The organism is Neisseria maigaei, from assembly GCF_958267405.1.
Lineage (GTDB): Bacteria > Pseudomonadota > Gammaproteobacteria > Burkholderiales > Neisseriaceae > Neisseria > Neisseria bergeri.
This window is the reverse complement of sequence record NZ_CATQFT010000035.1, coordinates 57,672-164,693: the sequence shown is the minus strand read 5'-3', so window position 1 is coordinate 164,693 and position 107,022 is coordinate 57,672. Positions and strand designations below refer to the sequence as shown.

At 53.1% G+C, this 107,022-nt stretch carries 115 protein-coding genes, 3 tRNA genes, 9 pseudogenes and 1 riboswitch (1 of these 128 cut by a window edge); of the genes and pseudogenes, 55 read left to right on the top strand and 72 right to left on the bottom strand.

The window, feature by feature from the left end:
- From Q3O06_RS06390 to Q3O06_RS06380, 3 genes are all read left to right on the top strand, one after another.
- Nucleotides 1-785 (top strand): glycosyltransferase family 8 protein (locus Q3O06_RS06390; RefSeq protein ID WP_301818136.1); only part of this gene is annotated, 785 nt, incomplete at its 5' end.
- A gap of 59 nt (nucleotides 786-844) precedes the next feature.
- Entirely contained in the window at nucleotides 845-1,855 is a 1,011-nt protein-coding gene (locus tag Q3O06_RS06385; RefSeq protein ID WP_301818135.1) for a glycosyltransferase family 2 protein, read from the top strand.
- 18 nt (nucleotides 1,856-1,873) lie between these two features.
- Nucleotides 1,874-2,680, top strand: a complete 807-nt coding sequence (locus tag Q3O06_RS06380) for a glycosyltransferase family 25 protein (RefSeq protein WP_301818134.1) — start codon at nucleotides 1,874-1,876, stop codon at nucleotides 2,678-2,680.
- Nucleotides 2,681-3,303: 623 nt separating this feature from the next.
- Here Q3O06_RS06380 and Q3O06_RS06375 read toward each other — a convergent pair.
- Nucleotides 3,304-4,029: a 16S rRNA (uracil(1498)-N(3))-methyltransferase gene (locus tag Q3O06_RS06375; RefSeq protein WP_301818133.1), complete on the bottom strand. Its 726-nt coding sequence runs from the start codon at nucleotides 4,027-4,029 to the stop codon at nucleotides 3,304-3,306.
- A 103-nt stretch (nucleotides 4,030-4,132) separates the two neighbouring features.
- On the opposite strand from Q3O06_RS06375, the gene Q3O06_RS06370 reads away from it, so the two are divergent.
- On the top strand, nucleotides 4,133-4,927 hold the full coding sequence (locus Q3O06_RS06370) for an inositol monophosphatase family protein (RefSeq protein ID WP_002236180.1): 795 nt from the start codon (nucleotides 4,133-4,135) through the stop codon (nucleotides 4,925-4,927).
- Nucleotides 4,928-5,273: 346 nt separating this feature from the next.
- Here Q3O06_RS06370 and Q3O06_RS06365 read toward each other — a convergent pair whose 3' ends face one another.
- The 18 genes and pseudogenes from Q3O06_RS06365 to Q3O06_RS06285 form a co-directional block, all read right to left on the bottom strand.
- Complete coding sequence (locus Q3O06_RS06365; RefSeq protein WP_301818132.1) at nucleotides 5,274-5,759, bottom strand: YchJ family protein; 486 nt, start codon at nucleotides 5,757-5,759, stop codon at nucleotides 5,274-5,276.
- 64 nt (nucleotides 5,760-5,823) lie between these two features.
- On the bottom strand, nucleotides 5,824-6,570 hold the full coding sequence (gene fabG, locus Q3O06_RS06360; RefSeq protein WP_301818131.1) for a 3-oxoacyl-ACP reductase FabG: 747 nt from the start codon (nucleotides 6,568-6,570) through the stop codon (nucleotides 5,824-5,826).
- A 61-nt stretch (nucleotides 6,571-6,631) separates the two neighbouring features.
- Nucleotides 6,632-8,197, bottom strand: coding sequence for a glutamine-hydrolyzing GMP synthase (gene guaA / locus Q3O06_RS06355; RefSeq protein WP_301818151.1), 1,566 nt, complete (start codon nucleotides 8,195-8,197; stop codon nucleotides 6,632-6,634).
- A gap of 98 nt (nucleotides 8,198-8,295) precedes the next feature.
- Complete coding sequence (gene msbA / locus Q3O06_RS06350; protein WP_301818130.1) at nucleotides 8,296-10,161, bottom strand: lipid A export permease/ATP-binding protein MsbA; 1,866 nt, start codon at nucleotides 10,159-10,161, stop codon at nucleotides 8,296-8,298.
- 122 nt (nucleotides 10,162-10,283) lie between these two features.
- Entirely contained in the window at nucleotides 10,284-11,210 is a 927-nt protein-coding gene (gene fabD / locus Q3O06_RS06345; RefSeq protein ID WP_301818129.1) for an ACP S-malonyltransferase, read from the bottom strand.
- A gap of 25 nt (nucleotides 11,211-11,235) precedes the next feature.
- Entirely contained in the window at nucleotides 11,236-11,607 is a 372-nt protein-coding gene (locus Q3O06_RS06340) for a DUF1294 domain-containing protein (RefSeq protein ID WP_301818128.1), read from the bottom strand.
- Between the two features lie 46 nt (nucleotides 11,608-11,653).
- Nucleotides 11,654-12,616, bottom strand: a complete 963-nt coding sequence (locus Q3O06_RS06335; protein ID WP_301818127.1) for a beta-ketoacyl-ACP synthase III — start codon at nucleotides 12,614-12,616, stop codon at nucleotides 11,654-11,656.
- 26 nt (nucleotides 12,617-12,642) lie between these two features.
- Nucleotides 12,643-12,841: pseudogene (locus Q3O06_RS06330) on the bottom strand (hypothetical protein).
- Between the two features lie 19 nt (nucleotides 12,842-12,860).
- Nucleotides 12,861-13,277 (bottom strand): DUF6911 family protein, encoded by a 417-nt coding sequence (locus Q3O06_RS06325; protein ID WP_301818126.1) that lies wholly within the window; start codon nucleotides 13,275-13,277, stop codon nucleotides 12,861-12,863.
- Between the two features lie 26 nt (nucleotides 13,278-13,303).
- A pseudogene (locus Q3O06_RS06320) lies at nucleotides 13,304-13,438 on the bottom strand (MafI family immunity protein); the annotation flags it as partial.
- A gap of 1 nt (nucleotide 13,439) precedes the next feature.
- Nucleotides 13,440-13,859 (bottom strand): annotated as a pseudogene (locus Q3O06_RS06315) (hemagglutinin repeat-containing protein); the annotation flags it as partial.
- Nucleotides 13,856-14,236 (bottom strand): hypothetical protein, encoded by a 381-nt coding sequence (locus tag Q3O06_RS06310; RefSeq protein ID WP_234403388.1) that lies wholly within the window; start codon nucleotides 14,234-14,236, stop codon nucleotides 13,856-13,858. The gene Q3O06_RS06310 and the pseudogene Q3O06_RS06315, both read right to left, overlap by 4 nt.
- A gap of 23 nt (nucleotides 14,237-14,259) precedes the next feature.
- Entirely contained in the window at nucleotides 14,260-14,460 is a 201-nt protein-coding gene (locus Q3O06_RS06305) for a hypothetical protein (RefSeq protein WP_118792435.1), read from the bottom strand.
- A 44-nt stretch (nucleotides 14,461-14,504) separates the two neighbouring features.
- Nucleotides 14,505-14,621: pseudogene (locus Q3O06_RS11215) on the bottom strand (MafI family immunity protein); the annotation flags it as partial.
- Between the two features lie 137 nt (nucleotides 14,622-14,758).
- On the bottom strand, nucleotides 14,759-15,814 hold the full coding sequence (gene plsX, locus Q3O06_RS06300; protein WP_301818150.1) for a phosphate acyltransferase PlsX: 1,056 nt from the start codon (nucleotides 15,812-15,814) through the stop codon (nucleotides 14,759-14,761).
- 89 nt (nucleotides 15,815-15,903) lie between these two features.
- Nucleotides 15,904-16,431 carry a phosphoribosyltransferase gene (locus Q3O06_RS06295; RefSeq protein WP_118792437.1) on the bottom strand — a complete coding sequence of 176 codons (528 nt, stop codon included), beginning with the start codon at nucleotides 16,429-16,431 and terminating at the stop codon, nucleotides 15,904-15,906.
- Nucleotides 16,432-16,605: 174 nt separating this feature from the next.
- A complete protein-coding gene (gene rpmF / locus Q3O06_RS06290; RefSeq protein ID WP_002214744.1) occupies nucleotides 16,606-16,785 on the bottom strand; it encodes a 50S ribosomal protein L32 in 180 nt (59 codons plus the stop codon).
- Nucleotides 16,786-16,818: 33 nt separating this feature from the next.
- Nucleotides 16,819-17,319: a YceD family protein gene (locus Q3O06_RS06285; RefSeq protein WP_301818124.1), complete on the bottom strand. Its 501-nt coding sequence runs from the start codon at nucleotides 17,317-17,319 to the stop codon at nucleotides 16,819-16,821.
- 147 nt (nucleotides 17,320-17,466) lie between these two features.
- On the opposite strand from Q3O06_RS06285, the gene Q3O06_RS06280 reads away from it, so the two are divergent.
- Nucleotides 17,467-18,057 (top strand): Maf family protein, encoded by a 591-nt coding sequence (locus Q3O06_RS06280; protein WP_301818123.1) that lies wholly within the window; start codon nucleotides 17,467-17,469, stop codon nucleotides 18,055-18,057.
- A 61-nt stretch (nucleotides 18,058-18,118) separates the two neighbouring features.
- Nucleotides 18,119-18,829, top strand: a complete 711-nt coding sequence (locus Q3O06_RS06275; protein ID WP_301818149.1) for an SAM-dependent methyltransferase — start codon at nucleotides 18,119-18,121, stop codon at nucleotides 18,827-18,829.
- An 80-nt stretch (nucleotides 18,830-18,909) separates the two neighbouring features.
- Here the strand turns inward: Q3O06_RS06275 and yidC are convergent, their stop codons facing one another.
- The 4 genes from yidC to rpmH form a co-directional block, all read right to left on the bottom strand.
- A complete protein-coding gene (gene yidC / locus Q3O06_RS06270; RefSeq protein ID WP_301818122.1) occupies nucleotides 18,910-20,550 on the bottom strand; it encodes a membrane protein insertase YidC in 1,641 nt (546 codons plus the stop codon).
- Between the two features lie 172 nt (nucleotides 20,551-20,722).
- The gene (gene yidD / locus Q3O06_RS06265; RefSeq protein WP_002214730.1) at nucleotides 20,723-20,944 is read right to left on the bottom strand and encodes a membrane protein insertion efficiency factor YidD; all 222 of its coding nucleotides are present in this window, start codon (nucleotides 20,942-20,944) and stop codon (nucleotides 20,723-20,725) included.
- Nucleotides 20,945-21,008: 64 nt separating this feature from the next.
- Entirely contained in the window at nucleotides 21,009-21,374 is a 366-nt protein-coding gene (gene rnpA, locus Q3O06_RS06260) for a ribonuclease P protein component (protein ID WP_301818121.1), read from the bottom strand.
- A gap of 2 nt (nucleotides 21,375-21,376) precedes the next feature.
- Nucleotides 21,377-21,511, bottom strand: coding sequence for a 50S ribosomal protein L34 (gene rpmH / locus Q3O06_RS06255; RefSeq protein WP_002214728.1), 135 nt, complete (start codon nucleotides 21,509-21,511; stop codon nucleotides 21,377-21,379).
- A 426-nt stretch (nucleotides 21,512-21,937) separates the two neighbouring features.
- Between rpmH and dnaA the strand changes: the two genes are divergently transcribed.
- Both dnaA and dnaN read left to right on the top strand, forming a co-directional pair.
- Nucleotides 21,938-23,494, top strand: coding sequence for a chromosomal replication initiator protein DnaA (gene dnaA / locus Q3O06_RS06250; protein ID WP_301818120.1), 1,557 nt, complete (start codon nucleotides 21,938-21,940; stop codon nucleotides 23,492-23,494).
- 79 nt (nucleotides 23,495-23,573) lie between these two features.
- Complete coding sequence (gene dnaN, locus Q3O06_RS06245; protein ID WP_301818119.1) at nucleotides 23,574-24,677, top strand: DNA polymerase III subunit beta; 1,104 nt, start codon at nucleotides 23,574-23,576, stop codon at nucleotides 24,675-24,677.
- A gap of 415 nt (nucleotides 24,678-25,092) precedes the next feature.
- On the opposite strand, the gene ppk1 is transcribed toward dnaN, so the two are convergent.
- The 3 genes from ppk1 to Q3O06_RS06230 all read right to left on the bottom strand — a co-directional run bounded on the left by ppk1 (nucleotide 25,093) and on the right by Q3O06_RS06230 (nucleotide 28,284).
- Nucleotides 25,093-27,150 (bottom strand): polyphosphate kinase 1, encoded by a 2,058-nt coding sequence (gene ppk1, locus Q3O06_RS06240; protein WP_301818148.1) that lies wholly within the window; start codon nucleotides 27,148-27,150, stop codon nucleotides 25,093-25,095.
- Nucleotides 27,151-27,318: 168 nt separating this feature from the next.
- Complete coding sequence (locus Q3O06_RS06235; RefSeq protein WP_301818118.1) at nucleotides 27,319-27,762, bottom strand: murein L,D-transpeptidase; 444 nt, start codon at nucleotides 27,760-27,762, stop codon at nucleotides 27,319-27,321.
- A 6-nt stretch (nucleotides 27,763-27,768) separates the two neighbouring features.
- Nucleotides 27,769-28,284 carry an outer membrane protein assembly factor BamE gene (locus tag Q3O06_RS06230; RefSeq protein ID WP_301818117.1) on the bottom strand — a complete coding sequence of 172 codons (516 nt, stop codon included), beginning with the start codon at nucleotides 28,282-28,284 and terminating at the stop codon, nucleotides 27,769-27,771.
- A 264-nt stretch (nucleotides 28,285-28,548) separates the two neighbouring features.
- Between Q3O06_RS06230 and leuS the strand changes: the two genes are divergently transcribed.
- The 6 genes and pseudogenes from leuS (at nucleotide 28,549) to Q3O06_RS06210 (ending at nucleotide 33,844) form a co-directional block, all read left to right on the top strand.
- On the top strand, nucleotides 28,549-31,179 hold the full coding sequence (leuS, locus tag Q3O06_RS06225; protein WP_301818116.1) for a leucine--tRNA ligase: 2,631 nt from the start codon (nucleotides 28,549-28,551) through the stop codon (nucleotides 31,177-31,179).
- Between the two features lie 204 nt (nucleotides 31,180-31,383).
- Nucleotides 31,384-32,174: pseudogene (locus Q3O06_RS06220) on the top strand (DpnI domain-containing protein).
- Between the two features lie 153 nt (nucleotides 32,175-32,327).
- Nucleotides 32,328-32,417 (top strand): annotated as a pseudogene (locus Q3O06_RS11195) (leucyl-tRNA synthetase); the annotation flags it as partial.
- Between the two features lie 237 nt (nucleotides 32,418-32,654).
- Nucleotides 32,655-33,137, top strand: coding sequence for a M48 family metallopeptidase (locus tag Q3O06_RS11190; RefSeq protein ID WP_373323502.1), 483 nt, complete (start codon nucleotides 32,655-32,657; stop codon nucleotides 33,135-33,137).
- A complete protein-coding gene (locus Q3O06_RS11185) occupies nucleotides 33,134-33,361 on the top strand; it encodes a M48 family metalloprotease (RefSeq protein ID WP_373323501.1) in 228 nt (75 codons plus the stop codon). Before Q3O06_RS11190 ends, Q3O06_RS11185 begins: the two co-directional genes overlap by 4 nt.
- Before the next feature lie 159 nt (nucleotides 33,362-33,520).
- Nucleotides 33,521-33,844, top strand: coding sequence for a hypothetical protein (locus tag Q3O06_RS06210; protein WP_301818153.1), 324 nt, complete (start codon nucleotides 33,521-33,523; stop codon nucleotides 33,842-33,844).
- On the opposite strand, the pseudogene Q3O06_RS06205 reads toward Q3O06_RS06210, so the two are convergent.
- The 5 genes and pseudogenes from Q3O06_RS06205 to tpiA form a co-directional block, all read right to left on the bottom strand.
- Nucleotides 33,745-34,062, bottom strand: a pseudogene (locus Q3O06_RS06205) (helix-turn-helix domain-containing protein). The gene Q3O06_RS06210 and the pseudogene Q3O06_RS06205 overlap by 100 nt on opposite strands.
- 2 nt (nucleotides 34,063-34,064) lie before the next feature.
- Nucleotides 34,065-34,427, bottom strand: a complete 363-nt coding sequence (locus Q3O06_RS06200; RefSeq protein WP_301818114.1) for a type II toxin-antitoxin system RelE/ParE family toxin — start codon at nucleotides 34,425-34,427, stop codon at nucleotides 34,065-34,067.
- An 843-nt stretch (nucleotides 34,428-35,270) separates the two neighbouring features.
- A tRNA-Leu gene (locus Q3O06_RS06195) sits at nucleotides 35,271-35,356 on the bottom strand.
- A gap of 13 nt (nucleotides 35,357-35,369) precedes the next feature.
- The gene (secG, locus tag Q3O06_RS06190; protein ID WP_003752857.1) at nucleotides 35,370-35,720 is read right to left on the bottom strand and encodes a preprotein translocase subunit SecG; all 351 of its coding nucleotides are present in this window, start codon (nucleotides 35,718-35,720) and stop codon (nucleotides 35,370-35,372) included.
- 6 nt (nucleotides 35,721-35,726) lie between these two features.
- The gene (gene tpiA, locus Q3O06_RS06185; protein WP_301818113.1) at nucleotides 35,727-36,500 is read right to left on the bottom strand and encodes a triose-phosphate isomerase; all 774 of its coding nucleotides are present in this window, start codon (nucleotides 36,498-36,500) and stop codon (nucleotides 35,727-35,729) included.
- A 184-nt stretch (nucleotides 36,501-36,684) separates the two neighbouring features.
- Between tpiA and msrC the strand changes: the two genes are divergently transcribed.
- The 3 genes from msrC to Q3O06_RS06170 all read left to right on the top strand — a co-directional run bounded on the left by msrC (nucleotide 36,685) and on the right by Q3O06_RS06170 (nucleotide 38,350).
- The gene (gene msrC, locus Q3O06_RS06180; protein WP_502572640.1) at nucleotides 36,685-37,188 is read left to right on the top strand and encodes a free L-methionine (R)-S-oxide reductase MsrC; all 504 of its coding nucleotides are present in this window, start codon (nucleotides 36,685-36,687) and stop codon (nucleotides 37,186-37,188) included.
- 102 nt (nucleotides 37,189-37,290) lie between these two features.
- Nucleotides 37,291-37,947 carry a protein-L-isoaspartate O-methyltransferase family protein gene (locus Q3O06_RS06175; RefSeq protein WP_196428581.1) on the top strand — a complete coding sequence of 219 codons (657 nt, stop codon included), beginning with the start codon at nucleotides 37,291-37,293 and terminating at the stop codon, nucleotides 37,945-37,947.
- Nucleotides 37,948-38,023: 76 nt separating this feature from the next.
- Entirely contained in the window at nucleotides 38,024-38,350 is a 327-nt protein-coding gene (locus Q3O06_RS06170) for a rhodanese-like domain-containing protein (RefSeq protein WP_301818147.1), read from the top strand.
- 56 nt (nucleotides 38,351-38,406) lie between these two features.
- Here the strand turns inward: Q3O06_RS06170 and Q3O06_RS06165 are convergent, their stop codons facing one another.
- The 9 genes from Q3O06_RS06165 to fba all read right to left on the bottom strand — a co-directional run bounded on the left by Q3O06_RS06165 (nucleotide 38,407) and on the right by fba (nucleotide 47,102).
- Complete coding sequence (locus tag Q3O06_RS06165; RefSeq protein ID WP_301818111.1) at nucleotides 38,407-40,425, bottom strand: prolyl oligopeptidase family serine peptidase; 2,019 nt, start codon at nucleotides 40,423-40,425, stop codon at nucleotides 38,407-38,409.
- A 96-nt stretch (nucleotides 40,426-40,521) separates the two neighbouring features.
- A complete protein-coding gene (gene argA / locus Q3O06_RS06160; RefSeq protein ID WP_301818110.1) occupies nucleotides 40,522-41,832 on the bottom strand; it encodes an amino-acid N-acetyltransferase in 1,311 nt (436 codons plus the stop codon).
- Nucleotides 41,829-42,275 (bottom strand): MJ0042-type zinc finger domain-containing protein, encoded by a 447-nt coding sequence (locus Q3O06_RS06155; RefSeq protein ID WP_301818109.1) that lies wholly within the window; start codon nucleotides 42,273-42,275, stop codon nucleotides 41,829-41,831. Before Q3O06_RS06155 ends, argA begins: the two co-directional genes overlap by 4 nt.
- 73 nt (nucleotides 42,276-42,348) lie before the next feature.
- Entirely contained in the window at nucleotides 42,349-42,990 is a 642-nt protein-coding gene (gene pyrE, locus Q3O06_RS06150; protein ID WP_301818108.1) for an orotate phosphoribosyltransferase, read from the bottom strand.
- Nucleotides 42,991-43,051: 61 nt separating this feature from the next.
- Complete coding sequence (locus Q3O06_RS06145) at nucleotides 43,052-43,795, bottom strand: uracil-DNA glycosylase family protein (protein WP_301818107.1); 744 nt, start codon at nucleotides 43,793-43,795, stop codon at nucleotides 43,052-43,054.
- The gene (gene rimI, locus Q3O06_RS06140; RefSeq protein WP_301818106.1) at nucleotides 43,789-44,229 is read right to left on the bottom strand and encodes a ribosomal protein S18-alanine N-acetyltransferase; all 441 of its coding nucleotides are present in this window, start codon (nucleotides 44,227-44,229) and stop codon (nucleotides 43,789-43,791) included. Before rimI ends, Q3O06_RS06145 begins: the two co-directional genes overlap by 7 nt.
- Nucleotides 44,226-44,903, bottom strand: a complete 678-nt coding sequence (gene tsaB / locus Q3O06_RS06135; RefSeq protein ID WP_301818105.1) for a tRNA (adenosine(37)-N6)-threonylcarbamoyltransferase complex dimerization subunit type 1 TsaB — start codon at nucleotides 44,901-44,903, stop codon at nucleotides 44,226-44,228. Before tsaB ends, rimI begins: the two co-directional genes overlap by 4 nt.
- Nucleotides 44,904-45,041: 138 nt before the next feature.
- Nucleotides 45,042-45,881, bottom strand: a complete 840-nt coding sequence (locus Q3O06_RS06130; RefSeq protein ID WP_301818104.1) for a factor H-binding protein — start codon at nucleotides 45,879-45,881, stop codon at nucleotides 45,042-45,044.
- 156 nt (nucleotides 45,882-46,037) lie between these two features.
- Complete coding sequence (fba, locus tag Q3O06_RS06125) at nucleotides 46,038-47,102, bottom strand: class II fructose-bisphosphate aldolase (protein ID WP_002219833.1); 1,065 nt, start codon at nucleotides 47,100-47,102, stop codon at nucleotides 46,038-46,040.
- Nucleotides 47,103-47,298: 196 nt separating this feature from the next.
- Here fba and xerC point away from each other — a divergent pair, with 196 nt between their 5' ends.
- The gene (gene xerC / locus Q3O06_RS06120; protein ID WP_301818103.1) at nucleotides 47,299-48,216 is read left to right on the top strand and encodes a tyrosine recombinase XerC; all 918 of its coding nucleotides are present in this window, start codon (nucleotides 47,299-47,301) and stop codon (nucleotides 48,214-48,216) included.
- Nucleotides 48,217-48,301: 85 nt separating this feature from the next.
- A complete protein-coding gene (dxs, locus tag Q3O06_RS06115) occupies nucleotides 48,302-50,206 on the top strand; it encodes a 1-deoxy-D-xylulose-5-phosphate synthase (protein WP_301818102.1) in 1,905 nt (634 codons plus the stop codon).
- A 72-nt stretch (nucleotides 50,207-50,278) separates the two neighbouring features.
- On the opposite strand, the gene Q3O06_RS06110 is transcribed toward dxs, so the two are convergent.
- Nucleotides 50,279-51,247: a hypothetical protein gene (locus Q3O06_RS06110; RefSeq protein WP_301818101.1), complete on the bottom strand. Its 969-nt coding sequence runs from the start codon at nucleotides 51,245-51,247 to the stop codon at nucleotides 50,279-50,281.
- 77 nt (nucleotides 51,248-51,324) lie between these two features.
- Here Q3O06_RS06110 and Q3O06_RS06105 point away from each other — a divergent pair, with 77 nt between their 5' ends.
- Entirely contained in the window at nucleotides 51,325-52,617 is a 1,293-nt protein-coding gene (locus tag Q3O06_RS06105; protein WP_301818100.1) for a DD-carboxypeptidase/endopeptidase Mpg, read from the top strand.
- 336 nt (nucleotides 52,618-52,953) lie between these two features.
- Nucleotides 52,954-53,079: a hypothetical protein gene (locus Q3O06_RS06100; RefSeq protein ID WP_300906326.1), complete on the top strand. Its 126-nt coding sequence runs from the start codon at nucleotides 52,954-52,956 to the stop codon at nucleotides 53,077-53,079.
- Between the two features lie 300 nt (nucleotides 53,080-53,379).
- Here the strand turns inward: Q3O06_RS06100 and Q3O06_RS06095 are convergent, their stop codons facing one another.
- Together Q3O06_RS06095 and queF are read right to left on the bottom strand one after the other, a co-directional pair.
- Entirely contained in the window at nucleotides 53,380-54,066 is a 687-nt protein-coding gene (locus Q3O06_RS06095) for a 7-cyano-7-deazaguanine/7-aminomethyl-7-deazaguanine transporter (protein WP_301818146.1), read from the bottom strand.
- Nucleotides 54,067-54,136: 70 nt separating this feature from the next.
- Entirely contained in the window at nucleotides 54,137-54,610 is a 474-nt protein-coding gene (queF, locus tag Q3O06_RS06090) for a preQ(1) synthase (RefSeq protein WP_301818099.1), read from the bottom strand.
- Nucleotides 54,611-54,613: 3 nt separating this feature from the next.
- A riboswitch (PreQ1 riboswitch) is annotated at nucleotides 54,614-54,658 on the bottom strand.
- 392 nt (nucleotides 54,659-55,050) lie between these two features.
- On the opposite strand from queF, the gene Q3O06_RS06085 reads away from it, so the two are divergent.
- The 4 genes from Q3O06_RS06085 to rpmG all read left to right on the top strand — a co-directional run bounded on the left by Q3O06_RS06085 (nucleotide 55,051) and on the right by rpmG (nucleotide 58,427).
- A complete protein-coding gene (locus Q3O06_RS06085; RefSeq protein WP_301818098.1) occupies nucleotides 55,051-56,205 on the top strand; it encodes an HlyD family secretion protein in 1,155 nt (384 codons plus the stop codon).
- Between the two features lie 23 nt (nucleotides 56,206-56,228).
- Nucleotides 56,229-57,755, top strand: a complete 1,527-nt coding sequence (gene farB, locus Q3O06_RS06080; protein ID WP_301818145.1) for a fatty acid resistance MFS efflux transporter permease subunit FarB — start codon at nucleotides 56,229-56,231, stop codon at nucleotides 57,753-57,755.
- Nucleotides 57,756-58,009: 254 nt separating this feature from the next.
- Entirely contained in the window at nucleotides 58,010-58,243 is a 234-nt protein-coding gene (rpmB, locus tag Q3O06_RS06075; protein ID WP_002216391.1) for a 50S ribosomal protein L28, read from the top strand.
- Nucleotides 58,244-58,271: 28 nt separating this feature from the next.
- Nucleotides 58,272-58,427 (top strand): 50S ribosomal protein L33, encoded by a 156-nt coding sequence (gene rpmG / locus Q3O06_RS06070; protein ID WP_002212306.1) that lies wholly within the window; start codon nucleotides 58,272-58,274, stop codon nucleotides 58,425-58,427.
- A 212-nt stretch (nucleotides 58,428-58,639) separates the two neighbouring features.
- Here rpmG and ubiM read toward each other — a convergent pair whose 3' ends face one another.
- The 3 genes from ubiM to rplU form a co-directional block, all read right to left on the bottom strand.
- Entirely contained in the window at nucleotides 58,640-59,824 is a 1,185-nt protein-coding gene (ubiM, locus tag Q3O06_RS06065) for a 5-demethoxyubiquinol-8 5-hydroxylase UbiM (RefSeq protein ID WP_301818097.1), read from the bottom strand.
- 234 nt (nucleotides 59,825-60,058) lie between these two features.
- Nucleotides 60,059-60,331 (bottom strand): 50S ribosomal protein L27, encoded by a 273-nt coding sequence (rpmA, locus tag Q3O06_RS06060; protein ID WP_002212328.1) that lies wholly within the window; start codon nucleotides 60,329-60,331, stop codon nucleotides 60,059-60,061.
- Between the two features lie 24 nt (nucleotides 60,332-60,355).
- Nucleotides 60,356-60,664, bottom strand: coding sequence for a 50S ribosomal protein L21 (rplU, locus tag Q3O06_RS06055; protein ID WP_002216394.1), 309 nt, complete (start codon nucleotides 60,662-60,664; stop codon nucleotides 60,356-60,358).
- 223 nt (nucleotides 60,665-60,887) lie between these two features.
- Here rplU and Q3O06_RS06050 point away from each other — a divergent pair, with 223 nt between their 5' ends.
- From Q3O06_RS06050 to pilB, 4 genes are all read left to right on the top strand, one after another.
- A complete protein-coding gene (locus tag Q3O06_RS06050) occupies nucleotides 60,888-61,862 on the top strand; it encodes a polyprenyl synthetase family protein (RefSeq protein ID WP_301818096.1) in 975 nt (324 codons plus the stop codon).
- 3 nt (nucleotides 61,863-61,865) lie between these two features.
- Nucleotides 61,866-62,312: a DUF441 domain-containing protein gene (locus tag Q3O06_RS06045; protein WP_301666924.1), complete on the top strand. Its 447-nt coding sequence runs from the start codon at nucleotides 61,866-61,868 to the stop codon at nucleotides 62,310-62,312.
- Between the two features lie 20 nt (nucleotides 62,313-62,332).
- Nucleotides 62,333-62,404: transfer RNA gene (locus tag Q3O06_RS06040), tRNA-Arg, on the top strand.
- A 442-nt stretch (nucleotides 62,405-62,846) separates the two neighbouring features.
- The gene (pilB, locus tag Q3O06_RS06035) at nucleotides 62,847-64,523 is read left to right on the top strand and encodes a type IV-A pilus assembly ATPase PilB (protein WP_301818095.1); all 1,677 of its coding nucleotides are present in this window, start codon (nucleotides 62,847-62,849) and stop codon (nucleotides 64,521-64,523) included.
- Nucleotides 64,524-64,607: 84 nt separating this feature from the next.
- On the opposite strand, the gene Q3O06_RS06030 is transcribed toward pilB, so the two are convergent.
- The 5 genes from Q3O06_RS06030 to Q3O06_RS06010 form a co-directional block, all read right to left on the bottom strand.
- The gene (locus Q3O06_RS06030; protein ID WP_301818094.1) at nucleotides 64,608-64,817 is read right to left on the bottom strand and encodes a DNA gyrase inhibitor YacG; all 210 of its coding nucleotides are present in this window, start codon (nucleotides 64,815-64,817) and stop codon (nucleotides 64,608-64,610) included.
- A complete protein-coding gene (gene coaE, locus Q3O06_RS06025; protein ID WP_301818093.1) occupies nucleotides 64,810-65,442 on the bottom strand; it encodes a dephospho-CoA kinase in 633 nt (210 codons plus the stop codon). Before coaE ends, Q3O06_RS06030 begins: the two co-directional genes overlap by 8 nt.
- Nucleotide 65,443: 1 nt before the next feature.
- The gene (locus Q3O06_RS06020) at nucleotides 65,444-66,304 is read right to left on the bottom strand and encodes a prepilin peptidase (RefSeq protein WP_301818092.1); all 861 of its coding nucleotides are present in this window, start codon (nucleotides 66,302-66,304) and stop codon (nucleotides 65,444-65,446) included.
- Nucleotides 66,305-66,377: 73 nt separating this feature from the next.
- On the bottom strand, nucleotides 66,378-67,610 hold the full coding sequence (pilG, locus tag Q3O06_RS06015; RefSeq protein ID WP_301818091.1) for a type 4 pilus assembly protein PilG: 1,233 nt from the start codon (nucleotides 67,608-67,610) through the stop codon (nucleotides 66,378-66,380).
- 421 nt (nucleotides 67,611-68,031) lie between these two features.
- On the bottom strand, nucleotides 68,032-69,351 hold the full coding sequence (locus Q3O06_RS06010) for an MFS transporter (protein ID WP_301818090.1): 1,320 nt from the start codon (nucleotides 69,349-69,351) through the stop codon (nucleotides 68,032-68,034).
- Nucleotides 69,352-69,668: 317 nt separating this feature from the next.
- On the opposite strand from Q3O06_RS06010, the gene pgi reads away from it, so the two are divergent.
- The 4 genes from pgi (at nucleotide 69,669) to fabI (ending at nucleotide 73,283) form a co-directional block, all read left to right on the top strand.
- Nucleotides 69,669-71,312 carry a glucose-6-phosphate isomerase gene (pgi, locus tag Q3O06_RS06005; protein WP_301818089.1) on the top strand — a complete coding sequence of 548 codons (1,644 nt, stop codon included), beginning with the start codon at nucleotides 69,669-69,671 and terminating at the stop codon, nucleotides 71,310-71,312.
- Complete coding sequence (locus Q3O06_RS06000; RefSeq protein ID WP_301818088.1) at nucleotides 71,282-71,512, top strand: hypothetical protein; 231 nt, start codon at nucleotides 71,282-71,284, stop codon at nucleotides 71,510-71,512. The genes pgi and Q3O06_RS06000 overlap by 31 nt, the downstream gene beginning before the upstream one ends.
- 9 nt (nucleotides 71,513-71,521) lie before the next feature.
- Nucleotides 71,522-72,343, top strand: a complete 822-nt coding sequence (gene dapD / locus Q3O06_RS05995; protein WP_301818087.1) for a 2,3,4,5-tetrahydropyridine-2,6-dicarboxylate N-succinyltransferase — start codon at nucleotides 71,522-71,524, stop codon at nucleotides 72,341-72,343.
- Between the two features lie 154 nt (nucleotides 72,344-72,497).
- A complete protein-coding gene (fabI, locus tag Q3O06_RS05990) occupies nucleotides 72,498-73,283 on the top strand; it encodes an enoyl-ACP reductase FabI (RefSeq protein WP_118792474.1) in 786 nt (261 codons plus the stop codon).
- Nucleotides 73,284-73,527: 244 nt separating this feature from the next.
- Here the strand turns inward: fabI and ilvE are convergent, their stop codons facing one another.
- The 5 genes from ilvE to Q3O06_RS05965 form a co-directional block, all read right to left on the bottom strand.
- Nucleotides 73,528-74,526 carry a branched-chain-amino-acid transaminase gene (gene ilvE, locus Q3O06_RS05985; protein ID WP_301818086.1) on the bottom strand — a complete coding sequence of 333 codons (999 nt, stop codon included), beginning with the start codon at nucleotides 74,524-74,526 and terminating at the stop codon, nucleotides 73,528-73,530.
- A gap of 81 nt (nucleotides 74,527-74,607) precedes the next feature.
- Complete coding sequence (locus Q3O06_RS05980; RefSeq protein ID WP_301818085.1) at nucleotides 74,608-75,411, bottom strand: LicD family protein; 804 nt, start codon at nucleotides 75,409-75,411, stop codon at nucleotides 74,608-74,610.
- Nucleotides 75,412-75,523: 112 nt separating this feature from the next.
- Nucleotides 75,524-76,252, bottom strand: a complete 729-nt coding sequence (locus tag Q3O06_RS05975) for an NTP transferase domain-containing protein (protein WP_301818084.1) — start codon at nucleotides 76,250-76,252, stop codon at nucleotides 75,524-75,526.
- A complete protein-coding gene (locus Q3O06_RS05970) occupies nucleotides 76,249-77,127 on the bottom strand; it encodes a DMT family transporter (protein ID WP_301670350.1) in 879 nt (292 codons plus the stop codon). Before Q3O06_RS05970 ends, Q3O06_RS05975 begins: the two co-directional genes overlap by 4 nt.
- Nucleotides 77,127-78,128, bottom strand: coding sequence for a phosphotransferase (locus tag Q3O06_RS05965; RefSeq protein ID WP_373323499.1), 1,002 nt, complete (start codon nucleotides 78,126-78,128; stop codon nucleotides 77,127-77,129). Before Q3O06_RS05965 ends, Q3O06_RS05970 begins: the two co-directional genes overlap by 1 nt.
- 163 nt (nucleotides 78,129-78,291) lie before the next feature.
- On the opposite strand from Q3O06_RS05965, the gene Q3O06_RS05950 reads away from it, so the two are divergent.
- From Q3O06_RS05950 to gloA, 3 genes are read left to right on the top strand one after another with little or no spacing between them, the layout of a single operon-like run.
- Nucleotides 78,292-78,606 carry a LapA family protein gene (locus Q3O06_RS05950; RefSeq protein ID WP_301818083.1) on the top strand — a complete coding sequence of 105 codons (315 nt, stop codon included), beginning with the start codon at nucleotides 78,292-78,294 and terminating at the stop codon, nucleotides 78,604-78,606.
- Nucleotides 78,607-78,616: 10 nt separating this feature from the next.
- Nucleotides 78,617-79,786, top strand: a complete 1,170-nt coding sequence (gene lapB / locus Q3O06_RS05945) for a lipopolysaccharide assembly protein LapB (protein ID WP_301818143.1) — start codon at nucleotides 78,617-78,619, stop codon at nucleotides 79,784-79,786.
- Between the two features lie 24 nt (nucleotides 79,787-79,810).
- The gene (gloA, locus tag Q3O06_RS05940) at nucleotides 79,811-80,227 is read left to right on the top strand and encodes a lactoylglutathione lyase (RefSeq protein WP_301818082.1); all 417 of its coding nucleotides are present in this window, start codon (nucleotides 79,811-79,813) and stop codon (nucleotides 80,225-80,227) included.
- Between the two features lie 278 nt (nucleotides 80,228-80,505).
- Here the strand turns inward: gloA and tspA are convergent, their stop codons facing one another.
- Nucleotides 80,506-83,154, bottom strand: coding sequence for a FimV/HubP family polar landmark-like protein TspA (gene tspA / locus Q3O06_RS05935; protein ID WP_301818081.1), 2,649 nt, complete (start codon nucleotides 83,152-83,154; stop codon nucleotides 80,506-80,508).
- Between the two features lie 288 nt (nucleotides 83,155-83,442).
- Here tspA and Q3O06_RS05930 point away from each other — a divergent pair, with 288 nt between their 5' ends.
- The 7 genes from Q3O06_RS05930 (at nucleotide 83,443) to dusA (ending at nucleotide 87,893) form a co-directional block, all read left to right on the top strand.
- Complete coding sequence (locus Q3O06_RS05930) at nucleotides 83,443-83,973, top strand: septation protein A (RefSeq protein ID WP_301818080.1); 531 nt, start codon at nucleotides 83,443-83,445, stop codon at nucleotides 83,971-83,973.
- A 2-nt stretch (nucleotides 83,974-83,975) separates the two neighbouring features.
- Complete coding sequence (locus Q3O06_RS05925) at nucleotides 83,976-84,266, top strand: YciI family protein (protein WP_192879973.1); 291 nt, start codon at nucleotides 83,976-83,978, stop codon at nucleotides 84,264-84,266.
- A complete protein-coding gene (locus Q3O06_RS05920) occupies nucleotides 84,266-84,544 on the top strand; it encodes a BolA family protein (RefSeq protein WP_118792483.1) in 279 nt (92 codons plus the stop codon). The genes Q3O06_RS05925 and Q3O06_RS05920 overlap by 1 nt, the downstream gene beginning before the upstream one ends.
- 48 nt (nucleotides 84,545-84,592) lie before the next feature.
- A complete protein-coding gene (locus Q3O06_RS05915; protein WP_301818079.1) occupies nucleotides 84,593-85,459 on the top strand; it encodes a peptidyl-prolyl cis-trans isomerase in 867 nt (288 codons plus the stop codon).
- 69 nt (nucleotides 85,460-85,528) lie between these two features.
- Nucleotides 85,529-86,287 (top strand): peptidylprolyl isomerase, encoded by a 759-nt coding sequence (locus Q3O06_RS05910; protein ID WP_301818078.1) that lies wholly within the window; start codon nucleotides 85,529-85,531, stop codon nucleotides 86,285-86,287.
- A 73-nt stretch (nucleotides 86,288-86,360) separates the two neighbouring features.
- The gene (gene dtd / locus Q3O06_RS05905; protein ID WP_301818077.1) at nucleotides 86,361-86,852 is read left to right on the top strand and encodes a D-aminoacyl-tRNA deacylase; all 492 of its coding nucleotides are present in this window, start codon (nucleotides 86,361-86,363) and stop codon (nucleotides 86,850-86,852) included.
- Between the two features lie 30 nt (nucleotides 86,853-86,882).
- On the top strand, nucleotides 86,883-87,893 hold the full coding sequence (dusA, locus tag Q3O06_RS05900) for a tRNA dihydrouridine(20/20a) synthase DusA (protein WP_301818076.1): 1,011 nt from the start codon (nucleotides 86,883-86,885) through the stop codon (nucleotides 87,891-87,893).
- A 69-nt stretch (nucleotides 87,894-87,962) separates the two neighbouring features.
- Here dusA and gluQRS read toward each other — a convergent pair whose 3' ends face one another.
- From gluQRS to tal, 3 genes are all read right to left on the bottom strand, one after another.
- On the bottom strand, nucleotides 87,963-88,850 hold the full coding sequence (gene gluQRS / locus Q3O06_RS05895; RefSeq protein ID WP_301818075.1) for a tRNA glutamyl-Q(34) synthetase GluQRS: 888 nt from the start codon (nucleotides 88,848-88,850) through the stop codon (nucleotides 87,963-87,965).
- Between the two features lie 492 nt (nucleotides 88,851-89,342).
- On the bottom strand, nucleotides 89,343-89,618 hold the full coding sequence (locus Q3O06_RS05890) for a hypothetical protein (RefSeq protein ID WP_003750294.1): 276 nt from the start codon (nucleotides 89,616-89,618) through the stop codon (nucleotides 89,343-89,345).
- Between the two features lie 141 nt (nucleotides 89,619-89,759).
- The gene (gene tal / locus Q3O06_RS05885; protein ID WP_301818074.1) at nucleotides 89,760-90,815 is read right to left on the bottom strand and encodes a transaldolase; all 1,056 of its coding nucleotides are present in this window, start codon (nucleotides 90,813-90,815) and stop codon (nucleotides 89,760-89,762) included.
- A gap of 96 nt (nucleotides 90,816-90,911) precedes the next feature.
- On the opposite strand from tal, the gene Q3O06_RS05880 reads away from it, so the two are divergent.
- The 6 genes from Q3O06_RS05880 (at nucleotide 90,912) to Q3O06_RS05855 (ending at nucleotide 94,652) form a co-directional block, all read left to right on the top strand.
- Entirely contained in the window at nucleotides 90,912-91,886 is a 975-nt protein-coding gene (locus tag Q3O06_RS05880) for a KpsF/GutQ family sugar-phosphate isomerase (protein WP_301818073.1), read from the top strand.
- Between the two features lie 64 nt (nucleotides 91,887-91,950).
- The gene (locus tag Q3O06_RS05875) at nucleotides 91,951-92,487 is read left to right on the top strand and encodes a KdsC family phosphatase (protein ID WP_301818072.1); all 537 of its coding nucleotides are present in this window, start codon (nucleotides 91,951-91,953) and stop codon (nucleotides 92,485-92,487) included.
- Nucleotides 92,484-93,065: an LPS export ABC transporter periplasmic protein LptC gene (gene lptC, locus Q3O06_RS05870; protein WP_301818071.1), complete on the top strand. Its 582-nt coding sequence runs from the start codon at nucleotides 92,484-92,486 to the stop codon at nucleotides 93,063-93,065. The genes Q3O06_RS05875 and lptC overlap by 4 nt, the downstream gene beginning before the upstream one ends.
- Nucleotides 93,046-93,576: a lipopolysaccharide transport periplasmic protein LptA gene (lptA, locus tag Q3O06_RS05865; protein ID WP_301818070.1), complete on the top strand. Its 531-nt coding sequence runs from the start codon at nucleotides 93,046-93,048 to the stop codon at nucleotides 93,574-93,576. The genes lptC and lptA overlap by 20 nt, the downstream gene beginning before the upstream one ends.
- Nucleotides 93,577-93,649: 73 nt before the next feature.
- The gene (gene lptB, locus Q3O06_RS05860; protein ID WP_301818142.1) at nucleotides 93,650-94,384 is read left to right on the top strand and encodes an LPS export ABC transporter ATP-binding protein; all 735 of its coding nucleotides are present in this window, start codon (nucleotides 93,650-93,652) and stop codon (nucleotides 94,382-94,384) included.
- 192 nt (nucleotides 94,385-94,576) lie between these two features.
- Nucleotides 94,577-94,652: transfer RNA gene (locus tag Q3O06_RS05855), tRNA-Phe, on the top strand.
- A gap of 169 nt (nucleotides 94,653-94,821) precedes the next feature.
- Here Q3O06_RS05855 and mtgA read toward each other — a convergent pair.
- Together mtgA and aroE are read right to left on the bottom strand one after the other, a co-directional pair.
- A complete protein-coding gene (gene mtgA / locus Q3O06_RS05850) occupies nucleotides 94,822-95,523 on the bottom strand; it encodes a monofunctional biosynthetic peptidoglycan transglycosylase (RefSeq protein WP_301818069.1) in 702 nt (233 codons plus the stop codon).
- Nucleotides 95,524-95,525: 2 nt separating this feature from the next.
- Nucleotides 95,526-96,335 carry a shikimate dehydrogenase gene (gene aroE / locus Q3O06_RS05845; RefSeq protein WP_301818068.1) on the bottom strand — a complete coding sequence of 270 codons (810 nt, stop codon included), beginning with the start codon at nucleotides 96,333-96,335 and terminating at the stop codon, nucleotides 95,526-95,528.
- Nucleotides 96,336-96,638: 303 nt separating this feature from the next.
- On the opposite strand from aroE, the gene glnA reads away from it, so the two are divergent.
- The 6 genes from glnA to Q3O06_RS05815 all read left to right on the top strand — a co-directional run bounded on the left by glnA (nucleotide 96,639) and on the right by Q3O06_RS05815 (nucleotide 101,253).
- Nucleotides 96,639-98,057 (top strand): type I glutamate--ammonia ligase, encoded by a 1,419-nt coding sequence (gene glnA / locus Q3O06_RS05840; RefSeq protein WP_301818067.1) that lies wholly within the window; start codon nucleotides 96,639-96,641, stop codon nucleotides 98,055-98,057.
- 24 nt (nucleotides 98,058-98,081) lie between these two features.
- Entirely contained in the window at nucleotides 98,082-98,207 is a 126-nt protein-coding gene (locus Q3O06_RS05835) for a hypothetical protein (protein ID WP_301818066.1), read from the top strand.
- A 3-nt stretch (nucleotides 98,208-98,210) separates the two neighbouring features.
- On the top strand, nucleotides 98,211-99,494 hold the full coding sequence (locus tag Q3O06_RS05830; protein WP_301818065.1) for an MFS transporter: 1,284 nt from the start codon (nucleotides 98,211-98,213) through the stop codon (nucleotides 99,492-99,494).
- A complete protein-coding gene (locus Q3O06_RS05825; protein WP_014573772.1) occupies nucleotides 99,491-99,766 on the top strand; it encodes a GIY-YIG nuclease family protein in 276 nt (91 codons plus the stop codon). Before Q3O06_RS05830 ends, Q3O06_RS05825 begins: the two co-directional genes overlap by 4 nt.
- Nucleotides 99,767-100,193: 427 nt before the next feature.
- Entirely contained in the window at nucleotides 100,194-100,961 is a 768-nt protein-coding gene (locus Q3O06_RS05820) for an RTX iron-regulated FrpC family protein (protein WP_301818064.1), read from the top strand.
- Nucleotides 100,962-100,977: 16 nt separating this feature from the next.
- Nucleotides 100,978-101,253: a hypothetical protein gene (locus Q3O06_RS05815; protein WP_025460959.1), complete on the top strand. Its 276-nt coding sequence runs from the start codon at nucleotides 100,978-100,980 to the stop codon at nucleotides 101,251-101,253.
- 101 nt (nucleotides 101,254-101,354) lie between these two features.
- Here Q3O06_RS05815 and Q3O06_RS05810 read toward each other — a convergent pair whose 3' ends face one another.
- From Q3O06_RS05810 to mafB, 10 genes and pseudogenes are all read right to left on the bottom strand, one after another.
- On the bottom strand, nucleotides 101,355-102,488 hold the full coding sequence (locus Q3O06_RS05810; protein WP_301818063.1) for a hypothetical protein: 1,134 nt from the start codon (nucleotides 102,486-102,488) through the stop codon (nucleotides 101,355-101,357).
- Nucleotides 102,489-102,607: 119 nt separating this feature from the next.
- Nucleotides 102,608-103,102, bottom strand: a complete 495-nt coding sequence (locus Q3O06_RS05805) for a hypothetical protein (RefSeq protein ID WP_301818062.1) — start codon at nucleotides 103,100-103,102, stop codon at nucleotides 102,608-102,610.
- A 148-nt stretch (nucleotides 103,103-103,250) separates the two neighbouring features.
- A complete protein-coding gene (locus tag Q3O06_RS05800; protein WP_301670371.1) occupies nucleotides 103,251-103,586 on the bottom strand; it encodes a hypothetical protein in 336 nt (111 codons plus the stop codon).
- Nucleotides 103,587-103,674: 88 nt separating this feature from the next.
- Nucleotides 103,675-103,866, bottom strand: a pseudogene (locus Q3O06_RS05795) (polymorphic toxin-type HINT domain-containing protein); the annotation flags it as partial.
- Between the two features lie 35 nt (nucleotides 103,867-103,901).
- Complete coding sequence (locus Q3O06_RS05790; protein WP_301818061.1) at nucleotides 103,902-104,279, bottom strand: immunity 41 family protein; 378 nt, start codon at nucleotides 104,277-104,279, stop codon at nucleotides 103,902-103,904.
- A gap of 22 nt (nucleotides 104,280-104,301) precedes the next feature.
- Nucleotides 104,302-104,427 (bottom strand): hypothetical protein, encoded by a 126-nt coding sequence (locus Q3O06_RS05785; RefSeq protein WP_301818152.1) that lies wholly within the window; start codon nucleotides 104,425-104,427, stop codon nucleotides 104,302-104,304.
- 126 nt (nucleotides 104,428-104,553) lie between these two features.
- On the bottom strand, nucleotides 104,554-105,009 hold the full coding sequence (locus Q3O06_RS05780; RefSeq protein ID WP_101132494.1) for a hypothetical protein: 456 nt from the start codon (nucleotides 105,007-105,009) through the stop codon (nucleotides 104,554-104,556).
- Nucleotides 104,990-105,574 (bottom strand): HINT domain-containing protein, encoded by a 585-nt coding sequence (locus Q3O06_RS05775; RefSeq protein ID WP_373323497.1) that lies wholly within the window; start codon nucleotides 105,572-105,574, stop codon nucleotides 104,990-104,992. Before Q3O06_RS05775 ends, Q3O06_RS05780 begins: the two co-directional genes overlap by 20 nt.
- Before the next feature lie 144 nt (nucleotides 105,575-105,718).
- Nucleotides 105,719-105,949, bottom strand: coding sequence for a hypothetical protein (locus tag Q3O06_RS05770; protein ID WP_301818060.1), 231 nt, complete (start codon nucleotides 105,947-105,949; stop codon nucleotides 105,719-105,721).
- Between the two features lie 355 nt (nucleotides 105,950-106,304).
- Nucleotides 106,305-107,022: pseudogene (gene mafB / locus Q3O06_RS05765) on the bottom strand (polymorphic toxin MafB class 1); its annotated part runs 321 nt beyond the window's last position; the annotation flags it as partial.

Below are 107,022 nucleotides of genomic sequence, written 5' to 3'. Positions count from 1 at the left end.
GGGTTGCCGCCAATTTGGGGGGGGGGGGGGGTAATATCCGCTTTATAGACGTAAACCCCGAAGATTTCGCCGGCTTCCCCTTAAACATCAGGCACATTTCCATCACGACTTATGCCCGCTTGAAATTGGGCGAATACATTGCCGATTGCGATAAAGTCCTGTATCTGGATACGGACGTATTGGTCAGGGACAGCCTGAAGCCCTTATGGGATACCGATTTGGGCGATAACTGGGTCGGCGCGTGCATCGATTTGTTTGTCGAAAGGCAGGAAGGCTACAAACAAAAAATCGGTATGGCGGACGGCGAATATTATTTCAATGCCGGCGTATTGCTGATCAACCTGAAAAAGTGGCGGCAGCACGATATTTTCAAAATGTCCTGCGAATGGGTGGAACAATACAAGGACGTGATGCAATATCAGGATCAGGATATTTTGAACGGGCTGTTTAAAGGCGGGGTGTGTTATGCGAACAGCCGTTTCAACTTTATGCCGACCAATTATGCCTTTATGGCGAACAGGTTTGCGTCCCACCATACCGACCCGCTTTACCGCGACCGGAACAATACGGCGATGCCCGTCGCCGTCAGCCATTATTGCGGCCCGGCAAAGCCGTGGCACAGGGACTGTACCGCTTGGGGTGCGGAACGTTTCACAGAGTTGGCGGGCAGCCTGACAACCGTTCCCGAAGAATGGCGCGGCAAACTTGCCGTCCCGCCCGCGAAGCGTATGTTTCAAAGATGGCGCAGAAAGCTGTCTGCCAGATTCTTACGCAAGATTTATTGACGGGGCACGCCGTCTGAAGCCTTCAGACGGCATCGGACGTATCGGAAAGGAGAAACGGATTGCAGCCTTTAGTCAGCGTATTGATTTGCGCCTACAACACAGAAAAATATTTCGCCCAATCGCTGTCCGCCGTAGTGGGGCAGACTTGGCGCAACTTGGATATTTTAATCGTCGATGACGGCTCGATGGACGGCACACTTGCCATTGCCCGGCGTTTCCAAGAACAGGACGGCAGGATCAGGATAATTTCCAATCCCCGCAATTTGGGCTTTATCGCCTCTTTAAACATCGGGCTGGACGAATTGGCAAAGTCGGGGGGGGAATATATTGCGCGCACCGATGCCGACGATATTGCCGCCTCCGATTGGATTGAGAAAATCGTGGGCGAGATGGAAAAAGACCGCAGCATCATCGCAATGGGCGCGTGGCTGGAAGTTTTGTCGGAAGAAAACAATAAAAGCGTGCTTGCCGCCATTGCCCGAAACGGCGAAATTTGGAAAAACCCCCTGACCCATCAGGAAATCGTGTCTGCCTTTCCCTTCCGCAACCCCATACACAACAACACGATGATTATGCGGCGCAGCGTCATTGACGGCGGTTTGCGGTTCGACCCCGCCTATATCCACGCCGAAGACTATAAGTTTTGGTACGAAGCCGGCAAACTGGGCAGGCTGGCGAATTATCCCGAAGCCTTGGTCAAATACCGCTTCCATCAAGACCAGACCTCTTCCAAACACAACCTGCAACAGCGCAGGACGGCGTGGAAAATCAAAGAAGAAATCAGGGCGGGGTATTGGAAGGCGGCAGGCATAGCCGTCGGGGCGGACTGCCTGAATTACGGGCTTTTGAAATCAACGGCATATGCGTTGCACGAAAAAGCCTTGTCCGGACAGGATATCGGATACCTCCGCCTGTTCCTGTACGAATATTTCTTGTCGTTGGAAAAGTATTCTTTGACCGATTTACTGGATTTTTTGACAGACCGCGTGATGAGGAAGCTGTTTGCCGCACCGCAATATAGGAAAATCCTGAAAAAAATGTTACGCCCTTGGAAATACCGGGGCTATTGAAACCGAACAGGGAAAATCATGCAAAACCACGTTATCAGCTTAGCTTCCGCCGCAGAACGCAGGGCGCACATTGCCGAAACCTTCGGCAGTCGCGGCATCCCGTTTCAGTTTTTCGACGCACTGATGCCGTCTGAAAGGCTGGAACAGGCGATGGCGGAACTCGTCCCCGGCTTGTCGGCTCACCCCTATTTGAGCAGTGTGGAAAAAGCCTGCTTTATGAGCCACGCCGTATTGTGGAAACAGGCACTGGACGAAAGCTTACCGTATATCGCTGTATTTGAAGACGACGTTTTACTCGGCGAAGGCGCGGAGCAGTTCCTTGCCGAAGACGCTTGGCTAAAAGAACGCTTTGATCCCGATTCCGCCTTTATCGTCCGCTTGGAAACGATGTTTATGCACGTCCTGACCTCGCCCTCCGGCGTGGCGGACTACTGCGGGCGCGCCTTCCCGCTGTTGGAAAGCGAACATTTTGGTATGGCGGGCTATATCATTTCCCGAAAGGCAATGCGTTTCTTCTTGGACAGGTTTGCCGTTTTGCCGTCTGAACGCCTGAAGGCGGTGGATTGGATGCTGTTCAGCAGTTTCCTCGACAAAGGGGATATGACGGTTTGCCAACTGACCCCCGCCTTGTGCATCCAAAGCGAAACCCTGCCCAGCCAACTGAAAAACGGCAGGCAGGAATCGCACCGCAACCGCCGCTCCCCGAAGGTTTTGTTGAAACGCGCTTTGGGAAAAATCGGCAGGGAAATCGAAAGGGCGAGAGAATGGAAACGTCAGAAAAAATTGGAAAAACAACTTGGGCGGCACGTCGTCCCGTTTGAATAGGTTTTGACCTTTTTTCCCGATAAATTCTTGCCGCATTAAAATTCTAGATTTCCGCCTGCGCGGGAATGACGGCGGGGGGATTGTTGTTTTCCCAGATAAATTTCTGCGTTTTTCCGTTTCTAGATTCCCGCTTTTGCGGGAATGACGGTGGGGGGATTTCTGTTTTTCCGACAAATTCCTAAAACTTAAAATTCCGTTATTCCTACGGAAACAGAAACCAAAAGCAGAAACCTAAAATTCGTCATTCCCGCAAAAACAGAAAACCAAAAAACAGAAACCTAAAATTCGTCATTCCCGCGCAGGCGGGAATCTAGGTCTTTAAACTTCGGTTTTTTCCGATAAATTCTTGCCGCATTAAAATTCTAGATTTCCGCCTGCGCGGGAATGACGGCGGGGGGATTGTTGTTTTTCCAGATAAATTTCTGCGTTTTTCCGTTTCTAGATTCCCGCTTTTGCGGGAATGACGGCGGAGAGGGTTTGTTGTTTCGGATAAATCCCTGTAGTTTTTCGTTTCTAGATTCCCGCTTTCGCGGGAATGACGGCACGGGAAATCTTATTTGAACCTACTATATCTTAATCGGCTGCAAAATGCCGTCTGAACGGGTTTCAGACGGCATTTCTGTTTATGCGAAATCGCCCCAAAGCGTCTGCATGGCGGCGATGGCGGCGAGTGGGGCGGTTTCTGTGCGTAAAATCCGTTTGCCGAGTGTAACCGCCTGAAAGCCGGCTTCAAATGCCTGTTGTTCTTCCTGTTCTGTCCAGCCGCCTTCAGGGCCGACCATAAAGACGATTGTGCCGGACGGGTGGCGGATGTCGCCGAGTTTGCAGGCGCGGTTGATGCTCATAATCAGCTTGGTGCTTTCAGACGGCATTTTGTCGAGTGCTTCACGGTAGCCGATGATGGGCAGTACGGGGGGAACGGTATTCCTGCCGCTCTGTTCGCACGCGGAGATGACGATTTCCTGCCAGCGTGCGAGGCGTTTGGCGGCGCGTTCTCCGTCGAGGCGGACGATGCAGCGTTCGCCGATGACGGGCTGTATGGCAGTTACGCCGAGTTCGACGCTTTTTTGCAGGGTGAAATTCATGCGATCGCCGGAGGAGATGGATTGTATCAGTGTGATGTTGAGTGGGGACTCGTTGTCGGTCGTGTCTTCGTGCAGGATTTCGGCTTCGGCGCGGCGTTTTTCCAAAACGGTTAGCCGTGCGGTATGTGCCTTGCCTTTGCCGTCGAAGAGGGTGATGTTTTCGTTGGGGCGGACGCGCAGGACGTTGAGGTGGCGGACGATGTTGTCGGGCAGGGCGACGGTTTGTCCGACGGAAAGGTTTTCGGGCAGGTAGAATCGGGGCATAGTTTTTGGCGGTTTGGACGGTTATAATCCGTCGCAGCGGCGTGATGGAAACGGACATTATACGTTCGCGCGCCGCAAGTTCAAAATATGAGGACAGTAGGAAGTGTTACACCGTTTGCAGAAAGTCGTGCGCCATATCGCGCAAACCGAAATTATGCCGCGTTTTTTGAATACGCCGTCTTGCCGCAAGGAAGATGGTTCGATGTTGAGCGAGGCGGACATTGCCGCGCAGACGGCATTTGCCGCCGCGTTGCCGCTTCTGATCGATTGCCCGATGTTGGGCGAGGAAATGTCGCGGCAGGAACAGTCGGCTTTGTGGGAACAATATTCGGGGGAAAAGGGGCTGTGGATTGTCGATCCGATTGACGGGACAAATAATTTTGTCAACGGGCTGCCGCATTTTGCGGTGTCGGTGGCGTTTGTCCGCAACGGGCGTGCCGAGTTGGGCGTAATCTACAACCCGGTCAGCGGCGAATGTTTTTATGCCGAACGCGGGCAGGGGGCGTTTTTAAACGGGACGCGCCTGCCTTTGCGTCTCGTGGATAAAAAACTCAATGAGGCGATTGCGGGTGTGGAAATTAAATATCTGCGTTCGGGCAAACTTTCCAGCCGCATGAGTACGCTCGCGCCTTTTGGAACGATACGGAGTATGGGCAGCAGTACGTTGGATTGGTGTTATCTGGCGTGCGGGCGTTATGATGTTTATGTTCACGGCGGGCAGAAGCTGTGGGACTATGCTGCGGGTGCGTTGATTTTCGAGGAGGCGGGCGGCAGGCTGACGACTTTGGAAGGCGACGGGTTTTGGAGTGGTGAACACGTGTTCAAACGCTCGGTCGTCGCCGCGCTCGAACCGAAGCTGTTTGAACGCTGGGTCGGGTGGATACGGGAAAACCAGTAAGGTCAACGGGTTTTCAGGCTAATGGTTTGAATAAACGGGATTTGCCGCCTTCACGCGCCGACCGGCATCCCGTGGGTTTGTGTTTTCCGTGAGGGGCAATGCGGGGACGGTTGCGCCGACGGTTGCGGATTGTGTGCGGAATATCGGTTATATTTTTAAAATTAACGTTACTTAACATTTATACGGGTACAATCCTTTCCGCTGATTACCGCTGCCGTTTCTCCCTTTTCGGCAGTGCAGCAAGTAAGACGTTTTCCCGCAATGTATTGACCATTCATACTTACCCTTGGTATGAATGGTTTTTTTTGCGCGTTGAAAATGCCGTCTGAACGTTCAGACGGCATTTTTATGCGACAGGTTTCAGATATTTGCCGCAGCAGGCTTTGAATTTTTTGCCCGATCCGCAAATGCAGGGTTGTTTCATCGCAGGATGCGGAACAGTCGGATCGATGAAATACCATTGCTCCGCTATTTTCACGAATGCCGACAGCTCGTGATGCGCCGCTCGGTTTCCGCCGTCTTGGAAGTAGGCTTCAAATTCGACTTGGGCGTGCTGTTTGCCGAAGTTGCGGTGTGCGATGACATTCAAGCCCAGCCATTCGGTTTCTCTGCTCCACTGCATCAGTTCGGTGGCATCGAGGAATGTTTGTTGCGCCGGAACGGTGGTGGCGATGATGTAGTCGATAAGGTGCAGGACGTAAGCACTGTATCGGGAGCGCATGAGCGTTTCGGCTGTCGCCGGCAGGATATGGCGCAGATGAAGCGGTTGGCAGCAGCCGGTATAGCTTGTGCCTGAGCCGCAGGGGCAGGGCGGGGTGTGGTGAGTGTTCATTTTGTTTGGGAATGCAAATGCCGTCTGAAAGGGCTTCAGACGGCATGGTTAAAAAGTCTGTCCGTCAGGGCATCAACATGCCGCCGTTGACGTGCAGTGTTTGGCCGGTGATGTATTTTGCTTGGTCGGAAGCGAGGAACAGAACCGCATCGGCGATGTCTTGCGCGTCGCCGAATCTGCCCAAGGCGGTTTGGGCGGTGAAGGTTTGGCGGGTTTCTTCCGGCAGGGCGCGGGTCATGTCGGTATCGATAAAGCCGGGGGCGACGCAGTTGACGGTAATGCCCCGGCTGCCGACTTCGCGCGCCATAGATTTGGCAAAACCGATCAAGCCCGCTTTTGCGGCGGCATAGTTGGTTTGCCCGGCATTGCCCATTACGCCGACGACGGAGGTGATGTTGATGATGCGGCCGGAACGTTGTTTCATCATACCGCGCAAGACGGCTTTGGAGGCGCGGAAGACGGATTTTAGGTTGACCTGCATGATGTCGTCCCACTCTTCTTCTTTCATGCGCATCAGGAGGTTGTCGCGGGTGATGCCGGCGTTGTTGACCAGAATATCCAGCTTGCCGAACGCTTTTTCGATGTCGGCAATCAGGTTTTCGATGGTTTCGGGTTCGGCGGAATCCAATGCACGGCCTTCGCCGCCCCATTGCGCCAACCGCTCGCTAATCGCTGCCGCACCATTCTCACTGGTGGCAGTACCGATAACTTTCGCACCGGCTGCCGCCAGCGTATCGGCAATCGCTGCACCGATACCGCGCGATGCGCCTGTTACCAATGCGACTTTGCTGCTTAAATCTTGTGTGCTCATATTTTTTCCTTTTTTCCGATAATCGAAGGACTGCGCCGTATTGAACAGCACAGTCGGCCGTTTATTCCCATTCAATCGTGGCAGGCGGTTTGCCGCTCACATCGTAAACCACGCGGTTGATGCCTTTGACTTCGTTGATGATGCGGTTGGACACTTTGCCCAACAAGGAATACGGCAGTTCCGCCCAATGCGCGGTCATAAAGTCGCTGGTGATGACGGCGCGCAGCGCGACGACGTAGTCGTAAGTGCGTCCGTCGCCCATCACACCGACGGATTTGACGGGCAGGAAGACGGCGAAGGCTTGGCTGGTCAGGTCGTACCAAGACGTGCCGTTTTCATCGGTGGTGTTGCGTAATTCTTGGATGAAAATGTCGTCCGCCTGACGCAGCAAGTCGGCGTATTCTTTTTTCACTTCGCCCAAGATGCGCACGCCCAAGCCGGGGCCCGGGAACGGATGGCGGTACACCATTTCGCGCGGCAGGCCCAAAGCAACGCCGAGTTCGCGCACTTCGTCTTTGAACAGGTCGCGCAACGGTTCAAGCAGCTTGAGCTTCATGTTTTCAGGCAGGCCGCCGACGTTGTGGTGCGATTTGATGGCGTGGGCTTTTTTGGTTTTCGCGCCTGCGGATTCGATTACGTCGGGGTAAATCGTGCCTTGCGCCAACCATTTGGCGTTGGTGAGTTTTTTCTCTTCGGCATCAAATACTTCGATAAATTCCGCACCGATGATTTTGCGTTTTTTCTCGGGGTCGGTAACGCCGGCGAGTTTCGCCATAAACTGCCCTTCGGCATCGACGTGAATCACTTTCACACCCAAGTTGCGTGCGAACATATCCATCACCATTTTGCCTTCGTTCAGGCGCAAGAGGCCGTGATCGACGAACACACAAGTCAATTGGTCGCCGATGGCGCGGTGAATCAGCGCGGCAGCTACGGAAGAGTCCACACCGCCCGACAAACCCAAAATCACTTCGTCGCTGCCGACCTGTTCGCGGATTTTGGCAACGGCTTCTTCGATGTAGTTCGGCATCGTCCAGCCCGGTTGCGCGCCGCAGATGTCCAAGACAAAGCGGTTCAACAGGGCGCGGCCTTGTTTGGTGTGGGTAACTTCGGGGTGGAACTGGATGCCGTAGAATTGTTTCTCAGCGTTTTCCATCATGGCAATCGGGCAGGACGGAGTGTCGCCGATGACGGCGAAACCGTCGGGCAGTTTGGACACTTTGTCGCCGTGGCTCATCCATACGTCCAATGTATTGGGCGCATCGTCGTAAATATCGCGCGTCAGTCCGCTGTCTATGGTTTTGACTTGCGCATAACCGAATTCGCGCTGGTTGCCGGGCTGCACTTCGCCGCCCAAGTGGTGCGCCATAAACTGCATTCCATAACAGATGCCCAAAACCGGAATGCCCAAATCAAAAATACCGGTATCCGCCTGATAGTCGGATTCGTAAACGGAATTGGGGCCGCCGGAAAGGATGATGCCTTTGGGGTTGAAGGCTTTGATTTCGTCCAAAGGCATATCGAAGGAATGCAGTTCGCAGTAAACGTGGGCTTCGCGCACGCGGCGGGCGATGAGCTGGGTAACTTGCGAACCGAAGTCGAGGATGAGGATTTTGTCTTGGGTCATGATGGTTTTACGGTGATTGAAGATAATCGGATGGGTCGGCGGATATGATGCCGTCTGAAGGGGTCGGGGCGATTGTACCATTTCAGACGGCATTTTGTTTATGCCGTCCGGACGGCGGCATCTTTGTTTGAGATATTGCGTAACATCGTGTAGTAGCCGTTTTGGGACATCAGTTGTTCGTGTGTGCCTTGTTCGATGATTTTGCCGTCGTCCATCACGATGATGCGGTCGGCTCCTTCGATGGTGGTCAGGCGGTGGGCGACGATGATGCCGGTGCGGTTTTCCATCAGGCGTTCGAGCGCCTGTTGGACGAGGCGTTCGGATTCGTTGTCCAGTGCGCTGGTGGCTTCGTCCAATAATAATATCGGCGCGTCTTTCAAAATGGCGCGGGCGATGGCGACGCGTTGCCGCTGTCCGCCGGACAAGTTGCTGCCGTTCGATCCGATGGGCTGGTGCAGTCCGAGCGGTGATGCGTCGATCAGGCTTTGCAGGTTGGCGGCTTGGAGGGCGGATAGGACTTCGGCTTCGCCTGCGTCGGGACGGCTGTATCGGACGTTTTCAAACAGGGTATCGTCAAACAGGAATACGTCTTGGGAGACGAGGGCGAATTGGGCGCGCAGGCAGTCGAGTTTGATGTCGGCGATGTCGATACCGTCTATGCAGATGTTGCCGGCGGTGGGTTCGACAAAGCGGGGCAGCAGGTTGACGACGGTGGATTTGCCGCTGCCGGAACGTCCGACCAAGGCGACGCGTTCGCCTTGTCTGATGTCGAGATTGAAGTTGTCGAGGGCTTTGATGCCGTCTGAACGGTATTCGACATCGACGTTGCGGAAGCTGATGCGCCCTTCGACGCGTTGCGGCGCGAGCGTGCCTTTGTCCTGTTCGGGCGGGGTGTCGAGAAATGCACATACGCCGTCGGCGGCGAGGAACATCGTCTGCATAGGGATGCTGATGTTGGCAAGGCTTTTGATGGGGGCATACATTTGCAGCATCGCGACGATGAATGCCATAAATTCGCCGATGGTGGTGTAGCCGTTTTGGCTTTGCCACAGGGCGATGAAGATGACGACGGCGAGGGCGACCGAGGCGATCAGTTCGCTGAACGGGGAATGCGCCGCCGTTGCCTGCGTGATTTTTTTGCTGAGGCGGACGATGGTGCGGTTGACCGCGTCGAACCGGTTTGCCGCCTGCGCCTGCCCGTTGAACAGCTTGACGACGCGGTGTCCCTGATGGGTTTCGGCAATCACGTTGTTCATCGTGCCTATGCTTTTTTGCGAGTCGGAAATGACGTGCTTCAGACGGTCGCGGTAGTAGCGCGAGAGCAGGGAGAGCAGGGGGAACATCAGGACGACGATGAGGCTGAGCTGCCAGTTGAGGTAAAGCAGGACGATGGTCAGGCCGGTAACGATCATCGTGTCGCGCGTGAGGACGGTGAAGATGTCGCTGGCGTTGCTGACCGACTGTTCGGTCAGGTTGAGCATATTCATCAGTACGGTGCCGGACGGCGTCTCCTGATGGTAGCGGGAGGAAAGGGTCAGCATTTTGGCAAACATATCTTTGCGGATTTTGCTGATGGTCATCACGGAGACCCAAGTCATCAGATAGGTGCTGGTAAAGCGGCAGATGCCACGGATGACGACGAGGATGATGAGGAAGAGGGGGACGGTCCAGATTTTGTTTTCCGTTCCCCAAACCATATAGGTAAACTGTTCGCGCCAGTTTTGCAGGGTGGAAATGATGCCGGAGGCGGCGGACAGCTCGGGCGGCGCGGCGGGTGCGGAAAAGCCGTGGTTGATCAGGGGGGAGATGAAGGCGGCAAGGTAGCTTTCGGTGGCGGCAACGCCGAAAATGGCAATCAGTGCGGCGACGATACGGATTTTGTAGGGGCGGACGTATGCCATCAGGCGCATAAAGCTGCGCGCGTCTTCTTGTTTGAACAGTCCGAAAGTCAGTTTTTCTATCATGTCGGTGGGGCGGGACTGCAATGGCAGCCGCTGTCGGTGGTTTGGTCGGGATGGATTATAGCGCAAATACGGGGCTGCCGCCGTTTGCGGTACGGACGGGGCAGCCTGCGTTTGAAATGTGGTCAGTGCGCTTCGATAAAGGCGGCAACCTGTCCGGCATCGGTCAGTGCGCTGCAAGCGGCGGGCTTGTTGATGCGTTTTGCCAAGCCCGCCAACACTTTGCCCGGGCCGCATTCGGCGGATTCGGCAATGCCGTCTGAAACAAGGGCGTTGACGGTTTCCGTCCAGCGTACGGGGCTGTAAAGCTGGCGGACGAGTGCGTCTTTGATTTTGTCGGCATCGTCGTAGGCGGCAACGTCGGCATTGTGGATAACGCGGATTTGCGGCTGCTTGATTTCAACGGTTTTCAGGGCTTCGGCAAGTTTGTCGGCGGCAGGCTTCATGAGGCTGCAATGGGAAGGTACGGAAACCGGCAGCGGCAGGGCGCGTTTGGCACCGGCTTCTTTGGCGGCAGCCATGGCTCGTCCAACGGCGGCGGCGTTGCCTGCAATCACGACTTGCCCGGGCGAGTTGAAGTTGACGGCTTCGACCACTTCGCCTTGGGCGGCTTCGGCGCAAATCTGTTTTACCTGTTCATCTTCCAAGCCGAGAATCGCCGCCATCGCGCCCACGCCTTGCGGTACGGCGGACTGCATCAGTTCGGCGCGCAGGCGCACGAGTTTGACCGCATCAGTGAAATCCAATGCGCCGGCGGCAACGAGTGCGGTGTATTCGCCGAGGCTGTGTCCGGCAACGGCGGCAGGCGTTTTGCCGCCCGCTTCCAAATAGGCGCGGTAAACGGCAATGCCGGCGGCGAGCATAATGGGCTGGGTATTGACGGTTTGTCCGATGATTTCGGCATCGTTGCCGTTAATCATCGCCCACAAGTCCTGACCCAATATGGCGGATGCTTCGTCAAAGGTGTTTTTGACGACGGCGTGTTCGGCAAAGCCGTTCATCATGCCGAGGCTTTGAGAGCCTTGTCCGGGGAAGAAAAATGCGAAAGACATGGTATTCCTTTGTTTGGTTGGATTGTCAGAGATGTTGCCCGAGTTTTACAAAAAGTTCGGGCGGAACGAAATAATCAATCAGGATGCAGGTTGCCAGGACATTGCCCGAAACAGTCAGACGGAACAGCACAACAAAACGCTTTTTCGCCGTTTTATGCCTGAACATCCTGCTGCCCAAGTATGCGCCCGTCCAACCGCCGAACAAGGCAGGCAGGAGCAGGCGGTGTTCGGGAATGCGGCGTTGCCCCCGTATGGCGCGCCGTTTGTCGATGCCGTAAAGTGCAAACGCATAGAGGGACAATATTGCGTAACACGCGCCCAATACGGGGAGGAGCAGCGAAACGGCAGACAGAAATGCCGCACACGCAATTGGTTTGAAGAAAGCCTGCCGCTTCATGATATGGGAAATACCGTCTGAAAACCTGCTTCAGACGGCATGGTATTCAATATTGCAGCAATACCGCGCCCCACGCGAAACCGCCGCCGATGCCTTCGAGCAGCAGGTTCTGACTGCGTTTGATTTGTCCGCTGCGGATGCCCGTATCCAAAGCCAGCGGAATCGAGGCGGCGGACGTGTTGCCGTGGTCTTGGACGGTCAGGATGACTTTGTCCATGCTCAGCCCCAAATGTTTCGCAGTGGATTCGATGATGCGGCGGTTTGCCTGATGGGGAACAATCCAGTCGATTTGTTCGGCGGTATAACCGGCTTCGCCGATGACTTCATCGGCGATTTTTGCCAGCATTTTGACGGCAAACTTGAACACGCCGGGACCGTCCATAGTGATATAAGGAGAGCCGCAGATTTGTCCGTCGGCAATTTTCCCGGGGGCGTTGAGCAGGTTCAGATAATTGCCGTCGGCTTTGAGTTTGGCGTGGATGATGCCCGGTTCGTCGGACGCGCTCAAAACCACCGCGCCCGCGCCGTCGCCGAACAATACGCAGGTTGTGCGGTCGTTCCAGTCTACAATGCGGCTGAAGGTTTCCGCGCCGATGACCAGCGCGTTTTTCGCCATACCGCTTTTAATGTAGGCGTTTGCCGTAGTCAGCGCGTACATAAAGCCGGCGCACACCGCCTGTACGTCGAAGGCAGGGCAGCCGTTGTCTATCCCCAGTTTTTGCTGCACGATGGTAGCGGTAGAAGGAAACTGCATATCCGGCGTTGCCGTTGCCACAATAATCAAATCGATTTCGCCGCTGTTTAATCCGGCAGCATCCAGGGCGCGGCGCGCCGCTTCGGCTGCAAGATCGCTGGTTTTCTCGTTTTCGGCTGCAATATGGCGGAACTTAATGCCCGTACGCGCGGTAATCCACTCGTCAGAGGTATCTACCTTTTGGGCAAGGTCGTCATTGCTGACGCGGTTGGCAGGAAGATAGCTGCCCGTGCCGGAAATTTTTGCATACTGCATGGGAACGGCCTTTTTAGAGAGTTGGTTCAGATTCGGCTATTGTAAGCGAAAAACCGATGATTGCCCAATACGGACAGGGTGCAAATGACGGAAACAGGGACGGGGGTGTGGTTCGGAATACAGATGGTTTTCAGATGCGGAATGCCACAGACGGGCGGGGTTGCCGATACGCTGTTTTAAGCGAAGGAAATGCCGTCTGAAAACCAAACCTGCTTCAGACGGCATTTTGATTGTTGGGTTTCCGTCAAATTATTAGTGCCGGTGTTTGTTTTTGTATCATAAATTCGGAAATGATATTTTGAATTGTAGAAATATTTTTAGAGATATGCTCAATAGGGTAGAAGTCTCCCCAAATTTCCCTTGCTTTCCCGCTGTAATTTTCTGTTTTAAGGTTTTTTACTTCAATATCCCCGTCTTCTAAAATTGTTTGAATCATTGGCAAATAATATCCTTTTTCAAAATAGATAGTTAATTTGGTATGGCCAAATTTGAGCTCAGGAATAATTCTGAAAACAAGGACTCCGGCTTTTTTCTCAAAATTTGATACGGAAAAAAAGTGATTGATTTCTTTAATGCCAGGATTTTCCAAAACGGGGATTTGGATTCGTTCTCCATTATCTGTAATAAAAAATCCGCCAAAAACAACCGTTGATGTTTTCATATTTATCATCCCGTTGATTTTATGCGCTAATCGAACGTGCTTTCTGTCCTAAATTCCTTGTCAATAAAAGAAATTTCTTGGGATTCTTGTTTCGTCAGCCGGATATCGAAATCTTCAACATAAGTACACAGGATTTCAAAAGCCAAAAAACGTTCCGAATGCGGCTTCGTCACTGATTTGGATATTTTGGGTGTTGATGCCGCTGCGGGTGATGCTGTTTTGGCTGTCGTTGTCCTTGCCGTAACCTATGCTGGCAGATAGACCGTCTTTGGCGTTACCCATCCAGCCACCTTTGACATTGCCATCGGTGCCAATACCGAAACTTTCGCCTTCGTAATGGCTGTGGTTTTGGATGTCTCTGAAGCTGAGTGTGCCGGTGGCGAATTGGTTTCTGCTGTTATCTTCCGCGCTTTGGGTGGAGGTGATGAGTCCGCCTTTGAGGTCGGTGTGTCCTTTGATGTTGATTTGATAACCGTCTTCACCCGCAAATATGCCGCTTTGCTCATTCACAGACGCATAATCCGCATTCACTTTGGACTTGCTATAACTCGCACTGCCTGAAACGCCGTAACCCATTATTACCATTTTGTTGAATATCCTTTATTATTAAGCATACATCTTGCATTATCCCCAATACAATTTATCGATTTGACTGCATTATCATTGTATTTATTATCATAATATTTTTTTATAATATATTGATAATTACCCTTTTCATCAGGTAATTGATATAATTTATATATTTCAGGACAAGCAACGGAAAGGCAACTTCTGAAATCATCAATTCGTTGTTCGTTAGTCGTATTATTTTTAACAAAATATTCAATATCGTTGTTTGCTCTTGTCGTCATATCATCAAAAGGATAATGACAAGACGAAGTTGCAAAAAAGCAAGGATTACAAGAAGTTGTCATTACCATTATAAAAACAATAATGACAACTTTAATATAGCATTTCATAACAACCACCAATATATAGATAATCAATGACCAGTAATTTTCATAATCGCTTGGATAAAATCCTGATCGACTATATCAGCAATAGCAAACGGTGCGGCGACAGGAATGGCGACGGCGGCTGTTACTGATGAACCTATTGCGTCTTTTTTGTTAGTAGTTCTTCGGTCAAGAGTGGTATTACCCTGTTCATAGCCTGCGTCTTTTCCACGATAAAAGCCCCACATTTGACCGCCCATAAAATCGTGTGTTCCAGCAAAACCCTCTACAAATGAATATAATCCAATGCGGATTCAATCAGACTGGCATCAAGCCTGCCTTCAAGGGATTTTCCTAACTTCATAATCCGTTTGTCTAGAGCTTTCATCCGTTTTTCTAATGTCTTTATTTTTCAAATACTCCTTATTTTACAGGGAAGTATCTGGGAAGTGCCGGACAGGCGCATCGCCGTCCGCACCCGCAGGTTTGGTGCGGGCGGATGCCGTCTGAAACGGTTGGTTTTCAGACGGCATAGGGTATGTTTCTTTACAAGTCGGCGGCGATTTCGTTTTGGACGGCTTTGGCAGCTTCGAGTGCGGCGAGCTGTTCGGCTACGCCTTGTTCGATTTTGGAAAGGCTGGCAGACTTGGCTTCATGGTAGGCTTCTTCGAGGGCATAGCGGAAACCGGTTTCGTCTGTGCCGCCGTGGCTTTTAATCACGATGCCGCGTAGCCCGAGCAGGATGGCCCCGTTGAATTTGCGCGGGTCGAGTTTGTTTTTCAGCCCTTTGAGGGCGGGTAGGGCGGCAACGGCGGCAAGTTTGTTGAACAGGTTGCTTTGGAATTCGCGGCGGATGGCTCCGCTCATGAATTTGACTGCGCCTTCGATGGTTTTGAGCATGACGTTGCCGACAAAGCCGTCGGCGACGACGACATCTGCTTCGCCGTAGAGGATGCTGTTGCTTTCGATGTTGCCGATAAAGTTGAGTTTGCTGTTTTGCAGCAGTTTGTAGGTTTGTTTGACGGTGTCTGTACCTTTGATGTCTTCCGTGCCGACGTTGACCAGCCCGATGCGCGGCTGTCCTTTTTGAGGATGGAGTGCATGGACGAGTTCGCTGCCGATAACGGCAAATTGGGTGAGCTGTTCGGGGGTGCAGTCGACGTTCGCGCCGAGGTCGAGTGCAAGGGTAACGTGGTCGGTGTCGGAAGGAAGGAATTTGGCGATGGCGGGGCGTTCGATGCCGGGTATGGTTTTGAGGACGAAACGTGCGGTTGCCATGAGCGCGCCCGTGTTGCCTGCGGATACGGCGGCTTGGGCTTTGCCTTCTTTAACTTGGTTGATGGCAACGCGCATGGAGGAGTCTTTTTTGTTCTTTAGGGCGGACTGAGGGGATTCATCCATGCCGACAACTTGGGTGGTATGGCAGATGTCAATAAGTTCCATCGGCGCGCCTGCTGCGTTCAGGGCTTGGCGGAGCTGTGCTTCGTCGCCGGTCATAATCAGGCGGACATCGGGGTGTGCTTGGAGGAATGCGGTTGCACCGGGTACGGTAACGGTAAGTCCTTGGTCGCCGCCCATGGCATCTACGGCCAATGTAATCATAGGGGTTTCTCCGGTAGGTTTTCGGTCTGCGGCAGGGGTCGTGCGGGCTTCAGACGGCATCGGTTCGGAAAATATGCCGTCTGAAAGGGTCAGCCTCGGCTGCTTTCGGCAAGACGGTTGTGTTCGTCGATATCGTGTGCATCCCATGGATAGTTAATCCACCAGTCGTCTACGGTGATGCCGCTGAAATAGGGAATGCCTTCGGGGATTTTACCTGCTTTGGCTTTGATTTTTTCGTGCAGTACGGCGACGCCGATGGTGCCGAAGTCTTCTTTGAGCAGCTCTGTCAGGCAGAACTCCATGGTAACGCGGCTGTCGTCCACTTCGTCGACAACAAGGACGTTTTTACCCCGTAAGACTTCGGGAACGGGGTCTAGCCATTGGACTTTCTTGACTTCTTCTGTAACCTGTCCTTCGTTGTCGCTGTCGTAATAGGCGGTGGTTACGGCATAAATCGGAATTTCCAGAAAACAGCGCAGCATACGTGCAGGAATAAAGCCGCCGCCGCCGATAGCGATCATGGCGTCGTATTTGACGCCGGAGTTCCGGATTTTTTCTGCCAATGCTTTGATGACGCGGTGGATATCATCGTAGGTGTACCAGATTTTCTGTTTCATCGGAATTTCCTTGGTGGTTGGGGCTTTTGGAATATTTTCACGGGGTATTATACGGAACGCTTTGCCCCTGTGTGTTGACGTATGGCGAAAGTTTGGACGGATGGCGCGTCCAATGCAAAAAAAGCCAGTAATTGCATGGCAATGTTCTGGCTTTTTCAGTCAGTCGAATAGGGATTATTCGCCTTTGGCTTTGACCACTTTGCGGCCGCGGTACATACCGTTTGGAGAAATGTGGTGCGGGCGGTGCACTTCGCCGGTTGTGCTGTCGACAGACAGTGCGGGCGCGGTCAGTGCGTCGTGCGAACGGTGCATACCGCGTTTGGAAGGGGATTTTTTGTTTTGTTGAACGGCCATTTCAAGCTCCTAGATAAATAAACTGTGTCCTAATTAACTGCTTTTCAAACCTGCCAAAACAGCAAAGGGGTTGGGTTTGTCTTGGTTGGCGGATTCCGGAAGGGTATTGCCGCAGTGTCCGTGTCGCGGCGAAAAGGGCAGGGACATCAGGATTTGGTCTTCTACCAATGCGCGTACGTCGAGTTCTTTTTCAATCAGTATGCCTTCGAGTTCTTCGTCGGCAAGCATGGATTCGTCCAAGGACTCTTCGTCGGAAAACAGGACGATACGGCTGCTTTCATCGAGCATGAACGGCATGGGTTTGATACATCTCTGGCAGATCAGGGGCATATCGGCTTTGACGTTCAGGTCGAGGAACAGGCGTTGCAGCCGATCGCGGCCGCCGGTCAGTGTAAACGATATTTTGGCCTGCCTGTCGGCGGGATAATCGTGCAAACTGACTCGTTCGTCCAATTCTTCTAGCAGAAAACTGCCTTGCAGGTTCTGCCCTTCGGCGGCAAAAATTTCCGGGTCAATCAAATTAGGGTCTGACATAAACGAGGTATGATATAATTTAGATGTTCTAACGTCAATATTTTTAAGAAAAATGTTGCGGTACGCCGAAGGCGGGTGTCCGTGTTTCGGCGCATGGCTGGATTTTAACGCCCGTTTGAGTGTGTTTTCAACGGTAAGGAGGATGGGATGGGTTTGGAACTGCCTTTGATTTTGGGTACGAGTTCGGTTTTCCGCCGCGAACAGATGGAAAGGCTCGGCATTGCCTTTCAGGCGGCATCCCCCGATTTTGACGAAACGCCGATGTTGGGGGAATCAGCCCCTCAGACGGCATTGCGCCTTGCCGAGGGTAAGGCGCGGTCGTTGGCAGGGCGTTTCCCCGAGGCGTTGATTGTCGGCGCGGACCAGGTGGCGTGGTGCGACGGCAGGCAGTGGGGCAAGCCGATGAACCTTGCCAACGCGCAAAAGATGCTGATGCATTTGAGCGGCAGGGAGATTGAGTTTTACAGCGCGGTCGTGCTGTTGAATACGGTTACGGGCAGGATGCAGCGGCATATCGATAAGACGGTGGTTGTGATGAGGCAGTTGGACGAGCTGCATATACTCCGCTATTTGGAGAGCGAGCCGGATGCGGTTTATTGTTCGTGTGCGGCGAAAAGCGAGGGCTTGGGCGCGCTGCTGATCGAACGGATTGAAAGCACCGATCCGAATGCTTTGATCGGTTTGCCGGTTTTCCGTCTGGTCGATTTCTTGAAAAATGAGGGAATGGATGTTTTGTAACTGCCCGTTTATGCCGTCTGAAAGGCTCAGACGGCATTTTTAACTGACGAGTGAGGGAATGATGTCTCCTGTTTTGTATTTGATTCCTACGCCTTTGGGTACGCCTGACACGCCGTGCCTGCTGCCGCATGAACAACGGGCGGTTGTCGGGCTGACGGATTTTGTCGTGGAAGCGGAAAAAACGGCGCGTGCGCATTTGAAGCATTTGGGCGTAACTGCGCCTATCCGCGAACTGAATCTGCAAACGCTGAATGAACATACGGATTTGAAGACTTTGCCGGAATTGCTGAAACCTTTGCAAGAAGGGCGCAGTATGGGCATTGTCAGCGAGGCGGGTTGTCCGGCCGTTGCCGATCCGGGTGCGAATCTGGTGGCGTTGGCGCATAAACACGGTTTTGAAGTGCGTCCGCTGGTCGGGCCTTCCAGCCTGCTGCTGGCCTTGATGGCTTCGGGCGCGAACGGGCAGAACTTTGCATTTAAGGGTTATCTGCCGTCTGAAAAAAACGGGCGGATTCAGGCTTTGCGGGCTTTGGAACAACGTTCGCGCCAGTGCGGAGAGACGCAGATTTTTATTGAAACGCCTTACCGCAATGATGCGCTGCTTGCCGATGCGGTGGAAAACCTGCATCCTGAAACGCGCTTGTGCGTGGCTACGGACTTGACCTTGCCGACACAGGAAATCATCAGCCAGACGGTTGCGCAGTGGCGAAAAAGAAAAGAAATGCCCAATCTGAAAAAACGCCCGACGATTTTTGTGATGTATGCAGGTTGAAGATTTCCGCCCCGATAGCGGGTGAACAATAAAGATGCCGTCTGAACAGGTTTCAGACGGCATCTTTCATGCTGCGGCATCTAGGAAACGACTTCGCCTTGGGCGCGTTGTTTTTCGATGCTGCGGTTGATGTGCCATTGCTGGGCGATGGTCAGGAGGTTGTTGACCACCCAGTAGAGCACCAAACCGGCCGGGAAGAAGAAGAACATCACGGAGAAAACCAAAGGCATGATTTTCATCATTTTCGCCTGCATCGGGTCGGTCGGCGGCGGGTTCAGATAGGTTTGGGCGAACATCGTTGCCGCCATAATGATGGGCAGGATGTAGTAGGGGTCGGCGCGGCTAAGGTCGGTAATCCAGCCCAGCCAAGGTGCCTGACGCAATTCTACGGAGGCAAACAACGCCCAGTACAAGCCGATGAAGACGGGGATTTGCAACAGCATGGGCAGGCAGCCGCCCAGCGGGTTGATTTTTTCGTCTTTGTAAAGCTGCATCATGGCTTGCTGTTGCGCCATACGGTCGTCGCCGTATTTTTCTTTAATGGCTTGCAGTTTGGGCGCGGCGGCGCGCATTTTTGCCATCGAGCGGTAAGAGGCGTTGGTCAGCGGGTAGAGTACGGCTTTGACGATAATGGTCAAAACGATGATTGCCCAGCCCCAGTTGCCGATAATGTTGTGCAGTTGGTTCAGGAGCCAGAAGAGGGGGGAGGCGAACCAGTGTACTTTGCCGTAGTCTTTTGCCAGTTGCAGGTTGTCGGCGATGTTTGCGATGACGGATGTGGTCTGCGGGCCGGCGTAGAGGTTGATGGAGGCTTCGGATTTCGCGCCGTTTTGGATGGCGGCAAGGGGAACGCTGACGCTGGTGCTGTACAGGTTGTCGTTGCGGCGTTTGATGTCGATACGGCAGTCGCCGGCGGCGCAAACGCTTTGTCCGCCTTTGGGTTGGAGAATCCAAGTGGACATGAAGTGGTGTTCAATCATGCCGAGCCAGCCGGTTTGGGTTTTGCGGGCGTATTCGGCTTCGTTTTTGCCTGATTTGGCATCGTCGTCCAAGTCGGAGAAGCTGACTTTTTGGAATTTGCCTTCGGGGGTGTAAACCACCGGGCCGACGAAAGAGCGGGTAAAGTAGCCTTGACCTTCGGGTTCGCTGCGGTCGCGTACGATGCGGTAGTTCGCGCTCAGGTTGGCGGGCTTGCCGCTGGTGTTGGCGATGTCGAAACGGACGTTGACGAGGTAGCTGTCTTTGGTAAAGGTATAGACTTTGTCGATTTTCAGTCCGTTTGTTTCAGGCGCGCTCAGGCGAACTTCAACTTTGTCGCCGTTGAGACTGTATTGTTTTTGCGGAGCGGTAAAGCTGATGCCTTTCAGAATGTTGTTGCCTTGTGCGTCCAAAAGCTCGGACTGGGCAACGTAGGTGTATTCTTTGCTGTCGTTAAACAGGGTGAATGCTTTGTTTTCGTCGCCATTTGCTTTGTATTTGAGCAGGGTCATTTGACGCAGGTCGCCGCTTTTTTCGTCGATGACGGCTTTGACCGTGTCGGTCGTTACGGTAATCGGCGTTGCGGGCGCGAGCGCGGCTTCGGCGGAAGCGGTTGCGGCGGTTTGCCGCTGTTGCTGCGCGGCTTGTCCGGGCGCGGTTTGGGGGGCGGGGAACATTTTTTCCCAGCCGATCATAATCGCCAGTGCGATGGCGAAAAACGCCGTGAGTCTTTTAAAATCCATATAGAGTTTCCTGAATGGTCGGAAATGCCGCAGGTTGCGTGTTCCGATAGACGGGGAATAAGGGCGGGCTTTATACCCGGCGGTCGTGCCGCCAGCCCGAAGGTTCAGACGGCATTATATAGAAACCGATGGGAAATAAAAGGAAAGCGTGCAATTTGAATATTGCGTCGGGTCAGGGAACGGGGTCGTGTCCGTGTCCGCCGAAAGGGTGGCAGCGTGCAATGCGCTTGATGGCGAGCCGGCCGCCTTTGAATGCGCCGTATTTTTTGACCGCTTCGACCGCGTATTGCGAACAGGTCGGCGTATAGCGGCAGCGGGGCGGAATCAGCGGGCTGATGCAGTATTGGTAAAACCGTATCAGTCCCAGCAGGAGTTTGGACAATAGGAAATTCATCGGGATGTTCCTTGTATGGGAAACCCGTTGCCGTCTGAACCTTGCCTGTAGAGTGCCGTTTTAATCATACCCGTTTCCCGCATTCGGTTGCGGGGTTGCCGAACATGAGTTGTGCCAGTTCCGCCCTTGCCTGTTTTGCGGTAGCCCTGTCGAATTTACGGTGGACGCGCACGACGAAATCCTGTGGCGGAAGATTGTTTTTGTTCAACCTGAACCAGTCGCGGATGACGCGTTTCATATAGTTCCGCTCGTTGGCGCGTTTGGCGGTTTTTTTGCCGACCACCAGACCGATGCGGGGATGGCCCAGCCCGTTGCCGTTTGAACGCGAAACTTGCAGCAGATCGTGGCTGCGGCGGTTTCTGAATGCAAAAACGGATGAAAAATCATCCGTTTTCAACAAGCGGTACTGCCTTCTGAAGCGGTAGTCCAAAATTACACCGCCAGGCGTTTGCGGCCTTTGGCACGGCGTGCTGCCAGTACTGCGCGACCGCCGCGTGTTTTGGAGCGCACGAGGAAGCCGTGGGTGCGTTTGCGTTTGGTAACGGAAGGTTGATAAGTGCGTTTCATAATGTTTCCTAAAATAGAATGGGTAGATAATTAAACCGTGAATTACACTCCAATTTGCCGCTTTTGTCAATCAATATAGAAACTTTGCAGGAGGATTGCCCGATTGCCTGCGGATTTCTGCCGCCTTTCTGTGGATAAATTTTTGCACGGGTTGTGGATAAAATATCGGCGAGTCGGTATAATCGGTTCGCTGCATTTTGAACCGATGCGCGTTCAGAAGATTTGTTTTCTTTTTGAAAATATTATATTTTCTTTATTTTCGATTTCATCGTATTTCCTTTTCGGTTGAAACCCCGCCTTTTAGGGCGGTAGAATCAGAATTTATTTGAGAGGGGCGTAACCCCTTCCAAATCAGGGCAACACACAGGGCGACGCTTTATGTGTCGCCCTGTGTGTTGAAACATTTTTACAGATTCGAGCCTATCCATGACATTAGCAGAGTTTTGGCCGCTGTGCCTCCGCCGTCTTCACGATATGTTGCCTCACGGGCAGTTTGCGCAATGGATTGCGCCCCTTACCGTCGGTGAGGAGGGGGGGCTATGGGTGGTGTACGGCAAGAACCAGTTTGCCTGCAATATGCTCAAGAGCCAGTTTGCCGGAAAAATAGAAGCAGTGAGGGAAGAGTTGGCTGCCGGCCGTTCCGCCTTCGTATTCAAACCGGGAGAAGGCGTGCGTTATGAGATGGCGGCGGTTGAAGGTGCTGTCGAACCTGCCGAGCCGTCCTTGCACGCGGTGTCGGAGGGGATGCCCGTGCAGGAGGTTCTGTTGGACGAGCTGCCGTCTGAAGAGCCTGTCAAACCCGCTGCGTCGAAAACGGCGGCGGATATTTTGGCAGAACGTATGAAAAACCTCCCGCATGAGCCGCGCCATACTGCCGAACCTGCTTCCCGTCCGGAATCGGCGGCAGTTGCCAAAGCACGGACGGACGCGCAGGCCGGTGCGGAAGAGGCGCGTTACGAGCAGACCAACCTGTCGCGCGATTACACGTTCGGCACATTGGTCGAAGGCAAGGGCAACCGCCTTGCAGCGGCGGCGGCGCAGGCGATTGCGGAAAGTCCGGGACAGAGTTACAACCCGTTTTTCCTGTACGGCAGCACGGGTTTGGGCAAAACCCACCTGGTGCAAGCCATCGGCAACGAGCTTTTGAAAAACCGTCCCGACGCGAAAGTACGCTATATGCATTCGGACGATTATATCCGCAGCTTCATGAAAGCCGTGCGCAACAACACTTACGACGTGTTCAAACAGCAATACAAGCAATACGACCTGCTGATTATCGACGACATCCAGTTCATCAAAGGCAAAGACCGTACGATGGAAGAATTTTTCTATCTGTACAACCATTTCCACAACGAGAAAAAACAGCTCATCCTGACGTGCGACGTATTGCCTGCCAAAATCGAAGGCATGGACGACCGTCTCAAATCCCGTTTCTCATGGGGTTTGACTTTGGAACTCGAGCCGCCCGAATTGGAAATGCGCATCGCCATTTTGCAGAAAAAGGCAGAGGCGGCGGGTATCAGCATCGAAGACGAGGCGGCATTGTTTATTGCCAACCTGATCCGTTCCAATGTGCGCGAATTGGAAGGTGCGTTTAACCGTGTCAGTGCGAGCAGCCGCTTTATGAACCGGCCGGTTATCGATATCGATTTGGCGCGTACGGCTTTGCAGGACATTATTGCCGAGAAGCATAAGGTCATTACCGCCGATATCATTATTGATGCCGTTGCCAAATATTACCGTATCAAAATCAGCGATGTGCTCGGTAAGAAACGGACACGAAACATTGCCCGTCCGCGTCAGGTTGCCATGAGCCTGACCAAAGAGCTGACCACGTTGAGCCTGCCGTCTATCGGCGATTCGTTCGGCGGACGCGACCATACGACCGTCATGCACGGCATCAGGGCGGTGGCGAAACTGCGCGAGGAAGACCCCGAGTTGGCGCAGGATTATGAGAAACTGCTGATTCTGATTCAAAACTGACCGGACACGCCTTTCAGACGGCATGACATTGCCCATGCCGTCCGAAGGGTAAGAAATCCAACCGATTTAAGGAGCGAAAATGTTGATTTTACAAGCCGAGCGCGACAGCCTGCTCAAGCCGCTGCAAGCCGTTACCGGCATCGTCGAACGCCGCCACACCCTGCCCATCCTGTCCAACGTCCTGATTGGGGGCAGGGGCGGGCAGACCCAGCTTTTGGCAACCGATTTGGAAATCCAAATCGACACTGCGGGTCCCGAGGGCGGCGCGGGCGACTTCCGCATCACCACCAATGCCAAGAAATTTCAGGATATTTTACGGGCACTGCCTGCCGGTGCGCTGGTGTCGCTGGATTGGGACGACAGCCGTCTGACGCTGAAGGCGGGCAAATCGCGTTTTGCACTTCAGACCCTGCCTGCCGCCGATTTTCCGATGATGAATGTCGGCGAGGACATCAGCGCGACTTTCTCACTGGAGCAGGAGCGTTTCAAAACCATGCTGTCGCAAGTGCAGTACAGCATGGCGGTGCAGGACATCCGTTATTATCTCAACGGTCTGCTGATGCAGGTTGAGGGCGGCCAGTTGCGCCTTGTGGCGACCGACGGACACCGCCTTGCCTATGCCGCCTGCGCGATTGATGCGGATTTGCCGCGCGCCGAAGTGATTTTGCCGCGCAAAACGGTGCTGGAACTGTTCAAACTGTTGAACAACCCCGACGATCCGATTCAAATCGAGCTGCTGGACAAACAGGTGCGTTTCCAATGCAACGGCACGACCATCGTCAGCAAGGTCATCGACGGCAAATTCCCCGATTTCAACCGCGTGATTCCTTTGGACAACGACAAGATTTTCGTGTTGTCCCGTGCCGAACTTTTGGGTGCGCTGGAACGTGTGTCCATTCTTGCCAACGAAAAATTCCGTGGCGCGCGCCTGTTCCTGCAACCCGGCCTGTTGAGCGTCGTGTGCAGTAACAACGAGCAGGAAGAAGCGCGCGAAGAAATCGAGATTGCCTATCAGGGCGGGGAATTGGAAGCCGGTTTCAATATCAGCTATCTGATGGACGTGTTGCGAAATATTCATTCCGACGATGTGCAGCTTGCTTTCGGCGACGCCAACCGCTCGACGCTGTTTACTGTGCCGAACAATCCGAATTTCAAATATATTGTGATGCCGATGCGGATTTGACGGTTCTCCGGAACACGATGCCCGTATTGGAGATATGCCCCGAACCGTGCAGACGGATTCGGGGTTTTGTTCGGCTGTCGGAAAGGTATAGTGGATTAACAAAAACCAGTACGGCGTTGCCTCGCCTTAGTTCAAAGAGAACGATTCTCTAAGGTGCTGAAGCACCAAGTGAATCGGTTCCGTACTATCTGTACTGTCTGCGGCTTCGTCGCCTTGTCCTGATTTTTGTTAATCCACTATAATGCCGTCCGGAATGCGGCGGATCGGGGTTGGGAGCATACAGGGGAAGTGCTTGTGCGGGAATGGCGAAGGTGTGTTTTTGACTCCAGTCCGCCCTGTTTGGATTGCTGCAAAACCATGCCGTCTGAAACGGAAAAGTTTCAGACGGCATGTTTTTTGATCGGGGCGGTGCGGGTCAGCCTCCGAGCAGTGCCCACAAATCGTTTTGCAGGTCGGCTTCGCTTTCGCCTTCGGCAGGCTCGGCGCGGATATAGCCGCCGTCCGGCTGCATCAGCCACGCGTGCGTATTGTCTGCCAGTGCCATTTCCAAACCTTCGCGGATGACGCGTTTTTTGAGTTCGGGCGCGGCAATCGGCGTGGCGGTTTCAATGCGGCGGAAGAAGTTGCGCCCCATCCAATCCGCGCTGGAAATAAAGGTGTCGTCCGCGCCGTTGTTGTGGAAGCAATACACGCGCGCGTGTTCGAGCTGCCTGCCGACGATGGAGCGGACGCGGATGTTTTCGGACAGGCCTTTTACACCCGGGCGCAAGGTGCACATACCGCGCACAATCAAATCGATTTGCACACCTGCCGCGCTTGCCCGATACAGGGCTTCGATGACGGTCGGTTCGATGAGCGAATTCATCTTGGCGGTAATCCGCGCCGGTTTGCCGGCTTTGGCGTGTTCGGTTTCCTGCTTGATGCGGTCGATGACCATTTTGTGCAGGGTAAACGGACTTTGGTAGAGTTTGTTCAGACGGCCCGGCTTTCCCAAGCCTGTGATTTCCATGAACAATGTGTTCACATCGGCGGTGATTTGTTCGTCGGCGGTGATGAGGCCGAAGTCGGTGTAGATGCGCGATGTGCCTTGGTGGTAGTTGCCCGTGCCGAGGTGGGCGTAACGCTTGAGCACGCCGTCTTCGCGGCGGATGATGAGTGCCATTTTGGCATGGACTTTGTAGCCGAATACGCCGTACACGACGTGTGCGCCAGCCTCTTCGAGCTGTTTCGCCCAGTTGACGTTGTTGGCTTCGTCAAAACGCGCCATCAGTTCGACGACGACGGTAACCTGTTTTCCCGCCAGTGCCGCCTTCATCAGGGCGCGGACGAGTTCGGAGCGCGTGCCGGTACGGTAAATCGTCATTTTGACGGCAAGCACAGCGGGGTCGGCGGCGGCTTCGCGTATCATATCGACCACGGGATCGAAGGATTGGTAGGGGTGGTGCAGCAGGATGGGCGATTGGCGCACCAAATTGAAGATTGGGCTGTTTTTGCCCAAGGCTTTCAGACGGCCCGGCGAGTGCGGCGGGAATTTCAAATCGGGGCGGTTGACCAAATCGGGGACGGCGTTGAGGCGTACGAGGTTGACCGGACCTTTGACCTGATAGAGTTCGGCGGCGGTCAGCCTGAATTGCGCGAGCAGAAAGTCGCGGATGTAGGCGGGACAGGTGTCGGCGACTTCGAGCCGCACGCCGTCGCCGTATTCGCGGTCGTGCAGTTCGTTTTGAATGGCGGCGCGGAGGTTTTGCACGTCTTCTTCGTCAACGGTCAAGTCGCTGTCGCGCGTGAGGCGGAACTGGTGGCAGCCTTTGACGTTCATGCCCGGGAAGAGTTTGCCGACGTGGGTGTGGAGGATGGACGACAGGAAGACGAAGCCGTGTCCGCCGCCACACAGTTCGGACGGCAGGGGGACAACGCGCGGCAGGATGCGCGGTGCTTGGACAATCGCCATACCCGAAGGTCTGCCGAACGCGTCCGTGCCGTCGAGTTCTACGGCGAAGTTCAGCGATTTGTTCAGCGGGCGCGGGAAGGGGTGGGAAGGGTCGAGTCCGATGGGGGTCAGGATCGGCAGCAGTTCGCGGTCGAAATAGTCTTCGATCCATTTTTTCTGCGCGCCCGTCCAATTGCGGCGGCGGTAAAAATGGATGCCTTCCTGCACCAGCTCGGGCTGAAGGACGTTGTTGAACAGGTCGTACTGGTGCCGTATCAGGGAGCGCGCCGCTTCGGTAACGTCGGCGATGGTTTCAGACGGCATTTTGCCGTTGTCCAGCCTGCGCCGGGGGTGCAGCTTGTTTTCACGCTTGAGCCACGCCATGCGGACTTCGAAAAACTCGTCAAGATTGGACGACACGATGCACAGGAAGCGCAGGCGTTCCAAAAGGGGGACGTTTCTGTCTTCCGCCTGCGCCAACACGCGGCGGTTGAATGCCAGTAGGCTCAGTTCTCGGCAGAGGATGCGGTTTTGTTCGTGCATAAGGTTCTCCCAAAGATGGTTGTTGTTCGGTCGGAGCAGGCGGACAATGCCGTCTGAAGGCTTGGCGGCACCTGCGCCGGTTTCAGACGGCATGACGTGGCGGACAGTCTGTTTCAGGCATCGGGGCAATGTGAAAACGGATACCGGCGCGTGCGGTATCCGTCTGTTTCAAATCACTTCCAATACAAAATAATGGCGCAGTTTTTCGTATACCGCGTCGCTTACGTTGATGCAGCCGTTGGTCATAATCCTGTCGGACACAACCGAAGATGCGATACGTTCGCTCCGTCTTTCGGACGGTATCTGATTCCAAACGCGGTGCAGGGCGAAAAGAAAGTCGCCCTCCTGTTTGAAGCCGATAACTTCGCCGCCGTATCCGGGCTTGTCGGTACTGTTCAGCGTCAGCCCGAACGTTCCCTTGGGTGTGGAAACGCCGATAAGGACAGGATGGCACTGATGGTCATCGGCAAAACAGAGTTCCGCTTTGGATGTGTTTACGATGACTTTTTTCTTTTGAATATAAGCACTGACCGCATCCGGTTGCTCCTGTGCATATACGGGAGCAACTATTGGCAGGCAGCATAATATCCCTAAAAACAGGCGGAACGGCATATTGGATTATTGGCGGATACGTTTCGGTTTTGCCGGCACGATTTCGCGGATGATGACTTGTGGCTCGGCTTTAGGTGCGGGCGGCGGGCAGACGGCATCTTTCGGGAATACGGGATTCCAGTAGAAGCTGCGGGCAAATTTGTCTTTATCGAAAATAATTTTGTATTGACAGGTAGTAATACCTTCTACGCCGGAAGTGTTTTCAGGGTCGGTACCTACGCCGGGGGTGTGGAAGTGGAACAGGTAATCCCATTCGCGTACGCCGTACATGCCTTCATCGTAATGCGGGCGACCCAGGATTTTGTAGATGTCGTCTTTGGTCAGGCCGGGACGCATCTGATCCAGTTCGTCATAAGTCGGGAATGTGCCGCGCTTGTTGTCGAGCGTTACGGAATAGGGTTTCGGGAAAACCGGATTGTCGGTCGTGCCGTCGGCTTTGACGTTGCTTTTGGTTGCGCAGGCAGACAGAACGCCGGCTGCCAATACTGCTAAGCCAAGTTTAACGATTTGTTTTGTTTTCATGTGCAAAGTCCTTTTTGTCTGATACCTGTTTGCCGTCTGATTTGGCAGACTTGTTACAGGGAGTTTAAACGTTTGATTTTGGTTTGTAATATTAGCATAAAAAACGTGCGTATCAGTAAACGCGGTGTATTTGTACGGCATACGGAATGATGCGCGTGCGAATTTACGCATCCTGCCGGCAATTTGCCGATTCGCCGGCATCGGCAACCTGTTATAATTCCTCCTTTAAATTCCTAACGTTTTCAAGCGAAAAACAGAATGACCATGCAAGAACATTACCAGCCCGCCGCCATCGAGCCTGCGGCGCAGAAAAAATGGGACGATGCCCGTATTTTCAACGTCTCCGAAGACGCTTCCAAACCCAAATACTACTGCCTCTCCATGTTCCCCTACCCCAGCGGCAAGCTGCATATGGGGCATGTGCGCAACTACACCATCGGCGACGTATTGAGCCGCTTCAAACTTTTAAACGGCTTCAACGTCATGCAGCCTATGGGTTGGGACGCGTTCGGTATGCCGGCGGAAAATGCGGCGATGAAAAACAATGTCGCCCCCGCCGCCTGGACTTACGACAACATCGAATACATGAAAACCCAGCTTAAAAGCCTGGGTTTTGCGATTGACTGGGCGCGCGAAGTCGCCACCTGCAAACCCGAATACTACCGCTGGGAACAATGGCTGTTTACCAAGCTGTTTGAAAAAGGCATCGTCTATCGTAAAAACGGCACGGTAAACTGGGATCCTGTCGACCAAACCGTCCTTGCCAACGAGCAAGTCATCGACGGGCGCGGCTGGCGTTCGGGTGCGTTGATCGAAAAACGCGAAATTCCGATGTATTACTTCAAAATCACCGATTACGCCGAAGAGCTGCTCAACGACTTGGACAAGCTGGAACACTGGCCGGAACAAGTCAAAACCATGCAGCGCAACTGGATCGGCAAATCTCGCGGCATGACCGTGCGCTTTACTGTTTCAGACGACAGCAAACAAGGCTTGGAAGGCGATTACGCGAAATTCCTGCAAGTTTATACCACCCGTCCCGACACGCTGATGGGCGCGACTTATGTTGCCGTTGCCGCCGAGCATCCGCTGGCAACCGCCGCAGCCGCCGACAAACCCGAATTGCAGGCATTTATTGCCGAATGCAAAGCCGGTTCCGTTGCCGAAGCCGATATGGCGACGATGGAGAAAAAAGGCGTGCCGACCGGCCGCTACGTCGTCAACCCGCTCAACGGCGACAAGCTGGAAGTGTGGATTGCCAACTATGTATTGTGGGGCTACGGCGACGGCGCGGTCATGGCGGTTCCGGCGCACGACGAACGCGATTTCGAGTTCGCTACCAAATACAATCTACCGAAAAAACAAGTCATTGCCGTCGGCGACAACACATTCGACGCAAACCAATGGCAAGAATGGTACGGCGACAAAGAAAACGGCGTATTGGTCAACAGCGGCGACTTGGACGGCTTGGACTTTCAGACGGCATTCGACGCCATCGCCGCCAAGCTGCAAAGCCAAGACGCGGGCGAACCGAAAACCCAATACCGCCTACGCGACTGGGGTATTTCGCGCCAACGCTACTGGGGCTGCCCGATTCCCATCGTCCATTGCGAAAAATGCGGCGACGTACCTGTCCCGGCCGACCAACTGCCCGTCGTCCTGCCTGAAAACGTCGTACCTGACGGCATGGGTTCGCCTTTGGCAAAAATGCCCGAATTTTACGAAACCGCCTGCCCATGCTGCGGCGGTGCGGCGAAACGCGAAACCGATACCATGGACACCTTCATGGAATCGAGCTGGTATTTCTTCCGCTATATGTCGCCCAAGTTTTCAGACGGCATGGTATCGGCTGAAGCCGCAAAATACTGGGGCGCGGTCGACCAATACATCGGCGGTATCGAACACGCGATTCTGCACCTCCTGTACGCGCGCTTCTTCACCAAACTGATGCGCGACGAAGGCTTGGTCAATGTTGACGAACCGTTCGAACGCCTGCTCACGCAAGGCATGGTCGTTTGCGAAACCTACTACCGCGAAAACGACAAAGGCGGCAAAGACTGGATCAACCCTGCCGATGTCGAGCTGACTTTTGACGACAAAGGCCGCCCTGTTTCCGCCGTCCTGAAAGCCGACGGACTGCCCGTCGTCATCAGCGGCACGGAAAAAATGTCCAAGTCCAAAAACAACGGCGTCGATCCGCAAGAACTGATTAACGCCTACGGCGCGGACACCGCCCGCCTGTTCATGATGTTCGCCGCACCGCCCGAACAGTCCCTCGAATGGAGCGACAGCGGCGTCGAAGGCGCGCACCGCTTCCTGCGCCGCCTGTGGCGCACCGTTTACGAATACCTGAAACAAGGCGGCGCGGTCAAAGCGTTTGCAGGCAGCCAAGACGGTTTGTCTAAAGAACTCAAAGACCTGCGCCACAAACTGCATTCCACCATCGCCAAAGTAAGCGACGACTACGGCCGCCGTCAGCAGTTCAACACCGCCATCGCCGCCGTGATGGAACTGCTCAACCAATACGACAAAACCGACACCGTCAGCGAACCAGGTCGCGCCGTCGCCCAAGAAGTATTGGAAACCGCCGTACGCCTGTTGTGGCCGATTGTGCCGCACATTTGCGAAACCCTGTGGAGCGAATTGAACGGCGCGAAACTGTGGGAGGCAGGCTGGCCGGAAGTCGATGAAGCCGCTTTGGTCAAATCCGAAATCGAAGTCATGGTTCAAGTCAACGGCAAACTGCGCGGCAAAATCACCGTTGCCGCCGACGCCTCCAAAGCCGACCTCGAAGCCGCCGCACTCGCCACCGAAGGCGCGGTGAAATTCATGGAAGGCAGGGCCGCGAAGAAAATCATCGTCGTTCCCGGACGCTTGGTGAATATCGTCGTCTAAGCCGCTGCTTTTAAGGTTTAGCCATACGGAGAAAGGCCGTCTGAAAACTTGGAAACAGGGTTTCAGACGGCCTTTTTAAGGCAGATTGGGTTGTCTGCATGACAGACCTCAAATATAGCGGATTAACTTTAAACCGGTGCGGCGTTGCCCCGCCTTGCCCTGATTTTTGTTAATCCACTAAAACTTAATCTCAAAATCCAAAATATGAATTTATTTTTCGATACCGAATTGGGAAAGCAACAAAATAAAGCAACCCACAAAATCCGTGTAATGAGCGAGGCTTGGCTGGAAAAAAACGGCTACTGCCCCTGTTGCGGAAGCAAGCCGATGCAGAGATTTGCCAATAACAAACCTGTTGCAGACCTCTTTTGCCCAAATTGCCACGAGCAATATGAATTAAAGAGTAAAAATCAAAAAACCATAGGCAACAGCGTGCCTGACGGTGCATATCGCACCATGCTGGAGCGCATCCGGTCAGATACCAACCCCAACTTTTTCTTTCTTGCATATAAAAAAGCGGATTACTCCATACGGCAATTGGTGCTTGTACCCAAACATTTCATCACGCCGGACATGATTATTCCCAGAAATAAAGGCATTAAAAACCGGCCGCACCACATTATGTGTTCCATCAATCTCGCCCCTTTGCCTGAAAGCGGCAAAATATTCTTAATAGACGATTCCCGCATTATCGAACCCGAAACCGTTCTGAAAAAATGGCAATCCAACCTGTTTTTACGCAACCAAAATGCGGAGCACAAAGGCTGGCTTTTGGCTGTTATGAAATGTATCGACCAACTCCCCGAAGAATTCACATTGTCGCAAATGTATGGATTTGAAGACAAACTATCCATCCAATTTCCCCAAAACAACCATATCAAAGACAAAATCCGCCAACAGTTGCAAATTCTGCGCGACCAAAATACGATCGAATTTATTGGTCGCGGACTTTACAAAAAATCAATAAATTGCGCCTAACTCCCAAGGCGTTTTGATTTCAAATCATGATACTGAATTTGAAAGGGATATTTATTCTTCTGCCATTCTGAAAACAGATGAAGTACAACGCAATATCGCTGCAAAGGGGCGCAGCCGTAAAAAAGTCGGGGGATTATTGGCAATTTATGATTGATTTCGACAAACCGTCCGCCTCCGAAGGTGAAGTGAAATTCATAGAAGGCAAGCCTGCCAAGAAAATCATCGTCGTACCGGACAGACTGGTGAACATCGTGGTGTAAATCTTTTTAAAAACATTAAACAATGTTAAGATACCGTCCGAAATCCGTTTTGGATTCAGACGGCATTTTTTGAATTTAATTTTTTAAGGGATAAGCCTAATATGAAATTTCCTTCCTTCCTTTAAACGGATAGTCTGTCTGTCGGCAGCAATCTCGATATTGGGAGGTTGTGCGGTCGTTGCTGATGTTTACGGTCATGATTCCGCCACAATGAACGCTACGGCTGCCAAAGATTATATGAAAACGGTTGAGTTGAACAAGTCTGCCGGCAATGTCGATACCACATCCAGAACAGCCCGCAGGGTGCAGGCAGTATTTCGACGTATGCTGCCTTATGCCGATGCGGCAAATAATACCGGCCATAGGTTTGACTGGAAAATGACGGTTTTCAAAAACGATGAGCTGAACGCGTGGGCGCTGCCCGGCGGGAAAATGGCGTTTTATACGGGGATAGTCGACAAACTCAAGCTGACCGATGATGAAATTGCCGCCATTATGGGGCATGAAATGACGCACGCCCTGCATGAACACGGTAAAAATAAGGTCGGGCAACAAATTTTGACCAATACGGTGGCGCAGATAGGCACGCAGATTATATTAGACAAAAAACCGGACACTAATCCGGAATTGGTCGGATTGGGTATGGATATTTTGGGGACGTACGGTCTTACTTTGCCTTATAGCCGCAGCTTGGAAGAAGAAGCCGATGAGGGGGAATGATGTTGATGGCGCAGGCAGGCTATCATCCGGCGGCCGCTGTCAGGGTTTGGGAAAAAATGAATCAGGAAAACGACCAAAACGGCTTTATTTATGCTATTACCTCTACTCATCCGACAAACAATGCCCGTATAGAAAATCTAAAACGGTTGTTGCCGACCGTTATGCCGGTTTATGAGCAAAGTGTCAGAAATAGGGGGCGCGTTAATAAAAAACGTCGGCGGTAAGGGAAGGAAATCGAGAATTTGAGCCGTTGTTTCAAAATGCCGTCTGAAATCCGTTTGAGATTCAGACGGCATTTAAACAGTTCTGCGCCCCGCCCGTTTTGCCTTCAAGCACGCGCCGCTTAAATCCAATCCCCCCTGCAACGGGCTCAAAAAATCCCCGTGCCTCGCGGTCGGGGATGTTTCGGGTTTCGCGCCTGTCTGCGCCGTGCCTCGCGGTCGGGCTATGCCGTCTGCACCGCCGCCGTTTCGGCTTGGTTTGATGTGGCAGGGGCATTTGTGCGGCTACGCCCTGATATTCAGTTCGGCGGTCTTGCCTGTTTCGTCAGGCATATTCAGCAGCGCGTCTATTGTGAACTTGCTGATTTTGCCGTTTGCCAAGCCGGTTACGCAATGGCTTCGATGCCCTTGTTTTTGACGATGGTCAGCAGCTTCAACGCCGCGCCGCTGGGCTTTTTAACGCCCCGCTCCCAAGCCGAAACGTGATTTTTCCCCACGTTGAGATAGATGGCAAAGGCGGCTTACGATAGTGCCTCCTTCTCTCTGATTGCCTTGATGTCCCCGCCGCTCAACGGTTTGATTTCGGTCAGGCAGGACTTGTCAAAGCCGCGCATAGTCTTTTTGTCGATTGCGCCGATGTCGTGCAATGCGGTTGCCATTTCGTGGATTACGCCGCTTAGCTCGCTTTTATATTTCCGTTCCATTTTCAAATCTCCTGTAAATCCATTTTGATAATCAGGGCTTCAAGCTCCTGCTTGTTGCACTTGGTGGCATACCGTGCCAAGTCTTTCAGTGCTGCCAGTTCTTTATCTGAAATGTTTTCACGATCGTTCTTGGCAAAGGCATAAACGAAAAATGCCCTATCTGCCTGTTTGAACAGTATCAGGCTGCGATAACCGCCGCTTCTGCCTTGCCCTTGCCGTGCTATGCGTTGCTTAATCACGCCGCCGCCAAGGTCTGCATCTATCAGCCCCTTATCCGCCCGCTCTACCGCTTCCAGCAGCTCGGAATCACTGATTTTATGTTTCTTGGCAAATTTCACTATCCACTGGTTTTTGAATATCCGCATTGTGTAGCCGTTTACTTAGTGATACTGGGGATTATACCAAAGACAGGCAAGGCGGCAAGCCGCCTGATTCCCCGGTTTATGCCGTCTGAAGCATTGGCGGTCAATCTGCCTATTTTTTAATCAATCAATGCCAATGGCTCAAATTTCCGTTTTTAGCGCGTTTCGCCGTCTTCCTATGCCGCAATATAACCAAGCGATTTAATCACCTTTCCTACCAAAAATTGGCGTATTTCCGTGCGTTTCGGCTTTCTGTCCCACTGCGCTCCCACCGCCAAGACGGCAAAAAACCGCAAACACGCAAAATCCATTACCAATCCGTTACTACTTGTTACCGTAATCGTTACCGATTTTTTTATTATTTTATTTCATAAACTTATTTTTATAATACTTAACGGTAACGGGTAAGGGTAGTGCATTTCTATATAGGGATTTTCCGAGAACCAAAAAAACCGCCCTGCATCTTGGACGGTTTCCCCTCGTTCCCTACGGTTCGTCAGTATTCCCCGCAGGCTCTTTTCCGCTTGACATTCCTGATTTGGCGGTCGTTCAGCTTTATTTTTACGGTATTTTTCGCAGTATTTTCGGATGCCGCAAAAAATCAGGTTAGTTCAATTAGGGCGGATTGGACGGGATTGTACGGTTAGGAAGAAGGTGCTCATGGAAAATTCCCTAAATGTCTTGGTGGGAATTTAGGGGATTTTGGGGAATTTTGCAAAGGTCTCAGGAAGGGGGACGGCAGGATAACAATCAGTCTGAAATCCTTGTATTGATTGGCTTTGGTTTACGGCGTTAAACGGCATTGAACGAAAAAAACGCCTGAAAATTTCAGGCGTTTTTGTGTGTTGGTGCCGACAGCGAGATTTGAACTCGCACAGCCTACGGCCACTACCCCCTCAAGATAGCGTGTCTACCAATTTCACCATGTCGGCATTTGAAAAACTGTTATTTCTGCTGCTGAGGAACAGGGGCAGAAGGTTCGGTATTGTTTACGGGTTTGGGTGCTTGCTGAGTCTGTTGTACGTTGCTGAAGTCCAAACCGTGTTTTGTCGTGTGGGTGTGAATATACACCATAGCCATGCAGGTTGCAAAGAAAAATGTTGCTGCAACGGCGGTCGAACGGCTGAGGAAGTTGGCGTTGCCCGCCGAGCCGAATACGCCTTGCGCGCTGCCGCTTCCCGATCCGAAGGTCGCGCCTGCATCCGCGCCTTTGCCGTGTTGGAGCAATACTAACACGATGACGGCCAAGGCGGAAATGATATTAATAATCCAAATAAGGGTTTTGAAGGCTTCCATATTTTTCTACGCATTTTGTGCGGCACTGATGATGGCGGTAAAGGAGTCGTACGACAATGACGCGCCGCCGACGAGTGCGCCGTCCACATAAGGTACTGCGAAGATGTCGGCTGCGTTGTCCGCCTTCACACTTCCGCCGTAAAGGACGCGGATTTTAACATCGCTTCCGCACAAAGACAAGATTTCTTTGTAGATGAATGCGTGCATGTCGGCAATCTGTCCGACGGTGGCGACTTTGCCTGTACCGATTGCCCAAACCGGCTCGTAGGCAACAGCGATGTTTTTGGTATTCAAACCTTGCAGGATGGAAAGCTGGTGGGCGATGACTTCGTGTTCTTTGCCGGCTTCGCGCTCTTCGAGGCTTTCACCGACGCACAATAATGGGATGAGTCCGACGTTGAGGACGTTTTCCATTTTGCGGCGTTGGATTTCGTTTTTTTCGCCGAAATAAAGGCTGCGTTCGGAGTGTCCGATGAGGACGATGTCTGTGCCGATGTCGGCGAGCATTTCGGCGGACACTTCGCCGGTGTATGCGCCGTTGTTGGGGAAGCGGCTCACGTCTTGGGCGCAGGTGAGGATGCGGTTGTTTAAGACGATTTGCATGGCGTTGTGCAGTTGCAGCAGGTAAACGGTCGGGGCGGCGAGTCCGATGAGGACGCGTTCGGCGGTGGGGAGGATGCGGAAGCGGTGCATCAGTGCGTTGTTGTTCTGGAGCCGGCCGTTCATTTTCCAGTTGCCGATGACCCATTTTTGATCCCACATTCCGATTTGGTGATACATCTTTTTTGCTCCGTGTCGTGTTTTTTCTGTCTGCCGCGTGTGGCGCGTTGCAATGTGAAGTTTAGTGGATATGCGGCGGGTTCGCAACTTGAGAGCGGGCGGCTGCGGGAGCGGTTTGGAATGCTGTTTCGGGCAGGCTGTTTTATAATGGCCGCCTGATATGTATGCAAATATGGGAGATGTGATGCACGCGCTTCATTTTTCGGCTTCGGACAAGGTCGCGCTTTATCGTGAGGTGTTGCCGCAGATTGAGTCTGTGGTGGCGGACGAGGCGGATTGGGTGGCGAATTTGGCGAACACGGCGGCGGTTTTGAAGGAGGCGTTCGGCTGGTTTTGGGTGGGTTTTTATTTGGTCGATACGCGTTCGGACGAATTGGTTTTGGCACCGTTTCAGGGGCCTTTGGCGTGTACGCGGATTCCGTTCGGACGCGGGGTGTGCGGTCAGGCTTGGGCGAAGGGTGAAACGGCGGTTGTTAAGGATGTGAACGCGCATCCCGACCATATTGCCTGTTCGTCTTTGTCGCGTTCGGAAATTGTGGTTCCGCTGTTTTCAGACGGCCGCTGTATCGGCGTGTTGGACGCGGACAGCGAACATTTGGCGCAGTTTGATGAGGCGGATGCTTTGTATTTGGGCGAACTGGCGAAGATTTTGGAGAAGCGGTTTGAGGCTTCGCGTCAGGCGGCTTGAGACTGGCAAAACGGGCGGGCTTCGCGTACCGAAGTTGGCGCGGCGGTAGTGTGGTTTTATAATGCCTGCCATTGATAAAACAATTATTTGACGGAGCACTAAATGGATTTTGAAAAAGCGCGGTTCAATATGGTCGAACAGCAGATCCGTCCTTGGGATGTGTTGGATTTTGACGTGTTGGACGCTTTGGCGGAGATTCCGCGCGAGCGTTTCGTGAACGGGTCTTTGCAGGGTTTGGCGTATGCGGATATGGAGCTGCCGCTTGCCAACGGTCATAAGATGCTCGAGCCGAAAGTCGTGGCGCGGCTGGCGCAGGGTTTGAAGCTGACTAAAAATGATACGGTTTTGGAAATCGGTACAGGCTCGGGCTATGCGACCGCGCTTTTGGCAAAATTGGCGGGCAAAGTGGTTTCGGACGACCTCGATGCCGAACAGCAAAACCGTGCAAAAGCGGTGTTGGACGGCTTGGCTTTGGACAATATCGATTATGTGCAAAACAACGGACTGACCGGGCCTTCCGCAGGTGCGCCGTTTGATGCGGTTTACGTCGGCGGCGCGGTAAACCTTGTGCCTGAAGTGTTGAAAGAACAGTTGAAGGACGGCGGTCGTATGGCGGTTATCGTAGGACGCAAGCCTGTTCAACGCGCGCTTTTGATTACGCGTCAAGGCGATACGTTTGAAGAGAAGGCGCTGTTCGATACTTTGGTGGCGCATTTGGACGATAAGGATACTCATCCTTTCGACAGTTTTAATTTTTGATGTTCGGATTGTGATGCCGTCTGAAAGCAGATTGCGTTTCAGACGGCATTTTGCTCGATTGGGGAAAGGAAACCCGATGGATATTGTGCAACTCTCGCCGTTGGCACTGAAAATTTGGATGGATGAGGGACGGGTGTTCCGACTGCTGGACGTGCGTACGGACGAAGAAGCGGCGATTTGTTCGCTGCCCGATGCGGTACATATCCCGATGAATCTGATTCCGCTGCGGCAGAACGAGCTGCCGGACGACGGCGTGCCGCTTGTGGTGTATTGCCATCACGGTATCCGCAGCCTGCATACGGCGATGTATTTGGCGGACGCGGGGTTTGAAAACCTGTACAACCTTCAGGGCGGCATCGACGCGTGGGCGGCCGAGATTGACGGCAACATGATACGTTATTGAGGCGGGCATTTCAGACGGCATTCCTTATCGGATACGGTACGGAATGCCGTCTTGATTTATGATGCCAAAAATTCTTTGAGAAACAATAAGACGCACGCCATTTCGTCGGCGGATTCGCGTTGCGTGCCGTTGCCGGTATGACCGCCGCCGTCGGGCGAGTAGAGCCAAGATTGTGTGGAAGTTTCGCGCAGTTTGGCGTAGAACTTGAGCGCGTGGGCGGGATGGACGCGGTCGTCGCTGAGGCTGGTGGTGATGAGCGCTGGCGGATAATCGATGCCGTCTGAAAGATTGTGATACGGCGACAATTCGCCCAGCCAGCGTTTGCAGACTTCGTATTTTTGCGGATTGCCGTATTCGTCCGTCCAGCTTGAACCGGCGGACAGCAGCGGATAACGGATCATGTCGGTCAGCGGCACTTCGCACACCAGCGCGCCTATGCTTTGCGGTTCGCGCACGAAGGCGGCGGCGGTAACCAGGCCGCCGTTGCTGCCGCCCTGCAAACCGATGTGTTTGGGCGAACTGATACCGCGTTCGGACAAATCGCGCACGACGGCAAGCAAATCATCGACGCTTTTGTGTTTGCTGATTCCCTGCGCCGCCTGATGCCAGCGCGGGCCGAACTCGCCGCCGCCGCGTATGTTCGCCAACACGAAGGCGTTGCCCTCTTCCAACCAATATTTGCCGACGCTGCCCAGATAATGCGGCAATTCGGGAATGCCGAAACCGCCGTAGGCATAAACCAGCGTCGGCGTGTCGGACGTGGCGTTTTTGCCGACGTGGAAATAAGGAATGCGCTCGCCGTCGGCTGAAGTCGTCCAAAACTGTTGCACTTCGATGCCGTCTGAAACAAACTGCTGCGGCTGGCGGCGCATGACGGTCAGTTCCATCACGTTCAAATCCAATGCAAACAGCGTCAGCGGCGTGGTGAAATCGCTGGCGGCAAGGTAAACCACATCGCCGCCCCACGGCTGGTCGGTCATTTCCAACGCGCCCGAAGGCAGGCGCGGCAGTTCGACTTCCTGCCATTTGCCATCAGTAAAACGCCACGCTTTCAGACGGCCCTGTACGTTTTCCAGCAGGCTCGCCACCACAAAACGCTTGGTCGTTTCCACGCTTTCCAATGCCTGCGTTTCATCGGGCGCAAACAAAAGCTGCGCCGCGCCCAATTCGCCCCGATTCAGCTTCACCGCCACCAACGCGCCGCTCGGATAGCTTTGGTTCGCGCGGTGCCAGTCTTTACGCAAGGTCAGCAACAGGTGCCCCGCCAGATAGCCGACCACGTCGCAATCGTTGGGCAGGTTTAACGGTTTCGCTTCGCCTTCGGCTGAGACCTGCAAATAGGTTTTGGTGTAAAAACCGTCCGACGCTTCAATCAAATCAATCGGCGAACCCTGCGGATCGAGGTAACGCCACGCGTTCACCATCATGCCGTCTTCGGCAATTTGATACACCGGCAGGCTTTCCTCGAAACTCTTGCCGCGTTCCACCAGCCATACTTCGCGCGGATAGCCCGATTCGGTCAACTGGCGTTCGTCCCAAGCCGGACAGACCCAAACGCTGTTTTCATCGCGCCACGACACATGGTTTTTGCCTGCCGGAAAGTGAAACCCGCCTTCTACCAACTTTCCTGCTTCCAAGTCCACTTCCAGCGTGTACGCCGTATCGCCGCCCGATTTGCTCAGTGTTAATAACGCGCGGTTGGGCTTTTCCACCAAGTGCGACACACCGCCCAAATACACATCGTCGCCGAGCAATTCGTCGAAATCCGCCACCGAAAACAAGATTTTCCACTCAGGATAGCCGGAACGGTACGTCGCCGCCGTACACACGCGGTACACGCCCTTCGGATATTCCGCATCCTGATGGAAATGGTACATCCGCGCGCGGTGTTCCTGACAAAACGGAATCTGCCGTGTGTCCTGCAATTGCGCCAAAATGCCGTCAGACAATTCGCGTGCTTTGTCGTTTTCCAAAAAACGCGCACGCGTTTCGGCATTCGCTTCAGCAGCGAAGTTTTGCGTTTCGGCGGAATCGAGGTTTTCAAAATGGCGGTAGGGGTCGGGGTAGGATTTCATCGGAGTCCTTGAGGGGCAGGCAGGTCTTTAATAATCGGGGAAATGCCGTCTGAAACGGGGTTCGGACGGCATTTCTGCGGCGGCTTTCCGTTGCGGTCAGCGGTGCAGGCGACGCACCAGAATATGCGAGTTCCGTCCGTTGCTGCGGTAGTCTTTGCGCCGCGTTTCGGGCAACTCGTCTTCCGATGCCGTCTGAAAGCCGCGTTCGGCAAACCATTCGCCGGTATTTGTGGACAGTGCGAACAGCCTGCTTATGCCTATGCCGCGCGCCTTATCGATAATGTGGGCAAGCAGGCGTTCGCCGTAGCCGCCGTCCTGTGCCTGCGGTGAGACGGCAAGGCAGGCGATTTCGCCGCAATCGGCTTCGGCAAAGGTTTTCAGGGCGGCGCAACCGTACAGGTTGCCGTCGTGTTCGAGGATGGAAAATTCGGAAATGTGGTTTTCGAGGTATTCGCGGCTGCGGTGCAGCAGGATGCCCTGTTCTTCCAGCGGGCGGATGAGGGCGGCGATGTGCGGAATGTCGCCGCTGTGCGCCTGACGGATGGAGACGAAGGCTTCTTTGGCAATGGATGTGCCGATGCCGTTGCGGGTGAAGAGTTCTTGCAGCAGGCTGCCGTCGGCGGCCCCGTTGAGGATTTGGACGCGGTGCACGCCGCCTTCGAGCGCGGCAACGGCGGACGAAATCAGCCGTCGCGTTTCGCCGCCGGCGTGTTCCGCCAGCGATTGCGCTTCCTGTGCCGAGAGGGTTTCGGCGAGCGTGCCGTCGGGGTGGGAAATGCCGTCTGAAAGGGTCAGGTAAACGAGTTTTTCGGCCTGAAGCGAGACGGCGACGGAAGCGGCAGTTTGAAGCATATCGAGATGGAAGGTTTTGCCGCCGTAGGAATGCCCGAGCGGCGGCAGCCAGACGATATTGCCCGCTTCGAGTTGGAAGCGGAGGGCGGCGGTGTCGGTTTTGCGGATAACGCCCGCGTATTCCATATCGGTTCCGTCAATCACGCCTATCGGACGGGCGGTCAGGAAGTTGCCCGATACGAGCGGGACGGAAGGCGCGCGCGCAAACCCGGAAACGCTGCCGCACAATGCGGCTTCAAAACGGCTGCGGACGGTGCCGGCAAACTGCTGCGCCTGTCCGAGCGAGGTTTCGTCGGTAACGCGCAAACCCCGGCAATAATGCGGCGTGCGGCCTTGCGCGGCGGCGAGGCGGTCGAGGAAGTGGCGTGCGCCGTGGATGAGGATGAGGCGGATGCCCAGTTGCGACAACAGCCCGATGTCGGCGGCGAGCTTGTTTAAGGTATCGCCTTCGAGCAGGCGGTCGTCTATGCCGGCGACCAGTGTCGTGCCGCGCATTTGGCGGATGTAGGGGGCGGCTTCGCGGAAGTGGGCGACAAAGCTGTCGGGCGCGTTCATAGGATGAAGAGGTAGGAAAGCTGCATAATGAGGACGATAAGCGCGAACAGGGTTGCAATAGTCCAGTTGAACCCTTCCTGACGGGCGGGCGCGGCGGGCGGTACGGAAACCTGCGGTGCGGCGGCAGGCGCGGCAGCGGCGGTTGCGGCGGTTGCGGGCGGAATATCGGGCGGGGTTGTGCCGCCGTTGAGGATGCCGGCGATTTCGTCGCGGGAAATCTGTTTTTTGCCGATGGCGTGCGTGCCGATGCGGTGGACGAGTTTGACATCCGAAACAGCTTCGGGCAAATCGTTGAATATGGGTTCTTTCGTGCTTGCCAGATGGTCTTTGGCTTTAAACAGCCCTTCGCATTTTTGGCAGACGACGAAGCCTTGGGCGACATTGAGCTGGGTTTCTTTGACCCAAAGACGGGTTTTGCAGTGGGGGCAGAAACAGGCGGGCATGGTATTTCCTCGTGTGTGTCAGGTTTAATGCCGTCTGAGGCGTAAGGCGGTTCAGACGGCATATGCTTTGTTTTTATCCTGCGCCGTACTGCCGACGGTAGGCTCGGACGGGTTCGAGGAACTGTCCGAATTCGGGGTTGTTTTGCAGCAGTGTGAAGAGGTCGTTCAGGTTGGCGATGGGAACGACGGGCAGTCCGTATTGTTTTTCCACTTCCTGAACGGCGGACAATTCACCCGTGCCTTTTTCCATGCGGTCGAGCGCGATGGCGACGCCGGCGGGGGTTGCACCCTCCGCTTCAATCAGCTTGATCGATTCGCGCACGGATGTTCCGGCGGAAATCACGTCGTCGATAATCAGCACGCGCCCTTTAAGCGGCGCACCGACCAACACGCCGCCTTCGCCGTGGTCTTTGGCTTCTTTGCGGTTGTAGGCAAACGGGACGTTCACGCCTTTTTCCGCCAGCATCATCGCGGTTGCCGCCGCCAAAATAATGCCTTTGTAGGCGGGGCCGAACAGCATATCGAACCCGATGCCGCTTGCGATGATGGATTGCGCGTAAAATTTTGCCAGTTGCAGCGTGGATGCGCCGTCGTTAAAGAGTCCGGCGTTGAAGAAATAGGGCGACCGCCGTCCGGCTTTGGTGGTAAATTCGCCGAATTTCAAAACATTTTGGGCGAGGGAGAATTTGAGGAAATCTTGGCGGAAATCGGTCATTTTGTGCTTTCTGTCAGATATTGGGACGCAGTTGCGATTCTACCGCCCCGTGCGGCGCGCTTCAACTGCCGCCGCCTTGCGCCAAGACACGTTTGAGCTGCTTGAGCGTCTGCCAGGCGCGGGCTTTGAGTTCGGGTTGGCGCAACAGCCGGGCGGGGTGGTCGATGATGAAGAAGGGGCGGCCGGCGCACAAGGTTTCAATCATCGCCTGCCGTTCCGGTTTGACAAACGCCTGTCCGAGGAACAGGACGGCGGGCGCGCGGCAGCCGTCGAGTTCGCGGGCGGTTTGTTCTAGCGCATTTGCGATTGCCGCTTCAGACGGCATCGGGTTGCCGACGGCGGCGGTTTTCACCCAACAGGTTTTGTGAACATAGGCGGCATCGAGCCCTGCGGCCTTGAGGATGTTGTCGAGTAGGATGCCCGGTTTGCCGTGGAACAGCTCGCCGTAAACCATATCTTCGGTCGGCGGACACAGGCTGACGACGGCAAGCTTGGTGATGCCCGAAGCGGCAGGAACGGGGGCAATGCCGTCTGAAAGGCCGAGCGGAGGCGTTTCGGTTTCAGGCGCGGGTTTGCGCGTATGTACAGCGGCTGTTTCCAACACTTTCATGGTTTTGAGCCGTGCCTGACCGGTATGCTGTTCGGGCGGACGCTGCGGAATGCTGAGGACGGTTTGCTTTTGCGGGCGGATTTGTGTCGGGCTTTCCGGCAATGTTGCTGACGGCAGGACGACGGCTCCCCGTTTCAACCACATCGGACCCAAACCCAAGGCTTCGTGCAGGTGGAGGTAGCGCGCGCTTAACATATTTTCTCCATTAAGACGGCATCTTCGGTTTTACCGTCGGCTGTACGGTAATAGTTTTTCCGCCTACCCGCAATGCTGAAGCCGTGTTTGGCATACAGTGCCTGTGCGGCGGTGTTGCCCGCGCGGACTTCGAGCAGCAGGCGTTGCGTGCCTTCGGGCAGGTGTGCGTACCAATATTCGAGCAGGGCGGACGCAACGCCACGGCGGCGGCATTCGGGTGCGGTGGCAATCAGGTGCAGTTCGGATTCGTCGGGCAGGTTCTGCCACACGATAAAGGCGGCAATCCCGCCGTCTTTTTCCGCAAGGAAAACCTGTTCGGACGGCGAAACGAGTGCGGATTCGAATTGGCGTTGCGTCCATGCAGACGGGTTGCAGACGGCATCGAGTGCGGCCAGTGCCGCGCAATCAGCATAAACGGCAAGGCGGATGTTCACGGGCGCGCTCTCCGTTCGGCCTGTTCTTTGGCAGTCAGGGCGATTTTGTTGCGGACGTAGAGCAAACCGGCGTCTGCGGCATGGACGGCAGGATATCCGCCCTTGGCTGCCAATGCGAGAAAGTCGGTGGCAGTCGGCATATCCGGCCTGCCTGAAAACGGCGGGACCTCTTCCAGCGCGAACGCGCTGCCTATGCCGTCTGAAAAGGCACATCCCTCCGGCAGCCGGATGTCTGCCGCCCGCCCGACCTGATAATCGCTCAAACGGCGGCAGTTCAGTGTATCGAACCATGCATAAAACACTTCGCCCATACGAGCGTCCGTAGCGGCAAGGATGCAGCTTTGCGGCGGCGGCAGCGAGGCGGCGGCATCGAGCGAGGGTACGCCGATTAAAGGGGTATCAAACGGCGTTGCCAAACCCTGAGCCACGCCGATGCCGATACGCAGGCCGGTAAACGCGCCGGGACCTTTCGCATAAACAATCGCCCCCAAATCGGCGGCGGTAATGCCCGCATTTCGGAATAGGGTGCGGATTTCCGGCAGGATCAGTTCGGACTGGCGGCTGCCGGCCTCCTGATGGAACAGGCGGGTTTCGCCGTCGGCGCGCAGCGCGAGCGACAAATAGGAAGTTCCGGTATCGACGGCGAGGACGGGGCGGTTGAAATCGGCTTGCATGGTGTGGTTCTCGTTGGTTCAGACGGCATTATATAGTGAAACCGGCTTGCCTGCCGTGCCGTCGTGTCCTAGGGCGGTATGGCGCAAAAATGCCGTCCGAACGGTAAATTATCGTGTTCGGACGGCATTTTTCAAATGCTACTGTTTGCCGGCGATGCCGATTTCGTGAACCTTTTCCCCTATCTTCACGGTTGCCGAGCCGGCGATTTCTTGGGCGCGGTCGCCGAAAAGGGCGAGGTGGTAAGTGCCTTTTTCTTCGCTGCCGTAGCGCGTGTCGCCCAAAATGACGGCGTATAATTTTTCATCTGCTTTGAGTTCGGCGGAGGCAAGCTCGACATTCTGCTCAGGTGTTTTCAGGTGTTCGATTTTGCCGTGTCCCTGTTTGGCGGCGAAATCTATGGTATAGGTCAGTTTTCCGCCGGCATCGTCGGAGCTGAATGCTTTGCCGTGATACTCGGCTTTGCCGCCGGGCAGTTGGTTGAAGGCGGTATGTTCTCCGCCCAAACCGCTGACAAGGAAGGAGCGTTGGTTTATCAGGCTGTCGATTTTGTCGGGGTTGTTGATTTTTTCAATCTGTAGGGCAACGACGGCGGAGTGGTCCTGTTTGTATATTTGAAATTCGCCGCTTGCCAGCGTGATGGTTTGTCCGTCCACTTCGATTTTTTGCACGAAGTCGAAGCGGCTGATTTTGTCGTTCTTCAGTTTGCCCGTGTTGAGGCTGTTGTCTTTACCGCCGGCTTTGAAAGTTTTTTCCGCACCTTGTGCCGACAGGGTCAGTGTTCCGTTTTGGGGAATGGAGTCTTCCAATGTCAGGGATTTCAAACCTTTGTCTTTATGGTCGAGCGGTGCGGTTAGTGCATCGGCAAGCCCCGTGCCGATGTCGGCGGCGACACCGCCGCTTCCGCCGCCTCCGCTGCTGCAGGCGGTCAGAATCAGGGTGGCGGTCAGGGAAAGGCAGCAGAAGGCAGTTCGGTTCACAGGTTTACTCCCAGTCATACGCAGAATAGATAATATATAAACGTTTTGGTTGCGGTATCTTTTTTGCATACTGCATCAATGAGGCAGGTCAAAGAAGCAAAAATCAAATACCGTCCGAACAACGGTTCAGACGGTATTTTGTTTACAGGCAACCTGTTATTTGACGATTTGGTTCAATTCGCCCTTGGCATAACGGTTTGCCATTTTTTCCAAGGAAACAGGTTTGATTTTGCCTGCCTGACCTTCGCAGCCGAACGCAAGATAGCGGTCGAGGCAGATTTGCTTCATGGCCTCAATGGTTTTGCTCAGGTATTTGCGCGGGTCAAAGTCGGACGGGTTTTCAGCAAGGTAGCGGCGTACCGCGCCGGTGGAAGCAAGGCGCAAGTCGGTATCGATATTGACTTTGCGCACGCCGTGTTTGATGCCTTCGACGATTTCTTCAACCGGCACGCCGTAGGTTTCGCCGATATTGCCGCCGTATTCGTTGATGACTTTCAGCCATTCTTGCGGAACGGAGCTGGAGCCGTGCATCACGATGTGTGTATTGGGCAGGGCTTGGTGGATTTCTTTGATGCGGTCGATACGCAATACGTCGCCTGTGGGCGGACGGGTGAATTTGTATGCGCCGTGGCTGGTGCCGACGGCAATCGCCAATGCGTCAACGCCGGTATCTTTAACGAAACGCACGGCATCTTCGACGCTGGTCAACATTTGGTCGTGGGAAAGCTTGCCTACTGCGCCTACGCCGTCTTCTTCGCCTGCTTCGCCGGTTTCGAGGTTGCCCAATACGCCGATTTCGCCTTCGACAGACACGCCGCAAGCGTGGGAGAAGTTAACCACGGTACGGGTGGCATTGACGTTGTATTCGTAAGAAGAAGGGGTTTTGCCGTCTTCCATCAGCGAGCCGTCCATCATCACGGAGGAGAAGCCCAGTTGGATGGAGCGTTGGCATACATCAGGAGATGCGCCGTGGTCTTGGTGCATCACGACAGGGATGTGCGGGAATTCTTCGACTGCGGCCAAAATCAGATGGCGCAGGAATGGGGCACCTGCGTATTTGCGTGCGCCTGCGGATGCTTGAACGATAACGGGGGCGTTGACTTGGTCGGCCGCCTCCATGATGGCGCGCATCTGTTCGAGGTTGTTAACGTTGAATGCAGGCAGACCGTAGCTGTTTTCGGCGGCGTGGTCGAGCAGTTGGCGCATGGATACGAGTGCCATTTTTGTCTCCTTGGGCAGTGGGGGTAAATAAGTTGGATTATAATGTTTTTTGCGGCAAAAAACTACAAACCGCTACATTGATTTTATGTTAACGATAACGGCGGGCGGACGGGTCGGATTTTGGGTGGTTCGGGGTTTTGGTGTGTCGTTTATGATAATGTTTTCACTGGTTTTTTGATATTTGTGTGGGACGGTTATGGTTTTGGACGGGTTTGCGGCGCATTTTGACGCTTATTTGGAAAACATCGTGCGCGAGGGTAAGTCGGAACACACGGTTGCGGCATACCGGCGCGATTTGGAAGAACTGTTTGCGCTGTTGGCACAAATGCCGTCTGAAGATGAAGGCGGCGTGCCGCAGGACTTGTCGCGGCGCGATTTTACGGCGGCGTTGCGGCGGCTGTCGCAGCGCGGTTTGAATGCGCGGACGCTGGCGCGCAAGCTGTCGTCTTGGCGGCAGTATTGCGCCTGGCTGGTCAAACGCGGGCTGATGCGCGCCGACCCGACCGCCGACATCAAACCGCCGAAGCAGCCCGAGCGCGTACCCAAAGCCCTGCCGCAGGAATGGCTGAACCGGATGCTGGATTTGCCCGTGGACGGCGGCGACCCGCTGGCGGTACGCGATCACGCGCTGTTCGAGCTGATGTACGGCAGCGGTTTGCGCGTGAGCGAGATACACGGCTTGAATGCAGATGATGTATATTTGGACGAGGCGTGGGTGCACGTTACCGGCAAAGGGAGCAAGCAGCGTCAGGTGCCGCTGACCGGCAAAAGCGTGGAAGCCCTGAAAAACTATCTGCCGCTGCGTCAGACGGCATCGGACGGCAAAGCCCTGTTTACCGGCAGGAACGGCACGCGCCTGAGCCAACGCCAAATCCAAAAACGCCTCGAATCGTGGGCGGTGAAACACGGCGACGGCAGGCACGTTTCGCCGCATATGATGCGCCACAGCTATGCCGGACACCTGTTGCAGGCTTCGCGCGACATCAGGGCGGTGCAGGAGCTGCTCGGACACAGCAGCCTTTCGACCACGCAGATTTACACCAAGCTCGATTTCGACCACATCGCCCGCCTCTATGACGAAGCCCACCCGCGCGCCAAGCGGCAGGACGAATGACATACGGCAAAATCAGCCGTCAGCCGCACACTCTTGATATATAATTGACCGTTGCACCCGGACGACACATAAAAAAAGACACACCATGAACCCAAGCCCCCTACTCGACCTGATTGACAGCCCGCAAGACCTGCGCCGCCTGGATAAAAAACAGTTGCCCCAAGTCGCCGCCGAGCTGCGCGCCTTTCTGTTGGAATCTGTCGGGCAGACCGGCGGGCATTTCGCCAGCAATTTGGGCGCGGTCGAATTGACGGTTGCGCTGCACTACGTTTACAACACGCCCGAAGACAAGCTGGTGTGGGATGTCGGACACCAAAGCTATCCGCACAAAATCCTCACCGGCAGAAAAAACCAGATGCACACGATGCGCCAATACGGCGGTTTGGCGGGTTTTCCGAAACGTTGCGAGTCCGAGTACGACGCGTTCGGCGTGGGGCATTCCTCCACCTCCATCGGCGCGGCGTTGGGTATGGCGGCGGCAGACAAACTCTTGGGCAGCGACCGCCGCAGCGTCGCGATTATCGGCGACGGCGCGATGACGGCGGGTCAGGCGTTTGAAGCCTTGAACTGCGCGGGCGATATGGATGTGGATTTGCTGGTCGTCCTCAACGACAATGAAATGTCGATTTCCCCCAACGTTGGCGCGCTGCCGAAATACCTCGCCAGCAACGTCGTACGCGATATGCACGGACTGTTGAGTACCATCAAAGCCCAGTCGAGCAAAGTCTTGGACAAGCTGCCCGGCGCGATGGAGTTTGCCCAAAAAGTCGAACACAAAATCAAAACGCTGGCGGGCGAGGCGGAACACGCCAAACAGTCGCTGTCTCTGTTTGAAAACTTCGGCTTCCGCTACACCGGCCCCGTGGACGGACACAACGTCGAACATCTGGTGGACGTATTGAAAGACTTGCGCGGCCGCAAAGGCCCTCAGCTTCTGCACGTCATAACCAAAAAGGGCAACGGCTACAAACTCGCCGAAAACGACCCCGTCAAATACCACGCCGTTGCCAACCTGCCCAAAGAAGGCGCGGCACAAATGCCGTCTGAAAAAGAACCCAAGCCCGCCGCCAAACCGACCTATACGCAAGTGTTCGGCAAATGGCTGTGCGACCAAGCGGCGGCAGATTCCCGATTGGTTGCGATTACCCCCGCCATGCGCGAGGGCAGCGGACTGGTTGAATTCGAACAACGATTCCCCGACCGTTATTTCGATGTCGGTATTGCCGAGCAGCACGCCGTTACCTTTGCCGGCGGTTTGGCTTGCGAAGGGATGAAGCCTGTCGTGGCGATTTATTCCACCTTTTTACAACGCGCCTACGACCAACTGGTGCACGACATCGCCCTGCAAAACCTGCCCGTTTTGTTTGCCGTCGACCGCGCTGGCATCGTCGGCGCGGACGGCCCGACCCATGCCGGTTTGTACGATTTGAGCTTCTTGCGCTGCGTGCCGAACATGATTGTTGCCGCACCGAGCGATGAAAACGAATGCCGCCTGCTGCTTTCGACCTGCTATCAGGCGGATGCGCCCGCCGCCGTCCGCTATCCGCGCGGCACGGGTACGGGCGCGCCCGTTTCAGACGGCATGGAAACCGTGGAAATCGGCAAGGGCATTATCCGCCGCCAAGGCGAGAAAACCGCATTCATCGCCTTCGGCAGTATGGTCTCCCCCGCATTGGCGGTTGCCGACAAACTGAACGCCACCGTCGCCGATATGCGCTTCGTCAAACCGATAGACGAGGAACTCATCGTCCGTCTCGCCCAAAGCCACGATTACATCGTTACCGCCGAAGAAAACGCCGAACAGGGCGGCGCGGGCAGCGCGGTGCTGGAAGTATTGGCGAAACACGGCATCTGCAAACCCGTTTTGCTGCTGGGCGTTGCCGATACCGTAACCGGACACGGCGACCCGAAAAAATTGTTGGACGATTTGGGCTTGAGTGCCGAAGCGGTGGAACGGCGTGTGAACGGTTGGTCGGCACGTCAGGTCTGAACGGATACGGAAATGCCGTCTGAAACCCGATTCGGGCTTCAGACGGCATTGTTGCGGTTTTGTTCGGCAAGCTTACCAAATTCCGTCAAAGTTCCTCGTACCGCGCCAGAATTTCCACCTGTCTGCAGCGGTAAACGTCAGCGTGCCGCCGTTTAATCCGTCTGTGGCGATGTCCAGCCGTTTGATTTTGCCGGTGCGGACGGCTTCGTAGATCGGTGCGAACCAGCGTTCTTCCCACTGCTGCAATATTGCCGCATACCGTTCCCTGTCCCCTGTCAGGGCGGTCAGGCGCAAATCGTCCATAAACAGGATATGGTGCGTGTCGGGTAGGTATGCCGCCGTTTCTTCGTAGATGCGGAAACTGTCGGGCAATGCGCGGCGGTCGGGGTGGAAACGGCTCCAAACTGTATCGGCGAAAAGCGTGCCGCCTTGCGCGCCGCCGTTTGTGCAGTCCCAAAGCCATAAGCCGTTCAATTCGGGCAGCCCGCGTTTTTTGCGGTTATGGTTGACGGGGTGCGCCGCCAGCCACATTTGGATTTCGGTTTGGACGCGCAGCCATTCCAACGCGTCTTCCCCGTCTGGCTGATCGTCCGCGCCCAACAGTCCGCCCAAGTCCAAAACGGGCTTCGCCCCCCAGCGGTATGGCCGTTGCATGGAAATCAGCCATAATTCGGGTAGGATAGGCGTAAAATGCCAGGAAATGTCTCGGTAAAATTCAGACAGGTCAAAACAAAGGCGTTCGGCCTCGCCTTTTCCGATGTCCAAATATTCCGCCGTCAATACATTTGCCTGATGCATCCCCATTTTCTGCCAGACGGGCGTGGCGAGCGCGACGGCTTCAGACGGCATATTCAGGCTTTGCGCCGCGCGTTCCGCCAGTCTGCCGCACCACAAATAACGCGCGTAAAATGCCGAAGCCGTGCAGCTTTGGCGGTGCAGCGAGCCGTATTGCAGGATTTTGTTGAAGGCGTGCAGGCAGAGAGGTATTCGGATTTCGTCTTCATCCAAATTGAGCGAGGGGAGGGCGAGGGTGAGTTTCATCGTTTGACGTTTCAGAAATGCAGGTCAGGCGCAACATTATAGAGGATTCGGCGCAAACGCCGTCAAAAAGGAACAATATGGCTGTCTTCCCACTTTCGGCAAAACATCGGAAATACGCGCTGCGCGCGCTTGCCGTTTCGATTATTTTGGTGTCGGCGGCATACATTGCTTCGACAGAGAGGACGGAGCGCGTCAGACCGCAGCGCGTGGAACAAAAACTGCCGCCGCTGTCTTGGGAGGGAAGCGACGTTCAGACGGCATATTGGGTGCAGGAGGCGGTGCAGCCGGGCGACTCGCTGGCGGACGTGCTGGCGCGTTCGGGTATGGCGCGGGACGAGATTGCCCGAATCACGGAAAAATATGGCGGCGAAGCCGATTTGCGGCATTTGCGTGCCGACCAGTCGGTTCATGTTTTGGTCGGCGGCGACGGCGGCGCGCGCGAAGTGCAGTTTTTTACCGACGAAGACGGCGAGCGCAATCTGGTCGCTTTGGAAAAAAAAGGCGGCATATGGCGGCGGTCGGCTGCTGAGGCGGATATGAAGGTTTTGCCGACGCTGCGTTCGGTCGTGGTCAAAACTTCGGCGCGCGGCGCGTTGGCTCAGGCGGAAGTACCCGTCGAAATCCGCGAATCCTTAAGCGGGATTTTCGCCGGCCGCTTCAGCCTTGACGGTTTGAAGGAAGGCGATGCCGTGCGCCTGCTTTACGACAGCCTGTATTTCCACGGGCAGCAGATGGCGACGGGCGATATTCTGGCGGCGGAAGTCGTCAAGGGCGGCACAAGGCATCAGGCGTTCTATTACCGTTCGGACAAGGAAGGAGGAGGGGGCGGCAATTATTACGATGAAGACGGCAGGGTATTGCAGGAAAAAGGCGGCTTCAACATCGAGCCGCTGGCCTATACGCGCATTTCTTCGCCGTTCGGCTACCGTATGCACCCCATCCTGCACACTTGGCGGCTGCACACGGGCATCGATTATGCCGCACCGCAGGGAACGCCGGTCAGGGCTTCCGCCGACGGCGTGATTACCTTTAAAGGCCGGAAGGGCGGATACGGCAACGCGGTGATGATACGCCACGCCAACGGTGTGGAAACGCTGTACGCGCATTTGAGCGCGTTTTCGCAGGCACAAGGCAATGTGCGCGGCGGCGAGGTCATCGGTTTTGTCGGTTCGACCGGGCGTTCGACCGGGCCGCACCTGCATTACGAGGCGCGCATCAACGGGCAGCCCGTCAATCCTGTTTCGGTCGCATTGCCGACACCCGAATTGACGCAGGCGGACAAGGCGGCGTTTGCCGCGCAGAAACAGAAGGCGGACGCGCTGCTTGCGCGCTTGCGCGGCATACCGGTTACCGTGTCGCAATCGGATTGAAGTTTGAACCGCGACGACAAAAACAATGCCGTCTGAAAATCTGCAAACAGGTTTTCAGACGGTATTTATAGTGGATTAACAAAAATCAGTACGGTGTTGTCTCGCCTTGCCGTACTACGCGCCTCCAATGCAGAAGAATAGAAAATGCCGTCTGAAAAAATCAGACGGCATTTTATCGGAAGCGCATCAGAAAAAACGGATAGCGATATATGCGGTAAAAGCAAGGGCAACTACATAGATAAACCCCTTTATAAATTCAAAAGTCTCATCTATATCACTATATTTTTCTTTCAGTTTGTCAGATTTTCGATAACGTTTCATTTTCAAGACCACTTTATGACCGACAAGACCATAAATATTATTCTCAAAGCCGCCGACAAAGCAAGCGGACAGTTCCAGCGCGTCAGCAAAGCCGCAAGCGTCTTGGTTTGTACTGTCTGCGGCTTCGTCGCCTTGTTCTGATTTTTGTTAATCCACTATGTAGTTGGTTAAAATAAAACTAAGCCAAGGAAGCACTGCCGTCATTCCCGTACCGGCGGGAATCCGGACACCACGGCACGGAAACCCATCCGCCGTCATTCCCGCGAAAGCGGGAATCTAGAAACACAACGCGGCAGGAGTTTATCGGAAATGACTGAAACCCAACGCACCGGATTCCCGCTTTCGCGGGAATGGCGAAGTGGCGGGAATCCGGATTTATCCGTTCCGGCAGTGTTTGCAAATAAAAGAAAACCCAACCGTCCCGATTCCCGGCAGGGCTGTTTACGGATTTTGCAGCGAGGGCACGGAGCGGTCTTGCACCTGTTTGGTTTGCAGGGCCGTCAGTTTTTTCGTTAGCAGATTCAGTATCACGCCGTAGGCAGGCAGGAAGAAGAGGGTGCAGACGGTGAGTTTGAACAGGTAATCGACAAATGCGATGCCCTGCCAGTTTGCCGCCATAAATTCATCGCTGCTGGCGTAAAAGGCAACGGCAAAAAACACTAACGTGTCCAGTGCATTGCCGATGACGGTTGATGCGGTCGGTGCAATCCACCACGCTTTCAGACGACGTAATTTGTTGAATACAAAAATATCAAGGATTTGTCCGAGCGCGTAGGCGGCAAAGCTGGCCAAGGCGATGCGTCCGACAAAGGTGTTGAATTCGGACAGCGCGCCCAAGCCTGTCCAACTGCCGTTGTGGAACAAAACGGAAAAGATGTAGGAAAGCAAAAGGGCGGGGAACATGACCCAAAAGATAATCCGCCGTGCCAAGTGCGAACCGAAAATGCGGACGGTCAAGTCGGTGGCGAGGAAGATGAAGGGAAAGGAAAACGCACCCCAAGTGGTGTGGATGCCGAAAATTTGGAAGGGGAACTGCACCAGATAGTTGCTTGCGGCGATGATGAGGATATGGAAAAGCACCAGCCAGAAGAGTGCCTTCTGTTGCTGTGCGGCAGTAAATGCGTACATAAAAAACCTTTCGAAAAGGCGTTCAGACGGCATATCAAAGGAATGCCGTCTGAAATATGGGAAGGATGGTTTATTGTGCGTCGTGCTCAAACAGGCGTTTGCGTGCCAATGCTTCAAACTCTGTGCCTGCTTTGCCGTAATTGGCGAAAGGATGAATGGCGATGCCGCCGCGCGGTGTGAACTCGCCGAACACTTCGATGTATTTTGGATCCATCAGGGCGATGAGGTCTTTCATAATGATGTTGACGCAGTCTTCATGAAAATCGCCGTGGTTGCGGAAGCTGAAGAGGTAGAGTTTCAGAGATTTGCTTTCCACCATTTTGATGTGCGGAATGTAGCGGATGTAGATGGTGGCGAAGTCGGGCTGCCCGGTCATGGGGCAGAGGCTGGTGAATTCGGGGCAGACGAATTTGACGAAATAGTCGTTGTCGGGATGTTTGTTGTCGAACGCTTCCAAAATTTCGGGCGCGTATTCGGCCGGATATTGGGTTTTTTGATTGCCCAAAAGCGAGATGCCTTGCAGCTCTTCGTTGTTGCGGGACATAGGGTTTCCTTAGTTTTTTAGTGTGGGAGGTTTTCGAACCACGGGCGGCGATTGTAATATAAGTGGCGGTATCTGTGTAGTTTTCTTCAGACGGCATGGTTTGGACGGTGGCGTTTTCCGTGTCATATATAGTGGATTAACAAAAACCAGTACGGCGTTGCCTCGCCTTAGCTCAAAGAGAACGATTCTCTAAGGTGCTGAAGCACCAAGTGAATCGGTTCCGTACTATTTGTACTGTCTGCGGCTTCGTCGCCTTGTCCTGATTTTTGTTAATCCACTATATGAACGAAATATATTTTCGGTTTTGCCGCCTGAAGTGTTGTTTTTTGAATATTGCATCTAAAATACTGACTTGATTGCGTTATTGCGCGGATATAGAATCTGCCTCCTATTGAAAGAATATTGTTTATATGAAATCAGGAAATTCGGAACCTAATCTTATGGATACGCACACGGACGAAACAAAACTTCAAAACACGCAAGTCAAACGCAAACGCCGCCTGCTGGTGTTAACGCTGCTGTTCGCGCTTGCCGCCGTCGCTGCCGTATCGGCGTTTTTTTTATGGTGGCAGCACGAAGAGGAAACGGAAAATGCTTATGTTGCCGGACGCGTAGTTCAGATTACGCCGCAAAAGGGCGGCACGGTGCGGAAGGTTTTGCACGACGATACGGATGCCGTGAAAAAAGGCGACGTGCTGGCGGTGTTGGACGACGATAATGATGTGCTGGCTTACGAGCGGGCAAAAAACGAGCTGATTCAGGCGGTGCGGCAAAACCGCCAGCAAAATGCCGCCACTTCTCAGGCGGGGGCGCAGGTTGCTTTGCGCCAAGCGGATTTGGCACGTGCGCAGGATGATTTACGCCGCCGGTCCGCTTTGGCAGAATCGGGAGCCGTGTCCGCCGAAGAGCTGGCACATGCCCGTGCGGCAGTGTCTCAGGCTCAGGCGGCAGTTAAGGCGGCTTTGGCGGAAGAGTCTTCGGCACGTGCGGCTTTGGGTGGTCAGGTCGCTTTGCGCGAACAGCCGGCGGTTCAGACGGCAGTCAGCAGGTTGAAAGATGCGTGGTTGAACCTTCAGCGGACGCAAATCCGCGCGCCGGTGGACGGTCAGGTGGCAAAGCGTTCGGTGCAGGTCGGGCAGCAGGTGGCGGCCGGTGCACCGCTGATGGCGGTGGTGCCGTTGTCGGATGTGTGGGTTGATGCCAATTTTAAAGAGACGCAGTTGCGGCATATGAAAATCGGACAGCCTGCCGAGCTGGTGTCGGATTTATACGGTAAACAAATTGTTTATCGCGGCAGGGTGGCAGGGTTTTCGGCAGGTACGGGCAGCGCGTTTTCGCTGATTCCGGCGCAAAACGCAACGGGCAACTGGATTAAAGTGGTGCAGCGTGTCCCTGTCCGTATCGAATTGAACCGTGAAGATGTGGACAGGCATCCGTTGCGCATCGGTTTGTCGATGATGGTAAAAGTGGATACTTCCGCTGCAGGCGCGCCTATTTCAAAAACGCCGGATGCCGTGTTGCCGGAAACTGAAGGCACGGATTGGTCGGAAGCCGACAGGCTGGTGGACGAAATTCTTGAGCAATACGCGCATTGATGCCGTCTGAAACGGAGAACACAATGGATTATCCACCGCTTAAAGGTGCGGCATTGGTATGGATTACGCTGTCTTTGGGGCTTGCCGTATTTATGGAAGTTTTAGATACGACTATCGCCAATGTCGCCGTTCCCGTTATCGCCGGCAACCTCGGTGCAGCGACCACTCAGGGGACGTGGGTCATTACTTCTTTTGCTGTGGCAAACGCCGTTTCCGTGCCGCTGACGGGCTTTTTGGCAAAACGTATCGGCGAGGTCAAGCTGTTTACCGCCGCCGCCGCCGGTTTCGTCATCACATCGTGGTTGTGCGGTATTGCCCCCAACCTTCAGTCGCTGGTTGTTTTCCGCATTTTGCAGGGCTTTATCGCCGGGCCGCTGATTCCCTTGTCGCAAAGCCTGTTAATGGCATCCTATCCGCCCGCAAAACGGACGCTGGCACTGGCATTGTGGGCAATGACCGTCGTTGTCGCCCCCGTCCTCGGGCCGATACTCGGCGGTTGGATTTCCGGAAACTGGCATTGGGGTTGGATTTTCTTCATTAATATCCCTATCGGTATCATATCGGCATGGATTACATGGAAACATTTGAAATATCGGGAAACGGAAACCGTTAAAATGCCGACCGACTATGTCGGGCTTACATTGATGGTAGTCGGTATCGGCGCGTTACAGATGATGCTGGACAGGGGTAAGGAACTCGACTGGTTCGCCTCTGGAGAAATCATTACCTTGGGCGTAGTTGCACTGGTGTGCTTGTCGTATTTTATTGTTTGGGAATTGGGAGAAAAATATCCGATTGTCGATTTATCGCTGTTTAAAGATCGGAATTTTACCGTCGGCGTAATAGCCACATCATTGGGTTTTATGGTGTATATGGGGACGCTGACCCTGCTGCCGTTAGTGTTGCAGACCAACCTGGGCTATACCTCCACGTGGGCAGGACTTGCCGCCGCACCTGTCGGCATCCTGCCTGTTTTCCTGTCACCCATTATCGGCAGATTCGGCAATAAGGCCGATATGCGCCTGCTCGTAACTGCCAGCTTCCTGACCTTTGCCTTTACTTTCTATTGGCGTACGGATTTTTATGCCGATATGGATATCGGCAACGTCATCTGGCCTCAGTTCTGGCAAGGTGTCGGTGTCGCCATGTTTTTTCTGCCGCTGACCACCATCACACTGTCGCATATGAAGGGCGGACAGATTGCCGCCGCCGGCAGCCTGTCGAATTTCCTGCGCGTGCTGATGGGCGGTGTCGGCGTATCCGTCGTCAGCACCCTGTGGGAACGGCGCGAAGCGTTGCACCACACGCGCCTTGCCGAACACATCACGCCCTATTCCGCAACATTGCACGAAACGGCCGCTCATTTGTCCCAACAAGGCATTTCCGACAGTCAAACCCTAGGCATCATCAACAACACCATCACGCAACAGGGCTTCATCATCGGCTCGAACGAAATCTTTATGGCGGGCAGCTTGTTATTCATTATCATGATACCCGTCATATGGCTGGCAAAACCGCCGTTCCACAATAATGGAGGGGGAGGGCATTAATACCCCCTGCCTCGACTAAAATGCCGTCTGAAAACACATGTGGAAACATGTTCGGACAGTATTTAGAATGCAGGTATCTGTGAAACCCGCTATAATCGCATTCCGTCTGTTTCGTATCGGCAAACGTTTCCCGAATGCAACAATCGGCAGGATAATTCACGTAAAACAGCCGTTTTTCTCTAAAACACTTGAACTAACACTGTTTTTCGTGGTATAAATTACGTTTTACTATTTTAGAAGTTTGGAGACTGACCATGGCACGAGTTTGCAAAGTGACCGGTAAGCGCCCGATGTCTGGCAACAACGTATCACACGCCAACAACAAAACCAAACGTCGTTTTTTGCCTAACTTGCAATCACGTCGTTTTTGGGTAGAAAGTGAAAACCGCTGGGTTCGCCTGCGCGTTTCTAACGCTGCATTGCGTACCATCGATAAAGTAGGCATTGATGTCGTATTGGCTGATTTGCGTGCTCGCGGTGAAGCTTAATTTAAACCCTTAGTTAAGGATTACTGCAATGCGCGATAAAATCAAACTGGAATCCAGTGCAGGTACTGGTCATTTTTATACCACTACCAAAAACAAACGCACTATGCCTGGCAAATTGGAAATCAAAAAATTTGACCCAGTTGCTCGCAAACACGTAGTGTATAAAGAAACTAAACTGAAATAATTTCCGTTTGGCAAACAAAGCCTCCGATTGTTCGGAGGCTTTGTTTTTAAGTATTGTAAATTTCTTATTTTCAGTCGGTGTCAGATGATATTGTGTAATCAGTCAACTTATACAGGGTAATGGATTTGTCTGTCGAACTTGAACGGCAATATAGCAGGCAGTCAAATAAAATGCCGTCTGAACATGTTTCAGACGGCATTTTTTATATGATTTTAACCAGTCAGTTGTTTGGTAATCAGCTTTTTCAGCGGCGGGAAATTGTTGCTGGCACGCAATACCAAGCCGCGCAACAGTTTTGCCGGTGCGGTCTCATTGGTAAACAGTTTCAGCATCATATTGGTTCCGTGATAAAGCGGCTGGGCATGCAGCATATGTTTGTTACTGTATTTTTCCAATAATGAAGATGCACCGATGTCTTGACCGCGCTGTTCGGCTTCGATAATCAGTTTGGCCAAGATGTCCGCACTGGAAAGTCCGAGATTAAAACCGTGTGCTGTTACAGGGTGCATACCCACAGCCGCATCGCCGATCAGCGCACTGCGTTTGCCGTAGAAACGTTTGGCAATCATGCCGACAAGGGGGTAATGGTGGATGCTGCTGACCAGTTCCATATCGCCGAGCCTGCCCTTGAGCTGTTCTTTTACGCTTGCGGCCAATTCTTCAGGCGAAAGGTTTTGAACGCTGTTGATTTTATCGGTATCGACGGTAATGACGGTATTGGTCAGGTGTTCTTCCAGTGGCAGCAGTGCGATGGTGCGTCCGTAATGGAAGCATTCGTAAGCGGTATGCTGGTTGGAAAGAGTATGTTTCATGCGGCAGACGAACATGGTTCGGCTGTAGTCGTGCATATCTGAAGAAATACCGAGTTGTCGGCGGGTTTGTGAGAAACGGCTGTCTGCTGCCAAAAGGAGACGCGCGGTCAGAATGTCTCCATTTTCCAAAAAGACTTGCGCTTCATTATCAGATGTTTTGACTTCTTTAACGGCCGTATCGGTCAGAATGCTGACATTGTCGAGTTGGGATACGACTTCGTAGGCAGCGCGTCGGATATTGTGGTTGGAAATCAAATAACCCAGGCAGTCGGCAGGCTCGCCGCGTGCTTCAGTCGGTTGGGGAAAGTGGAGTTGGTAATCGGAACGTCCGTTTAAGACTTTGGCATCGCGCAAAGGGTAGATTTCGTTTTCGGGAATTTTGTCCCACATGCCCAGACGCTGCATGATTTCGCGGGAAAAATGGGTCAGGGCGATTTCGCGTCCGTCATAGGGAGGATTTTGCAGAACAGTCAGTGGGCTGCGTTCGATTAGGGTAACTTTCAAACCGCTGCCGGCAAGTTCGGCTGCAAAACTTAAACCCGCCGGGCCTGCGCCGACGACGAGGATGTCGCTGTGTAAACTCATAAAATATCCTTTGCATAGGCGGATGCCGATGATTTCAGACGGCATTTGTAAGGGTTTGAATGCCGTTTGAACTATCTGTAACAGATAGGCGATTATATCAAAACCCACTGTTGAAGAAATATGCAGGGGAGGGTGTATGCGGATTTTTACTTTCAGCTTAATATGTATCAAATCGGGTGTGGGATATGTAAAAAGCCGCATCGTGAAAAGATGCGGCTTCAGGTATCGGTTGGATTATTCTTCAGAACCGGTGTAAGGACGGATGCTGACAGTTTTACGGTTCAGCGCGCCTTTGGTTTTGAATTCGACATAACCGTCAACTTTGGCGAACAAAGTGTGGTCTTTGCCCATGCCTACGTTGTCGCCTGCGTGGAATTTGGTACCGCGTTGGCGTACGATGATGGAACCTGCGGGAATCAGCTCGTTGCCGTAGGCTTTAACGCCCAAGCGTTTGGCTTCTGAATCGCGACCGTTGCGGGTGCTGCCGCCTGCTTTTTTACTTGCCATTTGTAATGCTCCTAAGTTTTAAGGTTAGGCGATTGCCACGATTTCGATTTGGGTGAAATTTTGGCGGTGGCCTTGGCGTTTTTGGTAGTGTTTGCGGCGGCGCATTTTGAAGATGCGGACTTTTTCGCCACGACCGTGTGCCACTACTTTAGCCGTTACTTTTGCACCTTCGATAAAAGGTGCGCCAACTTTTACAGATTCGCCGTCAGCAATCATCAAAACTTCGGTCAGTTCGATTTGGCTGTCGAGTTCGGCTGGTATCTGTTCTACTTTCAATTTTTCGCCGACGGAAACTTTATACTGTTTGCCGCCGGTTTTTACGACCGCGTACATACTCAACTCCATAAGGGTTATGGTTAATATCCGCACACCATTGTGCGAAACTCAGCATTGTATTGTTATTTGCCTGTTTTGTCAAAGTTTGCGCGGTTCGGATAACCATATGCCGTCTGAAAAGATGTGCCCTGATGGCTTTGCTGATATAATTGCCCGCTATTTGAATCAGCTTTCAAGCGGTATCTGCCGTTTGACGGAAACGTAAACCTGAGAGTCTGCCATGCTCGAGAATCTGCCCTATTTCCAGCGACATCTGCCTGAAGACCTTGCCAAAGTCAATGAAGTCATCAACTGTGCGGTGCAATCCGATGTCGCACTGATTTCGCAAATCGGTACATATATCATTAGCGCGGGCGGCAAACGCCTGCGTCCGATTATGACGATTTTGGCGGGTAAGGCGGTCGGTTATGATGACGGGAAACTGTATTCGCTGGCGGCGATGGTCGAGTTTATCCACACTTCGACGCTGCTGCATGATGATGTGGTCGATGAAAGTGATTTGCGCCGTGGGCGGGCAACGGCAAACAATCTGTTCGGCAATGCGGCGGCAGTGTTGGTTGGCGACTTTTTATACACGCGCGCCTTTCAACTGATGGTTGCCTCGGGCAGTATGCGCGTTTTGGAAGTGATGGCGGATGCGACCAACATTATTGCCGAGGGCGAAGTCATGCAGCTGATGAACATCGGCAATACGGACATTACCGAAGAACAATATATCCAAGTCATCCAATATAAAACGGCAAAATTGTTTGAAGCTGCCGCTCAAGTCGGCGCAATTTTGGGCAAGGCTTCCCCCGAACACGAACAGGCGTTGAAAGACTACGGTATGTATGTCGGTACGGCATTCCAAATTATTGACGATGTGCTGGATTATTCGGGAGAAACCGAAGAAACAGGTAAAAACGTCGGCGACGATTTGGCGGAAGGGAAACCGACCCTGCCTTTGATTTATCTGATGCGTCAGGGTTCCGAACAGGTTGCGAACGATGTGCGTACTGCTTTGGAAAATGCAGATCGCAGCTATTTTGAGAAAATTCACGATTATGTCGTCCGTTCGGATGCTTTGGCATATTCGATAGGCGAGGCGCGCAAAGCAGTTGATTGTGCCGTTGCCGCCTTGGATGCCCTGCCTGACAGCGAAGTGAAGGATGCCATGATTCAGCTGGCGAAGGAATCTTTGGTCAGGGTGTCGTAACCGATGAATTTCAGTTTTGTTCCCCTGTTTCTGGTTACGCTGATTCTGTTGGGTGTGGTCAGCAACAACAATTCGATTACCATCTCGGCAACCATATTGCTGCTGATGCAGCAGACGGCATTGGTACAGTTTGTCCCGTTGGTCGAGAAGCATGGGTTGAATCTCGGTATCATTCTTTTAACCATAGGGGTTTTGAGTCCGTTGGTTTCAGGAAAGGCGCAGGTGCCTCCTGTTGCCGAATTTTTGAATTTTAAAATGATATCCGCCGTTTTTATCGGTATTTTCGTGGCTTGGCTGGCGGGACGCGGCGTGCCTTTGATGGGACAGCAGCCGGTATTGGTAACGGGCTTGCTGATCGGTACGGTCATCGGGGTGGCATTTATGGGCGGTATCCCTGTCGGGCCGTTGATTGCTGCCGGCATCTTGTCTTTTGTTGCCGGAAAGGTTTAAAATCTCCCTTTTCATTTCGGCTCGCCATAGTTCAACGGATAGAACGTATGCCTCCTAAGCGTAAAATACAGGTTCGATTCCTGTTGGCGAGGTTTAAGCCCTAAAAACGGGGTTTCCAAGCCGATGTAATGCGTAATAATCGGCGATAGCAAACCAAAGTAAAACAAGCCTTTCAGCGATATGAAAGGCTTGTTTTCCATTGTATGGAAACTTTTCTGCCCGGAAACGGGGTATGTTTTTTTGGGACGCATTTTTTAATGTGGATAATATGGCAGAAGAAGAAAATATTAATTTTGATGATGGCATAAAAACCTTTTTACTCGGCTGTCAACGGGGATGGTTAAAAAAGTAATGCACCCTTTGATGGGGCGCAATATATAAGGGAGGAAAGGCGTATGCCGCCCGTTTGCTAGGATATATGGAAATATGCCGAATTTGCAAGGCGGTTGTTTTTTTGATAATCTGTTCGCCGATAATATTCAATAACAAAAGTTATATTGGTATAACAATGAATAAATTTGGGGATAAGGTCGTATGAGCGTAGGTTTGCTGAGGATTCTGGTTCAAAACCAGGTGGTTACTGTTGAGCAGGCCGAGCATTACTACAAGGAGTCGCAGGCGGGTAAGGAAGTGTTGCCGATGCTGTTTTCAGACGGTGTCATTTCGCCTAAATCCCTTGCGGCACTGATTGCCAGGGTGTTCAGTTATTCGGTTCTTGATTTGCGCCATTATCCGCGCCACAGGGTGCTGATGGGGGTGTTGACGGAAGAGCAGATGGTGGAGTTCCACTGTGTGCCGGTTTTCCGTCGGGACAATAAAGTATTTTTTGCGGTTTCCGATCCGACCCAGATGCCGCAAATTCAGAAAACCGTGTCTGCCGCAGGGATTACGGTCGAGTTGGTCATTGTCGAGGATGACCAGTTGGCGGGTTTGCTCGATTGGGTGGGGTCGAGATCGACATCGCTGCTTCAGGAGCTTGGGGAGGAGCAGGAGGAAGAGGAAAGCCACACCCTGTATATCGACAATGAGGAGGCGGAGGACGGCCCTGTTCCGAGGTTTATCCATAAAACTTTGTCGGATGCCTTGCGCAGCGGGGCATCGGACATTCATTTTGAGTTTTACGAACACAATGCCCGTATCCGTTTCCGCGTGGACGGGCAGCTTCGCGAGGTGGTTCAGCCGCCTATTGCGGTAAGGGGGCAGCTTGCTTCCCGGATTAAGGTGATGTCGCGTTTGGACATTTCCGAAAAACGCATACCGCAGGACGGCAGGATGCAGCTGACCTTTCAAAAGGGCGGCAAGCCTATCGATTTCCGCGTCAGCACTTTGCCGACGCTGTTTGGCGAAAAGGTTGTGATGCGGATTTTGAACTCCGATGCCGCGTCTTTGAACATCGACCAGCTCGGTTTCGAGCCGTTTCAGAAAAAATTGCTGTTGGAAGCGATCCATCGTCCTTACGGTATGGTGCTGGTAACCGGCCCGACGGGTTCGGGTAAGACGGTGTCGCTCTATACCTGTTTGAATATTTTGAATACGGAGTCGGTAAATATTGCAACGGCGGAAGACCCTGCCGAGATTAACCTGCCGGGCATCAATCAGGTCAACGTCAATGAGAAGCAGGGCCTGACTTTTGCCGCTGCTTTAAAGTCTTTCCTGCGTCAGGATCCGGACATCATTATGGTCGGTGAGATTCGTGATTTGGAAACTGCCGATATTGCGATTAAGGCGGCACAAACAGGGCATATGGTGTTTTCCACCCTGCACACCAATAATGCGCCGGCGACGTTGTCGCGTATGCTGAATATGGGTGTCGCGCCGTTTAATATTGCCAGTTCGGTCAGCCTGATTATGGCGCAGCGTCTTTTACGCAGGCTGTGTTCGAGCTGCAAACAGGAAGTGGAACGTCCGTCTGCCTCTGCTTTGAAGGAAGTCGGTTTTACCGATGAGGACCTTGCAAAAGATTGGAAACTTTACCGCGCCGTCGGTTGCGACCGTTGCCGGGGGCAGGGTTATAAAGGGCGTGCGGGCGTGTATGAGGTTATGCCCATCAGCGAAGAAATGCAGCGTGTGATTATGAACAACGGTACGGAAGTGGATATTTTGGATGTTGCCTATAAGGAGGGTATGGTGGATTTGCGCCGGGCCGGTTTGTTGAAAGTTATGCAGGGCATTACTTCATTGGAAGAGGTAACGGCAAATACCAACGATTAGGTTTGAGAATGAAAATGCCGTCTGAAGCGTGTTTGTTTCAGACGGCATTTGACTTTCAGGGTACTTGCCGGGAAGGTGGGGCGGTCAGCGGTATGCCCCGTCGGGTTCGGATATTTCCGGCAAACTTTCCGTTTGGTCGGAAACCGTATATTTCCTGTCTGCCCATCCGCCCAAGTCGATCAGTTTGCAGCGTTGCGAACAGAAGGGGCGGAATGCGTTTTCGAGTTCCCATACTACTGCTGTTTGACAGGTCGGACATTTGACTTGAAGGCGTGTTTGCTGCGATTCAGTCATTGTGTTTTCCTTGTGTTGGTTTTGAGGCGAAAATCCCTGAATAAAACGCGTGCAGGCGCATTGTTTTCTCACGCAGGCTTTTGAGGCTGCCGTCATTGAGCAGCACATCGTCTGCAAGCAGTAGGCGTTCGGATTCGGATGCCTGATGGCTGATGACGGCAGCCACCTCGCCGCGCGTCAGCCCGCTGCGGGCCATCACCCTGCCGATACGTTTTTCCAAAGGTGCGCTTATGGTCAGGACACGCCGTATCAGGCTGATAAATTGACGTTTTTCCGTCAGCAGCGGAATTTCGACAATGCCGTAAGCCGCATCGGTAAAGGTTTCTTGCTGTTTTTTGATTTCTGAGAAAATCAGCGGCAACATCACGGATTCGAGCAAGGCTTTGCGCGATGGGGAGGCAAAGATTTCTTTACGCAATATGTCGCGCCGCAACAAACCCTGTGTGTCGAAAACGGTGTCGCCGAACAGCCGCCTGATTTCCGGCAGGGCGATGCCGTCTGAAGCCGTCAGCGAGTGCGCCGCCGCGTCCGCATCGATGCGCGGCACGCCCAAATCGGCAAAACATTGCGCGGCTGCCGATTTGCCGCTGCCGATTCCGCCGGTCAGCCCGACCCATACCGTCATCTTACAGCACCGGATGGGTCAGCCACCAGTTGACCGCCCGCCATACGGAATCGTTTGCCGTAAAAATTATCCAGCCCGAAACTGTCAGTGCGGGGCCGAAGGCAAAATGCTGCCCCTTGGCGATGCGCATAACGATTGCCGCGACCAAACCGATCAGTGAGGAAACAAAAATCAGCACGGGCAATGCGGATATGCCGAGCCACGCGCCCAATGCGGCAATCAGTTTGAAATCTCCGTTGCCCATACCGGTTTTTCCTGTGAGCAGTTTATACACTGCACATAAGAGCCATAATGAACCATAGCCGGCGACCGCACCTAAAACGGCAGACTGCAAAGGCACGAAGCCGCCGTCCAAATTAAATATCAGCCCCAGCCAAATCAAGGGCAGTGTCATCGAGTCGGGCAGGTATTGGGTGTCCGCATCGATAAAGGTCAGGGAAATCAGAAACGCGGTCAGCACCAATCCGCCCAGCGTAATCCAAGACCAGCCGTATTGCCAGGCGACCAGCCCGAACAATACGCCGGTCAGTAGCTCGATTAAGGGATAACGTATGCTGATTTTGGTGCGGCAGGAAGCGCATTTGCCGCGCAGGAGCAGGTAGCTGACAATCGGGATGTTCTGCCACGCGCGTATCGGTGTGCGACATTTCGGACAGCAGGAATCCGGCTTCATTAGGTTGAAGGTACGGCTTTCCTCGTCGGTCAGCGGCAGGTTTAAATGTTCTTTGGCAAATACCGTCCAGCCGCGTTCCATCATAACGGGCACGCGGTAAATGACGACATTCAGGAAGCTGCCGACCAGCAGCCCCAAAACAGCCGCCAAAGGTACGGCAAACGGAGGCAGTACAGATAAAGCAAACATATTTTGCCCTCGATATATTCAAAGCAAAAACAAACCGGCGCAGAACCAATCCGCGCCGGATCCGTATGACGGGTCAGCCGACCACGTTGCCCAAGTTGAACAGCGGCAGATACATAGCGACCAGAAGCGTACCGATGACCAAGCCCAAAATCACAATAATAATCGGCTCCATCATAGCGGACAGCCTGCCGACCGCATTGTCCACCTCGTCTTCATAAAATTCGGCGGCTTTGTTGAGCATATCGTCCAAAGAACCCGATTCCTCGCCGATGGAGGACATCTGCACCATCATATTGGGGAACAGTTCCGTCGCACGCATCCCCGAAGTCATAGACAGGCCTTGGATGACGCGCGTACGGATTTCCCGGGTGGCTTCTTCATAGATTAAATTGCCCGCCGCGCCGGCGGTGGAGTCCAAGACATCGACCAAAGGCACGCCTGCCGCAATCAGTGTCGCCGTCGTCCTGCCCCAGCGGGCAATCGTCCCTTTGCGGACGATGTCTCCGAAAATCGGCATACGCAGCAGCAGGGCATCCATACGCCGTTGGATTTTAATCGAACGCGCCTTCAATTTGAGGAAGCCGTATATGGCAAAGCCGAGTGCGATCAGCACCATCCAGCCGTATGAGACGAAAAAGTCGGACATATCCATCACTGTTTGGGTCAGTGCGGGAAGCTCCGCGCCCATATTGGCGTAAACCTCTTTAAAGGCGGGCAGTACGAAAATCATCATCACGAATACCAAACCGATGGCGACGGCGATGACGGATACCGGATAGGTCAGCGCGGTTTTTACCTTTTTGCGGATGGCCTGGGTTTTTTCCTTGTAAACTGCCAATTTGTCCAACAGGCTTTCCAACACGCCGCCCGTTTCGCCCGCCGCAACCAGGTTGCAGTAGAAGCGGTCGAAATATTTAGGGTGGTTGGAGAATGCGCGGCTCAACGTGCTGCCCTGTTCCACATTGCTGCGGATTTCCATCAGCATTTCCGTCATAGACGGGTTGCCGTGTCCGCGCGCCACAATTTCAAACGCCTGCATCAACGGAAGGCCAGCTTTAATCATCGTGGACAGCTGGCGGGTGAAGACGGTGATGTCTTCTTGTGTGATTTTGCGCTTGGAGCTTGTTTTCACACGGGTAATCTGCAACGGGCGGATGCCGCGTTTGGCCAGTTTTTTGCGCGCCTCTTCTTCGGTAAACGCGGATACTTCGCCGTTGACCAGTTTGTCGGAGGCGGAATGCCTGCCTTCAAAGATAAAGCGTTTTTCTTTCTTTGCGAACAAAGAAAATCCCCCATTTTTAGCCATATTCTAGCCCCGTAAAGTAATTGGAACAAAATGTAAGAAATATCGTTAAAAAACAGTATCGGCGTGTTCCCGGCAAGATGGAAACCACCGACATCCCGCCTGCGGGCGGCAAACGGGACGGAATCGGGTGCAATTATACCTTATTAAACGGTTGTCTGACATCTATGCATCTGCAATGTTTCAATATGCAGTGCAGCACACAAGGTGCAGCCCTTTATTGCCCTGATTTGGAAGGGTCTGTACTCCTTTCGAATAAACCAAAAATCTATTGTTTTCAGAGGTACGTTCTAACCGGTAAGGAAGTTTTTCGGAATGCCCGTTTATTTTTAAAAGACCGGTGTGAGGGTGTTTTGTGGTGTTTGGAAAACAAGATGCAGTCTGAAAACGGTTGTCTTCAGACGGCATGGGGCAGGCGGATGTATCAGGATTCGGACGGTTTGCCTTTGGTTTTGATGCCCAGCGTCAGGACGGCGGCGACGGCGAGGAAAATGCCGGCGAAGGTCATGGCGTTGGCAGGGTTTGCGCCGAGGAAGGTGTTGTAAACCCAGCCGAAGGTTACGGTTTCGATCAGCATGGGGATGACGATCATCATGTTGACGATGCCCATGTACACGCCGTAACGCGCTTTGGGGATGGAGTTGACGACAATCATGAACGGCACGCCCATCATACTTGCCCAACCTGCGCCGAAACCGATCATGGGTGCGAACATGAGGTATTTGTCGGAAATGTGGGGAATGGCCAACAGTGCGGCGGCAGCAAGGGAAACGGCGAAGGCGTGGACGTATTTGGCGGCGTATTTGCGCGCGAGCCACATCAGTCCGAACGCGGAAACGAAGGTTACGATGTTGTAGAAACCGTTGACTAGGCCCGTCCAGGCGACTGCCTGTTCGTAGGCGGCTTTGTCGGCGGCGGTCGAGTGCCAGACGGATTGGACGATGCTGTGGGAGATGTATTGCCAGTAGATGAAGAGGGCGTACCACTGGAAGAGGTACACAAGGGCGAGCTGCCACAGGGTTTGGGGCATTTCTTTGATGGCGGCGAAGATGTCTTTGACCGCGCCCAAGGGATTGCCCGTTTTGGCTTTCAACTCGGCGGCTTCTTTGCCTGTGGGCATTTTTTCCTGCGTGGAGAGGATGGTAATGAGCACCGAGCCGATGGAACAGACTGCGCCGATGTAGAAAGAGCCGAATACCCAGTAGGGGATGCCTGCTTCGGAGGTCTGCTTGAGCCAGCCGATTTGTTGGAAGATGTAGAGGGAGACGTTTGCCAGCGTGATGCCCAAGCCGGTAAACACGGACTGCATCAGAAAGCCGGTAGGCTGCTGTTTCTCGGGAACGGTGTCGGCAACGAAGGCGCGGAAGGGTTCCATGGCGGTGTTGTTGCTGATGTCCAAAAGCCAAAGCAGCATCACGGCGACCCACAGGGCGGTAACGTGCGGATAGATGAAGAGGCAGAGGCTGCACCCGATTGCGCCGATGAGGAAATACGGACGGCGGCGGCCCAGGCCGGGTATCCAGGTGCGGTCGGACATTGCGCCGATGATGGGCTGCACGAGCAGTCCGGTAATCGGTCCCGCCATATTGAGGACGGGCAGTTGTGCGAGGTCGGCCTGAAGGAAGCTGAAGATGGGGTTGATGGCGGTCTGCTGCAAACCGAAGCTGTATTGGATGCCGAAGAATCCGAAGTTCATCAGCATGATTTGGCGAAGCGTCATTGCCGTTTGTGGGGAAACCTTCATATCGACCTGCTCCTGAGGAAAATGGGAAGAAACAACAATTTGCGAAGCGGTGTGCCGCTTTCTTTTGCCAACCGTGCCGTCGTGCGGCATTTTGTAGGTATCTTACAGACGATAACCCCCGTCTTTTATTCGATTACAAAGAATAGCACAAGTCTTTTGCATCCTGCACCCCCATCGGTATCCTGCTTGATAAAAATCAATTCTGCCGCCGTCTGAAAGCAGGGCGTAGTGTTTCCGTGATTCGCCAAAGCGTCTGCCGTTTGTTAAACTACATTCTGCTACATTTTAATCCGGTTCTGAAAAATCAAGGAAAACAGATGGATGCCTTTACCCGTGCATGGCATGCGCTCGAACGCCACAATCAGGATACGCGCCACATTCTTTTACGCGACCGCTTTGCTGCCGACCCCGGCCGTTTTGAGCGTATGCACGAGCGTTTGGACGGGATGTTGTTCGATTACAGCAAAAACCGTTTGGGCGAAGATACGCTGCAACTGCTCTGCAATCTTGCCGACGCGGCGGATTTGGAAGGGAAAATGCATGCTTTGCGGACGGGTGCGAAAGTCAACGGCAGCGAGGGGCGTGCCGCGCTGCATACGGCTTTGCGCCTGCCCGACGGTGCGGATGCCGTTTATGCGGACGGCAGGGACGTGTTGCCCGAAATCCGCCGCGAACTTGACCGCGCTTTGGATTTTGCACGCGGTTTGGACGACGGTTCGTATCAGGGGGTAACCGGAAAACGGATTACGGATTTTGTCCACATCGGCATAGGCGGCTCCGACCTCGGGCCGGCAATGTGCGTGCAGGCACTTGAGCCGTTCAGACGGCATATCGGCATTCATTTTGCCGCCAACGCCGATCCTGCCTGCCTGGATGCGGTTTTATGCCGTCTGAACCCTGAAACAACGGTGTTTTGCGTTGCCAGCAAGTCCTTCAAAACGCCTGAAACCCTGCTCAATGCAGAGGCGGTCAAGGCGTGGTATCGCGGTGCGGGGTTCTCGGAATCCGAAACGGCGTGCCATTTTTGCGCGGTGTCTGCCGATACGGAAGCGGCGCAAAGTTTCGGCATTGCGGCGGAACGTGTGTTTGCGATGTACGACTGGGTGGGCGGACGCTATTCCGTCTGGTCACCCGTCGGTTTGCCCGTGATGGTTGCGGTCGGCGGGGCGCGTTTCCGCGAACTGCTAGCGGGGGCGCACGCGATGGACAGCCATTTTTTCCACACGCCGCCGCGCCGCAACATTCCCGTGCTGATGGCGCTGATTGCCGTGTGGTACAACAATTTCCAGCACGCGGACGGGCAGACCGCCGTTCCGTACAGCCACAACCTGCGCCTGCTGCCGGCGTGGCTGAACCAGCTCGATATGGAGAGTTTGGGCAAAAGCCGCGCTTCAGACGGCAGTCCCGCCGCGTGCAAAACGGGCGGCATCGTGTTCGGCGGTGAAGGGGTCAACTGCCAGCACGCCTATTTCCAACTGCTCCACCAAGGCACGCGCCTGATTCCCTGCGACTTTATCGTCCCGATAACGGCGCAGGGCAGGGAGGACGGACGCAGCCGTTTTACCGTTGCCAACGCCTTTGCCCAAGCGGAAGCCTTGATGAAGGGCAAAACCTTGGACGAAGCACGCGCCGAGTTGGCGGATTTGCCCGAAGCGGAACGCGAACGCCTCGCGCCGCACAAAGAGTTCCCCGGCAACCGCCCCAGCAACAGCATCCTACTCGACCGCCTCACGCCCTACAATTTGGGTATGCTGATGGCGGCTTACGAACACAAAACTTTTGTGCAGGGTGCCATCTGGAACGTCAACCCCTTCGATCAGTGGGGTGTGGAATACGGCAAACAGTTGGCAAAAACCATCATCGGCGAACTGGAAGGCGGCACGTCCGTACACGATGCCTCGACCGAAGGGCTGATGGCGTTTTACCGCGAATGCCGTCTGAAAGGCGGCGGCGCGGCATAAAGGCACTGTCGCCGTTCTGTATTGATTCGGGTGCGGAAAAGGCAATGCCTGCCGCCTGCCCGATTCCGAAACGCCAATGTTCGGCAACCGCCCGCGTATTGCTGACGAATATGCGTTTGCGTGGCACAATAGCGCATTCATTTCAAATGAACATACTGCCTGAAAATACCGGCAAACGTCCCACGAAACATCTCACATAAGGAAACATTATGTCTTTGCAAAACATTATCGAAACCGCCTTTGAAAACCGCGCGGACATCACCCCGTCCACCGTTATTCCCGAAGTCAAAGAAGCCGTGTTGGAAACCATCCGCCAGCTCGATTCAGGCAAACTGCGCGTCGCCGAACGCTTGGGCGTGGGCGAGTGGAAAGTCAACGAATGGGCGAAAAAAGCCGTGCTGCTGTCTTTCCGCATCCAAGACAACGAAGTCCTCAACGACGGCGTGAACAAATACTTCGACAAAGTGCCGACCAAGTTTGCCGACTGGTCTGAAGACGAGTTCAAAAACGCAGGCTTCCGCGCCGTTCCGGGTGCGGTTGCCCGACGCGGCAGCTTTGTGGCGAAAAATGTCGTGCTGATGCCGTCTTACGTCAACATCGGCGCATACGTTGACGAAGGTGCGATGGTTGACACTTGGGCGACTGTCGGTTCTTGCGCGCAAATCGGTAAAAACGTGCACTTGAGCGGCGGCGTCGGCATCGGCGGCGTACTCGAACCCCTGCAGGCCGCACCCACCATCATTGAAGACAACTGCTTCATCGGTGCGCGTTCTGAAATCGTTGAGGGCGTGATTGTCGAAGAAGGCAGCGTGATTTCGATGGGCGTGTTCATCGGTCAATCCACCAAAATCTTCGACCGTACGACTGGCGAAATCTACCAAGGCCGTGTACCGGCAGGTTCGGTTGTCGTATCCGGCAGTATGCCTTCCAAAGACGGCAGCCACAGCCTTTACTGCGCCGTCATTGTCAAACGCGTGGACGCGCAAACCCGCGCCAAAACCAGCGTCAACGAATTGTTGCGCGGCATCTGATGCCTTAAACCGTATTTGAAACGTCCAATGCCGTCTGAAATCCGCTTCAGACGGCATTGCCGTTTGCACGCTGCAAAGTGAAAACACAGAAACAGGGACAATTTGCTATAATCAACGGTTTAGAACGAACCGAACACTATTTGAAGGATACAAAATGGGTTTTCTGCAAGGCAAAAAAATTCTGATTACCGGCATGATTTCCGAGCGTTCCATCGCTTACGGCATCGCCAAAGCCTGCCGCGAACAGGGCGCGGAACTGGCGTTTACCTACGTTGTGGACAAACTGGAAGAGCGCGTCCGCAAAATGGCGGCGGAATTGGATTCCGAACTCGTATTCCGCTGCGATGTTGCCAGCGATGACGAAATCAACCAAGTGTTCGCCGACTTGGGCAAACATTGGGACGGCTTGGACGGTTTGGTGCATTCCATCGGCTTCGCGCCGAAAGAAGCCTTGAGCGGCGATTTCCTCGACAGCATCAGCCGCGAAGCGTTCAACACCGCACACGAAATTTCCGCATACAGCCTGCCCGCATTGGCAAAAGCCGCCCGTCCGATGATGCGCGGCAGAAATTCCGCCATCGTCGCCCTGAGCTACTTGGGCGCGGTGCGCGCGATTCCGAATTACAACGTGATGGGTATGGCAAAAGCCAGCCTTGAGGCAGGCATCCGCTTTACCGCCGCCTGTTTGGGCAAAGAAGGCATCCGCTGCAACGGCATTTCCGCAGGCCCGATCAAAACGCTTGCCGCCTCCGGCATCGCCGATTTCAGCAAACTCTTGGGACACGTCGCCGCCCACAATCCCCTCCGCCGCAACGTTACCATCGAAGAAGTCGGCAATACCGCCGCCTTCCTGCTGTCCGACCTGTCGTCCGGCATTACCGGCGAAATCACTTACGTTGACGGCGGTTACAGCATCAATGCCTTGAGCACCGAGGGATAATCCGCCGTTTTCAAATCCGTGCGCCGTCCGTGCCGCATATCGGTTTCGGGCGGCGGTTTGCCGTCTGAAGCGTATTTCCAGAGAAATGCCCGATTTACGGCAGGCGGGATGGGAAATGCGGACGCTTGTTTTAACCGACTGCCTTTGTGTCGACTTGCGGCAGGCGCGGAGGAAACGGTCCGGATGCGAAAATGCCGTCTGAAACGCCAAACGGGTTTCAGACGGCATTTTTTTATTTAAAGCATCAGCACACTTCAACCAGCCAGCCGTATTTGTCTTCCGCCAAACCGTACTGGATGTCGGTAATCGCCTTACGGATGGCATAGCCGCGTTCTTGGCTCTTCACTTCGATTTCTTTGCCGTCAATTACGAAAGAAGTTACCGGGGAAATGACCGCGGCCGTACCGGTCAGAATCGCCTCCGCACCGTTTTCCACCGCAGCTTTGAGTTCGTCAACCGTGAAATTGCGTTCGCTGACGGTATAGCCCAAATCTTTGGCAACCATCAGTACGGAATCGCGGGTAACGCCGTGCAAAAACTCGTCTGTCAGCGGTTTGGTAATGATTTCATCACCATTAATCAGGATAAAGTTGGACGCGCCGGTTTCCTGCACGTCGCCGTTCGGGCAGAACAGCACTTGGTTTGCGCCGTATTCGGCTTTCGCCTTCAGCACCCAGTGCATCGCGGAAGCGTAGTTGCCGCCGCATTTGACGCGGCCCATGTGCGGGGCGCAGCGGATGTGTTCGGTTTCCACCAAGATTTTAACGGGCGAGCCGACTTTGAAATAGTCGCCGACGGGGGAAGCCAAAATATACAGCAGGGCGGTTTCGGAAGGAGAACCGGCCTTGCCGATAACGGGATCGGTACCGATTAAGGTCGGGCGCAGGTACAGCGCGGCAGGCGCATCGGGAATTTCATCGGCGGCACGTTTGACCAGTTCGACCAAAGCATCGAGATAAGCTTGGGTTTCGGGTCGGGGCAGGTGCAGGATGTCCGCACTTTGCCGCATACGCGCGATATTGGCAGTCGGACGGAACAGTACGATTTTACCGTCTGCCTGACGGAAGGCTTTCAGTCCCTCGAAACATTCGCTGCCGTAGTGCAGGGCGTGCGCGCCGGGTGCGAGGGAGAGGTCTTGCGAAGATTGCCATTCGGTCGGCTGCCATTTGCCTTCGCGGTAGGCGAGGACGGGCATTTGACTGTGAAAAACGCTGCCGAATACGGCGGGTACGGGTCTGCTCATAATGTAAAGCCTTTCTTGTTCGGATATGTATCCAGACATTTTAATCCGTATCGAGGACGGATGACAATCTGCCGGCCGCGCTCATTCGGACAACAGGTATGCTTCGGACGTATGGTGCGGTTTCTGTTCCTCTTCGGGCGGCAGCCGCATATAGTCGCCGTAATATTGCGTCAGGTGTTCGTGGTAGCCGTTCATCACTTGAAACTGCCTGCCCTCGAATGTTTTATAGACGACGCTGTCGAAATATTTTTTGGGCATATAGGATTTCCTCCAGCCGCCGTAGTCGGACAAAACCAAACCGATGAAACCACATTCCCGAATCGGGTAGGCGGTTTGGAACTGTTGCAGGTTTTGCGTCATTTTGTTAAATAGAAAACGACTTAAAACGGCAAAAATTTTGTATTTCAGGCTACCTTCTTTTGCCTTCAGCCACCTTTTTTTGCAGGAAGAAAAGCGCAACTTGATGCGGCGGTGCCGTTTCATCATACGGAAAATGGTTTTTGGTTCGTCAGGTACGCCGTCATAAATGAAAATGTCGATAAATAAAGGGCTTTTTTTGCCGTATGCGTCGATGAGTTCTGCACGCGGATCGAAGATTTTTGCCATTTCCCCGGTATGCCGGGCGCGGATGTCTTCGGCGGTTTCCAAAAAATAGTGCGGGTGCGCGGTTTTTTGCCAAACGCCGACAAATTTTTGGTATTCGTCGCGGTGCATATAAACGTCGATGTCGTCGTCCCAAGGGATGAAGCCTTGGTGGCGTATCGCGCCGATCAGTGTGCCGCCGCCGAGCGAATAGCGGATGCCGTGCCGTTCGCACAGGGCGTGGAAATCGTCCAAAATGTCGAGGCAGACGAGCTGTTGTTCCCTGAGTGTCAATTTTTTCATTTAAATTCCTTTGTATTGCACCCCGTCAAAGGGGCGCATTGCTTTTCTTTACGGTTGGAACGCCGTCATCCGCAGCGGCAAACCTGTTCGGGCAATACGGCAGGATCGCGCTTTATGTGCCGCCTTGCGTGTCGGGACGTTGCCGCTGCCGAAGGGGGGCGAGCTGCCGCAAGATGGCGCGGTAGTCTTCTTGGTCGTCCATTTCAAATATGTCGCCGCTGCCGAGCAGCTCGGTGCGGATGTCCAGTTTGCCGAGGTGTTCCATCGGGATGTTGTCCCAATAGAGTTTGGGGTTTTCCAGACGTTCCGCACCGGCGTATGCCCCGAGCAGGTTTAAGATGGTGCGGCAGTCTTCCGCCGTCCAATAAGACACGCCCGACAGGCTGGGGCGGGGCTGGGAACCGATGTCGATGCGGACGACCCGTCCGATGTCGTCTGAAACGGGCAGCCATTCGTTGTGCGTGCGGGCGCGGACGACGGTGAAATAGGTGCTGTGCTGCGGGCGGTTTAAAAAAATATTGCGTCCGAGCACCACGTCGGCATCGACGACGTAGCAGCCGTTGAAAAAATTACGCGCCAGCGAAAAGGAATAGATGCTGTTGTATTCCCGATATTTTTCGTTGTGAATCAAAATACAGCCGTATTTTTCTTGAAGATAATCGAATTGCCGGTGCAAATGGCCGGTTACGACGGCGATATTGCTTATGCCGGCTTCGCGCAGGAAGGATAGCGTCCTTTCGAGGTTGGGCGTGCCGCAAATGTCCAAAAGGGCTTTGTGGACGGTTTGCGTCATTTCTTTAAAGCGGCTGCCCAGCCCCGCCGCCAAAATAATGGCATTCATATTTCACCTTTCCGCCCGCACAGGCTCAATGCCGCGCCGGTTCCCAACAAAACCGCCCACATTATGGCGGACGGCGGAACCGGGTGGCGGTAAACGAAGAACCCCAAAACCATCGCCCAAACAGGGTAGGTGATGTTCAAGGCCATCGCCTTGAGGGGTTTCAACAGATAAATCGCCTGATAATAACAGGCATAAGACAACGTGCCGAAGGCAATGATGCCGATGATGCGCGCGTCGTACAAATCGGAGGGGTTTAAAGAAAACCCCCGGGCAGACAGGCAGACAAGGATCAGCAGGTAGCCGCATACCGATCCGCACAGGCGCAAACAATAAACCTGAAGGCCGGAGAGCGTACGCATCGTCCGGGCAGACAAAACAACCTCGAGCGACCAGCCCGAAACGCACACTGCGATACAAACCAACCCCAAGGCGTTCAGTCCGCCCCGTCCGCCTGCATCCGCAGCCAAGCCCGCCGAAGAGAGTACCGCCAGCGCGAAACCGGCACGCGCCGCCGTCCCTGTGCGTTCCTTTAAAAACCAAGCCGACAAAGCCGCCGCCAATACGGGGAACAGGGACGATAAAGGCGCGGCGTAATATACCGTCAGGTAATGGATGCCCAAAAGGTATGCCGACATACCGACCGGCCCGCCGAGCAGTCCCGACAACACGGGCCTCCAAAAAACGCCGCGAAACCCCGGCCGCCCTCCGCTCCCCAAGCCTGCCCACACTGCCGACAAAGAACACAAATCAATCAAAAACAGCAAAAAAACCATCTGTCCGAATGCCGCGCCGCGCGCAAACGGCAAACGGTCGAACAACAGGCCGGAAGCCGCCCAAAATACCGCCGAAGCCGCTCCGAACAGATAGCCGCGCATCACGGCAGCACCGCCGACAGTTCAAACGCCGCCGCCAGCCGCCGTGCTGCATAACCGCCGAAATCTTCGCCCTGTTCCTCTTTAACCTTCGTCCACAAAAACCACAGCACGTTTTGGCAAAACCGGTGGATGTTCAGGCGCGTCGCCGCGTCCCGCGCCGAGATGCCGTCTGAAGCCCCGCCGGCAAGATAGGCCTCCAGCAGGCAGCCTGCCGCTTCAGACGGCATCCGCCCCTCCTCGATAACGGCGGCAAGGTCGAACAAGGGGTCGTTCATACCCGAATACTCCCAATCGATAAAAAACAGCCCCTCCCCCTGCAACAGCATATTTTCCGGTACCAAATCATTGTGGCACGGGCGAAGGGGCAGTTTCCGGCATACGCCTTCCAGCCGCCAAAAAGCATCCGCAAGCCTGTCCATACGCGCGTCCGCCTTCAGGAACAAATCCTTGTCCTGCAATAAGGAAAAATACCGGCGGAATGCGTCAAAGGCATTGAATGTGTTGCGGAAGGCAAAGTTTCCGCCGTGCAGCCGGCGCAGGTTGCCCGCAACCAGGCGCAGGCAGCGTTCGTCTTGCAGTTGCGTTTGATTTAAGGGCGCGGAGTTTTCCAGATAACGCGTCAGCTTCACACCGCTTTGTACATCCAAAACGGGCGTTTCCACATTCAAACCGGCGCGGTACGCCAAATCATTGTTGAACGCCTCGTGCCTCCGGTCGATCAAGGCGGCGCGGGCGGAATGGGGCAGGCGCAGGACGAATTTCCCGCCGGGCAGGTCCAGCAGGATATTTTGGTTGGTCATCCCCCCGATGGGGGAGAAGGGGACGGCGTGGCGCGTGAGAAAATCAAATACTTCGTCAGGCTTGCGGCAGGTTCGGGCAAAGCCTACAATTTTGTCGATTGATTGATTGATTGGTTGGTTGGTTGGTTGGTTGGTTGGTTGGTTGGTTGGTTGGTTGGTTGGTTGGTTGGTTGGTTGGTTGGTTGGTTGGTTGGTTGGCATTTTTGTATCGGCGCGGGGAGTTTGTCTTTGCATATTTTAGCATTGCGGACTGCCCGTGTCAGCGGCTTCCCTATCCGGAAGCGTCCAAATCGTTTAAACTTGCACAATCCGGCTGCCGCACCGTTTGGGTGCGCCGCCCGTCTGTCTTACCTGCGGAACACATATGAAACTTATCTATACCGTCATCAAAATCATTATCCTGCTGCTCTTTCTGCTGCTTGCCGTCCTCAATACTGATACTGTTTCCTTTTCCTACCTGCCGGGGCAGAAATTCGATTTGCCGCTGATTGCCGCCCTGTTCTGCGCGTTTGTCGTCGGCATCGTGTTCGGAATGTTTGCCCTGTTCGGGCGGCTGCTGTCCTTGCGCGGCGAAAACAGCCGCCTGCGTGCGGAAGTGAAGAAAAATGCGCGCTTGAGCGGACAGGAATTGACTGCGCCGCCGGCACAAAATGCTGCCGAATCTGCCAAACAGCCTTGAGAAAGCCGATATGGACAATGAATTGTGGATTATCCTGCTGCCGATTATCCTTTTGCCCGTTTTCTTCGCGATGGGCTGGTTTGCCGCCCGCGTGGATATGAAGACTGTATTAAAGCAGGCAAAAAGCATACCGTCGGGATTTTACAAAAGTCTGGATGCCTTGGTTGACCGCAACAGCGGACGTGCCGCCAGAGAGTTGGCGGAAGTCATCGACCAGCAGCCGCAGTCGTATGATTTGAATCTTACCCTCGGCAAACTCTACCGCCAGCGCGGTGAGAACGACAAAGCCATCAATATGCACCGGACGCTGCTCGACTCCCCCGACACGGTCGGCGAAAAGCGTGCGCGCGTCCTGTTTGAATTGGCGCAAAACTACCAAAGCGCGGGCTTGGTTGACCGTGCCGAACAGATTTTTTTGGGGCTGCAAGACGGTGAAATGGCGCACGAGGCCCGCCAGCACCTGCTCCATATCTACCAGCAGGACAGGGATTGGGAAAAAGCGGTTGAAACCGCCCGGCTGCTCAGCCATGACGAACAAACTTATCAATTTGAAATTGCGCAATTTTATTGCGAGCTTGCACAAGCCTCGCTGTTCAAATCCAATTTCGATGCCGCGCGTTTCCATATCGGCAAAGCCTTGGAAGCCAATAAAAAATGTACCCGCGCCAATATGATTTTGGGCGATCTCGAGTACAGGCTGGGCAATTTCCCTGCCGCCGTCGAAGCCTATGCCGCCATCGAGCAGCAAAACCACGCCTATTTGAGTATGGTCGGCGAGAAGCTTTACGAAGCCTATGCCGCGCAGGGAAAACCTGAAGAAGGCTTGAACCGTCTGACAGGATATATGCAGACGTTTCCCGAACTTGACCTGATCAATGTCGTGTATGAAAAATCCCTGCTGCTCAAGGGCGAGAAAGAAGCCGCGCAAACCGCCGTCGAACTTGTCCGCCGCAAACCCGACCTCAACGGCGTGTACCGCCTGCTCGGTTTGAAACTCAGCGATTTGGATCCGGCCTGGAAAGCCGATGCCGATATGATGCGTTCGGTTATCGGGCGGCAGCTACAGCGCAGCGTGATGTACCGTTGCCGCAACTGCCACTTCAAATCCCAAGTCTTTTTCTGGCACTGTCCCGCCTGCAACAAATGGCAGACGTTTACCCCGAATAAAATCGAAGTTTAACCACCACCGAGAGGAACACAAAAAATGCGCTTACTCCATACTATGCTCCGCGTGGGCAATCTCGAAAAGTCCCTCGATTTCTACCAAAACGTTTTGGGCATGAAACTGCTCCGCCGAAAAGATTATCCCGAAGGCAGATTTACCCTTGCCTTCGTCGGTTACGGAGATGAGGTAGACAGCACGGTTTTGGAACTGACGCACAACTGGGATACGGAACGATACGACTTGGGCAACGCTTACGGACACATCGCAGTTGAAGTGGACGATGCCTACGAAGCCTGCGAACGTGTGAAGCGGCAGGGCGGAAACGTCGTCCGCGAAGCCGGCCCGATGAAACACGGCACAACTGTGATAGCCTTCGTCGAAGACCCCGACGGCTACAAAATCGAGTTTATTCAAAAGAAAAGCGGCGACGATTCGGTTGTCTATGCGAATACCTGATACCGCCGCCGCCAATGCCGTCTGAAGCCTTTAGGGGGTTCAGACGGCATTTTTTATAGTGGATTAACAAAAATCAGGACAAGGCGACGAAGCCGCAGACAGTACAAATAGTACGGCAAGGCGAGGCAACGCCGTACTGGTTTAAATTTAATCCACTATATTGCCGGCGGTCTGCTGTTTGAGCCTGTGCCGGTTCAAACTTTATCCGTTACACAGATAAGGCAAAAAAAGATGCCGTCTGAAACGGCATCCTTGATCTGCGAAAGGGCAGTTGGGAATCAAATACCCAATTCCTGCGCCAATGCTTGAGCACGTTTGAGTACATCACCTTCCGCTTCTTCCAGCAATTCCTGCACTGTCTCGGCAGCGGCATCGCGGTCGCCGATTTCGAGATACATTTTGGCAAGGTCGTATTTTGCTTCGGCCGGTGCGTCAGAACCCACAGATTCCGAAGTGAAACCGGTATCTGCATTGTTCGGGATATTCTCTTCCGCAAGGGAGATGCTCCAATCTACCGTTTCTTTTTCCCCGTCTTTCAGGAAGTCGGGCAAAGCGTCTGCCTCAGAGGTGTTGGAATCAGGCGTTTCCAAAGTGATTTCCGCTGCTTTTTCCTCAACGGCAGGTACTTCAGAAGGTTGCAGCAGCGCGGACAAATCGTCTGCAACGGTGTGGAAATCGGGCATTTCGGCAACAGTTTCTGCTGCGATTTCCCCAACGTCAGGCGTTTCAAACGGTTGCAGCAGCGCGGACAAATCATCGGCAACGGTTTCCGTTACATTTTCCTCAACAGCCGGTGCTTCAGCAGGCTGAAGCAATGCGGACAAATCGTCTGCGGTGGCGTTAAAATCAGGTATTTCGGCAACGGCTTCTGCTGCGGTTTCCCCAACGTCAGGTGTTTCAAACGGTTGCAGCAGCGCGGACAAATCGTCGGCAACGGTGTGGAAGTCGGACGTTTCGGCAACAGTTTCCGTTACATTTTCCTCAACGGCCGGTGCTTCAGCAGGTTGCAGCAGTGCGGACAAATCGTCTGCGGCGGCGTTGAAATCGGGCGTTTCAGGCGCAGTTTCCGCGACGGCATCGGTTTCGTACACTTTCAGGAAATCGTGCAACTCTTCCGGTGTTTGGACTTCGGCAACTGTTTTTTCCAAGATGGTTTCGGGCGAGGAAGCCTTCAGGAAGCCTGCCAGTCCGGAGGGTGCGGCAGGTTTTGCGGAAGCTGTTTCTTCTGTGTCGATATGGTTGTTTGAGAACAGGTTGTTGTAGAAATCGGTATCGACGGTTTCCGGTTTGTTTTCGGCAGTTTGGGCGACAGATTCCGGTTCGGGTGTGTCGATGACGATTTTGGCAGGGTTGTACGGGTTGAAGGTCTCGGGCTCGTACACGCTGTCTGTGGATTCGATTTTGTTCCAATCGGCATCCGCGCGTTTTTGGGTTTCTTCATCCTGCGTAAGTGCGCCGGACAAAATGCCGTTTTGCGCGGCTGCCAGGCTGTCGAAATCCAAGTCGATGCGGTTGGAAGGCGTATCGATTTCGACATCGAACGTTTGTTTTGCCGACAACTCTTCTTCAGATTCCCCACCTAAGGCAAGTGTGTCGTTTACATCGTTTTTCGGAGCGGGTTCGGGCGTTGCCGGAGTTTCGACTTCGGCAAAGGTGATTTCTATGCCGTCGTCTGCCGCGTCGTCAAGGTCAAGCTCTTCTTCAGGGACGGATTCTTCGGTACGGCGCGCGCGTTTGGATTGGGCAAGGCGCAAAAGCAGTAGCAGGGCAATCAATGCCGCGCCTCCGCCGGCAAGCAGCAAGGTGTACGAACTGCCGAACAGACCGTCAAACAGTCCGCTTTCGGTTTCTTCTTCGGCAGGAACCTGTTCGACAGGTTCGGCAACGGGTTCGGCGGCAACTTCACTGGCTGTTTCCGCAATAGGTTCGGAAACGGCGTTGCCGATTTCGTCGGTCGGCGTGTCGATAGCAGAAGCGGCGGCTTCTTGGGGGGCGGATTCGGCAGCAGTTTCCGATGCGGCAGTATTTGCAGCGGGTACAGGTTCGGGTTGGTGTTCTGTCGCCGAAGCCGGAGTTTCGGACACTGCGGGTTTGGGTTCAGGTCGAACGGCTGGTTTTTCCGCTTTTGCTTCGGGCGCGGCAACTTTTGCTTCAGGTTTTTCAACCGGTTTTTCGACAGGTTTCTCTATCGGTTTCTCTACCGTTGCCTGTTTGGACGGTTCAGACGGCATGGATGCGGTTTCGGCTTTGGGTTTCGCCGTTTGCGGCTTGGGTTGTTCCGCTTTGATTTTTTTGGGTGCTGCCGCTTTGATCCTATTCAGATTCGGAATGTGAAGCACGCTGCCCGCACGCAGTCTGCCGTGTGCGGAAACATTTGGGTTTGCCTTCAGCAGCGCATCGGCAACCTGTTCGAGCGTCAGGTGTTTCGGACGGATGGCGGCGGCAATCTGTTTGAGCGTTTCGCCTTTGCGGACGGTATGGGTTTTGCCGTTATGCGCCGGTTTGACGGCTGCGTTCGCGCTGTCTTTTTTATCGGTTTTGCGGTGTGTCTTGCCGTCTGAAAGTGCAGATTTGGTTTTGGGCGAGTAGCCGGCAGGATCGAGGATGGCGGTGTATTCGCGTACCTGCGCGCCTGCGCCGATGCGGAACACCAGGACGGGATCGCGGACTGCCTGATCGGAAGAAACGGCAATGACGGCTTTGTCGCCCAACTTGCGGACTTTGGCGGTCAGGCCTTTTTCGGAAACGGTAACGCTGCCGCCGCCTAGCAGGGCTTTGGCTTCTTCGCCGGTTACGGTAATGCTGCCGGAAAAGGGTTCGTCAAGGTTGGACCGGATATTCAGTCCGCCCAGTCCCGCATGTGCCTGAAAGGATGCGGCAAGTGCGATGGAGGCGGTAATCAGTTTGATTTGTCTGTTGTTTTTCAAGATGTATCCCCTGTGGGTTGGCGGCTGAATACGGTTTGACCGCGTACAGTCTGTAAATTTCGTCATCAGGCATCGGCAATACGGACGATAGGGTGCGGATAGGCAGAGATCCCGGCCGAAGCTGTATTTTAAAGCCAATTTTACAAATTATGACATATCTCCATCTTTTTTCAAAAACATCTGTGCATATTTGCATTAATCAAAACAAAATTTGTTGGTTTCGCAGGTGCAAAAACAGGGTTCTGCCTGTATGATTAGCGTTTATTTGATTTGCTTTCTCATTTGGATATGAAATTTGTCAGCGACCTTTTGTCCGTCATCTTGTTTTTTGCTACTTATACCGTTACCAAAAATATGATTGCCGCTACGGTGGTTGCCTTGGTTGCAGGCGTGGTTCAGACGGCTTTTCTGTATTGGAAATATAAAAAGCTGGATACGATGCAGTGGGTCGGACTGGTGCTGATTGTCGTATTCGGCGGCGCAACCATTGTTTTGGGCGACAGCCGCTTCATCATGTGGAAGCCGACAGTATTGTTCTGGTGCGGGGCGTTATTCCTGCTGGGCAGCCACCTTGCGGGTAAAAACGGCTTGAAGGCGAGTATCGGTAGGGAGATTCAGCTTCCGGATGCCGTATGGGCGAAATTAACTTATATGTGGGTCGGTTTTCTGATTTTTATGGGTATTGCCAACTGGTTTGTGTTTACTAGGTTTGAAGCGCAATGGGTTAACTATAAGATGTTCGGTTCGACTGCGCTGATGCTTGTTTTCTTTATTATTCAGGGTATTTATCTGAGTACCTATCTGAAAAAGGAGGATTGACTGTGGAATATTTTATGTTGCTGGCAACAGACGGGGAGAATGTGCATGAAGCGCGTATGGCGGCACGTCCCGAACACCTCAAACGCTTGGAGGTGCTGAAATCGGAAGGGCGGTTGCTGACCGCAGGTCCGAATCCTTTGCCGGAGGATCCGAACCGCGTTTCGGGTAGTTTGATTGTGGCGCAGTTCGAGTCTTTGGATGCGGCGCAGGCTTGGGCGGAAGACGATCCCTATGTTCACGCCGGCGTGTATAGCGAAGTGCTGATTAAACCGTTTAAAGCGGTGTTCAAATAATGCCGACCGTCGATTTGATCCGCGAACGCCTGCAGACGCTCGATCCTCTGGTATTGGAAATCGGCGATGAGAGTCATCTGCACAAAGGACACGCGGGCAATACCGGCGGCGGACATTATGCTGTTTTGGTCGTCAGCGGCCGTTTTGAAGGCGTAAGCCGCCTGAACCGTCAGAAAACGGTCAAATCGCTGCTCAAAGATTTGTTTTCAGACGGCATCATCCACGCGCTCGGCATCCGGGCGGCTGCCCCTGACGAGTATTTCCATACGGCGGACTGAATGAAGTCTGCCCGAACATTTCAATTTAAAATTTAAAGAGAGAAGATTATGAAAGCAAAAATCCTGACTTCCGTTGCACTGCTTGCCTGTTCAGGCAGCCTGTTTGCCCAAACACTGGCAACCGTCAACGGTCAAAAAATCGACAGTTCCGTCATCGATGCGCAGGTTGCCGCATTCCGTGCGGAAAACAGCCGTGCCGAAGACACGCCGCAACTGCGCCAATCCCTGCTGGAAAACGAAGTGGTCAACACCGTGGTCGCGCAGGAAGTCAAACGCCTGAAACTCGACCAGTCGGCAGAGTTTAAAGACACGTTAGCCAAATTGCGTGCCGAAGCGAAAAAGTCGGGCGACGACAAGAAACCGTCCTTCAAAACCCTCTGGTCGGCTCTAGAATACGAATTGAACGGCAGGGCATACGCGCTGCACATCGCCAAAACCCAACCGGTTTCCGAACAGGAAGTGAAAGCCGTTTACGACAATATCAGCGGTTTTTATAAAGGTACGCAGGAAGTCCAGTTAGGCGAAATCCTGACCGACAAGGAAGAAAATGCGAAAAAAGCCGTTGCCGATCTGAAGGCGAAAAAAGGTTTTGATGCCGTTTTGAAACAATACTCGCTCAACGACCGCACCAAACAGACCGGCGCGCCGGACGGATATGTGCCGCTGAAAGATTTGGAACAGGGTGTTCCGCCGCTTTATCAAGCAATTAAGGACTTGAAAAAAGGCGAATTTACAGCAACGCCGCTGAAAAACGGCGATTTCTACGGCGTTTATTATGTCAACGACCGCCGCGATGTGAAAGTGCCTTCTTTTGACGAAATGAAAGGACAGATTGCCGGCGATTTGCAGGCGGAACAAATCGACCGTGCCGTCGGCGCGCTGTTGGGCAAGGCAGACATCAAACCTGCAAAATAATCTGAAAATGGGATACGGCGGCAAGACGTTCAGACAGGCGTTTTGCCGCCGCACAGGACAGGGAATACCATGAAACAGAAAAAAACCGCTGCCGCAGTTATTGCTGCAATGTTGGCAGGTTTTGCGGCAGCCAAAGTACCCGAAATCGACCCGGCTTTGGTGGATACGCTGGTGGCGCAGATCATGCAGCAGGCAGACCGGCATGCGGAGCAGTCCCAAAAACCGGACGGGCAGGCAATCCGAAACGATGCCGTCCGTCAACTGCAAACTTTGGAAGTTTTGAAAAACGGGGCATTGCAGGCGGGATTGGATAAGGATCAAGGCGTTCAAAACCGCTTTAAAATCGCCGAAGCGTCTTTTTACGCCCAAGAATACGTCCGCTTTTTGGAACGTTCGGAAACGGTTTCCGAAAGCGAACTGCGTCAGTTTTATGAGCGGCAAATCCGCATGATCAAATTGCAGCAGGTCGGTTTTGCCACGGAGGATGAGGCGCGTCAGGCGCAGCAGCTCCTGCTCAAAGGGCTGTCTTTTGAAGGGCTGATGAAGCGTTATCCGAACGACGAACAGGCTTTTGACGGTTTCATTATGGCGCAGCAGCTTCCCGAGCCGCTGGCTTCGCAGTTTGCCGGTATGAACCGGGGCGACGTTACCCGCAATCCGGTCAAATTGGGCGAACGCTATTATCTGTTCAAACTCAGCGAGGTTGGGAAAAACCCCGACGCGCAGCCTTTCGAGCTGGTCAGAAACCAATTGGAGCAGGGTTTGAGACAAGAAAAAGCCCGCTTGAGAATCGATGCCCTTTTGGAAGAAAACGGTGTCAAACCGTAATGGCATTTCCGATACCGATGCCGTCTGAAACCTTTTCAGACGGCATTGCACGTTCAGGTAAGGAGGACGGCTTATGCGTGCGGTCATACAGAAAACGGTAGGTGCAAAGGTGGATGTCGTGTCCGAAAGCGGTGCGGAAACCGTCGGCAGCATAGACGGCGGATTCGTCGTGCTGCTCGGTGTAACGCATAGCGACACAGAAAAAGATGCACGCTATATCGCCGACAAAATCGCCCATTTGCGCGTGTTTGAAGACGAAGCGGGCAAGCTGAACCTGTCTTTGAAAGATGTCGGGGGTGCGGTGCTGCTGGTATCGCAGTTTACGCTTTATGCCGATGCGGCAAGCGGTCGGCGGCCTTCGTTTTCCCAAGCCGCACCTGCAGAACAGGCGCAGCAGCTTTACTTGCGAACGGCGGAACTGTTGCGCGGACACGGGATTCATGTCGAAACAGGGCGTTTCCGTACGCATATGCAGGTGTCGCTCTGCAACGACGGGCCGGTAACCATACTGCTGGACTCTTTCATGACGCGGATTTCCCCAAAAATGAAGGTTGTTCCGGATTGAAATTGAATCCGCAATGATGAAATATCGACAATGAACGACAATACACACACCCTTCCCCCGCGCCGCCTTTCCGTCGCACCGATGTTGGACTGGACGGACAGGCACTACCGTTATATGGCACGCCAGATTACCCGCAATACTTGGCTGTACAGCGAAATGGTCAATGCCGGTGCGATTGTTTACGGCGACAAAGACCGCTTTTTGATGTTCAACGAAGGCGAGCAGCCTGTCGCCCTGCAACTGGGCGGCAGCGACCCGTCCGATTTGGCGAAAGCCGCCAAAGCCGCCGAAGCATACGGCTACAACGAGGTCAACCTCAACTGCGGCTGCCCCAGTCCGCGCGTGCAGAAAGGTTCGTTCGGCGCGTGTCTGATGAACGAAGTCGGGCTGGTTGCCGACTGCCTCAACGCCATGCAGGACGCGGTCGGCATCCCCGTTACCGTCAAACACCGCATCGGCGTGGACAGGCAGACCGAATACCAAACCGTTGCCGATTTCGTCGGCACGCTGCGCGACAAAACCGCCTGCAAAACCTTTATCGTCCACGCCCGCAACGCTTGGCTGGACGGTCTTTCGCCCAAAGAAAACCGCGATGTTCCGCCCTTGAAATACGATTACGTTTACCGCCTCAAGCAAGAGTTTCCGGATTTGGAAATCATCATCAACGGCGGCATTGCCACCAACGAAGCAATCGCCGGACACCTGCAACACGTTGACGGCGTGATGGTCGGGCGCGAGGCGTACCACAACCCGATGGTCATGCACGAATGGGACAGGCTGTTTTACGGCGACATCCGCAGCCCGATTGAATACACCGATTTGGTGCAGCGCCTCTACACATACAGCCAAGCCCAAATCCAAGCCGGACGCGGCACAATCTTGCGCCATATCGTCCGCCACAGCCTCGGGCTGATGCACGGTCTGAAAAACGCCCGCACTTGGCGGCGTATGCTTTCCGATGCAACGCTCTTGAAAGACAACGACGGCAGCCTGATTCTCGAAGCGTGGAAAGAGGTCGAACGGGCAAATACGCGCGAATAGGGCGGGGCTGTATGTGTGAAATGCCGTCTGAAGGTTTCAGACGGCATTTGTGCGTTTGTCGGGCGGTGTTTAGGGGGCGGTAATGGCGTGTTTCGGCACTTTGTCCATATCCCAGTGTGCCACAGCCCAGTCGAGCAGTTCGGCAGGGCGGTCGGTTTCCGGTGCTTCTGGCAGGTTGAGATAACGGAACACTTGGCGGAGGAGTTGTTCGCGGCGGTTTAAATCCAATGCGGGGGCGAGCGTCTGTTTCGACCATTTCTGCCCTTGTGCGTTGGTCAGGAGCGGCAGGTGGGCATATTGCGGTGTCGGAACGCCCAAACACTGCTGCAAATAGATTTGGCGCGGCGTAGAAACGAGCAGGTCTTGTCCGCGCACGATGTGGGTAATACCCTGTTCGGCATCGTCGGCAACGACGGCGAGTTGGTATGCCCAGTAACCGTCCGCACGAAGCAGGACGAAATCGCCGATGTCGCGGGCGAGGTTTTGGGCGTAACCGCCGACGATGCCGTCTGAAAAACCGATAACGCGGTCGGGGACGCGGATGCGCCACGCCGGCTGTTTGCCTTGCAGTGCAGGGCGTTGGTCGGGGTGGCGGCAACGTCCGTTATAGACGAACCCGTCTGCGCCGTGGGCTGCCGCAGCCTGCCAGTCTTTGCGGCTGCAATGGCAGGGATAGACCAGTCCGGCGGTTTGCAGACGGCATAGTGTTTCTTCATACAGGGCATAACGGCGGCTCTGATAGGCGACTTCGCCGTCCCACTCGAATCCGAATGCCTCAAGCGTGTGCAGGATATGGCTTGCCGCCCCCGACATTTCCCGGGGCGGATCGAGGTCTTCCATGCGGACCAGCCATTTTCCGCCGTTTGAGCGCGCATCGGCATAGGAAGCGACGGCGGTCAGCAGCGAGCCGATGTGGAGCAGCCCGGTCGGGCTGGGGGCGAAACGTCCTGTGTACATATCCGGTACAGCCCCTTTATTTAAGACTATTAATCAAAGCCATTATCTCATCTTTATCCAGTTCCATCCCGGGCTCTTCAAGCAAGGTTAAATCATATAGGGCATTATATTGTTCTTCGGTAGCTGAATCATCAACTTCGCCACTCGTGCTTGTACTAACACAGCAGTTTCTCATTGGCGTTCCCTGTTACAATTGCACTAATGCAAGTGTAACAATCTCCACACCCAGCATCATTTGCATGATGCGGGATATTTTTTAAGGAAATTTTATGGAGTTTTTTTTAGCGGTTTGGCATTCAATATTTGATTTCATAACTGGTCTATTTATATTTAAACCATGGGAAGAAGATACGGCAAAAAATAAAATAAAAAGTTTAGCTTTACTTTTCTTTCTGACAATTTGTGGCTTTATTTTTTATATTTTAGTCTTTTAAAGCAAAGCACATAAAAAACATGAAAATAATGAAAAATCAATAGCAAAATTATTCATTATTAACCCATACTCCACCATTTAGCTTGTTTCTTCTGTATTTGCCGCTCTGCTTGGCGTTGCTGCTCTATCGCTTGGTTAGCTGCACCATAATTGCGCTCTGACATAAGACCGGACGAGAAAAAATCGAAGGCTCTATTTGCAATTCTCTCATTACTTGCATTTCTATCAACCAGTTTCGTCAATTCTCTATATATGGTATGGGGAGGTACCGGATCCTTAAAAATCAGATCTGAATAAATTTCATCGGGTGAAATGATTTCGAGTGCTTTTGCCATGATTCTATTCCCTTTTGTGTTGGTGGATAATGTCGTGCATTAACTTCTTGTTAATTAATATTTTTAGGGTGAACCCACTGTGTCCGGTCAAAAGGGCGATGCCGTCTGAAAGCCTTTCAGACGGCATCGGGGATGAAAAGTTTAAACCAACGGTGAGAGCAGTTTTTCAAACGCTTCTTCAAATTGTTTCAAACCGTCTTCCTGCAAACGCGTCGCCAAGGTTTCGACATCGATGCCGAGCGCGGCGGTTTCGGCAAGCTGCGCTTGTGCTTCTTCTACGCCTTCTGTCAGCGAGGCTTTGGCTGTGTCGTGGTCGATGAAGGCTTTGAGGGTGGCATCGGGAACGGTGTTGACGGTGTGCGCGCCGATCAGGCTGTCAACGTAGAGTGTGTCGGGATAGGCTGGGTTTTTCACGCCGGTAGATGCCCATAAAAGCTGCACGCGGTTTGCGCCTTTGGTTTCCAGCGCGGCAAATTCCGAGCTGCCGAAGTATTGCGCCCAGTCTTGGTAGGCGGCTTTGGCAAGGGCGATGGCGATTTTGCCTTTGAGGTGGTCGGGCAGTGTTGTGTCCAGCGCGCCGTCCACACGGGAGATGAAGAAGCTGGCGACGACGTGGATATGGGCAACGTTTTGTCCGGCTGCCAAGCGTTTGGCAATGCCGCGCGTGTAGGCGGCGTAGGCTTTGAGGGTTTGGGCGCGTGAGAACAGCAGGGTCAGGTTCACGCTGATGCCGTCTGAAACGAGGGTTTCGAGCGCATCGATGCCTGCGTCGGTGGCAGGAACTTTAATCATGGCGTTTTTACGCGCGATGGCGGCATGGAGGCGGCAGGCTTCTTCTACCGTGCCTTGAGCGTCTTTGGCAAGTTCGGGAGAAACTTCGAGGCTGACGAAACCGGTTTTGCCGCCGGTGGATTCGTGTTCGGCAAGGCAAACGTCGCAGGCTGCCCGTACGTCGGCAACCGCCATGGTTTCGTAGCGTTGTTTGGGGCTGAGGTTTTGCTGCTTGAGGGCGGCGATTTCATCGGTGTAAAGCGCGTCGCCGGCGAAGGCTTTTTGGAAGATGGCGGGATTGGAAGTTACGCCGCACACGCCTTGTTTCAGCATTTGCGCCAATTCGCCGCTTTGCACGAGCGAGCGGGAAAGGTTGTCCAGCCAGATTTGTTGTCCTAATGCTTTAACGTCCGATAAAATAGTCATTTCTGATTCCTTTGGACAGATGTGTATGTTTCAAAGGTTTATGCTACCCCGATTCGGAAATTTTGGGTAGTTTTATTACAGCAAAGGCGGATGGCGATGGCAGGAAACGAAAAATATCTCGATTGGGCGCGCGAAGTGTTGCACACCGAAGCGGAAGGCTTGCGTGAAATTGCAGCGGAATTGGACGAAAACTTCGTCCTTGCGGCAGACGCGTTGTTGCACTGCAAGGGCAGGGTTGTTATCACGGGCATGGGCAAGTCGGGACATATCGGGCGCAAAATGGCGGCAACCATGGCTTCGACCGGCACACCCGCGTTTTTCGTCCACCCTGCGGAAGCGGCACACGGCGACTTGGGCATGATTGTGGACAACGACGTTGTCGTCGCGATTTCCAATTCCGGCGAAAGCGATGAAATCGCCGCCATCATCCCCGCACTCAAACGCAAAGACATTACCCTCGTCTGCATCACCGCCCGCCCCGATTCAACCATGGCGCGCCATGCCGACATCCACATCACGGCGTCGGTTTCCAAAGAAGCCTGCCCGCTGGGGCTTGCCCCGACCACCAGCACTACCGCTGTTATGGCTTTAGGCGATGCGTTGGCGGTCGTCCTGCTGCGCGCACGCGCGTTCACTCCCGACGATTTTGCCTTGAGCCATCCTGCCGGCAGCCTCGGCAAACGTTTGCTTTTACGCGTTGCCGACATTATGCACAAAGGCTGCGGCCTGCCTGCCGTCCGACTCGGCACGCCCTTGAAAGAAGCCATCGTCAGCATGAGTGAGAAAGGTTTGGGCATGTTGGCGGTAACGGACGGGCAATGCCGTCTGAAAGGCGTATTCACCGACGGCGATTTGCGCCGCCTGTTTCAAGAATGCGACAATTTTACCGGTCTTTCGATAGACGAAGTCATGCATACGCATCCTAAAACCATCTCCCCCGAACGCCTCGCCACCGAAGCCCTGAAAGTCATGCAGGCAAACCATGTGAACGGGCTTCTGGTTACCGATGCAGACGGCGTGCTGACAGGCGCGCTGAATATGCACGACCTGCTGGCGGCACGGATTGTATAAGGCGTTGCAGCCGTTTTAGACGGCATTTGTGGTAAGATATGCCGTCTGAAAACAAGGAAATCCCATGCAGGCAATTTCTCCCGAATTACAGGCGCGCGCCGCCAAAATCAAACTGCTGATCCTGGATGTGGACGGTGTTTTGACCGATGGGCGCATCTTTATCCGCGATAACGGCGAAGAAATCAAATCGTTTCACACGCTGGACGGACACGGTCTGAAAATGCTCCAAGCCAGCGGTGTGCAGACTGCGATTATCACAGGTCGGGACGCGCCCTCCGTCGGCATCCGCGTCAAACAGTTGGGCATAAATTACTACTTCAAAGGCATTTCGGACAAACGCGTCGCGTATGAAGAGCTGCGCGTGCAGGCAGGCGTGGAAGAAGCTGAGTGTGCCTTTGTCGGCGACGACGTGGTCGATTTGCCGGTGATGGTGCGTTGCGGATTGCCGGTTGCCGTCCCCGACGCGCATTGGTTTACGCTGCAACACGCCGCCTATATTGCCAAACGCCCCGGCGGTGCGGGCGCGGTGCGTGAAGTGTGCGACCTGATTATGCAGGCGCAAGGGACTTTGGGCGCGGCTTTGAACGAGTACATCAAATGAAAGTAAGATGGCGGTACGGAATCGCATTCCCATTGATATTGGCGGTTGCCTTGGGCGGTCTGTCGGCATGGTTGGGTCGTATCAGCGAAGTCGAAATCGAGGAAGTCAGGCTCAATCCCAACGAACCCCAATACACAATGGACGGCTTGGACGGCAGGCGGTTTGACGAACAGGGATACTTGAAAGAACATTTGAGCGCGAAAGGTGCGAAACAGTTTCCCGAAAGCAGCGACATCCATTTTGATTCGCCGCATCTCGTGTTCTTCCAAGAAGGCAGGTTGTTGTACGAAGTCGGCAGCGATGAAGCCGTTTACCATACCGAAACCAAACAAGTTCTCTTTAAAAACCATGTCGTCTTGACCAAAACTGCCGACGGCAAACGGCAGGTGGGTAAAGTTGAAACCGAAAAGCTGCACGTCGATACCGAATCTCAATATGCCCAAACCGATACGCCTGTCAGTTTACAATATGGTGCATCGCACGGTCAGGCGGGCGGCATGACTTACGACCACAAAACAGGCCTGTTGAACTTCTCATCTAAAGTGAAAGCCACGATTTATGATACAAAAAATATGTAAAATTTTTGTTTTAATAGCATTTTTTTCGACATCCCCCGCTTTTGCCCTTCAAAGCGACAGCAGGCAGCCTATTCAGATTGAGGCCGACCAAGGTTCGCTCGATCAAGCCAACCAAAGCACCACATTCAGCGGCAATGTCGTCATCAGACAGGGTACGCTCAATATTTCCGCCGCCCGCGTCAACGTAACGCGTAATGATAAAGGCGAACAGTTTATGAAGGCCGACGGCTCGCCCGTGCGCTTCAGCCAAACGTTGGACGGGGGCAAAGGGACGGTGCGCGGTCAGGCAAACAACGTTACCTATTCCTCCGCAGGCAGCACCGTCGTTCTGACCGGCAATGCCAAAGTGCAGCGCGGCGGCGACCTTGCCGAAGGTGCGGTCATTACCTACAACACCAAAACCGAAGTCTATACCATCAGCGGCAGCACAAAATCCGGCGCAAAATCCGCTTCCAAATCCGGCAGGATCAGCGTCATCATCCAGCCTTCGAGTACGCAAAAATCCGAATAATCCCCAAATGCCGTCTGAAACATAAACCCGGTTCGGACGGCATATGCCGACCGAAGATATTGAAGAGATATTTATGAGCGCAAACGTCAGCCGCCTTGTTGTTCAAAACCTGCAAAAAAGTTTTAAAAAACGCCAAGTCGTTAAAAGCTTCTCCCTCGAAATCGAAAGCGGCGAAGTCATCGGACTGCTCGGGCCCAACGGCGCAGGCAAAACCACCAGCTTCTACATGATAGTCGGACTCATTGCCGCCGACGCAGGCAGCGTAACCCTAGACGGACAAGAATTGCGCCACCTGCCCATACACGAACGCGCCCTCCTCGGTGTCGGCTACCTGCCGCAGGAAGCCTCGATATTCCGCAAAATGACAGTTGAACAGAATATCCGCGCCATCTTGGAAATCAGAACCAAAGATAAAAATCAAATCGACAGCGAAATCGAAAAACTGCTCGCCGACCTCAATATCGGACACCTGCGTCGCAGCCCCGCACCGTCGCTGTCCGGCGGCGAACGGCGGCGCGTCGAAATCGCCCGTGTCCTCGCCATGAAACCACGCTTCATCCTTTTGGACGAACCCTTTGCAGGTGTCGATCCGATTGCCGTCATCGACATCCAGAAAATCATCGGTTTCCTCAAATCGCGCGGTATCGGCGTATTGATTACCGACCACAACGTACGCGAAACCCTCAGCATCTGCGATCGGGCCTACATTATTTCAGACGGTGCGGTGCTGGCATCCGGCAAGCCCGACGACTTGGTCGGCAATGAAAAAGTCCGCGCCGTCTATTTGGGCGAGAACTTCAAATATTGAAGCGTTTTGCCGTCTGAAAAGCAGAACATCGCCGAACAAACGGCAAAAAAACCGATTTGCACCATTTTTCTGTGAAATTAATTTAAACTTAAAACATCGACTTAGTCGGTTGGGTAAAAAATATCGACAAATCCGCTTGCGTGTTGTCCCGAAATTTGGTTTAATACGTATCTCTTAACGAGACAGATTAAAGGCCAGATAGCTCAGTTGGTAGAGCAACGGATTGAAAATCCGTGTGTCGGCGGTTCGATTCCGCCTCTGGCCACCAAAAACCGCTTTTAAGCGGTTATTTTTTTGCCTGCCGTTTTCGGCAGCAGTCCCGCACCGCAAATGCCTGCTATGCACGATACGGTCTTTACGGCTGTCGGGCAGGTAAAAACCAGAAAACATATGCCGTCCGAACCGCAGTTCAGACGGCATTTCCATATCTGAAACAATCAGTCCGTATCGCTTTCGGGCAATTCTGCCGAACCCATGCGTCTGAGCACGATATTGGTTTTGTTGCGTAGGCGTTTGCTTTTCGGATGGTCGGCGTAGTAGAGGGGGGCGGGGACGCGCGCCGTCAGTTTTGCCGCCTGCTGTTTGGTCAACTTGGCGGCGGGTATCTTATAAAAATACCGGGACGCGGCTTCCGCGCCGAAAACGCCGTAGTGCCATTCGATTGAGTTTAAATACAGTTCAAAAATCCTGTCTTTGTCGGTAACGGCTTCCATCATTGCCGTAATGGCAGCCTCTTCCCCTTTGCGCAGATAGCTGCGGCTTTCGTTCAAGAACAGGTTTTTGGCAAGCTGCTGGCTGATGGTCGATCCGCCCGCCTTCACTTCGCCGCTGTTCCGGTTGCGCCTGATGGCGTTTTGAATGCCGCCCCAATCGAAGCCGCCGTGTCCGGCAAAATGGGCATCTTCGGAAGCAATCAGGGCTTTTTTTAGGTTGGTGGAAATGCGGTCGTAGGGAACCCAACGGTAATCCAGTGCGACATCGCGCCCTTCCTGTTCAAACTGCTTCATCCGCATCGACATAAAGGCAGTCCGATGGGGCGCGACGGCGCGGTAGGTGATGATGTTGCCGTACACATAGGCATTGAAAAAGATAAAGATGCCGATCGGCAGGACAATCAGCCATTTGATGATGCGGAACATGGTTACAGGGCTTCCATATATTCGATGACGGGGCGGATGTCCGGTTTGAAACTGCGCCAGAGGGCGTAGGAAGCCGCCGCCTGACCGACCAGCATACCTAGTCCGTCGGCGGTTTGTTTCGCGCCCGATTGCCGGGCAAAATCCAAAAACGGTTTTGCCGCGCCGCCGTACACCATATCGTAGGCAAGCGCGCAGTTTTGAAAAATATCGGGCGGAATATCGGGAATCTGACCGTTCAGACCGCCCGACGTGCCGTTGACGACGATGTCGAAGCCGCCGTTCACATCCGCCATCGGGACGGCTTCAGTGCCGAAAAGCTGCGCCAATTTCTCGGCTTTGGCGTGGGTACGGTTGGCAATGACGATACGGGCAGGGCGGTGTTCTTTCAAAACCGGAATCACGCCGCGCACCGCGCCGCCTGCGCCGAGCAATAGGATATTTTTGCCTTCAATTTCTGTGTGTTGCACCTTCACTATATCGCCGACCAAGCCCAAACCGTCGGTATTGTCGCCACGCAGCTTGCCGTTTTTCAACAGAATCAGCGTATTGACCGCGCCGGCAGCCAATGCGCGGTCGGAATGCTCGTCCGCCAGATGAAACGCTTCCCGCTTGAACGGTACGGTAACGTTTGCCCCGCAGCCGCCTGTTTCAAAAAATGTCGAAACCGCCTGCGCGAAACCGCCGATGTCGGCGCAAATGCGTCCGTATTCGATGTCAACGCCTTCCTGAAGGGCAAATTGCTGATGAATCTGCGGCGACTTGCTGTGTGCGACGGGGTTGCCGAAAACGGCGTAGCGGGGGAGGGCGGTCATGGTCGTGTTCCAAAAGATGGGAAGGCTATTTTATAACGGCGGCGTACAGATGGAAACGATGCCGTCTGAAACGGTTGTCAGGCGGTACGGTTTTTCCCTGTATAAGCTGGGGAGAAATCCGGACATGATATGCAATTTTATCCATATTGTTGACAATCTTGCTGTCTGAAACTATATTTTACAGCTTGGAATTTGACGCAGGGCGAGTTTCAGACGGCATGGACGTGGTAGAATCATGCTGGCTTTGAGTTAATCTGCCGCGTTCCGCATATTTTGCTATTTCCCTTTTCCAGGAGCTGAAAAATGTCTATTAAAAACGCCGTAAAATTGATTGAAGAAAGCGAAGCCCGCTTTGTCGATTTGCGCTTTACCGATACCAAAGGCAAGCAGCACCACTTTACCGTGCCTGCGCGCATCGTGTTGGAAGACCCCGAAGAGTGGTTTGAAAACGGACAGGCGTTTGACGGTTCGTCCATCGGCGGCTGGAAAGGCATTCAGGCTTCCGATATGCAGCTACGTCCCGATGCGTCTACAGCCTTCGTCGATCCTTTTTATGATGATGCGACCGTCGTGTTCACTTGTGATGTGATTGACCCCGCCGACGGTCAGGGTTACGACCGCGACCCGCGTTCCATCGCACGCCGCGCCGAAGCCTATTTGAAATCTTCCGGCATCGGCGACACGGCATACTTCGGCCCCGAACCCGAATTTTTCGTCTTCGACGGCGTAGAATTTGAAACCGATATGCACAAAACCCGTTACGAAATCACGTCCGAAAGCGGCGCGTGGGCAAGCGGCCTGCATATGGACGGTCAAAACACCGGACACCGCCCCGCCGTCAAAGGCGGCTACGCGCCCGTCGCGCCGATTGACTGCGGTCAGGATTTGCGTTCGGCGATGGTGAATATTTTGGAAGGACTCGGCATCGAAGTCGAAGTGCACCACAGCGAAGTCGGTACCGGCAGCCAAATGGAAATCGGTACGAAGTTCAGCACGCTGGTCAAACGCGCCGACCAAACCCAAGATATGAAATACGTCATCCAAAACGTTGCCCACAATTTCGGCAAAACCGCCACCTTCATGCCCAAACCGATTATGGGCGACAACGGCAGCGGTATGCACGTCCACCAATCCATTTGGAAAGACGGTCAAAACCTGTTCTCAGGCGACGGCTATGCCGGTTTGTCCGATACCGCCCTTTATTACATCGGCGGCATCATCAAACACGCCAAGGCCTTGAACGCGATTACTAATCCGTCCACCAACTCCTACAAACGCCTCGTGCCGCACTTCGAAGCGCCGACTAAACTGGCTTATTCCGCCAAAAACCGTTCCGCTTCCATCCGCATTCCGTCTGTAAACAGCAGCAAAGCGCGCCGCATCGAAGCGCGTTTCCCCGATCCGACTGCTAATCCATACTTGGCGTTCGCCGCTTTATTGATGGCAGGTTTGGACGGTATTCAAAACAAAATCCATCCGGGCGACCCTGCCGATAAAAACCTCTACGACCTGCCGCCGGAAGAAGACGCGCTCGTCCCGACCGTCTGTGCTTCTTTGGAAGAAGCACTCGCCGCCCTCAAAGCCGACCACGAATTCCTGCTGCGCGGCGGCGTGTTCAGCAAAGACTGGATCGACAGCTACATCGCCTTTAAAGAAGAAGACGTACGCCGCATCCGCATGGCACCTCATCCGCTGGAATTTGAAATGTATTACAGCCTGTAAGCACGTCGGGTTTTCAGAAAAGCAATGCCGTCTGAACACAGTTTCAGACGGCATTTTGCATTGGAACGGCAAAACGGCGGCTCAGGGGCGGTGTTTTTCAGCGGTTGGGCGATATTTGCTACAATAGGCTTTTATTTCTTGGCTGTTTGAACCATGACTGTATCGAAATCAGGTTTTATCGGGCAAATCTTTTCCCGCAATATGCTTGTCTGTATTTTTACGGGGTTTACCTCGGGGCTGCCGCTGTACTTTCTGATTAACCTGATTCCGGCATGGTTGCGCAGCGAGCAGGTGGATTTGATTATCATCGGGCTGATGGCGCTGATCGGTCTGCCGTTTACTTGGAAATTTTTGTGGTCTCCGCTGATGGACGCGGTCAGGGTTCCCATTTTGGGCCGGCGGCGCGGGTGGATGCTGTTGACGCAGGCAGGGTTGCTGGCGGCTTTGGCGGCATATGCCTTTTTAAACCCCCGGAATCATCTGCCGTTGATTGCCGGCTTGTCGGTGCTTGTCGCTTTTTTTTCCGCCAGTCAGGATATTGTATTAGATGCGTTCAGGCGCGAGATTTTGTCGGACGAAGAATTGGGTTTGGGCAATTCCGTTCACGTCAACGCCTACCGGGTTGCCGCCCTGATTCCCGGTTCATTGAGTTTGGTGTTGGCAGACAGGATGCCGTGGTCAGAAGTATTTGTTATCACTTCGCTGTTTATGCTGCCCGGTCTTCTGATGACGCTGTTTCTCGCGCGTGAACCCGTGTTGCCGCCTTCCGTTCCTAAAACGTTGAAGCAGACCGTGGTAGAGCCGTTTAAAGAATTTTTCACACGTAAAGGCATCGCTTCGGCTGTATGCGTGCTGCTGTTTATCTTCCTTTACAAACTCGGCGACAGTATGGCAACCGCGTTGGCAACGCCGTTTTATCTGGATATGGGTTTCAGTAAGACAGACATCGGTTTGATTGCAAAAAATGCAGGACTGTGGCCGGCAGTGGCGGCAGGTATCTTGGGCGGCGTGTGGATGCTGAAAATCGGCGTAAACAAAGCCTTGTGGATATTTGGCGCGGTGCAGGCAATAACGGTTTTGGGGTTTGTATGGCTGGCAGGGTTCGGACATTTCGACACGGTCGGTACAGGCGAAAGGCTGATGCTGGCGGCAGTTATCGGCGCGGAAGCGGTCGGCGTGGGTTTGGGGACGGCGGCGTTTGTATCGTATATGGCGCGCGAGACCAATCCCGCATTTACCGCAACGCAGCTCGCACTGTTTACCAGCCTGTCCGCCGTGCCGCGCACGGTCATCAATTCCTTTGCAGGCTATCTGATCGAATGGCTCGGTTATGTACCGTTTTTCCGGCTGTGTTTCATACTTGCCCTGCCGGGTATGCTGCTGCTGCTGAAAGTTGCGCCTTGGAACGGGGAAAAAACTCAGGATACAGGCAGATGAACGCGTCAAACTGGAGCGTTTACCTGATATTGTGTGAAAACAGCGCGTTCTATTGCGGCATCAGCCCGAATCCACAACAGCGGCTTGCCGCCCACACAGCCGGAAAAGGCGCGAAATATACCCGCGTATTCAAACCGGTGGCGATGCGTATCGTTGCAGGCGGGATGGATAAAGGCACTGCGCTCAAACAGGAAATCGCCGTCAAAAAACTGACCGCCGCACAAAAACGGCAATTGTGGGAGCAGGCGGAAAAAATGCCGTCTGAAACCTGACGGTTCAGGTTCGGACGGCAGTTGGCAGCAATTAGGGAAAAGCGGGGCAGGCGGTAAGGAAAACCGATGTTTCAACACACAGGACGGCATATAAAGCGTCGCCCTATGAAAGTGAAGGAATATATCAGTATTTTTTATTTTGCCGTTTTGATATTTTATTTTTTCTGGGCGGTTTTTATACGTCAACAGAAAAGAATACGATGAACTGTTTGTTGAATTTGTATTGATTAATCAGTATATTTTTTATGCTGGAGTATTTTTCCTTATCGGTATCCCTTCTTTTATGAGGATGCCTGCCGCTCATATAAAGAACGGGGAAGACCCGATGGGAAAATATGGTACAGCCCTCGATATCGCACAATATGTCAACTTAAAGAGTTAGTATCTACCATAACATATTCTTTAACTAATTTCTAAGCTTGAAATTATGAGACCATATGCTACTACCATTTATCAACTTTTTATTTTGTTTATTGGGAGTGTTTTTACTATGACCTCATGTAAACCTGTTAATGAACAAACCAGTTTCAACAATCCCGAGCCAATGACAGGATTTGAACATACGGTTACATTTGATTTTCAGGGCACCAAAATGGTTATCCCTTATGGCTATCTTGCACGGTATACGCAAGACAATGCCACAAAATGGCTTTCTGACACGCCAGGGCAGGATGCTTACTCCATTAATTTGATAGAGATTAGTGTCTATTACAAAAAAACCGACCAAGGCTGGGTTCTTGAGCCATACAACCAGCAGAACAAAGCGCACTTTATCCAATTTCTACGCGACGGTTTGGATAGCGTGGACGATATTGTTATCCGAAAAGAGGCGTGTCATTTGAATCAAGACTTAGGAAAATCGTTGCTTGATTTGGGATTTAAAAAAATCCCGTCTGTCTATCCTGAATATGAAGCTTATGAAGATAAAAGGTCGATTCCTGAAAACCCATATATTCATGAACGACAGTATATTAAGAAAGGAGAAAATCCGGCGATTATTATTCATCAGAACTATCATAGGTATGGAGAGAACGATTACAGTACTAACGTAGGTTCCTGTATTAACGGTTTCACGGTACAGTATTACCCGTTTATTCGGGAAAAGCAGCAGCTCACACAGCAGGAGTTGGTAGGTTATCACCAACAAGTAGAGCAATTGGTACAGAGTTTTGTAAACAATTCAAGTAAAAAATAATTTAAAGGATCTTATTATGAATGAGGGTGAAGTTGTTTTAACACCAGAACAAATCCAAACCTTGTATGGTTATGCTTCCCGTGGCGATACCTATGGCGGTTGGCGTTATTTGGCTAATTTGGGTGACCGTTATGCGGATGATGCTGCTGCAATTGTCGGTAAGGATGCAAACTTAAATGGTTTGAATTTATGGATGAAAAAAGGTGTGGAAAACCTATGGGATGATACGGTCGGTAAAAAGATCCGTTTAATGTGTATTTCCGTTTTTTGGATTGTGGTTTTCAATTTGTAGCGAATCGGATTCGGCATATACGGCATTGCAAAAAGCGTTTGACTCTCCAATGCCGTCTGAAAAAATGCCGTCTGAAAACCGGTTTCAGACGGCATTTGCGTTCAGTGAGAAAGGTCGCGCCTGCCGCCCGAACGTCTCGCCGCAGCCTCTGCATAACGGCTCACCTCTTTTTCCAAGTCTTCCAAGTTCAAAGGAAAATCAGGCAGTCTGTCTCCCTGTTTCTCTTCGCGGATAATCCGCCCGCCATCCAAATACCACGTCTGTTGCGCATGATAGGTCTGTATATCCGCCGTTACTCCATCCGCTTTCAATGCTACCGTCGAAGATTGTGCAATAAAAAGATTTCCGTTTTTCAAATAATATTCGAAACTCTGGCGTTTTTTTCCATTGTCGAAACTCCAATAGACTTTTTGCGGCAGACCGTCCGCATCATAGCCGACCACAAGACTGTTCGCCTTCATCCCCCGGGGCATCAATTCCCGCATATTCTGATAAAACACATAATCGCGCGAGTCCGACGCAATCCGGTTGCTCTCTTCGCGGAAGTCCCAAACCTTCTGCTCATCATTCGCGACATCCCGGTATTTCGCCAAATATACCTGAGCCATCTGATAACACCCGAGACAATGCTCATAAACATCTTCCCCGATTTTCCCGCGCCCCGACGCATCAAATACCGAACCGTCCGGTTGCCAAATAACCCGATATTCTCCTGTCGTTTCATAATTTTCCCCGTGAACCGTTCCGCCGTACACATTTACAGAAAACGGACGATCGTTCCGATACAGATATTCGGCATTAACAAACGCTTCCGGCGAGCGTTGCAAAAGCGAAACCGCAACCAAACCGCCCTCGCCGATATAGTAATTCAGCCAAACCTCTTCCCCATGTTCCTGCTCCGTTACGTGAAACCATTTCGCTTTTTCTTTCAAACGACTGAGCCGGACAGCGAGCGCGAGATAATCCTTCTCCGACTGCAACGGACCGTCATCCACAGTTCCGGCAAGACTTTCCTCCGTCCTCATCGATTCCTTCACGATGACAACCGCCCTGTCGGCATTTCGGAACAGGCGGGCAAGTTTCGCCACAAAAGTATTCGGATTTTCAGGTATTTCAGTTGCCGTATCGCTCAAAAACCAACGCGGATTAATCTCATAGGCAATACCCGTCCCCAGCCAAAAGGCAAATACAAGTGCAAAAAATGACAACAATACCAGTTTGAATTTTTTAAACATATTTATTTTTCGTTTAACAGGATATATCGATTATATCAGGCGAGCTTTGATTGTTTGATTTTTAATCTAATTTACGGTTGCTGCCGTACTTTAAAAACCCCTATGCAGGCTGCGGCTTGTTACTCTTGTTTGCTTTGATTCAATTTTTTGACTAATTCAAATGCTTCGGATTGATATTGCCTTTGCCATTTTTCCCAATCTAACGGTTTTCCCGAGCGTTCCCAATCTTCTAAAACCGACATTTTGAACGTTTCCATTTCCCACCAATATTCGGCATATAAACGTGATTGATTGGGAATGTCGGCTTCTGCCCGATTGGCAAAATGCAAAAAATGAGAAATATCGCAAACTATATTATTTTCAGGAACTTCTTCGGCAAATAGATTCTTGACTAACTGTAACGCTTCGGTCTGATATTTTTCTGTCCATTTCTCCCATTTTTCAGGCTTTTCCGATATTTCCCAATCTTCCAATGCGGAAGCATTCAAGACTTCCAATTCCCACCAGCAGTCGTAATAACGGGAGGATTGGTTAGGAATTTTATTTTCCGCTTCGGAAACAAATTGGGTAAAACTAAAAATATCCTTAACGATTTTTTCAAATCTATTTTCCATAGGTTGCCGCCCCCTCCAAATTGCGTGCCAACAACTTCGGCAAAATCAAGCCGGCAAGCCCCGGCATCCTGTGCCAATCGGAGAAAATGCCGTCTGAACGCCGAATACCGCTTCAGACGGCATTTGCCAGATTTGACCTTGCCGGTGCTTACGGACGCTTTTTAAATATAAAGAAGGAAATATCGTCTAATGCATCCTCGGCAAAACCTTGCAAATCCGGATTGCCTTGTTTTGAGCGCAATAAAGCAATCACTTTATCGCAATCGCCGATATTTTCATGCATCCTGGCAAGATGTCCGAAACAGGTTAATGACAATCTGGCAATATCCAAGTCTTTATGCTTCGACAACTCCGTCAATTTCTCGGAAATCCAAGGGATTTCATCCTCCTCCGAGCTGAAGGTCATACCGAGCATACCGTCAATAACACTCTGTTTATTTTCAGAATAAATCATCTTTTCTACTTGATTCTTATCAGCCATCATTTTTTAATTTTTCCTTTTGAATGAACCGACATTGCTTTTTTAAAACATCTTTTCCGGCGGGCAGAACCGTTATGAAACATTTGCGCCTGGTCAGGCAAAACGATTTCCTTATCGGTTTATCGGCAACGATGCGGACGGTTTGGGTTTTGCCGCTTTCGGAATGTAGCCTGCTTCCTGCTTTCAAATCTTCCGCTTTAATCCATTTGCCGCCCGAATAAAACGGATGGATGCGGTTGGAAATCAGGGTTTGGTTGTTGCCGATGCCGTCTGAAAGCCGGATATCGCTTCAGACGGCATTTTGATTGCCGGGTTTTGCTATTTTTTGTTGTAATAATCAAATTGCACGTTGACTATGTCTTTCCCGGTAAAAATATAACGGAGCATTGTTGTGAATCTTTCATAACGTTCATGAATTCCCACGCTATCAGGCAGCCAAGGGGAAGCTTTAATTTCGAAAAGCTCCCAATTTGGAACCATTAAAAAATCAATAATGATACTGATTCCAATCACAATATCCCTTGGTATATCCATCGGATAAGGATATTTTCTCCCAACCTCGATTAAATCATTTTCCAGCTTCCAATATTCTTCATCATCCCACACCCCGTCATCATACCATTTGCCAATAAATGAATTTTCGTCATACTCTTCAAAACAAGGGATGTTTCTTCTAAAATCCTTGAACTCGCACATAATAATTAATCTCCAATACGATTTAGGTTTTTTCAAAGCCCGCTACGCTGCCCAAGCCGCCGATGGCGGTGAGCTTGCCGTCCGCCGACAGGGGCGGGATGCCGTACAGCGTGGCTTTGTCGGCGGCATAGCCTGTTCCGTACAGCAAGCACAGGTTGGATTAAGATTCGACAATCTGTTTGGATTGACAGAAAGGTCGTCTGAAAAATCGATTACGGTTTCAGACGACCTTTTGTTGTTGAGTTTTCAACCCAACCTATGCCTGCTATTAATGTTATTCATCGTAGTAAGGTTCTGTCGAATAATTGTCTTTGCCCCCGGTAATGATAGTAACAATTTTCCCTTTTGCTTCCCAAGCTTGTACTCCTATTTCATCAAACTCATAGACATATGTCGGATAAGATTCATTTGATAAATAATATTTATCAACACCGTATGATTTAGGGTGATGGAAAAGCTGTTTAAAATCTTCAAAATTCAGACCTATTATATTAACGCCCATAAAATATAGCTCCTGATAACAAAATATCGAAATAATTTTGTTTTTCTTGACGGCAATTAGTAAATTTGAGTCGGGAGATTCATAATATTCTGTTCTAAACTCATCAGGAGGTTCATACATAAAAGTTTCCAGTATGTTTTTGTACTGTGTTATATCCGCACCAAAACGGAATATTCCTACAGAAGTAAAAGGTAAAAATTCGGGAGTTTTAACGACCGCGTCGACCATGCTCTTCTCCTTTTGCTTTTCGATTGGCATTTTTGTGCATTCCGGGAATAATTTTATTTTTTAATTCAGCAATTCTTGATTCTGCTGATATTTGACTTCGACCGCCGTCTCCATGTTTTTCATTCTTGGAGCTTCCTGTTCTTTTAGGCGGACACGCATTATGAACCCAAACCCCTTCCGTTTCCGCCTGATTGCCCTTGACGAAGTAAGTATGCCAGTCGGCAACGGTCAGATTGTAGGCTTTGAGCGGTTTTGGTTTAACGGTAACGCTTTGAACGGTCTGCTCTGCACCGCTTTCGGATAACAGCCTGATTCCCGCCTTTAAATCTTCCGCTTTAACCCATTTGCCGTCCGAATAAAACGGATGGATGAGGTTGGAAATCAGGGTTTGGCTGTTGCCGATGCCGTCTGAAACTTCAATGTAAACGGTTTCCTGGTACGGATTGCCGTATTGGGCGGTAACGGGTTTGTATCCTGTTTTTCCGCTTGCCTCGTCCTTGGCAAAGACGCGGTCGCCGGCTCGGATACGGGCGATGGCTTTGTAGCCGTCTGCCGTTTTGACCAAGGTGCTGCCGTGGAAGGAGCAGGTGTAGGATTTTTGAAGAACTCAGTTCTCAATATCCTATTTCAAATGAAGGAAATGCCGTCTGAAAATTAAACACGGTTTCAGACGGCATTTTGATTGTTGAATTTTTAACCCGACCTATACTTACTCAACTAAACTGTCAATCAATTCTTTTATGTCATTACGGGTCAGTTCCATACCCGGTTCACCGATAAGTGCTAAATCATAGATTATATTACGCGATTCTGGAGAATTATCTTTTGACCAAGCATACAGAAAATCAAAAGCAAGATTCGCAATTTTTTCATCCGAAGCGTTTTGATTGAACAATCTGAGCAGTTCAGAATATGCGTATTGTTGAGTTATTTTTACCATGAATCTAATTCCTGTTTTGTTGGTGGATAATGCTGAGAGGTTACACTTTGTCCGTTAATTGATTTAGGATGAACCATAGTTACGTTCCCGCTATGGTCATAATTTTCTGTCCATTGTCGGGTACTACCTGTTTTAGGATTATATTCTGTAACAAAGCTATTACCCCTCGTTCTTCCCTCAGTTCTAGCAAATCGCTCAGCTTCATAATACCTGATTCTCCCATCAGGTAAAGTTTTCGTCCTAGACGCACTATTTTGAGCATCTTCCAAACCTGACAATTTCTTAGCTAATGCCGATTGGGCATTGGCAGAATGCGCATCCCCATATTGCTTGTATTTGGCTTGTGTGGCAACAGCAAAATCCTCGCTAACCTTTGCCTTCCCTAGTTTTGCCGCCCTCCCCAGTTTCGCCGCCTTCACCAATCCTTTGACTTTGGCAAACGGCAGGACGTTGGCTAGGGCTTCGACGGTTTCGGCGGCATTGGGATTTTCCTGTATCCACCGGTCAACGGCTTCGCGCGTATTCTTTTCAAAGCCCGCCACGCTGCCAAAGCCGCCGATGACGGCGAATTTGCCCTCGGTGGGCAAGGGGGCGATGTTGCGCATCGCGGCTTTGTCTATGGCATAACCCGTTCCGTACAGTATGTCGCCTATGCCCAAGGCTTCGCCCGCGCTGATAAAAGGGTTAAGCGCGCCGGCGGCGACGCCGTTGATAAACTCCATGCTGTTGCCCCAGCGGTCGAGCTTGGCATTGTGCTCGAACATTTTTTTGTTGGCTTCATCGGCGCGGTCGGAGAAATTGCTGCCGAGGTTGTTGTAGTTGTCGGATATGCGTTGTCTGATGTCGCGGGTGTCGGTCGGATTGAGTTTGATACTGCGGGCTGTGCCATTGACGTGATAGGTGTATTCGTCCCTTGCGCCCGTGGGGTCGGGATAGTCGCTGCCTTTGGGTCCGTCGTAGGCATCGGCAGGATGGTGTTCGTATCCTTCCCAGTTGAGCCGGTATACGGTAAAGCCTTCGTCAACGTTGCCTTGTTCTTTGCTTGCGCTGTCGGCGGCGTGGTTGTCGAAGGG

What these genes read in the sequence shown, in the direction of transcription:
- ilvE (WP_301818086.1), bottom strand. Translation starts at nt 74,526, where the DNA reads ATGAGCAGACCCGTACCCGCCGTATTCGGCAGCGTTTTTCACAGTCAA.
- Q3O06_RS05780 (WP_101132494.1), bottom strand. Translation starts at nt 105,009, where the DNA reads ATGGTCGACGCGGTCGTTAAAACTCCCGAATTTTTACCTTTTACTTCT.
- Q3O06_RS05975 (WP_301818084.1), bottom strand. Translation starts at nt 76,252, where the DNA reads ATGAATGCCATTATTTTGGCGGCGGGGCTGGGCAGCCGCTTTAAAGAA.
- xerC (WP_301818103.1), top strand. Translation starts at nt 47,299, where the DNA reads ATGGTTTTGGACGGGTTTGCGGCGCATTTTGACGCTTATTTGGAAAAC.
- dapD (WP_301818087.1), top strand. Translation starts at nt 71,522, where the DNA reads ATGTCTTTGCAAAACATTATCGAAACCGCCTTTGAAAACCGCGCGGAC.
- Q3O06_RS05965 (WP_373323499.1), bottom strand. Translation starts at nt 78,128, where the DNA reads ATGCCAACCAACCAACCAACCAACCAACCAACCAACCAACCAACCAAC.
- lapB (WP_301818143.1), top strand. Translation starts at nt 78,617, where the DNA reads ATGGACAATGAATTGTGGATTATCCTGCTGCCGATTATCCTTTTGCCC.
- Q3O06_RS06285 (WP_301818124.1), bottom strand. Translation starts at nt 17,319, where the DNA reads ATGTCAGACCCTAATTTGATTGACCCGGAAATTTTTGCCGCCGAAGGG.
- Q3O06_RS05970 (WP_301670350.1), bottom strand. Translation starts at nt 77,127, where the DNA reads ATGCGCGGCTATCTGTTCGGAGCGGCTTCGGCGGTATTTTGGGCGGCT.
- Q3O06_RS06310 (WP_234403388.1), bottom strand. Translation starts at nt 14,236, where the DNA reads ATGAAATGCTATATTAAAGTTGTCATTATTGTTTTTATAATGGTAATG.
- rplU (WP_002216394.1), bottom strand. Translation starts at nt 60,664, where the DNA reads ATGTACGCGGTCGTAAAAACCGGCGGCAAACAGTATAAAGTTTCCGTC.
- Q3O06_RS05915 (WP_301818079.1), top strand. Translation starts at nt 84,593, where the DNA reads ATGAAAGCAAAAATCCTGACTTCCGTTGCACTGCTTGCCTGTTCAGGC.
- Q3O06_RS05790 (WP_301818061.1), bottom strand. Translation starts at nt 104,279, where the DNA reads ATGTGCGAGTTCAAGGATTTTAGAAGAAACATCCCTTGTTTTGAAGAG.
- yidC (WP_301818122.1), bottom strand. Translation starts at nt 20,550, where the DNA reads ATGGATTTTAAAAGACTCACGGCGTTTTTCGCCATCGCACTGGCGATT.
- Q3O06_RS06155 (WP_301818109.1), bottom strand. Translation starts at nt 42,275, where the DNA reads ATGCCCGCCTGTTTCTGCCCCCACTGCAAAACCCGTCTTTGGGTCAAA.
- queF (WP_301818099.1), bottom strand. Translation starts at nt 54,610, where the DNA reads ATGTCCCGCAACAACGAAGAGCTGCAAGGCATCTCGCTTTTGGGCAAT.
- guaA (WP_301818151.1), bottom strand. Translation starts at nt 8,197, where the DNA reads ATGACCCAAGACAAAATCCTCATCCTCGACTTCGGTTCGCAAGTTACC.
- Q3O06_RS06305 (WP_118792435.1), bottom strand. Translation starts at nt 14,460, where the DNA reads ATGTGGGGCTTTTATCGTGGAAAAGACGCAGGCTATGAACAGGGTAAT.
- farB (WP_301818145.1), top strand. Translation starts at nt 56,229, where the DNA reads ATGGATTATCCACCGCTTAAAGGTGCGGCATTGGTATGGATTACGCTG.
- lptA (WP_301818070.1), top strand. Translation starts at nt 93,046, where the DNA reads ATGATACAAAAAATATGTAAAATTTTTGTTTTAATAGCATTTTTTTCG.
- Q3O06_RS05950 (WP_301818083.1), top strand. Translation starts at nt 78,292, where the DNA reads ATGAAACTTATCTATACCGTCATCAAAATCATTATCCTGCTGCTCTTT.
- Q3O06_RS05910 (WP_301818078.1), top strand. Translation starts at nt 85,529, where the DNA reads ATGAAACAGAAAAAAACCGCTGCCGCAGTTATTGCTGCAATGTTGGCA.
- Q3O06_RS06175 (WP_196428581.1), top strand. Translation starts at nt 37,291, where the DNA reads ATGGATTTTGAAAAAGCGCGGTTCAATATGGTCGAACAGCAGATCCGT.
- rpmB (WP_002216391.1), top strand. Translation starts at nt 58,010, where the DNA reads ATGGCACGAGTTTGCAAAGTGACCGGTAAGCGCCCGATGTCTGGCAAC.
- Q3O06_RS06380 (WP_301818134.1), top strand. Translation starts at nt 1,874, where the DNA reads ATGCAAAACCACGTTATCAGCTTAGCTTCCGCCGCAGAACGCAGGGCG.
- Q3O06_RS05920 (WP_118792483.1), top strand. Translation starts at nt 84,266, where the DNA reads ATGCCGACCGTCGATTTGATCCGCGAACGCCTGCAGACGCTCGATCCT.
- pyrE (WP_301818108.1), bottom strand. Translation starts at nt 42,990, where the DNA reads ATGACCGATTTCCGCCAAGATTTCCTCAAATTCTCCCTCGCCCAAAAT.
- Q3O06_RS06230 (WP_301818117.1), bottom strand. Translation starts at nt 28,284, where the DNA reads ATGAAAACAAAACAAATCGTTAAACTTGGCTTAGCAGTATTGGCAGCC.
- Q3O06_RS06020 (WP_301818092.1), bottom strand. Translation starts at nt 66,304, where the DNA reads ATGTTTGCTTTATCTGTACTGCCTCCGTTTGCCGTACCTTTGGCGGCT.
- fabD (WP_301818129.1), bottom strand. Translation starts at nt 11,210, where the DNA reads ATGTCTTTCGCATTTTTCTTCCCCGGACAAGGCTCTCAAAGCCTCGGC.
- dxs (WP_301818102.1), top strand. Translation starts at nt 48,302, where the DNA reads ATGAACCCAAGCCCCCTACTCGACCTGATTGACAGCCCGCAAGACCTG.
- secG (WP_003752857.1), bottom strand. Translation starts at nt 35,720, where the DNA reads ATGGAAGCCTTCAAAACCCTTATTTGGATTATTAATATCATTTCCGCC.
- rpmH (WP_002214728.1), bottom strand. Translation starts at nt 21,511, where the DNA reads ATGAAACGCACTTATCAACCTTCCGTTACCAAACGCAAACGCACCCAC.
- tpiA (WP_301818113.1), bottom strand. Translation starts at nt 36,500, where the DNA reads ATGTATCACCAAATCGGAATGTGGGATCAAAAATGGGTCATCGGCAAC.
- Q3O06_RS06145 (WP_301818107.1), bottom strand. Translation starts at nt 43,795, where the DNA reads ATGTTAAGCGCGCGCTACCTCCACCTGCACGAAGCCTTGGGTTTGGGT.
- pilB (WP_301818095.1), top strand. Translation starts at nt 62,847, where the DNA reads ATGAGCGTAGGTTTGCTGAGGATTCTGGTTCAAAACCAGGTGGTTACT.
- msbA (WP_301818130.1), bottom strand. Translation starts at nt 10,161, where the DNA reads ATGATAGAAAAACTGACTTTCGGACTGTTCAAACAAGAAGACGCGCGC.
- Q3O06_RS05815 (WP_025460959.1), top strand. Translation starts at nt 100,978, where the DNA reads ATGAATGAGGGTGAAGTTGTTTTAACACCAGAACAAATCCAAACCTTG.
- Q3O06_RS06105 (WP_301818100.1), top strand. Translation starts at nt 51,325, where the DNA reads ATGGCTGTCTTCCCACTTTCGGCAAAACATCGGAAATACGCGCTGCGC.
- Q3O06_RS06170 (WP_301818147.1), top strand. Translation starts at nt 38,024, where the DNA reads ATGGATATTGTGCAACTCTCGCCGTTGGCACTGAAAATTTGGATGGAT.
- Q3O06_RS06000 (WP_301818088.1), top strand. Translation starts at nt 71,282, where the DNA reads ATGCCGTCTGAAAGGCGGCGGCGCGGCATAAAGGCACTGTCGCCGTTC.
- tsaB (WP_301818105.1), bottom strand. Translation starts at nt 44,903, where the DNA reads ATGCAAGCCGATTTCAACCGCCCCGTCCTCGCCGTCGATACCGGAACT.
- Q3O06_RS05875 (WP_301818072.1), top strand. Translation starts at nt 91,951, where the DNA reads ATGCAGGCAATTTCTCCCGAATTACAGGCGCGCGCCGCCAAAATCAAA.
- Q3O06_RS05820 (WP_301818064.1), top strand. Translation starts at nt 100,194, where the DNA reads ATGAGACCATATGCTACTACCATTTATCAACTTTTTATTTTGTTTATT.
- Q3O06_RS05980 (WP_301818085.1), bottom strand. Translation starts at nt 75,411, where the DNA reads ATGAAAAAATTGACACTCAGGGAACAACAGCTCGTCTGCCTCGACATT.
- rpmG (WP_002212306.1), top strand. Translation starts at nt 58,272, where the DNA reads ATGCGCGATAAAATCAAACTGGAATCCAGTGCAGGTACTGGTCATTTT.
- Q3O06_RS06295 (WP_118792437.1), bottom strand. Translation starts at nt 16,431, where the DNA reads ATGAAACAGAAAATCTGGTACACCTACGATGATATCCACCGCGTCATC.
- Q3O06_RS06100 (WP_300906326.1), top strand. Translation starts at nt 52,954, where the DNA reads ATGACCGACAAGACCATAAATATTATTCTCAAAGCCGCCGACAAAGCA.
- Q3O06_RS11190 (WP_373323502.1), top strand. Translation starts at nt 32,655, where the DNA reads ATGAAAACGGTTGAGTTGAACAAGTCTGCCGGCAATGTCGATACCACA.
- pgi (WP_301818089.1), top strand. Translation starts at nt 69,669, where the DNA reads ATGGATGCCTTTACCCGTGCATGGCATGCGCTCGAACGCCACAATCAG.
- Q3O06_RS11185 (WP_373323501.1), top strand. Translation starts at nt 33,134, where the DNA reads ATGATGTTGATGGCGCAGGCAGGCTATCATCCGGCGGCCGCTGTCAGG.
- dtd (WP_301818077.1), top strand. Translation starts at nt 86,361, where the DNA reads ATGCGTGCGGTCATACAGAAAACGGTAGGTGCAAAGGTGGATGTCGTG.
- Q3O06_RS06045 (WP_301666924.1), top strand. Translation starts at nt 61,866, where the DNA reads ATGAATTTCAGTTTTGTTCCCCTGTTTCTGGTTACGCTGATTCTGTTG.
- Q3O06_RS06335 (WP_301818127.1), bottom strand. Translation starts at nt 12,616, where the DNA reads ATGCAGTATGCAAAAATTTCCGGCACGGGCAGCTATCTTCCTGCCAAC.
- Q3O06_RS06030 (WP_301818094.1), bottom strand. Translation starts at nt 64,817, where the DNA reads ATGACTGAATCGCAGCAAACACGCCTTCAAGTCAAATGTCCGACCTGT.
- rpmF (WP_002214744.1), bottom strand. Translation starts at nt 16,785, where the DNA reads ATGGCCGTTCAACAAAACAAAAAATCCCCTTCCAAACGCGGTATGCAC.
- Q3O06_RS06325 (WP_301818126.1), bottom strand. Translation starts at nt 13,277, where the DNA reads ATGAAAACATCAACGGTTGTTTTTGGCGGATTTTTTATTACAGATAAT.
- coaE (WP_301818093.1), bottom strand. Translation starts at nt 65,442, where the DNA reads ATGACGGTATGGGTCGGGCTGACCGGCGGAATCGGCAGCGGCAAATCG.
- Q3O06_RS06340 (WP_301818128.1), bottom strand. Translation starts at nt 11,607, where the DNA reads ATGAAGCGGCAGGCTTTCTTCAAACCAATTGCGTGTGCGGCATTTCTG.
- gloA (WP_301818082.1), top strand. Translation starts at nt 79,811, where the DNA reads ATGCGCTTACTCCATACTATGCTCCGCGTGGGCAATCTCGAAAAGTCC.
- Q3O06_RS06085 (WP_301818098.1), top strand. Translation starts at nt 55,051, where the DNA reads ATGGATACGCACACGGACGAAACAAAACTTCAAAACACGCAAGTCAAA.
- Q3O06_RS05805 (WP_301818062.1), bottom strand. Translation starts at nt 103,102, where the DNA reads ATGGAAAATAGATTTGAAAAAATCGTTAAGGATATTTTTAGTTTTACC.
- Q3O06_RS06050 (WP_301818096.1), top strand. Translation starts at nt 60,888, where the DNA reads ATGCTCGAGAATCTGCCCTATTTCCAGCGACATCTGCCTGAAGACCTT.
- Q3O06_RS05800 (WP_301670371.1), bottom strand. Translation starts at nt 103,586, where the DNA reads ATGATGGCTGATAAGAATCAAGTAGAAAAGATGATTTATTCTGAAAAT.
- gluQRS (WP_301818075.1), bottom strand. Translation starts at nt 88,850, where the DNA reads ATGTACACAGGACGTTTCGCCCCCAGCCCGACCGGGCTGCTCCACATC.
- Q3O06_RS06375 (WP_301818133.1), bottom strand. Translation starts at nt 4,029, where the DNA reads ATGCCCCGATTCTACCTGCCCGAAAACCTTTCCGTCGGACAAACCGTC.
- msrC (WP_502572640.1), top strand. Translation starts at nt 36,685, where the DNA reads ATGCACGCGCTTCATTTTTCGGCTTCGGACAAGGTCGCGCTTTATCGT.
- Q3O06_RS05880 (WP_301818073.1), top strand. Translation starts at nt 90,912, where the DNA reads ATGGCAGGAAACGAAAAATATCTCGATTGGGCGCGCGAAGTGTTGCAC.
- Q3O06_RS06275 (WP_301818149.1), top strand. Translation starts at nt 18,119, where the DNA reads ATGTCTCCTGTTTTGTATTTGATTCCTACGCCTTTGGGTACGCCTGAC.
- Q3O06_RS05890 (WP_003750294.1), bottom strand. Translation starts at nt 89,618, where the DNA reads ATGGCAAAAGCACTCGAAATCATTTCACCCGATGAAATTTATTCAGAT.
- lptC (WP_301818071.1), top strand. Translation starts at nt 92,484, where the DNA reads ATGAAAGTAAGATGGCGGTACGGAATCGCATTCCCATTGATATTGGCG.
- dnaN (WP_301818119.1), top strand. Translation starts at nt 23,574, where the DNA reads ATGTTGATTTTACAAGCCGAGCGCGACAGCCTGCTCAAGCCGCTGCAA.
- aroE (WP_301818068.1), bottom strand. Translation starts at nt 96,335, where the DNA reads ATGACCGCCCTCCCCCGCTACGCCGTTTTCGGCAACCCCGTCGCACAC.
- fabI (WP_118792474.1), top strand. Translation starts at nt 72,498, where the DNA reads ATGGGTTTTCTGCAAGGCAAAAAAATTCTGATTACCGGCATGATTTCC.
- Q3O06_RS05835 (WP_301818066.1), top strand. Translation starts at nt 98,082, where the DNA reads ATGCCGTCTGAACACAGTTTCAGACGGCATTTTGCATTGGAACGGCAA.
- yidD (WP_002214730.1), bottom strand. Translation starts at nt 20,944, where the DNA reads ATGAATTTCCTATTGTCCAAACTCCTGCTGGGACTGATACGGTTTTAC.
- rpmA (WP_002212328.1), bottom strand. Translation starts at nt 60,331, where the DNA reads ATGGCAAGTAAAAAAGCAGGCGGCAGCACCCGCAACGGTCGCGATTCA.
- Q3O06_RS05770 (WP_301818060.1), bottom strand. Translation starts at nt 105,949, where the DNA reads ATGGTAAAAATAACTCAACAATACGCATATTCTGAACTGCTCAGATTG.
- leuS (WP_301818116.1), top strand. Translation starts at nt 28,549, where the DNA reads ATGCAAGAACATTACCAGCCCGCCGCCATCGAGCCTGCGGCGCAGAAA.
- plsX (WP_301818150.1), bottom strand. Translation starts at nt 15,814, where the DNA reads ATGATTACATTGGCCGTAGATGCCATGGGCGGCGACCAAGGACTTACC.
- Q3O06_RS06165 (WP_301818111.1), bottom strand. Translation starts at nt 40,425, where the DNA reads ATGAAATCCTACCCCGACCCCTACCGCCATTTTGAAAACCTCGATTCC.
- pilG (WP_301818091.1), bottom strand. Translation starts at nt 67,610, where the DNA reads ATGGCTAAAAATGGGGGATTTTCTTTGTTCGCAAAGAAAGAAAAACGC.
- fabG (WP_301818131.1), bottom strand. Translation starts at nt 6,570, where the DNA reads ATGAGCACACAAGATTTAAGCAGCAAAGTCGCATTGGTAACAGGCGCA.
- Q3O06_RS06200 (WP_301818114.1), bottom strand. Translation starts at nt 34,427, where the DNA reads ATGCGGATATTCAAAAACCAGTGGATAGTGAAATTTGCCAAGAAACAT.
- Q3O06_RS05930 (WP_301818080.1), top strand. Translation starts at nt 83,443, where the DNA reads ATGAAATTTGTCAGCGACCTTTTGTCCGTCATCTTGTTTTTTGCTACT.
- Q3O06_RS06095 (WP_301818146.1), bottom strand. Translation starts at nt 54,066, where the DNA reads ATGTACGCATTTACTGCCGCACAGCAACAGAAGGCACTCTTCTGGCTG.
- ubiM (WP_301818097.1), bottom strand. Translation starts at nt 59,824, where the DNA reads ATGAGTTTACACAGCGACATCCTCGTCGTCGGCGCAGGCCCGGCGGGT.
- lptB (WP_301818142.1), top strand. Translation starts at nt 93,650, where the DNA reads ATGAGCGCAAACGTCAGCCGCCTTGTTGTTCAAAACCTGCAAAAAAGT.
- Q3O06_RS05810 (WP_301818063.1), bottom strand. Translation starts at nt 102,488, where the DNA reads ATGTTTAAAAAATTCAAACTGGTATTGTTGTCATTTTTTGCACTTGTA.
- Q3O06_RS06010 (WP_301818090.1), bottom strand. Translation starts at nt 69,351, where the DNA reads ATGAAGGTTTCCCCACAAACGGCAATGACGCTTCGCCAAATCATGCTG.
- Q3O06_RS06365 (WP_301818132.1), bottom strand. Translation starts at nt 5,759, where the DNA reads ATGAACACTCACCACACCCCGCCCTGCCCCTGCGGCTCAGGCACAAGC.
- Q3O06_RS05830 (WP_301818065.1), top strand. Translation starts at nt 98,211, where the DNA reads ATGACTGTATCGAAATCAGGTTTTATCGGGCAAATCTTTTCCCGCAAT.
- dusA (WP_301818076.1), top strand. Translation starts at nt 86,883, where the DNA reads ATGAACGACAATACACACACCCTTCCCCCGCGCCGCCTTTCCGTCGCA.
- argA (WP_301818110.1), bottom strand. Translation starts at nt 41,832, where the DNA reads ATGAACGCGCCCGACAGCTTTGTCGCCCACTTCCGCGAAGCCGCCCCC.
- ppk1 (WP_301818148.1), bottom strand. Translation starts at nt 27,150, where the DNA reads ATGCACGAACAAAACCGCATCCTCTGCCGAGAACTGAGCCTACTGGCA.
- tal (WP_301818074.1), bottom strand. Translation starts at nt 90,815, where the DNA reads ATGACTATTTTATCGGACGTTAAAGCATTAGGACAACAAATCTGGCTG.
- Q3O06_RS05825 (WP_014573772.1), top strand. Translation starts at nt 99,491, where the DNA reads ATGAACGCGTCAAACTGGAGCGTTTACCTGATATTGTGTGAAAACAGC.
- dnaA (WP_301818120.1), top strand. Translation starts at nt 21,938, where the DNA reads ATGACATTAGCAGAGTTTTGGCCGCTGTGCCTCCGCCGTCTTCACGAT.
- Q3O06_RS06235 (WP_301818118.1), bottom strand. Translation starts at nt 27,762, where the DNA reads ATGCCGTTCCGCCTGTTTTTAGGGATATTATGCTGCCTGCCAATAGTT.
- fba (WP_002219833.1), bottom strand. Translation starts at nt 47,102, where the DNA reads ATGGCACTCGTATCCATGCGCCAACTGCTCGACCACGCCGCCGAAAAC.
- glnA (WP_301818067.1), top strand. Translation starts at nt 96,639, where the DNA reads ATGTCTATTAAAAACGCCGTAAAATTGATTGAAGAAAGCGAAGCCCGC.
- Q3O06_RS06280 (WP_301818123.1), top strand. Translation starts at nt 17,467, where the DNA reads ATGGGTTTGGAACTGCCTTTGATTTTGGGTACGAGTTCGGTTTTCCGC.
- Q3O06_RS06110 (WP_301818101.1), bottom strand. Translation starts at nt 51,247, where the DNA reads ATGAAACTCACCCTCGCCCTCCCCTCGCTCAATTTGGATGAAGACGAA.
- mtgA (WP_301818069.1), bottom strand. Translation starts at nt 95,523, where the DNA reads ATGTTCCGCATCATCAAATGGCTGATTGTCCTGCCGATCGGCATCTTT.